Source organism: Streptomyces pimonensis (assembly GCF_041380215.1).
In the GTDB taxonomy this organism is placed as follows: domain Bacteria; phylum Actinomycetota; class Actinomycetes; order Streptomycetales; family Streptomycetaceae; genus Streptomyces; species Streptomyces pimonensis.
Genome location: NZ_JAHWZY010000030.1, coordinates 1 through 89,432, shown reverse-complemented (window position 1 = coordinate 89,432; position 89,432 = coordinate 1). Strand labels below are relative to the sequence as shown.

The 89,432-nt window shown below is 72.3% G+C and carries 73 protein-coding genes and 14 pseudogenes; 47 read left to right on the top strand and 40 right to left on the bottom strand.

The window, feature by feature from the left end; genetic code table 11:
- Window positions 1-191 precede the first annotated feature (191 nt).
- A pseudogene (locus tag KYY02_RS25465) lies at window positions 192-587 on the bottom strand (IS701 family transposase); the annotation flags it as partial.
- A gap of 355 nt (window positions 588-942) precedes the next feature.
- Here KYY02_RS25465 and KYY02_RS25455 point away from each other — a divergent pair.
- From KYY02_RS25455 to KYY02_RS25445, 3 genes and pseudogenes are all read left to right on the top strand, one after another.
- Window positions 943-1,551, top strand: a complete 609-nt coding sequence (locus tag KYY02_RS25455; RefSeq protein WP_371241744.1) for a TetR/AcrR family transcriptional regulator — start codon at window positions 943-945, stop codon at window positions 1,549-1,551.
- Window positions 1,548-2,555 carry a DMT family transporter gene (locus tag KYY02_RS25450; RefSeq protein WP_371241742.1) on the top strand — a complete coding sequence of 336 codons (1,008 nt, stop codon included), beginning with the start codon at window positions 1,548-1,550 and terminating at the stop codon, window positions 2,553-2,555. Before KYY02_RS25455 ends, KYY02_RS25450 begins: the two co-directional genes overlap by 4 nt.
- Before the next feature lie 191 nt (window positions 2,556-2,746).
- Window positions 2,747-3,037, top strand: a pseudogene (locus KYY02_RS25445) (VOC family protein); the annotation flags it as partial.
- A gap of 52 nt (window positions 3,038-3,089) precedes the next feature.
- On the opposite strand, the gene KYY02_RS25440 reads toward KYY02_RS25445, so the two are convergent.
- Window positions 3,090-4,025 carry a LysR family transcriptional regulator gene (locus KYY02_RS25440; RefSeq protein WP_371241740.1) on the bottom strand — a complete coding sequence of 312 codons (936 nt, stop codon included), beginning with the start codon at window positions 4,023-4,025 and terminating at the stop codon, window positions 3,090-3,092.
- A gap of 132 nt (window positions 4,026-4,157) precedes the next feature.
- On the opposite strand from KYY02_RS25440, the gene KYY02_RS25435 reads away from it, so the two are divergent.
- Window positions 4,158-5,402 carry an MFS transporter gene (locus KYY02_RS25435; RefSeq protein WP_371241738.1) on the top strand — a complete coding sequence of 415 codons (1,245 nt, stop codon included), beginning with the start codon at window positions 4,158-4,160 and terminating at the stop codon, window positions 5,400-5,402.
- A gap of 292 nt (window positions 5,403-5,694) precedes the next feature.
- Complete coding sequence (locus tag KYY02_RS25430; protein ID WP_371241736.1) at window positions 5,695-5,946, top strand: hypothetical protein; 252 nt, start codon at window positions 5,695-5,697, stop codon at window positions 5,944-5,946.
- 836 nt (window positions 5,947-6,782) lie between these two features.
- Here the strand turns inward: KYY02_RS25430 and KYY02_RS25425 are convergent.
- Both KYY02_RS25425 and KYY02_RS25420 read right to left on the bottom strand, forming a co-directional pair.
- Window positions 6,783-7,859, bottom strand: a complete 1,077-nt coding sequence (locus tag KYY02_RS25425) for an IS110 family RNA-guided transposase (RefSeq protein WP_442538165.1) — start codon at window positions 7,857-7,859, stop codon at window positions 6,783-6,785.
- Between the two features lie 251 nt (window positions 7,860-8,110).
- Window positions 8,111-10,933 carry a SpoIIE family protein phosphatase gene (locus KYY02_RS25420; RefSeq protein WP_371241732.1) on the bottom strand — a complete coding sequence of 941 codons (2,823 nt, stop codon included), beginning with the start codon at window positions 10,931-10,933 and terminating at the stop codon, window positions 8,111-8,113.
- A 443-nt stretch (window positions 10,934-11,376) separates the two neighbouring features.
- Between KYY02_RS25420 and KYY02_RS25415 the strand changes: the two genes are divergently transcribed.
- Window positions 11,377-11,634, top strand: a complete 258-nt coding sequence (locus tag KYY02_RS25415; protein WP_371241730.1) for an HU family DNA-binding protein — start codon at window positions 11,377-11,379, stop codon at window positions 11,632-11,634.
- 97 nt (window positions 11,635-11,731) lie between these two features.
- Window positions 11,732-12,277, top strand: coding sequence for a 2'-5' RNA ligase family protein (locus tag KYY02_RS25410; RefSeq protein ID WP_371241728.1), 546 nt, complete (start codon window positions 11,732-11,734; stop codon window positions 12,275-12,277).
- Between the two features lie 137 nt (window positions 12,278-12,414).
- On the opposite strand, the gene KYY02_RS25405 is transcribed toward KYY02_RS25410, so the two are convergent.
- Together KYY02_RS25405 and KYY02_RS25400 are read right to left on the bottom strand one after the other, a co-directional pair.
- The gene (locus KYY02_RS25405) at window positions 12,415-12,621 is read right to left on the bottom strand and encodes a hypothetical protein (RefSeq protein WP_371241726.1); all 207 of its coding nucleotides are present in this window, start codon (window positions 12,619-12,621) and stop codon (window positions 12,415-12,417) included.
- Between the two features lie 765 nt (window positions 12,622-13,386).
- Window positions 13,387-15,279, bottom strand: a complete 1,893-nt coding sequence (locus tag KYY02_RS25400; RefSeq protein WP_371241724.1) for a CASTOR/POLLUX-related putative ion channel — start codon at window positions 15,277-15,279, stop codon at window positions 13,387-13,389.
- Window positions 15,280-15,589: 310 nt separating this feature from the next.
- Here KYY02_RS25400 and lgoX point away from each other — a divergent pair, with 310 nt between their 5' ends.
- Window positions 15,590-17,584, top strand: coding sequence for an L-glutamate oxidase LgoX (gene lgoX / locus KYY02_RS25395; RefSeq protein ID WP_371241722.1), 1,995 nt, complete (start codon window positions 15,590-15,592; stop codon window positions 17,582-17,584).
- A gap of 707 nt (window positions 17,585-18,291) precedes the next feature.
- Here lgoX and KYY02_RS25390 read toward each other — a convergent pair.
- A complete protein-coding gene (locus tag KYY02_RS25390; RefSeq protein WP_371241720.1) occupies window positions 18,292-18,633 on the bottom strand; it encodes a hypothetical protein in 342 nt (113 codons plus the stop codon).
- 199 nt (window positions 18,634-18,832) lie between these two features.
- Between KYY02_RS25390 and KYY02_RS25385 the strand changes: the two genes are divergently transcribed.
- The 4 genes from KYY02_RS25385 (at window position 18,833) to KYY02_RS25370 (ending at window position 22,336) form a co-directional block, all read left to right on the top strand.
- Window positions 18,833-19,264: a hypothetical protein gene (locus tag KYY02_RS25385; protein WP_371241718.1), complete on the top strand. Its 432-nt coding sequence runs from the start codon at window positions 18,833-18,835 to the stop codon at window positions 19,262-19,264.
- A gap of 218 nt (window positions 19,265-19,482) precedes the next feature.
- On the top strand, window positions 19,483-20,079 hold the full coding sequence (locus KYY02_RS25380; RefSeq protein ID WP_371241716.1) for a hypothetical protein: 597 nt from the start codon (window positions 19,483-19,485) through the stop codon (window positions 20,077-20,079).
- A gap of 583 nt (window positions 20,080-20,662) precedes the next feature.
- The gene (locus KYY02_RS25375) at window positions 20,663-21,334 is read left to right on the top strand and encodes a HEAT repeat domain-containing protein (protein ID WP_371241714.1); all 672 of its coding nucleotides are present in this window, start codon (window positions 20,663-20,665) and stop codon (window positions 21,332-21,334) included.
- Between the two features lie 3 nt (window positions 21,335-21,337).
- Window positions 21,338-22,336 (top strand): MerR family transcriptional regulator, encoded by a 999-nt coding sequence (locus KYY02_RS25370; RefSeq protein ID WP_371241712.1) that lies wholly within the window; start codon window positions 21,338-21,340, stop codon window positions 22,334-22,336.
- Window positions 22,337-22,546: 210 nt separating this feature from the next.
- Here KYY02_RS25370 and KYY02_RS25365 read toward each other — a convergent pair whose 3' ends face one another.
- Entirely contained in the window at window positions 22,547-23,899 is a 1,353-nt protein-coding gene (locus tag KYY02_RS25365) for a phosphatase PAP2 family protein (protein WP_371241710.1), read from the bottom strand.
- 1,128 nt (window positions 23,900-25,027) lie between these two features.
- Between KYY02_RS25365 and tap the strand changes: the two genes are divergently transcribed.
- From tap to gap, 4 genes are all read left to right on the top strand, one after another.
- Entirely contained in the window at window positions 25,028-27,232 is a 2,205-nt protein-coding gene (gene tap / locus KYY02_RS25360; RefSeq protein ID WP_371241708.1) for a telomere-associated protein Tap, read from the top strand.
- Window positions 27,233-27,244: 12 nt separating this feature from the next.
- Window positions 27,245-27,802, top strand: coding sequence for a telomere-protecting terminal protein Tpg (gene tpg / locus KYY02_RS25355; protein ID WP_371241706.1), 558 nt, complete (start codon window positions 27,245-27,247; stop codon window positions 27,800-27,802).
- 142 nt (window positions 27,803-27,944) lie between these two features.
- Window positions 27,945-28,901: a GlxA family transcriptional regulator gene (locus KYY02_RS25350; protein WP_371241704.1), complete on the top strand. Its 957-nt coding sequence runs from the start codon at window positions 27,945-27,947 to the stop codon at window positions 28,899-28,901.
- A gap of 96 nt (window positions 28,902-28,997) precedes the next feature.
- Window positions 28,998-29,996 (top strand): type I glyceraldehyde-3-phosphate dehydrogenase, encoded by a 999-nt coding sequence (gene gap, locus KYY02_RS25345; RefSeq protein WP_371241702.1) that lies wholly within the window; start codon window positions 28,998-29,000, stop codon window positions 29,994-29,996.
- A 140-nt stretch (window positions 29,997-30,136) separates the two neighbouring features.
- Here the strand turns inward: gap and KYY02_RS25340 are convergent.
- Together KYY02_RS25340 and KYY02_RS25335 are read right to left on the bottom strand one after the other, a co-directional pair.
- A pseudogene (locus KYY02_RS25340) lies at window positions 30,137-30,424 on the bottom strand (AMP-binding protein); the annotation flags it as partial.
- A complete protein-coding gene (locus KYY02_RS25335; protein WP_371241700.1) occupies window positions 30,424-30,672 on the bottom strand; it encodes an acyl carrier protein in 249 nt (82 codons plus the stop codon). The gene KYY02_RS25335 and the pseudogene KYY02_RS25340, both read right to left, overlap by 1 nt.
- A gap of 273 nt (window positions 30,673-30,945) precedes the next feature.
- Here KYY02_RS25335 and paaC point away from each other — a divergent pair.
- From paaC to KYY02_RS25315, 4 genes and pseudogenes are all read left to right on the top strand, one after another.
- Window positions 30,946-31,512: pseudogene (gene paaC / locus KYY02_RS25330) on the top strand (1,2-phenylacetyl-CoA epoxidase subunit PaaC); the annotation flags it as partial.
- Window positions 31,509-32,035: pseudogene (gene paaD / locus KYY02_RS25325) on the top strand (1,2-phenylacetyl-CoA epoxidase subunit PaaD). The pseudogenes paaC and paaD, both read left to right, overlap by 4 nt.
- Before the next feature lie 8 nt (window positions 32,036-32,043).
- On the top strand, window positions 32,044-33,180 hold the full coding sequence (locus KYY02_RS25320; protein WP_371241698.1) for a 2Fe-2S iron-sulfur cluster-binding protein: 1,137 nt from the start codon (window positions 32,044-32,046) through the stop codon (window positions 33,178-33,180).
- 49 nt (window positions 33,181-33,229) lie between these two features.
- Window positions 33,230-33,757 (top strand): annotated as a pseudogene (locus KYY02_RS25315) (SDR family NAD(P)-dependent oxidoreductase); the annotation flags it as partial.
- 318 nt (window positions 33,758-34,075) lie between these two features.
- Here the strand turns inward: KYY02_RS25315 and KYY02_RS25310 are convergent.
- The 3 genes from KYY02_RS25310 to KYY02_RS25300 all read right to left on the bottom strand — a co-directional run bounded on the left by KYY02_RS25310 (window position 34,076) and on the right by KYY02_RS25300 (window position 36,958).
- Window positions 34,076-34,603, bottom strand: coding sequence for a lytic transglycosylase domain-containing protein (locus tag KYY02_RS25310; protein ID WP_371241696.1), 528 nt, complete (start codon window positions 34,601-34,603; stop codon window positions 34,076-34,078).
- A gap of 569 nt (window positions 34,604-35,172) precedes the next feature.
- Window positions 35,173-35,985 carry an alpha/beta fold hydrolase gene (locus KYY02_RS25305; protein WP_371241694.1) on the bottom strand — a complete coding sequence of 271 codons (813 nt, stop codon included), beginning with the start codon at window positions 35,983-35,985 and terminating at the stop codon, window positions 35,173-35,175.
- 610 nt (window positions 35,986-36,595) lie between these two features.
- Entirely contained in the window at window positions 36,596-36,958 is a 363-nt protein-coding gene (locus tag KYY02_RS25300; protein WP_371241692.1) for a helix-turn-helix transcriptional regulator, read from the bottom strand.
- Window positions 36,959-37,064: 106 nt separating this feature from the next.
- On the opposite strand from KYY02_RS25300, the gene KYY02_RS25295 reads away from it, so the two are divergent.
- From KYY02_RS25295 to KYY02_RS25285, 3 genes are all read left to right on the top strand, one after another.
- Window positions 37,065-37,448: an STAS domain-containing protein gene (locus tag KYY02_RS25295; RefSeq protein ID WP_371241690.1), complete on the top strand. Its 384-nt coding sequence runs from the start codon at window positions 37,065-37,067 to the stop codon at window positions 37,446-37,448.
- A 294-nt stretch (window positions 37,449-37,742) separates the two neighbouring features.
- Entirely contained in the window at window positions 37,743-37,985 is a 243-nt protein-coding gene (locus KYY02_RS25290) for a DUF5133 domain-containing protein (RefSeq protein ID WP_371241688.1), read from the top strand.
- Window positions 37,986-38,924: 939 nt separating this feature from the next.
- Complete coding sequence (locus KYY02_RS25285) at window positions 38,925-39,284, top strand: hypothetical protein (RefSeq protein ID WP_371241686.1); 360 nt, start codon at window positions 38,925-38,927, stop codon at window positions 39,282-39,284.
- 217 nt (window positions 39,285-39,501) lie between these two features.
- Here the strand turns inward: KYY02_RS25285 and KYY02_RS25280 are convergent, their stop codons facing one another.
- Entirely contained in the window at window positions 39,502-40,698 is a 1,197-nt protein-coding gene (locus KYY02_RS25280; protein ID WP_371241684.1) for a cytochrome P450 family protein, read from the bottom strand.
- A gap of 203 nt (window positions 40,699-40,901) precedes the next feature.
- Window positions 40,902-41,453 (bottom strand): hypothetical protein, encoded by a 552-nt coding sequence (locus tag KYY02_RS25275; protein WP_371241682.1) that lies wholly within the window; start codon window positions 41,451-41,453, stop codon window positions 40,902-40,904.
- A gap of 370 nt (window positions 41,454-41,823) precedes the next feature.
- On the opposite strand from KYY02_RS25275, the gene KYY02_RS25270 reads away from it, so the two are divergent.
- Window positions 41,824-42,537, top strand: a complete 714-nt coding sequence (locus KYY02_RS25270) for a VOC family protein (RefSeq protein ID WP_371241680.1) — start codon at window positions 41,824-41,826, stop codon at window positions 42,535-42,537.
- Window positions 42,538-42,637: 100 nt separating this feature from the next.
- A pseudogene (locus KYY02_RS25265) lies at window positions 42,638-42,832 on the top strand (HTH domain-containing protein); the annotation flags it as partial.
- A gap of 426 nt (window positions 42,833-43,258) precedes the next feature.
- On the opposite strand, the pseudogene KYY02_RS25260 reads toward KYY02_RS25265, so the two are convergent.
- Together KYY02_RS25260 and KYY02_RS25255 are read right to left on the bottom strand one after the other, a co-directional pair.
- Window positions 43,259-44,146, bottom strand: a pseudogene (locus KYY02_RS25260) (NAD(+)/NADH kinase); the annotation flags it as partial.
- Window positions 44,143-45,180, bottom strand: a complete 1,038-nt coding sequence (locus tag KYY02_RS25255) for an SPFH domain-containing protein (RefSeq protein ID WP_371241678.1) — start codon at window positions 45,178-45,180, stop codon at window positions 44,143-44,145. The pseudogene KYY02_RS25260 and the gene KYY02_RS25255, both read right to left, overlap by 4 nt.
- Window positions 45,181-45,884: 704 nt before the next feature.
- Here KYY02_RS25255 and KYY02_RS25250 point away from each other — a divergent pair.
- From KYY02_RS25250 to KYY02_RS25235, 4 genes and pseudogenes are all read left to right on the top strand, one after another.
- The gene (locus KYY02_RS25250) at window positions 45,885-46,424 is read left to right on the top strand and encodes an ATP-binding protein (RefSeq protein ID WP_371241676.1); all 540 of its coding nucleotides are present in this window, start codon (window positions 45,885-45,887) and stop codon (window positions 46,422-46,424) included.
- Window positions 46,421-46,879 carry a Fur family transcriptional regulator gene (locus tag KYY02_RS25245; protein ID WP_371241674.1) on the top strand — a complete coding sequence of 153 codons (459 nt, stop codon included), beginning with the start codon at window positions 46,421-46,423 and terminating at the stop codon, window positions 46,877-46,879. Before KYY02_RS25250 ends, KYY02_RS25245 begins: the two co-directional genes overlap by 4 nt.
- Window positions 46,880-47,110: 231 nt before the next feature.
- Window positions 47,111-48,150: pseudogene (locus tag KYY02_RS25240) on the top strand (PP2C family protein-serine/threonine phosphatase).
- Between the two features lie 67 nt (window positions 48,151-48,217).
- A complete protein-coding gene (locus tag KYY02_RS25235) occupies window positions 48,218-49,591 on the top strand; it encodes an APC family permease (protein ID WP_371241672.1) in 1,374 nt (457 codons plus the stop codon).
- Between the two features lie 1,726 nt (window positions 49,592-51,317).
- On the opposite strand, the gene KYY02_RS25230 is transcribed toward KYY02_RS25235, so the two are convergent.
- Entirely contained in the window at window positions 51,318-52,184 is an 867-nt protein-coding gene (locus tag KYY02_RS25230) for an alpha/beta fold hydrolase (RefSeq protein ID WP_371241670.1), read from the bottom strand.
- A gap of 84 nt (window positions 52,185-52,268) precedes the next feature.
- Entirely contained in the window at window positions 52,269-53,054 is a 786-nt protein-coding gene (locus KYY02_RS25225) for a DeoR/GlpR family DNA-binding transcription regulator (protein ID WP_371241668.1), read from the bottom strand.
- 287 nt (window positions 53,055-53,341) lie between these two features.
- Between KYY02_RS25225 and KYY02_RS25220 the strand changes: the two genes are divergently transcribed.
- Together KYY02_RS25220 and KYY02_RS34075 are read left to right on the top strand one after the other, a co-directional pair.
- On the top strand, window positions 53,342-53,695 hold the full coding sequence (locus KYY02_RS25220) for a DUF4406 domain-containing protein (RefSeq protein WP_371241754.1): 354 nt from the start codon (window positions 53,342-53,344) through the stop codon (window positions 53,693-53,695).
- Window positions 53,692-54,099 carry an NUDIX hydrolase gene (locus KYY02_RS34075; RefSeq protein WP_503167875.1) on the top strand — a complete coding sequence of 136 codons (408 nt, stop codon included), beginning with the start codon at window positions 53,692-53,694 and terminating at the stop codon, window positions 54,097-54,099. Before KYY02_RS25220 ends, KYY02_RS34075 begins: the two co-directional genes overlap by 4 nt.
- Before the next feature lie 360 nt (window positions 54,100-54,459).
- Here KYY02_RS34075 and KYY02_RS25215 read toward each other — a convergent pair whose 3' ends face one another.
- Window positions 54,460-54,837 carry an STAS domain-containing protein gene (locus KYY02_RS25215; RefSeq protein WP_371241666.1) on the bottom strand — a complete coding sequence of 126 codons (378 nt, stop codon included), beginning with the start codon at window positions 54,835-54,837 and terminating at the stop codon, window positions 54,460-54,462.
- Between the two features lie 156 nt (window positions 54,838-54,993).
- On the opposite strand from KYY02_RS25215, the gene KYY02_RS25210 reads away from it, so the two are divergent.
- The gene (locus tag KYY02_RS25210) at window positions 54,994-55,473 is read left to right on the top strand and encodes an ATP-binding protein (RefSeq protein WP_371241664.1); all 480 of its coding nucleotides are present in this window, start codon (window positions 54,994-54,996) and stop codon (window positions 55,471-55,473) included.
- A 190-nt stretch (window positions 55,474-55,663) separates the two neighbouring features.
- On the opposite strand, the gene KYY02_RS25205 is transcribed toward KYY02_RS25210, so the two are convergent.
- The 3 genes and pseudogenes from KYY02_RS25205 to KYY02_RS25195 all read right to left on the bottom strand — a co-directional run bounded on the left by KYY02_RS25205 (window position 55,664) and on the right by KYY02_RS25195 (window position 59,434).
- Entirely contained in the window at window positions 55,664-56,473 is an 810-nt protein-coding gene (locus tag KYY02_RS25205; RefSeq protein WP_371241662.1) for a formate/nitrite transporter family protein, read from the bottom strand.
- Window positions 56,474-56,870: 397 nt separating this feature from the next.
- Complete coding sequence (locus tag KYY02_RS25200; protein WP_371241752.1) at window positions 56,871-58,094, bottom strand: IS110 family RNA-guided transposase; 1,224 nt, start codon at window positions 58,092-58,094, stop codon at window positions 56,871-56,873.
- A 726-nt stretch (window positions 58,095-58,820) separates the two neighbouring features.
- Window positions 58,821-59,434 (bottom strand): annotated as a pseudogene (locus KYY02_RS25195) (SRPBCC family protein).
- Window positions 59,435-60,509: 1,075 nt separating this feature from the next.
- Here KYY02_RS25195 and KYY02_RS25190 point away from each other — a divergent pair.
- Window positions 60,510-61,580: a serine hydrolase domain-containing protein gene (locus KYY02_RS25190; protein ID WP_371241659.1), complete on the top strand. Its 1,071-nt coding sequence runs from the start codon at window positions 60,510-60,512 to the stop codon at window positions 61,578-61,580.
- A gap of 403 nt (window positions 61,581-61,983) precedes the next feature.
- Here KYY02_RS25190 and KYY02_RS25185 read toward each other — a convergent pair.
- Window positions 61,984-62,333 (bottom strand): annotated as a pseudogene (locus KYY02_RS25185) (DoxX family protein); the annotation flags it as partial.
- A gap of 562 nt (window positions 62,334-62,895) precedes the next feature.
- Here KYY02_RS25185 and KYY02_RS25180 point away from each other — a divergent pair.
- The 5 genes and pseudogenes from KYY02_RS25180 to KYY02_RS25160 all read left to right on the top strand — a co-directional run bounded on the left by KYY02_RS25180 (window position 62,896) and on the right by KYY02_RS25160 (window position 66,455).
- Window positions 62,896-63,276 carry a hypothetical protein gene (locus KYY02_RS25180; RefSeq protein WP_371241657.1) on the top strand — a complete coding sequence of 127 codons (381 nt, stop codon included), beginning with the start codon at window positions 62,896-62,898 and terminating at the stop codon, window positions 63,274-63,276.
- 110 nt (window positions 63,277-63,386) lie between these two features.
- The gene (locus KYY02_RS25175; RefSeq protein WP_371241656.1) at window positions 63,387-64,586 is read left to right on the top strand and encodes an ABC transporter substrate-binding protein; all 1,200 of its coding nucleotides are present in this window, start codon (window positions 63,387-63,389) and stop codon (window positions 64,584-64,586) included.
- 931 nt (window positions 64,587-65,517) lie between these two features.
- Window positions 65,518-65,829 (top strand): annotated as a pseudogene (locus tag KYY02_RS25170) (ion transporter); the annotation flags it as partial.
- 43 nt (window positions 65,830-65,872) lie between these two features.
- Window positions 65,873-66,010 carry a hypothetical protein gene (locus tag KYY02_RS25165; RefSeq protein ID WP_371241756.1) on the top strand — a complete coding sequence of 46 codons (138 nt, stop codon included), beginning with the start codon at window positions 65,873-65,875 and terminating at the stop codon, window positions 66,008-66,010.
- 142 nt (window positions 66,011-66,152) lie between these two features.
- On the top strand, window positions 66,153-66,455 hold the full coding sequence (locus KYY02_RS25160; RefSeq protein ID WP_371241654.1) for a hypothetical protein: 303 nt from the start codon (window positions 66,153-66,155) through the stop codon (window positions 66,453-66,455).
- A 313-nt stretch (window positions 66,456-66,768) separates the two neighbouring features.
- On the opposite strand, the gene rpsN is transcribed toward KYY02_RS25160, so the two are convergent.
- Together rpsN and rpmB are read right to left on the bottom strand one after the other, a co-directional pair.
- Window positions 66,769-67,074, bottom strand: a complete 306-nt coding sequence (gene rpsN / locus KYY02_RS25155; protein WP_371241652.1) for a 30S ribosomal protein S14 — start codon at window positions 67,072-67,074, stop codon at window positions 66,769-66,771.
- Window positions 67,074-67,310: a 50S ribosomal protein L28 gene (gene rpmB / locus KYY02_RS25150; protein WP_371241650.1), complete on the bottom strand. Its 237-nt coding sequence runs from the start codon at window positions 67,308-67,310 to the stop codon at window positions 67,074-67,076. Before rpmB ends, rpsN begins: the two co-directional genes overlap by 1 nt.
- Window positions 67,311-67,426: 116 nt before the next feature.
- Between rpmB and rpmG the strand changes: the two genes are divergently transcribed.
- Window positions 67,427-67,585, top strand: coding sequence for a 50S ribosomal protein L33 (gene rpmG, locus KYY02_RS25145; RefSeq protein WP_371241648.1), 159 nt, complete (start codon window positions 67,427-67,429; stop codon window positions 67,583-67,585).
- Between the two features lie 161 nt (window positions 67,586-67,746).
- Here the strand turns inward: rpmG and KYY02_RS25140 are convergent, their stop codons facing one another.
- The gene (locus KYY02_RS25140) at window positions 67,747-68,169 is read right to left on the bottom strand and encodes an Hsp20/alpha crystallin family protein (protein ID WP_371241646.1); all 423 of its coding nucleotides are present in this window, start codon (window positions 68,167-68,169) and stop codon (window positions 67,747-67,749) included.
- A 287-nt stretch (window positions 68,170-68,456) separates the two neighbouring features.
- Here KYY02_RS25140 and KYY02_RS25135 point away from each other — a divergent pair, with 287 nt between their 5' ends.
- Together KYY02_RS25135 and KYY02_RS25130 are read left to right on the top strand one after the other, a co-directional pair.
- Window positions 68,457-68,726 carry a hypothetical protein gene (locus tag KYY02_RS25135; protein ID WP_371241644.1) on the top strand — a complete coding sequence of 90 codons (270 nt, stop codon included), beginning with the start codon at window positions 68,457-68,459 and terminating at the stop codon, window positions 68,724-68,726.
- A 63-nt stretch (window positions 68,727-68,789) separates the two neighbouring features.
- Window positions 68,790-68,960 (top strand): annotated as a pseudogene (locus KYY02_RS25130) (DUF2267 domain-containing protein); the annotation flags it as partial.
- 602 nt (window positions 68,961-69,562) lie between these two features.
- Here KYY02_RS25130 and KYY02_RS25125 read toward each other — a convergent pair.
- From KYY02_RS25125 to uppS, 6 genes are all read right to left on the bottom strand, one after another.
- Complete coding sequence (locus tag KYY02_RS25125; RefSeq protein ID WP_371241642.1) at window positions 69,563-70,423, bottom strand: glycoside hydrolase family 16 protein; 861 nt, start codon at window positions 70,421-70,423, stop codon at window positions 69,563-69,565.
- Between the two features lie 838 nt (window positions 70,424-71,261).
- Window positions 71,262-71,411, bottom strand: a complete 150-nt coding sequence (locus KYY02_RS25120) for a hypothetical protein (RefSeq protein ID WP_371241640.1) — start codon at window positions 71,409-71,411, stop codon at window positions 71,262-71,264.
- A gap of 184 nt (window positions 71,412-71,595) precedes the next feature.
- Window positions 71,596-72,882 (bottom strand): PP2C family protein-serine/threonine phosphatase, encoded by a 1,287-nt coding sequence (locus KYY02_RS25115; protein ID WP_371241639.1) that lies wholly within the window; start codon window positions 72,880-72,882, stop codon window positions 71,596-71,598.
- Window positions 72,882-73,685, bottom strand: coding sequence for an alpha/beta fold hydrolase (locus KYY02_RS25110; RefSeq protein WP_371241637.1), 804 nt, complete (start codon window positions 73,683-73,685; stop codon window positions 72,882-72,884). Before KYY02_RS25110 ends, KYY02_RS25115 begins: the two co-directional genes overlap by 1 nt.
- 1,287 nt (window positions 73,686-74,972) lie before the next feature.
- Entirely contained in the window at window positions 74,973-76,385 is a 1,413-nt protein-coding gene (locus KYY02_RS25105) for an oxygenase MpaB family protein (RefSeq protein WP_371241750.1), read from the bottom strand.
- 86 nt (window positions 76,386-76,471) lie between these two features.
- Window positions 76,472-77,251, bottom strand: coding sequence for a polyprenyl diphosphate synthase (uppS, locus tag KYY02_RS25100; protein ID WP_371241635.1), 780 nt, complete (start codon window positions 77,249-77,251; stop codon window positions 76,472-76,474).
- 647 nt (window positions 77,252-77,898) lie between these two features.
- On the opposite strand from uppS, the gene KYY02_RS25095 reads away from it, so the two are divergent.
- Window positions 77,899-79,269 (top strand): amidohydrolase, encoded by a 1,371-nt coding sequence (locus tag KYY02_RS25095; protein WP_371241633.1) that lies wholly within the window; start codon window positions 77,899-77,901, stop codon window positions 79,267-79,269.
- A gap of 553 nt (window positions 79,270-79,822) precedes the next feature.
- A complete protein-coding gene (locus KYY02_RS25090; RefSeq protein ID WP_371241631.1) occupies window positions 79,823-80,533 on the top strand; it encodes a S1 family peptidase in 711 nt (236 codons plus the stop codon).
- A gap of 454 nt (window positions 80,534-80,987) precedes the next feature.
- Here the strand turns inward: KYY02_RS25090 and KYY02_RS25085 are convergent, their stop codons facing one another.
- The gene (locus KYY02_RS25085) at window positions 80,988-81,410 is read right to left on the bottom strand and encodes an arsenate reductase ArsC (protein WP_371241748.1); all 423 of its coding nucleotides are present in this window, start codon (window positions 81,408-81,410) and stop codon (window positions 80,988-80,990) included.
- Between the two features lie 95 nt (window positions 81,411-81,505).
- On the opposite strand from KYY02_RS25085, the gene KYY02_RS25080 reads away from it, so the two are divergent.
- From KYY02_RS25080 to KYY02_RS25070, 3 genes are read left to right on the top strand one after another with little or no spacing between them, the layout of a single operon-like run.
- Window positions 81,506-81,814, top strand: a complete 309-nt coding sequence (locus tag KYY02_RS25080) for an ArsR/SmtB family transcription factor (RefSeq protein ID WP_371241629.1) — start codon at window positions 81,506-81,508, stop codon at window positions 81,812-81,814.
- A complete protein-coding gene (gene arsB / locus KYY02_RS25075) occupies window positions 81,811-82,929 on the top strand; it encodes an ACR3 family arsenite efflux transporter (RefSeq protein ID WP_371241627.1) in 1,119 nt (372 codons plus the stop codon). Before KYY02_RS25080 ends, arsB begins: the two co-directional genes overlap by 4 nt.
- Complete coding sequence (locus KYY02_RS25070; protein WP_371241625.1) at window positions 82,926-83,999, top strand: ArsO family NAD(P)H-dependent flavin-containing monooxygenase; 1,074 nt, start codon at window positions 82,926-82,928, stop codon at window positions 83,997-83,999. The genes arsB and KYY02_RS25070 overlap by 4 nt, the downstream gene beginning before the upstream one ends.
- 23 nt (window positions 84,000-84,022) lie before the next feature.
- On the opposite strand, the gene KYY02_RS25065 is transcribed toward KYY02_RS25070, so the two are convergent.
- The 4 genes from KYY02_RS25065 to KYY02_RS25050 are packed head-to-tail and all read right to left on the bottom strand — an operon-like array spanning window position 84,023 to window position 85,919.
- Window positions 84,023-84,508 carry a GNAT family N-acetyltransferase gene (locus tag KYY02_RS25065; protein WP_371241623.1) on the bottom strand — a complete coding sequence of 162 codons (486 nt, stop codon included), beginning with the start codon at window positions 84,506-84,508 and terminating at the stop codon, window positions 84,023-84,025.
- A 48-nt stretch (window positions 84,509-84,556) separates the two neighbouring features.
- Window positions 84,557-84,931, bottom strand: a complete 375-nt coding sequence (locus tag KYY02_RS25060; protein WP_371241621.1) for an ArsR/SmtB family transcription factor — start codon at window positions 84,929-84,931, stop codon at window positions 84,557-84,559.
- Between the two features lie 41 nt (window positions 84,932-84,972).
- Window positions 84,973-85,437 (bottom strand): hypothetical protein, encoded by a 465-nt coding sequence (locus KYY02_RS25055; protein ID WP_371241619.1) that lies wholly within the window; start codon window positions 85,435-85,437, stop codon window positions 84,973-84,975.
- On the bottom strand, window positions 85,434-85,919 hold the full coding sequence (locus KYY02_RS25050; RefSeq protein WP_371241617.1) for a hypothetical protein: 486 nt from the start codon (window positions 85,917-85,919) through the stop codon (window positions 85,434-85,436). Before KYY02_RS25050 ends, KYY02_RS25055 begins: the two co-directional genes overlap by 4 nt.
- A gap of 148 nt (window positions 85,920-86,067) precedes the next feature.
- On the opposite strand from KYY02_RS25050, the gene KYY02_RS25045 reads away from it, so the two are divergent.
- The gene (locus KYY02_RS25045; RefSeq protein ID WP_371241615.1) at window positions 86,068-87,468 is read left to right on the top strand and encodes an NAD(P)-binding domain-containing protein; all 1,401 of its coding nucleotides are present in this window, start codon (window positions 86,068-86,070) and stop codon (window positions 87,466-87,468) included.
- A 107-nt stretch (window positions 87,469-87,575) separates the two neighbouring features.
- Here the strand turns inward: KYY02_RS25045 and KYY02_RS25040 are convergent.
- Together KYY02_RS25040 and KYY02_RS25035 are read right to left on the bottom strand one after the other, a co-directional pair.
- Window positions 87,576-88,337: pseudogene (locus KYY02_RS25040) on the bottom strand (transposase family protein).
- 802 nt (window positions 88,338-89,139) lie between these two features.
- The coding region (locus KYY02_RS25035; RefSeq protein WP_371241613.1) for a hypothetical protein at window positions 89,140-89,432 on the bottom strand (293 nt) is incomplete at its 5' end.

The following is an 89,432-nucleotide window of genomic DNA, read 5'->3' as shown; positions in this document are numbered from 1 at the left end:
ATCAAGAACTACAGCTGCCGTGTCTGACCGGAGAGTGCCCTGATCTCCTCCGCGTTGCGGCTGAAGTGGAACTGGCCGGAGATGCTGCGGAACAAGCCGAGGGGGGGGCTTGACGCATGCGATCTCCTCCTGATCGGACTGTTGGCGGCGGTGGATGCGGTCACATTGGTACTCCAGTGCGGTTTCGTGATCTATCCGGTGAGTTGCTCAGTTGACCGTTGTCGGTAGTGGCTGCGGCGGGCCGTCGCTTGGTGGCGTCGGAGCCGGGTGGACCAGTGCAGGAGCCTGGCCGCTGTCACGGCCGGCGGGGTGAGCGCGACGGCGAGTAGGCGGCGGATCTCGGGGACGGTCAGCGTGATCGGGTCGCTGCCGCGGGCGGGGCGGGGATCGATGGGCCGGTCGGGGGCTGCGCCGCCTGCGAGGGCGGTCAGGAAGGCCAGGGCGAGCATGGCGAGCGTGATGTGGCGGTGCCACGAGGTCCAGTCGCGGACCTGGTAGTGATCGAGTCCGCCCTGGCCCTTGGCGGCCTGGAAGCACTCCTCGACGCTCCAGCGGACGCAGGCGACCCGGACGAGTTCCGTAAGGGTGACTGAACCGCTCCGGGTTCGGTGAAGGCCTCGTACGCCCGGTGCAGCACGCGTACGCGCTCGGCAGGGTCGGCTCCCGGCTCCAGGGCCACCCAGGGACCGGTCACCACGGCCTCTCGCAGGGCGATGCGCTGGGGGACATCGTCGCTCGGTGCGCGCGGGGCGGCAACCGCCCCGACGAGGGCGATCCCTGTGGGGCGCGGCCGGCGTTCCCGTCCGTGAGCCGGCCGGGGAGTGGTGGAGGCGGCCGGTCGCACCCGCTACGGACCGGACCGCGGGGTGAGGCGGCCGCCGGAGAGGGGGCTCTGTCTTTCCCTGTGTAGGCTGACCTACCTAATGAGGGAGAGGGGCTGCGATGAGCGAGACCGGAACGGCGGCGGAGCGCCCCGGCACGCGACGAGGGACCGCGCGCGGGAAGCTGCTCGCCGCCGCGGCGCGCCGCTTCTACGCGGACGGTGTGGCGGCGACGGGCATCGACACGATCACCGCCGAGGCGGGCGTGGCGAAGATGAGCCTGTACAACAACTTCTCCTCCAAGGCCGACCTGGTGAGGGCCTACCTCGACGCACGGCACGAGGAGTGGCTGGGCCTGTACCGGCGCCGACTGGAGCAGGCCTGGGACGGCCGCGAGAGGGTGCTGGCCGTCTTCGACGCGTACGCCGATCACGCAGCCCGCGCCTACGAGCACGGGTTCCGGGGCTGTGGGCTGCTGAACGCGGCCGCCGAGCTGCCCACCGGGGACGAGGGCAGGGCCGTGGTGCGCCGTCACAAGGAGGAGGTCGAATCCCTGCTCGCCGGTCACCTCGAGGAGTTGCTCCCCGGGCGGCCCGGGGAAGCGCGCTCGGTGGCGGAACACCTGGCGTTCCTGCTGGAAGGCGCGATGGCCCGCGCCGGTCTGGAGGGCGCGGGCACGCGTCTGGAGCATGCCCGGGCGATGGCGGCCGACCTGCTGGACCGGCTGTGACCCGGCGCCGGACACACGGCGGCACGACGAGTGCCGGGACGGTGTGCATCCTGGTGGCGTCGGTGCTGTGGGGGACCACGGGCACCGCCGCGACCTTCGCCCCCGCGGTGGGACCGCTTGCGATCGGAGCCGTCGCCATGGGGCTGGGCGGTCTGCTCCAGGCCCTCGTCGCCGCCCCGCGCATCCGTCGGGAGGCGCCCCGGCTGCGCGCGCACAAGGGTGTGGTGCTGCTCGGCCTGCTGTCGGTCGGGGCCTACCCCCTGGCCTTCTATTCCTCCATGCGCCTGGCCGGGGTCGCCGTCGGCACCGTGGTGTCGATCGGCTCGGCCCCGCTCGCCTCGGCCCTGATCGAGCGCGTCGCCGACGGACACCGCCTCACGCGCCGCTGGACGACCGGCGCGGCACTGGGCCTGACCGGGACGGTGATGCTGTGCGCGGCCGAAGCCTCCGGCGCCCACTCGGCCTCCGGGGCCCGGTCCGCAGGGGAGACCGTGCTCGGCGTGGGACTCGGCCTGGTGGCCGGGCTCACCTATGCCCTGTACTCCTGGGCGGCCCACCGTCTGATCAGCCGCGGTGTCACCTCCGGCGCGGCCATGGGGACGGTCTTCGGCCTGGGCGGACTGCTGCTGCTCCCGGTACTGCTGGCCACCGGAGGCCCGCTCCTCGCCTCCTGGTCCAACGCGGCCGTCGGCATCTACATGGCCCTGGTGCCGATGTTCGCCGGCTACGTCCTGTTCGGCTGGGGACTCGCGCACGTCCCGGCGAGCACCGCGACCACCCTCTCGCTGCTGGAACCCGCTGTCGCCGCCGTCCTGGCCGTGCTCGTCGTGGGCGAACGCCTGCCCCTGCCGGGATGGGCCGGCATCGCCCTGGTCGTCGGCTGTCTCGCCGTGCTCACCATGCCGACCCGCACCACGGCCAGGCCCCGGGCAACCGTCACGAGAGTGGACGGCGCCGCCCGGACGGACACCGCCGCGCCGGCAGGGCACGTCGAAAGCCCATGAGCCCAGGACACCCGGGTGCGGCCCGGCCGGCCCGGGGAGACGCCCGGGCCAACTGCCGGCCGTGGGTCCCGATCACGCGAAGGACCGCGGGTGGGGCGGGCGCTTCCTGCCGGTGCCCCCACCCGGCCGGGGCCGACACGCACGGCCCGGCGAACGACGATCAGTTCGAGGGGGCGCTGTCCGGGGCCGGTGGCGAGCCGGTCGTGGGGCGCACGGGCCCGTACGTGTGGCTGCGACGGGAGAACGGCTTCCAGCGGACCGCGGACCCCGGGTCGGGCGGGAACCGCATGCACGTCGACGTCACCTCGCCCGACCTCGCCGCCGAACAGCGACGGGTCGAGGCGCTCGGCGGACGCCGACTGGAGCAGTACGCCGACGGCGGGTTCCTGGTGATGGCGGACCCCGAGAGCAACGAGTTCTGCATCATCCCGGAGGGCCCGTTCGAACTCGACGGCGAGGGGCGTGCGGACTACCTCGGCTGACCGGTGGAGGAGCGGCTCGCGCCGGGCGTCCACGGCCTGGGGCGGCGGCCGTTCAGCGCGGTGTCGCCCAGCCGGGCGTCCAGGTCCCGGTGGTGTCGTGGCCGGCCGACGCGGTGGCGAGGTGGGCGCGGAGCACGTCCAGCGCCGGGTGGGAGTCGTCGCGGTGCCACAGGAGCGAGTGCGGGTACACCGGGGTCGGGCCGGTGACCGGGATGCGGCGCAGATCGTGGCCGGCGGGCCAGACGAGGCGGGTCCGTCCGCCCATGAAGGTGGCCAGGGCAGGGGTGTCGGCGACGGTGTCGAGGAGCGCGTCGGAACCGAAGTTGGGACCGGTCGCCTCGATGGTGAGGCCGAACTCGGCGACGAGGTCGTCGTAGTAGGCGGCCCACTCGGTTCCGGGGACGACGCCCGGCATCCAGATCCGGTGCCCGGCGAGCCGGGGGAGCGGCACCGACCGGGCGCCCGCCAGCGCGTGGCCGGGGCCGGTGAGGAGCTGGAGAGGTTCGTCGAGCACCCTGACGGACGCGATGTCCTCGGGAAGGGGCCGACCGGGCGCGGCGACGGCCCGGAAGGACGCGTCGATGGCACCGGACCGGATGGCGGTGACGGCCTTCTCGATGTCGAACAGCCACACCACGTCGAGCTCGATCTCGGGGTGGGCGCGGTGGAAGGCGCGCATCAGGCCCGACGCCGCACCGCGCGAGGCGATCACGTCGATCCGCAGCGGACGGTGGCCGGGTCGCACGGACGCTTCCGCGCGCTCCGCGACGCGCAGCAGTTCGCGCGCGTGGGGCAGGAAGGCCTGCCCGTCGATGCTGAGCCCGGCGCCGCGGGCGGTGCGGGTGAACAGCCGCACGCCGAGGTCGCGTTCCAGTGCGGCGATGCGCTTGGAGACGGCCTGCTGGGTGATCGCCAGCTCGGCGGCAGCCTCCTGGAACTGCCCCGCGTCCGCGGCGGCGACGAAGGTCCGTACGGCGTCGAAGTCCACGTCGGCACCCTAGTACCACAACCGATGGTTGTGGCCCGTGGTCCCACGGTTGTTTGATCCCTGGCCACGGCCCTCGCTTGGATGCTTCCGGTCGCGGACCGGGTTGTACGGGTGAAGGGCGGGGCGTCGGGCATGAGGAGCGGGAAACGGCTGGGGCGGCGGTTCGGGTGGCTCTGGGCGGCGCACGGGACCAGCGCGCTCGGCACCTGGCTCGCCTTCGGCGCGTTTCCGCTGATCGCCGTCCAGGTGCTGCACGCCGGACCGGCCGAGGTCGCCGCGCTGTCCTCCGCGGGGGCCGCGGTGGGGGCGGCCGTGGCCGTGCCGCTCGGTCCGTGGGTGGAGTTCCGCCGCAAGCGGCAGGTGCTGATCGCGACGGACCTGGCGCGGTTCGCGGCGCTGCTGACGGTCCCCGCCGCGTTCGCGCTCGGCGCGCTCACCTTTCTCCAGCTCCTTCTGGTCTCGGTCGTCGTCGCGGCGGCCGACATCACCTTCCGCGCCGCCTCCGGCGCCTACCTGAAGGGCCTGCTGCCGGCCGAGGACCTGCTCGCCGCCAACGCCCGGTTCGAGTTCACGTCCTGGACGATCACGATCGTCGGACCGCCGCTGGGCGGCGCGGCGATCGGAGTGCTCGGTCCGGTGGCGACGGTGGTGGCCGACGCGGTCGGCCACCTGCTCTCGGCCCTGTGCATCCGTGCGACGGGCGGGCACGAGCCGCGGCCCGGGCGCCGGGAGGTTGCGCGCACACGCATCGGGGGCCTGCTCGACGGCTGGCGGTACGTCCTCTCCGACGAGGTCCTGCGTCCGCTGCTCTTCAACACCGCCCTGTTCAACGGCCTGGTGATGGCGGTCCAACCGCTGCTTGTCGTCCTGATGCTCGGACAGCTGGGGTTCGCACCGTGGCAGTACGGCCTGGCCTTCGCCGCGCCCTCGATCGCAGGTCTGCTCGGATCGCGGCTGACCCGGCCGCTCGTCACCCGGTTCGGGCAGCACCGGGTCCTGGTCGTGGCCGGGTCGCTGCGCGCGGTCTGGCCCCTCGGCCTGGCCTTCCCGGGGCCGGGCACCGGCGGGCTGCTGCTGGTGACCGGCGTCGAGTTCGGGCTCATCCTCTGCTGCGGGGTCTTCAATCCCGTCCATGCCACCTACCGCCTCCAGCGCACGGCGACCGACCGGGTCTCCCGCACCCTGACCGCCTGGGCGGTGACGACCAAGGGCGCGACCGCGCTCCTGACGGCCCTGTGGGGCGTGCTGGGCAGCCTGCTCGGCCCACGCACGGCCGTCGGACTGGCCGGCGTGCTCCTGCTGGCGACCCCCCTGCTGCTCCGCAGCTTCGAGGCGGCCCCTCCTTCCGCGGCGGAGCCGACACGGAAGCGCGCCTGACGGACCGCCGTGCCCGTCGCCACGTGCGATGGCTTTCCGCCCGCTCCCGCCGCCCGGGCCGGGGAGCGGGCGGCAGCGGCCGTGGAGGACCCGGATCTCGCAGGCGACCGGCCCGGGGCCCTCCTCGGCGGGGACAGGGCCGGGCCCTCCCCCCCCCATGCTGTCCTGCCGTCCCCTGCGACGCCGCGATCGGGGCGTCGGCCGGCGGTGGGATCCAGCCCTCGTCGGCACGTGTCCTCCCCCCGATCCGGTCGTTGGTCAGCGCGTCACTTCCTGCGCGAAAGGGATGTCCGTGCGTAACCGTCTCACCGTCGGCGCCGTCGTGGCTCTTGCCGCTGCCGGCGTACTTCTCCCGGCCTCCGCCTCGCAGGCGGCCACGTCCGTACCGACCGACCCGGCCGCCGCATCCGCCAGGGACGGCAGCAGCCTGGGGGACCTGGCCATTCTGATCCCCCACCTCGCTCGCGGCCCGCTGGCGGCATCGGACGACGGCAGCGACCTCCCCCGCCAGGGGCCCGCCACCGACTCCGAGGGCCGCGGCTAGACGCCTGCGGCCCGCCGGGCGTGCGGTGCCTCGTCGGCCGGGCTCGTCCGGTCGAACCTGCGGTGCAGGCAGTCCGCCACCGCGGAGGCCGTCCGCCCCTCGCCCGCGGCGGGCGGGGCTTCTCGGGCCACCACGGCACCACGACGGGGAGGCGGCGCGCCGAGGACGACCTCTCTTGGGCGCGCACCCGGTGCCGGTCCGGCAGCAGACGGGCGGCGGGAGCACGGATCCGGCCGCATGCGCGAGGACGGGGCGACCCCGCTCGCCGCGCCGAACGGGAAGCCGACGGCGCCAGCCGGCACGTCCGTGTCCTGCCGCGTGGCAGGACCTGCCGGGCCGAGGCCACAACCCCGGACCCGCCGTGGTCCGCAGCCGACGCGCGGAGCGTGAGGACCTCGGCGGACGTCACCGGGACCAGCCAGGGCCATCCCGATCGCACCGGCGTGAACGTCGGGCAGGCGCCCCCTGCCGCCTGCAGGGACGATCGTCCGGTTGAAGCCCCGCAGTGCCTTGTGCCCCGGCCTTCGAGGCGAGGCCCACGGGGCCCGTGTTCGGGCAGCGGCGTGGAAGAGGCGCGCGGAGCGCCGACCGCCCCGACCGCCCCGGCCGTCCGCTCGTCGCCACGAGGGCAGGTCAGGTGTGATCGCGTCCTGACCAGGGGGTCCCTGCCGTCCGGCCCTCCTGGGTCACCAGCGGGGGAAGACGAGCCTTCGCCGGGCGGACGGGCGCAGTGAAGGAGCTTCAGGCCGAGGGGACGAAGAGGCGGCCGCCGACCGGGCCGCTTCATCGGCGAACGGCCCCGGACCGCCGGGCCCGGGCGGATGCTCCTATGGTTGTCAAGCCGCAGGAGCGAGGTCGGTTTGAGTGATTCGTTCCGTTGGTGTGCTGGTCAGGGCGCGGTAGACCTCACGGGCGACGAATCGCTTGAGACAGCGCGTGATGTCCTTCTTGTTCAGCCCTTCCTTGGTGCGGCGTTCGGCGTAGGAGCGGGTGCGTTCGTCGAAGCGCATGCGGGTGAGCACGATGGTGTGGAGGGCGTTGTTCGCGGCCCGGTCGCCGCCGCGGTTGAGGCGGTGGCGGTGGGTGCGGCCGGAGGATGCCGGGATCGGGGCGACGCCCGCCAGGTGTGCGAACGCCGCCTCGGACCGCATGCGCTCGGGGTTGTCGCCGGCCGAGGCCAGCAGCTGCCCGGCGGTCTCCAGCCCGACTCCGGACAGCTCCAGCAGCTGCGGGGCGGCCAGCCTGACCAGCGGGCCGATCTCGGCGTCGAGCTCGGCGATCTCCTCGTCCAGCGCCTGGTGGCGGCGGGCGAGGCGCCGCAGCGGTGCCCGAGTCGCGGCGAGCGGGCGGGACAGGTCGTCTCCGGGCCGCAGCCGGGCGAGGGTTCGTATCAGCGCGGTACGGTCCAGTCCGGCGACCTGTTCGCGCAGCATCGCGGGGGCCGAGACGAGCAGACCGCGGAGCTGGTTCATGGCCTGGGTGCGGGCCTTGACCGCGCTGCGGCGGGCGAGCCTGAGCACGCGGACGGCCTCGACCACGCCGTCCCGGCTCTTGGGAACGCCGGTGGCCCGGCCGGAGAGCACGGCTGTGGCGGCGGCGTAGGCATCGATCGGATCCGACTTGCCCCGCATCCGCCGCGTCTTGCGGTCGGGCCGGTCCACGTCGACGACCGTGACGCCGGCCGCTGCCAGGACCCGGGCGAGCTCGGCTCCGTAGGCCCCGGTGCCCTCCACCCCCACTGCCACGAGCGTGCCGTGCGAGCGCATCCAGTCCAGCAGGCCGCGGTAACCACGGATGGTGGCGGGAAACTCGCGGTCGGCCAGGTGTCGGCCGATCTGGTCGATCACGGCGGCGTGATGGGTCAGGCCGTGGGTGTCGACTCCGCCGGTGATCTGCGGGCCGTCGTGCGTCATGCTGGTCATGTCCGTCCTTGCTGCTTGTCCGAGCCGAGGGCGGCACGCGCCGGTCGGGCGGGTGGACAAGACAGTGACGGGGCTTTTGCGACAAGCTCCTATGAAGTCACAAACGCCCGTCCGGCCGCGTGCGTGGTGACGCCCGATGGGCCGACAGATCCCAAACAGGACAGTCGAGACGTCAGTCAGCCGAAGGGTCAGACTCACCAGCAGCGTCACCACGTCACATCCTCACTGTCACATCCTCACTGTCAGCCGAGGTCGTCGAACATGGCCAGCAGCGCCTGCTCGTCCGTCTCCGGTGCGGAGTGCTCCGGCTGCGGCATCTGCTCGGCCCACACCGTCTTGCCCTGCGGCATGTAGCGGGCACCCCAGCTGCTGGTGAACTGCGCCACCAGGAACAGGCCGCGCCCGCCTTCCTCGGTCATGGCCGCCCGCCGGATGCGCGGAGAGGTGTTGCTGCGGTCGGACACCTCGCAGATCAGCGAGTCGTCGCGCAGCAGTCGCAGACCCACGGGCCCCCGGCCGCCGTACCGCACGGCGTTGGTGACCAACTCGCTGACCACCAGCCCGGTGTTGAAATCCAGCTCCGACATGCCCCAGGCGGCGAGCTGATCGCGGGCCACCGCCCTGGCCCGCGCCACGACCGAGGGGTCGGACGGAAACTCCCACGTCGCCACCCGGTCCTCGGACAGCGCGTGCACACGGGCCAGGAGGAGGGCCACGTCGTCGTGCGGGCTGCCGGGCAGAAGGGCGCTCGCGACCCGGTCGCAGACGTCCTCCAGCGCCGGACCGCCGCGACTCAGCGAGGCCAGCAACTGCCCGGTGCGCGCGTCGGTGTCCCCATAGCCGCGGCCCTCCTTGAGCAGACCGTCGGTGTACATCGCCAGCAGGCTGCCCGCGGGCAGGTCGACGGTGGCGGACTCGTACGGCTGGATCCCGCCGAGCCCGAGCGGGGGACCGCTGGGCAGGTCGACCAGCCGCGCCTGCCCGCCCGGTGTCAGCACGGCGGGCGGTGGATGACCGGCCCGTGCGGCCGTGCAGCGGCACGACACCGGGTCGTACACCGCGTACAGACAGGTCGCCCCCGTCGCGGGGTCCTGTTCGTCGGCCGACTCGTCGGGAGCGCGGCTGACCAGGTCGTCCAGGTGGGCCAGCACCTCCTCGGGCAACAGGTCCAGCCCGGCCAGCGTCCGCACCGCCGTGCGCAGCCGGCCCATGGTCGCCGCCGCCTGCAGACCGTTTCCGGGCACGTCCCCGACGACCAGCGCCACACGCATCCCGGACAGCGGGATCGCGTCGAACCAGTCCCCGCCCACACCGGCCCTGGTGTCCGCGGGCAGGTAACGGGAGGCGAGTTCGGCGGCGCTCAGCCGGGGCAGGGCGTGCGGAAGCAGACTGCGCTGCAGCGTCAGGGAGGCCTGGCGCTCCCGGCGGTAGCGGCGGGCGTTGTCCACGCTGATCGCGGCACGGGCCGCCAGTTCGCCCGCCAGCGTCAGATCGTCCTGCTCGTACGGCTTCGCCCTGCCGCGGCGGTAGAAGCCCGCCAGGCCCAGGACGGAGCCCCGCGCGGACAGCGGCGCGCCCAGGTAGGAGTGCACGCCCCCGCCGAGCAGGTCGACGGGGTGCGCCCGGCCGGCCGGGGACCCGGACAGGGCGGCGGTCAGCACCGAGTCCGTCACCGGCTGCCCGGTCTCCAGACACCGGGCCTGTGGCGTGCCGGCGGGGTAGCCGGCCGGCTCGTCCACGCCGCCGGCCGGGACGCCGTGGGAGCCCTCGCCCGCCCAGACCGCCACCCGGCGCAGTACCGCGTCCGGGCGCGGTCGCCCGGGCGGCGGCTCCTCACCAGCCAGGACGCATTCCAGCAGATCGACGACGACCAGGTCGGCGAAGCGCGGCACGGCGATCTCCGCCAGCTCCTCGGCGGTACGCCACATGTCCAGGGTGGTGCCCAGCCGTGCGCCCGCCTCGTTCAGCAGGGACAGCCGCCCGCGCGCCTCGGCGGCGAGCCGCCCCACGCCCGGCTCGCCGACCAGCAGCAGCCATGCGTCGGCCGGTCCGGTGGCGTGCGGCTCCGCCGCCGCACCGGGCGCGTCCGCCCCCGCGGCCACGGGGAGACGGCCCAGGAGCGGCACGTGACGACCGTCGGGGGCGGCCGCGATGGCCGGGCCCGGTGCCCCCGTGCCGCGGGTGTCCTTGAAGCTGACCTCGACCGCCGCGCCCTCCGCGTCGCCGTGGTGCAGCTCCCGGCGGCGCAGCACGGCCACGCGGCTGCCCGCGAGCGGCACCTCGACGAACACCTCGCCGTCCGAGGAGATCAGCTCGACGGCGCGCTCCAGCAGGATCATCCGCTCCTGCGAGGCCAGCCGGGGCAGTCCGCCGCCCCGGGACAGCTCCCCCGAGCCGAGGTCCAGCTCGGCGTGCCCGCCGCGCTCCCTGGCCCGGTGGAAGGAGTGCATCAGCTCCAGTTCGCGGGACGTGCTCAGCTCCAGCAGGCGTTCCCCGATGCGGTCGGTGGCGTCCTGCAGGATCAGCGCCATGCCGGGGTCGGCCAGCGCCCGAGGGACGGAGAGATTGACCGCGCCCCGCACGGTGCCCCCCACCGGGTCGCGCACCGGAGCGGCCATGCAGGTCAGCTCCTTGAGACGGTGCAGGAAGTGCTCGTGGCCGACGACCATGAACGGCGCCCTGGTGCTCAGCACCATGCTGACGCTGCTGGTCCCCATGAACCGCTCGTCGACATTGGCGCCCGGCACCAGGGAGGCGGCGTCCATCAGCTCCAGCCCCACCGGGTCGCCCCGCCGGTCCACGATGTTCGCCCGTGAGTCGGCCAGCGCCACGGTCACCGGCACGCCCGAGAACCGTTCGCAGAGGCGGTCCAGCACCGGTGCGGCGGCCCTGATCAGCCGGGAGTCGGGATCCAGGTCCCGCTCGACCGGCAGCGCCGCATCCTCGCGGTCGATGCCGAGCGACTGCGAGCGCTGCCAGGAGGCGAGGATCTCCGGACGCACTCCGGCGACCGGCTGCGTCCGGTCGCCGTGGCCACTGCCCGGGGGAGTCGCATACGGGTCCACAGGATTCAGGGTAATCGGGCAAATGGGACACGCGCTCGGTCGCGGGTGGCACGGGGGACGACGGTCCGGGCCCGCCGGGACACGGCCCGTCGTGCTGTCGTACGGCCGGTCCCGTGCGGGAGCGCCGACGCGGGCACCGGCGCAGCCGTCGCGTCGTGCCGCTCACTCCCTCTCGTCCGTCCGCCGCCGCGGGCGGCCGCGACCGCCTCCCTGCTCCGGACGCCGATGCCGGGCGGCGGGCGTGCCTGCTCCATGTGGCCGCAAGCGCTGGCAGCCGTGCGGGCGGGCGACTGTGATGGGAACGGAACCGACGTGCCGACGGCGGTGCTCCGACACGACGCACGGTGACCCGGGCGGGGATGCACGGGACCTGTGCCCGTTCCGGCCCCGAGGGCCGGGTCCGCCGTCCCGACGCGGCCGGACAGGAAGAACAGAGGTGTGACATGGACAAGTCCCAATTGGCCCGGGCCGCCGTGGACAAGGCCGCGCAGGAAGGCCACGACATCCGCCAGGAGGACGCGGAGCAGCTGATCGACGCCCTGTTCGGCACGGTCGGCATGGCGGGCGTGATCGCCGAGGCGCTCAAGCGCGGGGAAACGGTGGTGGCCGGCAGTTTCGGTCGCTTCCACACCGATGAGGGATCCGCCGCTTTCCAGCCGGGCAAGGCCCTGACCGAGTACCTCCGCGGCTCCACCCCGTGACCGGGTCCGGCACCGGCGGTCGGAGCGGCCGCGGTGCCCGGGTGGTGCGCCGGCGCCGGCCGGCTGCGGCCTTGCCCCGGCCGCGTAGGCTGGCGCCGTGCGCACCGTGGAACTGCTGCCCGACACCGCCACCGAGATGCACGTCCGGGAGATGTGGCGCATGACGGCCGCCGCGGGACTGCCCAGTCTCGCGGGACACCGGCATCCGACCAATCGGCCCCACATGACCCTCGCGACATGCGAGGACCTCCGCCCCCCGGTCAGGGCGGAGCTCACCGCGCTCCTCGACGCCGGGCTGCCCGCGCCGTTCCGGCTGGACGGGCTGCTGCGCTTCGACGGACGCACCCGTGTGCTCGCCTGGAGCGTCGCCGCGGACGCGGAGATCCTCGAACTGCACCGACGGGTGTGGGAGGTGCTCGTCCCCGCCACGGGGCGCCTCAACCCGCTGCACGCTCCGGGACGCTGGATCCCGCATGTGACGCTGGCCCGGTCGCGCCGTACCTCGGCGCGGTGGCCCGATCACCTTCTGCCCACCGCGCTGTGCGAACCCCGGGAGGCGACTTTCACCGGCGCGCGCAGCTACGACTCCACGACACGTACGGTCGAGAGCCTCGGCGGTGAGAACCCCCCGCCGACCGGGTGAGAAGGTGGCGGGGCGCACCGCCGGACCCCTGCGCACGGCGCTCCCCGCCCGGGCAGCACCGGGTGCCGGTGTTCCGCGACGCGGCGCGGAGCGGTGGGAAGCCGGGCCCGCGCCGCACGTGGATGTCGAGGGTGTGGTCAGCCGAGACTGTTGCGCAGCCGGGTGACGGCGGCCTGCAGATCGTCGAAGGCCTGCTGTTCGTGACGCGGAGTCGTGCGCGCTGTCGGCAACAGGCTGTCACGCATCGCCCGGGTCCGGGCGTAGGCGTCGAAACGGGTGACGACGTCGTTGACGAGATCGGGAAGCGGGGGAGCGGGGACGTGAGGTCGGTCCTGGTACGGCATGGCGGGTCATTTCGTGGCGGGGGGCAGGGTCCGGGCGCGGGGCGCCCGGAAGCGACGGGCCGCAACGCCGGGCACGGTGCCGCGCGGGTCGCTGTGGACCGTACGCGGACGCATCGACCCGTCGCAGGCGGGCAGGTCGGCAACCTGGCGTGCCGCCACATTGCCGGAGCCCGGCATGGTGGAGCTCCTGCCCGCTCGGCGTACGCCGAGCGGGCAGGAGGTGGTGAGGGGTCCGGCCGTGCGGGAGGGGCGGCGGAACCGGACGACCCGCACCGGTGCCGGAGATCACGGAGCCGATGACGGTTCCGGCCGTCAGGCGCCAGGCGAGGAACCCCGCGGCGGTCGGCCACCACGGCGCCGGCCCCACGGACCTGGCCGGCCCGCACCGCACCCGGCCCGGACGCAGACAGGCGGGCGACGCCGCAGGGACCGGACAACGGGACGGGCGAGTGCGTTCCTCCCTGTGGTCACGGGGCCTCACGGTGTGCGTCCGTCTTTCCGAACGGGGACCGTCCGCCGCTCTCCTCCTGCCCGTGGGGCACGGGACGGAGCCGGCCGGCGGCCTCGGACAGCGGCCCCGGACCCCGGGCGGTCGGGGGCTGGGGAGCGTCCGGGGACTCCGGGCCACGGCGGCCGTGTCCTTCTCCGCCGGGTCCCGCGTCCAGGGGCACACCGTCGTGTCGGAACGGCCCCGGCACCGGCCGCGCCGAACGACCCGCCCGTGGCACAGGGACCCGTCCTGAGGCAGTCGGGCGGGACGGACCCTCAGTCCTCGCCGATGACGACCACCTCGTCCGCGGCCGTCCACCGGCGCCGCTCGGCTTTGGGCGGATTGATCCGCACGCCGTGGCCGGGACGCGTCGACGAGTCGTCGTGACTTCGGTAACCGATGGCGCATTCGCCGCGACGACGTGCCGCGGCCACGACTGTGGCGAAGGACGTCTCACACCCGGGCAGTACGTAGTCGGCGGCCGGCCGCAGCCGGACCCCGGTGCCGTCGGCGGAGAACAGTTCCTCGAACACCGCCGCCAGGTGACGGTTCTGGGAGATCTGCGCCATGAGCAGACCGATGAGCTTGCCGCTGATGATCACGTCGGCTCCGGGACCGATGGGGGCCAGCGCCCGGTTGCGGTCGTCGATCAGTTCGGTGACGACCGGCAGTTCGCGCCCGGTGTCCTCCTCCAGCCGGCGCAGCAGCAGAAGGGTGACGAGCGTGCGGTTGTCCGGGTCCTCCGACGACTGTCCGGGAGCGGGGTCCTGGCCGAGCACGATCACGCTGTCGTAGGAGTGAACGTCCAGACGCCGCAAGGTCTCGGGGCGGGTGACGTCCCCCTGGTGCAGTGTCAGGGTCAGGCCGCCGTCCGCGCCGGCCTCGTCCACCTGCCGGACCGTCGCCTCGTCACCGTCCGCCACCACGTCGACGGCGGATCCGGGCCGGGCGCGGCGGCGCAACTGGTCGACCATGAGCGGCGCCCGGCGGTTCCAGCCCAGCAGGAGGACCCGTTCCGCCCGCGCGGGTGTCGGCGGCCCGGACGCCATCGCCCCCTCCTCGACCAACTCCACGCAGTCACCGCGCCAGGCCGTGTCGTCGTCACGGGAGATGACGATGAGCAGGTCGTCCGCGGCCAGAGGGGTCCGCCCCGGAGGGTTGAGCAAGGGGGCGCCCGAGCGCACCACCCCGACGACGCTCGACGTCGGGTAGGACAGCAGCGCGTCGCCGAACGGCCGGCCGGCCAGGGCCGGCTCGGGGACCAGGTAGAACTCGTCGCCGGCGAAGTCGAGGAGTTCCTGGTGGACGAGGGAGAGCCCGGGGCGCCGCGCGGCCTGGACGATCAGCCGGGCGGTGACGGTGTCGCTCTCCAGGACGACGCCGCCCGCTCCGGCGGCGAGACGGGCGGCCAGCCGGTAGCGGTCGTCCCGGACGGCGGCGACGACGGGCGGAAGGGCGACCTTCCCGGGCAGGGCCGCCCTGAGCGCCAGTAGTGTCTTGACCACCTCGGCGTCGGCGTCGGGCTCGTCATGGGGCATCACCAGGACGACATCGGCCGTCTGCGGGCTGGTCAGGCCGAGCACGGCCGGGTCGGTGGTGGGGCCGCTGCGGCAGATCAGCCGCGTACGGCCGACGGGACCCACCTTCGTGCTCAGGGCCTCCTCCATGGCGGTCTTGTCCCGGTCGGCCAGCACGGCCACCGCCGCCCGCCGCTGGTTGGCGTTGGCGGCCACCAACTCGCCCACCACCGTGAAGACCTGCTCCGACCACCCGAGGACCACGGCGTGCCCTTGCTCGAGCACCGTGGAGCGCCCCCGGCGCAACGCGGTGAGCCGCTCCGTCAGCGCCGTCGTGATCAGGCCGACGAGGGTCGAGACGTACAGCAGGGCGACCAGCGCGAGCAACAGGGACATCGTCACGCGCAGCGGCGTACCCGTCGAACCGCCCAGTCGCAGTGTCTCCCCGGTCAGGCGCCACACCTGCGCGAACCGGCCCGTCAGGGACGCCGGCGCCTCGGGGTCGGTCCACACGAGCACCGCACTGGCCGGGACGACGACGGCCAGGCACAGCAGAGCCATCCAGCCGACGAGGGCGGAGGCACCGCGGGTCAGCGTGCTGTCGAACCAGTAACGGGCCCTGTCGCCGAACCGAGCGCGCGGCTGCGCCACCCTTCCCCCCTCGGTCGCCCCGTGCTCCTGGTGGGTCCGGGGCACCGCGGCGTACGCGATGCGCCGCACGGGCCCGCCGGAGAGCACGGATGTGGATACGCATCTGGCAGTGTGCGGGAACGACCACGACGGCATCGCGGAGTCGCCCGGCATTCATTCCTTCGGGTTCCCCGCGCCGCCCGCGCCGGCGGACCCGCCCGCGCCGGCGGACCCGCCGCGACGTCAGGGTCCGTCGCCGTTTTCGCTCCTTCGGGTCAACCGTGGAGCGAAAGGCGGACACCCGGTCACAGCCGCCAGTACAAAGACCGCCATGACTGAAGATCACGCAGTGGTGCGCTCGGACGGCGGCTTCTCCCGGAGGAGCTTCACGGCGGCGGCCGGCACGGCCGCGGTGGCGACGGCCCTGACCGGCGGTGTCGCCTCGGCCCTGCCCGCGCCGGCGGCCCCGGGCGGAAGCCGCGGCCCCGACTTCGACCGGTGCCTCGCCGTCGCCCGCGCACTGCTCGTCCTGGACTCCGACGACCGCCCTCTCGTCCCGCGTTACCAGCGCGTCCTCCGGGAGGGACTGCCGGCCCACCGACGGACCCGACCCAGGGACGTCCTGGTCATCGGCGCCGGCCCGGCCGGGCTGGTGGCCGCCTGGCTGCTGAAGAAGGCCGGTCACCGGGTGACGGTGCTGGAGGCCAACGGAAACCGCGCGGGCGGACGCATCAAGACCTTCCGCACCGGCGGCCACGAAGGCGCCGGACAGCCCTTCGCCGACCCCCGCCAGTACGCCGAGGCGGGCGCGATGCGCATCCCCGGCAGCCATCCCCTGGTGATGGAGCTGATCGACCGGTTCGACCTGAAGAAGCGGCGTTTCCACTACGTCGACGTCGACACCGAGGGACGCCCCGCCCACCGCACCTGGATCCACGTCAACGGCATCCGCGTGCGGCGCGCCGACTATGCCCGCGCGCCCCGGCGCGTGAACCGGTCCTTCGGCGTTCCCCGGGCCCACTGGGACACCCCCGCCGCCGCCATCCTGCGTTCCGCGCTGGACCCGGTGCGCGACGAGTTCAGTCGCGTCGACCGCGACGGCAAACGGGTCGGCAAGCCGCTCCCCGAGCAGTTGCAGGGCTGGGCCCGTGTGGTGCAGCGGTTCGGCGACTGGTCGATGTTCCGTTTTCTGGCCGAGCACGCCGGCTTCGACGAGCGGACCATCGACCTGATCGGCACCTTGGAGAACCTCACCTCCCGCCTCCCCCTGTCCTTCATCCACAGCTTCATCGGCTCCTCGCTCATCAGCCCCGACACGCCCTTCTACGAGCTGGAGGGCGGCACGGCCGTGCTGCCGGACGCCCTGCTGGAACGCGTGCGCAAGGAGGTGCGGTTCGACCGCCGTGTCACGCGCATCGAGTACCACCACCCCGACCGCCCGTCGCCGGACACCGAGCACGTCCGGGGCAAGGGCCCGCGGGTGTGGGTGGACACCGTGTCCGAGGGCCGGGACGGACCCGTCGTACGCGAGCAGTTCACCGCGGACGTCGCCGTGGTGACGGTGCCGTTCTCCGGGCTGCGCCACGTGCAGATCGAGCCTCCCATGTCGTACGGCAAGCGCCGCGCCGTCTGCGAGCTGCACTACGACAGCGCGACCAAGGTGCTGCTGGAGTTCAGCCGCCGCTGGTGGGAGTTTGGCGAGGCCGACTGGAAGCGCGAGCTGAACGCCGTCGAGCCGGGCCTGTACGACGCCTACCGCACCGGCCGCGCCGCCGCGGACGGCAGCCTGCTCGGCGCCCATCCCTCGGTGCCCGCCGGGCACATCTCAGCGGGCCAGCGCACCCATTACGCCGCCCACCGCGCGCTGGTGCGCGACCAGCCGGAGGCGGTCGACGTCGTGGGGGGCGGATCGGTGTCGGACAACGCCAACCGGTTCATGTTCCACCCCTCCCATCCGGTCGCCGGCAGCGCGGGGGGTGTGGTCCTGGCGTCCTACAGCTGGGCGGACGACGCGCTGCGCTGGGACTCCCTGGACGACGAGGCACGGTACCCGCACGCCTTGTGCGGCCTCCAGCAGGTCTACGGCCGGCGCATCGAGGTCTTCTACACCGGCGCGGGCCGCACGCAGAGCTGGCTGCGCGACCCCTACGCCTACGGGGAGGCGTCCGTGCTCCTGCCCGGGCAGCACACGGAGTTGCTGCCCGCCATCCCCGTGCGCGAAGGGCCGTTGCACTTCGCCGGGGACCACACGTCCGTCAAACCGGCGTGGATCGAGGGGGCCGTGGAGTCCGCCGTGCGCGCCGCCCTGGAGATCCACACGGCATGAGCCGGCCGCACGCAGGTCGTGCGGACGCCCGGCCGGGGTCTCCCGGCCGGGCGGGGGGGGTGTTGAGACCGGCGGCCACCGTCGGGGCGCAGGAGCGGGCCGGGACGTCGGTGGCGAGCATCCGGCTTCAGCGGCATGGCCGGTGACGGAAGCGGTTCACTTGCCCCCGGCTCCCGGCCCCGACGACCGGCCCCCGCCCCCGGCCGTCGGGGCCGTGGCCCGTGTCGAAGGAGCCGTTCCGATGACGGCCTCCGCCCCCGTACCGCCTCTCCCTCCGCCCCGCCGGCTCCTTCCACCGGAGGTCGCGCCTCTTCCCGGTGGACCGTGCCGTCGACGGTGGCCGCCGCCGACACTGCCGCGGGCATCGGCGTCGGCTCGCTGCTGTGGACCGGCCCGGACAGCGCGGCGTCCGGGACCGGTCTCGTCAACGCGGCGGGTGCCTGCCAGACGCCAGGCGTGGGAAAGGGCTCCGGCGTCGAACAAGGTGTTCGGCGATGCCGGCAAGGCCTCCGAGGCCTGTTTCAACCGTGTCGGCGGTGCCGCGCCACCGGCCCACTCCGCGGCTCGGCAGGACCGTCGTCACGACGCCCTGGACAAGGCTCTGCAGGACATCGCGGACGCCTGCGGACCTCCGAGGTGAGGAGCGCCCAGGCGACGGCCGTCCACGGGAGGGCGAGCACCCTCCGCACCGATGTGCCGGGCAGGTTTCAGTAAAAGACGCGGTGGGCCTGCTGCGGCGGCTCCCCCTGCTCCTGGAACTTCTTCCAGACGCCGTAGGCCGCCGTCACCATCACCCGCCACTGCGGGCTGCCCTCCCATCGGGCGTGCCTGCGCGCCGACTCGTCCTCGGGGAGCGCGAAGCAGACCTCCATACCGTCCTCCGGGACGGCTCCCGTCCCGTCGCACTCCCGGAAGAGCCGTTCCGCCGGGGTGAACAGCATCCAGCCGCACCGTCCGTCGTCGGGCACCAGCCAGGAGTACACGAACCCCTCGCCCGCGTCCTCGGAGGTCTCGGCGACGAGCCGTACGCCGATCGACGCGACCTCCATGATCCGCCCTCCTCCGCGCCCCTTCGCCACGGGACGCGGTCAGCTTACGTGGACCGGCGACCGGCGACCGGCCACCGCCGCCCCGGACCCGGCGGGGGAGTGCGCGCGGCCGGGCATGGTGGCTCCCGTACGGGGCAGCACACAGGAGAACTCTGCCGAGCACGGCACGGTACGGACACGTGAGAACGGAGGAGCATCCGTGGACTGGCTGTTCATCGTGAAACCCGCGGACACCGCCTCGGACGGCGGCTCCTCGAACAAGGACCGCATGCTGGAACTCGCCGAGACCGCGCCTCGCCGGGAGTGGTGCCTGTCCAGGTGGCGTCGCACGGCCCCCGGCGACCGCCTGTGGATCTACTTCGCCGCGCCGCTGCGGGAGATCGCCGCGGTGGCCGACATCGAGGGCGAGCCGTACGAGGTGTCCGGCAACCCGCGCCAGCCGTGGCGCTTCACGGCGACGCTGGACCCGGCGGCGACCCGTCGGCTGCACCATGACCCCGTTCCGCTGCACGCCCTGTCCAACAGGCACCCGCAAGGGGTCACCCGGGTGAAGGAGGGCGACCTCGGGCTCCTGCTGGAGCACGCGGGTCTTGGTGACGGTGAGGCCCTTCCCGGCCCACAGGTTCCATGACGAGCCGGCCCGGAACCGGCACGCCGGCGTTCTCCCGGAGAGCCGCCCCGACCGCATGGCGCAGCAGTCCGACGGCAGCCACTGGACCGATCGGCCCGCCCGCCGGGAGCGCCCCGTTCGTACCACGTGCGATGGCGTCCGGTTCTTCCGCGGGGGAGGGTGGAAACGGCCGATGCTCGGCCGCTCCACCCGTTCACCTCCGTGCGAAGGAGTCCCCGATGTCCGAACGCAACACCCTCATGCGGAGCCTGCATGACCTGGGGCTGGCAGCGTGGTTCGGTGGTTCACTGATGGGCGCCGTCGGCCTCAACGGCGCGGCCGAGTCCCAGGGAGGAACGCAGAGGGACACCGCCCGGATCTCCTCGTCCGGCTGGGCGAAGTGGACGCCGGTCAACGCCGCGGCCATCGGTGTCCACCTGTTCGGCAGCGGTGGCATGCTGGCCGCGGACGCCCCCCGTGTCGCCGCCCAGCAGGGCGCGGCCGCCGCCACGCTCGCCAAGACCGTCGTCACCGGTGCGGCGCTGGCCGCCACCGCCTACTCCCGCGTCCTCGGCAAGCAGTTGGAGCTGGCCTCCTCGGACGACCCCGAGGACATCGAGAAGGCGGCCAAGCACCCCATCGACACCGACAAGGCCCAGCGCCGTCTCGCCTATGCGCAGTGGGCGGTACCGGCGCTGACCGGCTGCCTCGTGGTACTCGGTGCCCTGCACGGCGAGCAACAGCGTCACGCCGGGCACTCTCAGGGCATGTGGCAGCGGGTCCGCTCGATGTCCTCGCACATGCCGTCGGCCTCCGACCGGTACTGCATGCACTGAGCACGCCTCCTGCGCTCCTGAGGCGCCGGCCCCCACGAAGTCCCACCGCTGCACCCCACGGTCATCGTCCAGCCCCGCGCAGCCGCTCGACGGCGGTCGCGGGGCCGGCCCGTGCCGTCGTCCCCCTGCGGGCGGGAGCGGAGGACGGCCGGGTCCAGCGGGAGCGGTCGCCCCGCCGCGGCCTGTCCGACGGCCGCGACGAGCGCGGCCGGGACATCCCGAGGAGCCGACTCGGCCTTCCGGTGGCCGACGAGCGCGTGGTCCGGCGGGCCGCTGCTCGCCGGACGAGGGCGCGCCGACCCGATCACGCCGACGGCGCGGACGATCCGGTGGACACCGGTGTCGAGCCGCGGAAACAGGGGCCCTCGCCCGGACCGCGTTCCGGGGGACCCGGGGCGCCGTGGCGGAGGGCGGCGATCCCGTCGCCACGGGTGCTCGGGCCGCGCATCCTGGTGTGGGCTTGTCGACGCGGCGCTCGGCGGTGTTCTGTCGGCACGGGGCGGGTGGGTGGTGATCGCGCAGCGACCCGTTTGACCTTGACACGGTGACAAGGTCTTCACTGCTTGCCAAGGAGGTGGCCGCGATGACCACGACGGGACAGGACACGGATGCGGTACGAGTGCTCCAGGAACTGGAGGACGGCCGTTCGTCCGTGCGATTGCGGGCCGCTCTGGCGGCCGGTACGACGCCGACGCCGTGCTTCGTCGACAAGCTCGTCGAACGATGCGCGCTCGAACCCGAGTTCTTCGTCCGTGACATGTTGACCTGGGCACTCACCCGCCATCCGGTGCCCATGACGCTCCCCGTCCTGCTCCGCGAGGTCCGCTCGGAGCGTGCACGGGCACGGAGCCAGGCGCTGCACACGCTGTCCAAGATCGGGGACCTGCGGGCATGGCCGGCGATCACAGGGGAGCTTCTGTCCGACGCCGACGACGAGGTGGCGCGGAGCGCCTGGCGGGCCGCGGTCGTGCTCGTGCCGGAAGGCGAGAAGCCCGGATTGGCCGCGATGCTGACGAGGCAGCTCGGGCGCGGTGGGCGGGAGACGCAGCTGAGTCTCAGCCGGGCGCTGGTCGCGCTGGGCGATGTCGTTCTGCCGGCCCTGTGCGCCGCGACGACGTCCCCCGACCGGCGCGTGCGGGCGCACGCAATCGCCACCGAACGGCTGTTGCGCGACCCGGACGCCGGATCCGGGTTCGCGATAGAGGAGGCGAAGCGCGTCGTGGCCCTCGGCGAAGTCGGTGAGGAGGGACGATAGGGCGTGCTGATCGGCGAGGTGGCGCGACGGTCCGGGGTCAGTGCCCGCATGCTCAGGCATTACGAGTCGCTCGGTCTGGTGCGGCCTTCGGGCCGTACGGGCTCCGGCTACCGGGAGTACTCCGGCGAGGACATCCGGCGGATCTTCCATGTCGAGAGCCTGCGGTCGCTGGGACTGTCGCTGCGTGAGATCGGACGCGTGCTCGACGAACCCGGCTTCACGCCCTCGGCGCTCGTCGACGACCTCATCACCCGCACGCGCGAACGCATCGCGGCCGAGAACGAGTTGCTCACACGGCTCCGCCGGATCGACGCGACGGAACCCGCCGACTGGGAGGAGGTCCTCCGGAGCGTCGCACTCCTTCAGGCACTCGGGTCGAAGAGCGCCGGCGCGCGTCAGCGTGCGGTTCTTTCCTCGGCCGACGAAGTCCCGGTGGAGGCCCTGGTCGAAGCGGTGCTGTGCGAGGCGGATCCCAGCGTCGCGGGAGCCCTTCGATGGGCGCTGGCGCGATCCGGTGACGAGGGCACGGCACTGCTGGCGGAAGGCCTGGACTCACCGGTGGCCGCAGTGCGCGAACGTGCCGTCCGGTCCCTCGCCGAGATGCCCGGTGACGAGGCCGCCGCCCGGCTGCGGGACGCCCTCACGCACCCCGATGCCGTGGTCCGACGGCACGCGGCCCTGGCGCTCGGGACACGCGGAGTGGCCGATACGGTCCCCACGCTCATCGACCTGATCGTGGAGGGGAGGAACGACACCGATGCCGCCGACGCGCTGAGCGGGCTGGCGAGCGACCCCGCGACGGCGGAGCGGATCGCCACCGGGCTCGTCGACCGCCTCGCCCACGACGGCACCGAAGCGCCCGCACGCCTGCGGCTGACCCAGGCGCTGGCGGACATCCCGGGAACCACGGCGTCACGCGCCCTCGTACAGCTGTCGTGTGAGGGGGATCGTGCCGTCGCGCTGACCGCGACGTATCTTCTCCGACTGCGCGACGCACGATGACGGATCCCTCCCGGGACCGCGCACACGCCACGGTTTCCGCGACCGGGACGGCGAGGTGCCCCGGCCCGGGGCGGGGGAAACCGCACGTGCCCCGCACCGGCGTTCCTCGTCGGAGCACCGGTGGCCCGACACGGCCGCGCCGGGGACCGGCCCGTGCGGGGTACGGCGGCTTCGGGACGGGGTGCGGCCGGCAGGCCGGTGCGGTACGCCTCAGACCGGTTCGGGTTGCGGTTCCGGTTGCCGCGCCGGTGCGGTCCTCGGCTCCCACGACGCGGTGGTCCGTACGTAGCCGTAGATCACCGAGGCGGTCGCCAGCACGAGCAGCGGCCCGGCCAGCCAGGGACGCTCGGCCATCGCCAGCGGCAGGAACCGGTAGGACAGCAGAAACGCGGTGAAGACCGTCGTGCCGTAGGCGACCAGCAGGATCCCCGATCGGTCCCATCCCCGGTCGAACGAGCGCAGGGCCGCCTCGATCGTGAGCGTGAACACCACACCGGCGATGAGGTCCGCGCCGTAGTGGTAGCCGAATCCCAGCGTCGCGGCGAGCGTGGCGACCAGCCAGAACGTCCCTGCGAACCGCAGGGCGCGGGGGCCCTTCCGGGAGTGGATGAAGATCGCGGTGGCCCATGCCGTGTGCAGGCTGGGCATGCAGTTCCGGGGGGTGATCCCGTCGAACGGCATGGGGTGCGGGGTACTGATCGGCGGCAGGGTCTGCGGCCACAGGTCGGCCACGGCCCAGGGCTCGCTGGGCGGCATGTCCGGCGCCCACAGGCTGACGGTCGACCAGTGCTCGGCGCCCGTTCCGTAGGCGAAGACCGGTCCGACCACCGGGAAGATCATGTAGAAGACGGGTCCGACGAGGCCGATCACCAGGAACGTGCGTACCAGGTGGTGGCGCGGGAAGCGGCGTTCGACCGCCACGTGGCGCAGCTGGTACAGCGCGGCGACCACCGCGGCCACCGCGAGGTTGCCGTAGACGAAGTCGAGGAAGTTGAAGCCGATGGGACCGGTGGCCGTCACGATCCGGCCCACCAGCCACGACGGGTCGCCCAGCGCGTGGTCGGCGGTGGCCACGTACTGGTCGAGCACCGTCAAGCGGGTCTTCGAGGTGATGAGCAGCCAGGTGTCACCGGTCTTGCGGCCGGCCACCAGCAGCAGGGCCAGCCCGACCCCTTTCAGGAGCAGGACCCGCTCCCGGCCGGTGCGGCGGGTGACGGCGACGACCGCACTGCCCAGGATCACCCAGAGGGCGCCGTTGCCGAAGGGGTGGCCGCCGGTCGTCTCGGCGTCGACCGCCCACCGGACCACCAGGAAGGCGACGTCGACACCGATCGCCGTACCCACCGCGACGAACCGCTCCCGCCAGGTGAGCACCACCGTCATCAACGCCATGGCGGCGTACAGCAGACCGCCGGACTTGGGGGCGTACACGACCTCCCGTACCTGATTGGTGAGCGGCCCCGGCAGGCCGTAGTGACGCGCGGCGAATTCCAGCGCGACGAGGAACCCGAGGGTCACGGCACCCGCCGTGGTCCAGAGGGCCGTCCGCGGCCGATGTCCCATGGAGAACGCGGTTCTCCGGTTCGTTCGCGAAAAGTTCTGCGGTGGTATGTGTCTCACTCTTGGCTGCTTTGCTAGATGTCGGTCATGTCAGGGCGGCGTTCGTTCGTCACTTTCCGGTCGGAGCCGCCTTCCCCCGCGCACAGGGCGGTCCGTCGGAGCAAGACGGAAAGAACGCGGCCCGGGTTCCGGCGGGTTCGCCGTCGCCCCGCGCGTCACCCGCCGACTCCGGTGCGAGGTGTCGTCCCGGCGGTCCCGTCCACGGCCCGGGTAGTGCCCGGAAGTTCGCTCGGCGGACGTGCGGGGACCGGCCGGGACACGGCCACGAGGCCGTCGTGCGGGGAACAGTGGCCTCGTGCCGCCCGCCGCCGGGGCAGGCCCTGTCGGGGCGCACGCAGGTGTGACGCGGCCACTTCATCAGCGTTCCCACCGCGTCCCCCAAAGTCCTGAGGGACCTCGCGCCCTCTCGATCCGCCCCTGTGCGCCACCCGCGCCCCCGGGTGTGCCCCGGAGCGGACGGCCACAGTCGGCGGTGGTGCCCCCCGGCCCCCAGCACGCCGAGAGAAGCACAGCGAATCCGAGCAGGTCAATAGCCGTGCGGGCAGACAAGCACCACAGGTTCCCGGGGCGTGCCGGGAGGAGGAGCCGAGACCGCGGACGGCCGGTGCGAAGAGCGGTCGCGCCGCGGCCGGGCCGCCACCGCCCCGCGCCGATCCCCGCCACATGGCCGGCCGGTCTCCGGTCCCGCGTTCCAGGTCCTGGTGGGCCCGCGGGGCACGGCGGGGCCTGGAAGGCGCCCCTCCCCCGGGGCGCCGGGCGTGCTCCCGGAGCGGCCCCCCGGCAGCGGCCTGATGGCGTCCGTCTCCGTCCCCACTCGCCCTCACCCTCCCCTGGACTCCTGGAGGAGGATGGCGGCGCGGTTCACCCGGTTCCCTCTGCGGCGGCGTCGTACGGCACCGGGACGGCCGGAGCCCGCAGGGGGCGGGCCCCTCGGACGTGCGACTCGTCAAGCCGAGTGGAGTCGACCGAGGAGCCGAACGGGAGCGGACTGCGCATTCCGTACGCTTTTCGTACGGTGAATGCACGTCACTTGTGCGGCATGGGGATAGGGTGTCGGGCAGGAGGTGCTCCATGTCCGAGTTGTTCGACGCGGTCGACGCGCTGGTCGCGTCCCGTGCTCCCTTGCCGCCGGCGGAGGAGCGCAAGCGGCTGCGCCAGGCCCACGGGCTGACACTGGACGATGTGGCCGGCGCGCTGAAGGTACGCCGGGCGACGGTGTCCGGCTGGGAATCGGTCAAGAAGACGACCGAGCCGCGCGGCCCGGAGCGCGAGGCGTACGCGCGGCTGCTGGACAAGCTCGCGGAGCTTTATCCCGCGCCCGCCGCGGTGCCGGCCATGTCCACCGGTGAGCCCGCTCCGGCGGAGCGGCCCCTTTCCACGGGGCAGGAGCCCAAGGGCACGGCCGTGACCGCACACGAGAACACCCGGTCCCCTGCCACCGCCGCCGCACCGGGTCCGCAGAGCACTGCCGGAGGCACGTCGGCGTCGCGTCGGACGGACGCGCGGAAGGCGGCTCCGGCCGGCACCCCGGCGGGCGGCGCCGATCCGCGGTTCGAGAACGGGCCGCTCGCGGTCGTCGACGTCGACACGGACGGCCGGGCGCTGGCGTACTGCACCGGCGGCCTGGTCCTGGACGTGCCCGCCAAGTCTCTTCCGTCCCTGGTGGAGTGGACGCTGAAGGAGGCCCGGCTCGGGCAGCCGAGGCTGTCCGGGCCGGGCAAGGACGCCGACCCGCTGCTCGTGCTCACCGAGGCCGCGCTGAAGCGCTACGGCCTCCCCGTCGCCCTCACCGAGGAGGAGCGGCTGGCCGGGCGGCTCCCGGAGGGCCACAAGGTCGTCAAGCAGCTGGCCCGCGCCGACTGGAAGCTGACCAAGCGCGGCTTCGGGCCGTGGGCGAGGATCTACCGCCCCGCCACCGGTTCGGAGCGGTCCTGCGTGCAGCTGTGCATCCCGTCCTGGCACGCGCTGGATCCCCGTCACTGGGGCGGGGCCGGGCAGCTCCCGCCGGCGGAACTCGCCCGCGTGCTGGGCGTGTACGCGTCCCGGGTGATGACGCCGCGCGGCTCCACCGCCGTCACCGGCCTGGAGCTGATGACCGCCCTGCACCCGCCGACCCGCGCCTCCGAGCCGGACGCGACGGGCAAGCGGCACTCCGAGCACAACCCCGGCGGCCTGGGCAAGGACCCGGTGGACTGCGCCCCGTGCGAGGCCCCCGACGGGCACCCCCTTCTGGTGGACCTGCCGCGGTTCCACGTCCGCGGTCCGGCGGAGAAGCTGTTCGAGGAGGCGTACGACTGGGCGCGGCCGATGACCGACGCCGAATGCATGTGCCGCCACCTGGTCGGCATCGACGTCAACATGGCCTTCGCCGCCGGCGCCAACGGCCTGGTCGTCGGCCTCGGCGCACCGACTCACGTCAGGGCTCCGGCATTCGACCCGAAGCTGCCCGGCTCCTGGCTGGTCGACCTGTCCCACGTCGACCTGTCCCGGGTGAGGACCGGCAAGGACAAGTGGACGGAGCTGGACGGGAGTCTGCTGCCCAGTCCGTTCACGCCGAAGGGCGAGCGCCCGGAGGGCCCGGCCTGGTACGCCACCCCCACCGTCGCCTACGCGGTCGAACTCGGTTACGACGTCCGCCCGATCGAGGCGTACGTCCGTTACGACAACGGCCGCTACCTGGACGGCTGGTACCAGCGGTTGCGGGACGCCTACCTGGCCACGATGGCCGACCTCGGCGTACACGCGGACATGGCTCCGGCGGACTTCCTGACGGCGATGGACGGTCACAAGGAACGCGACCCGCAGCTGGCGATCGTCGCCTCGGCGATCAAGGCGACCGTCAAGGGCGGCCTGGGCAAGCTGCGCGAGCGTCCGCGCGGCGAGGGCTGGCGGCCCGGGCAGCCGTGGCGGGCGCTGTCCCGCCCGACCTGGCGGCCGGACATCCGCGCGGCCGTCATCTCCCGCACCCGGATCAACCTGCACCGTAAGATCGTCAAGCATGCGGCGTTCACCGGCCAGTACCCGGTCGCGGTCCTCTCCGACTGCGTCGTCTACGCCACCGACGGCACCGGCCCGCTGGACTTCCTGCCCTACCGCGACGGCAGACCGCTGCCCGGCGGCTTCAAGCTCGGCGTCAACCCGGGCCTGGTCAAGCACGAGGGCACCCAGACCGTCCTGTGGGGCGAGGAGGTCCGCGAGCGGTTCGACGCGCCGGAGCTCAACCTCGCCCGGTACATCAAGGACGGCACCGTCACCGGCATCGACAACGGAGAGTAGGAGAAGGCGACGATGAACCTGTTCGGGGACGGCCTGGACGCCGCGGTGCACAAGGCGTTCACCCGCCCGGCGCCCAAGAGCGCACCCGCCCAGATGCGGTACCTGGTCAGACAGCTCAAGGGCACCGGAGCCGTGGCGCAGATGCTGCGGATCTCCCAGCGCACCGTCGAACGGTACGTGAAGGACCAGATCAGGAAACCCAGACCGGACCTCGCCGCGCGACTGGATCGTGAGGTGAAGAAACGGTGGCAGCCGCAGATCAGGGCCAGGGCCCGGCAGAAGGCGGCCACCACCGGCGGCATCGTCATCGACACCCGCGCCCGCCTCGGCTACACCGCGCCGATCGGATCGACGGACCAGGACCGCATCCGGCACCTGACCGTCGCCCTGCCCCCGCAGTACGCCGCACGCCTCTTCGACGCCCAGCAGGCCGGCGCCGACGACCAGCGGCTCAAGGAGATCGCGGCCGAAGCCATCAAGGAGGTGTACTTCCAGGACAGCGGCCGTCGCGCCGGCCAGCTGGAGGAGGTCCGTTTCACCGACATCGAGCATCTGGAGTTCGACCTGTAGCGGCCGCACCCCGGACAGTCCCGGGCCGAAGCGCGGCAGCCGTGCGGCGGACCACGCCCCGAGGGGGAGGCGGACCGTCGGCCGGGCACGCTCGACGAGGCACCGGCGCGATCGACGTCACGCCCCACGTAGCCTCTCTCCCATGCCGGCCCCCCGTCTGCACCGCGTCGCCGTCCTCGTGCTCGAAGGTGCGAAGCCGCTCGACGTCGGAATTCCCGCACAGGTCTTCACGACCCGCGCGAGCATGCCGTACGAGGTGCGGGTGTGCGGGGCGGCACCCGGTCCCGTGACCGGCGGCGACGGCCTCGCGTACCACGTCGCCCACGGCCTCGACGCACTCGTGTGGGCCGACATCGTCTTCGTTCCCGGCTACCGGTTCCCGGACCGCGAGGACCCGCCGAGGGCCGTCGCCGACGCACTGATCACCGCCCACGCCCGGGGCGCGCGACTCGCCGCCATCTCGACGGGCGCTTTCGCGCTCGCCGCCACAGGCCTGCTCGACGGCAGGCGCGCCACGACGCACTGGCACTACACGCGGGCGCTCGCGGCCAGGCATCCGCTCGTCCGGGTCGACGAGAACGTGCTGTTCGTCGACGAGGGCAGCGTGCTCACCTCGGCCGGCGCCGCCTCCGGCATCGACCTGTGCCTGCACATCCTGCGCGGCGACCTCGGGGTGGCCGCGTCCAACCACGCGGCCCGCCGCCTGGTCGCGGCCCCCTACCGCAGCGGCGGCCAGGCCCAGTACGTGCCGCGCACCGTCCCCGAGCCGCTCGGCGAGCGCTTCGGCGCCACTCGCGAATGGGCGCTGCACCGGCTCGGCGAGCCCCTCACTCTCGACACGCTGGCACGGCAGGCCGGGGTCTCGCCGCGTACGTTCTCCCGACGCTTCGTCGAGGAGACCGGTTACACGCCGATGCAGTGGGTGATGCGCGCCCGCATCGACCTGGCCCGCGAACTGCTCGAACGGTCGCAGCGCAGCGTCGAGCAGATCGCCGCCGACGTCGGGCTCGGCACCGGCGCGAACCTGCGTCTGCACTTCCAGCGTCTCCTCGGCACCACACCGAGCGAGTACCGGCGCACCTTCACCCGCCGCGAATAGCACTGTGGCACGATCCTTTTGAACGATGGCGATCACGCCACTGTCAGCGGCGCGAGCCGCGGGCGAGTCTGGTGGTGAAGGGAAGGGACACCACTCATGACTCGCATCGCCATCAACGGATTCGGCCGCATCGGACGCAATGTGCTGCGCGCCCTGCTCGAACGCGACAGCGTCCTCGAGGTCGTCGCCGTCAACGACCTGACGGAGCCCGCCACGCTCGCCCGGCTGCTTGCCTACGACAGCACGGCCGGCCGGCTCGGGCGTCCGGTGACCGCCGACGGGGACGCCCTCGTCGTCGACGGCCGCCGGATCACGGTGCTGGCCGAGCGCGAACCGGCGCAGCTGCCGTGGGCCGAACTCGGGGTCGACATCGTCCTGGAGGCCACCGGCCGCTTCACCTCGGCCGAGGCGGCCCGCGCCCACCTCGACGCGGGCGCGAAGAAGGTGCTCGTCAGTGCGCCGTCGGCCGGCGCCGACGTCACGCTCGCGTTCGGGGTCAACACCGACGCCTACGATCCGGCCGCGCACACGATCGTCTCGAACGCCTCCTGCACCACCAACGCGCTCGCGCCGCTGGCCGCGGTCCTCGACGAACTCGCCGGCATCGAGCACGGGTTCATGACGACGGTGCACGCCTACACGCAGGAGCAGAACCTGCAGGACGGCCCGCACCGCGACGCCCGTCGCGCCCGGGCGGCCGGCGTCAACATCGTGCCGACCACGACCGGCGCCGCCAAGGCGATCGGCCTGGTGCTGCCGAACCTCGACGGCAAGCTCTCGGGCGACTCGATCCGCGTACCGGTGCCGGTGGGCTCGATCGTCGAACTCAACACGACCGTCGCCCGGGACGTGACGCGCGACGAGGTGCTGGCGGCATACCGCGCCGCGGCGCAGGGGCCGCTCGCCGGCGTCCTCGAGTACTCGCAGGACCCGCTCGTGTCGTCCGACATCACGGGCAATCCCGCCTCGTCGATCTTCGACTCGGCCCTCACCCGCGTCGAAGGCCGCCACGTCAAGGTGGTCGCGTGGTACGACAACGAGTGGGGCTTCTCGAACCGTGTGATCGACACGCTGGAGCTCCTCGCCACCCCCTGACCGGACGCCGGGGCGGCGCCCCTCCTCCAGCGACCGCTCCACCCGGAACGTCCCCCGAGCTCTCCGGTCGCCCCGGTCGGGCGACCGGAGAGCTCGAGGCGCCGTGCGGAGCCGTTCTTCGGCGCCCTTGGCCGAAGCGGACGCTCGACGATCCCGGCGATCTCGGGCCCGGCCAGGCTGTGGTTCAGCGGCACGAACAGCGCGCCGAGCCGGGCCAGCGCGGAGTAGCTCTCCAGGACCTCGATCCGGTCCTTGGCGAGCACGGCCACCCGGTCACCCCGCCCTATGCCCAACTCCGCTAGTCCCAGTGCCCGTTCAATGGTGCGGTCATGGAACTCGGCCCAGGTGACGCTGCGTTCCTCGTACACCAGCGCGGTCCGGCCGGGCCGGCACTGGCGGTTGCGCTCCAGCAGTTGCGTCAGCCACATCACGCACCGCCGCTCGCGCCGGCGACCGCCCGCTCGGCCACGAAGCGCTCGTAGTCGCCGATCGTGTGCAGCCCCTCCATGTCCTCGGCGGTGATCTCCACGCCGAGCCGCTGCTCGACCAGGAGGACGAGGCGCACCAGGTCCCCGGAGTCGATGCCGCTGGCGGCCAGGTCGACGTCGTCGCCGACCTGGTCGGCGTACTCGGCCGTGCCGGTGAGTTCGACCAGCAACTCCCTGATGGTGCTCATGGTTTCCCCTTTCGCCTCGGCGTGCCGGCCGCCGCGGTGTACGACTGTCACCCGCTGAAGAGGCGGGTGAGGCCCGGTCCCACTCCCCGGGCCGGCCCGTGAGCTTTGTCACGTGCCCGAACCCCGCGCGGCGGGGATAGCCGGGGCGCGGGCCCGTCCTCTTACCGCAACGAAGCCATCCGCTCCGCCCGGCCCGCTCCCGGCCGGACGCGGGCGGATCCGAGTCGAAGGAGTGATGCGAGTGCCCAGGGAGCCGGTACGGGGCCGGGCCCCGGGGCGGTGCCCGAGGACGACCTCGCCTACACCCGCCCGGAACGCCGGTTCACCAACGCCCTGCTGACCGAACTCCCCAACGGTGACTTCGCGACGACCGTGGCCCGCCAACTCGCCTACAGCCACTACGCCGTCCTGTACTACGAGGTGCTCGCCCACTGCGCCGACACCGAACTCGCCGCGTTCGGGGCGCGCGCCTGCAAGGAGGTCGCCTTCTACCGGCTGCACGCGGACCGCTGGACGGTGACACTGGGACGCGGAACCGAGGAGAGCGCCCGCCGCATGCGACACGCCCTGGAACGGGTGTGGCCGTACACCGGTGAGCTCTTCGAGGAGGACGAAGTGCTGCGCCGCCTGGCCGCGTCCGGCACCGTGCCCTCCCCGGCCCCCCTGCGCGAGACGTGGCTCCACCGGGTCACCGACGTCGTCACCGGGGCGGGACTCCGCGTGCCCACCCCCACCTGGTCGGCCAGGGGCGGCCGTTCGGGCCTGCACACCGAGGAGTTCGGTCCGCTGATCGCCGAACTGCAGTCGGTGCGGCGACAGTTCCCCGGAGGCACCTGGTGAGCGGGTCCGCACCGGCCGCAGCCCGTCGCTCCGCCGAGGAGGTGCGCGAGCGGGTGGAGGTGGTCCCGGACCCGGAGCTGCCGGTGATCGGTCTGGGCGATCTCGGCGTGGTGGGCTCCGTCGCCCCGGACGCCGACGGCGTGCTGGAGGTGGAGATCACGCCCACCTACCTGGGCTGCCCCGCGCTGCCCGAGATCACCGCCGCGGTACGGGAGTCCTGGTCGCCTGCGGCCACCCCGACGGCCGCGTCCGGAAGGTCCTGACACCACCCTGGACGACGGACCGCATCATCCCCGAGGGACGGCGCAGGCTCGCCACGCACGGCATCGCCCCGCCCGTGTCCCCGGCCCCCGCCGGCCCGGTCCCCGCCGGCCCGGTCCCCGTCGAACCGGTCGCCGTGCCCTGCCCGCACTGCGGCTCACGGGCCACCCGGCCGCACAGCCTCTTCGGACCCGCCCGCTGCCAGTCGGTGCTGTGGTGCACGGCGTGCCGCGAGCCCTTCCCCCACCTGACCGCACTGTGAGACGCACCGTGAACACCACCGTCATCCCGCCCGCCTTCCTGGACGAGGCGCCGACCGGCCCGCCCCGCCGCGCCGGCTGGCACCCGCTCGACGTCGCCGAGGTCCGTCACCTGACCGCCGACACAGTGGCCGTCACCCTGGACGTGCCCGCCGCGCTGCGCGACGTCTTCACCCACCGCCCCGGCCAGCACGTCACCGTCCGGCACCGCCGCGCCGACGCCGAACTGCGCCGCAGCTACTCGATCTGCCCGCCACCGCACGCACCCGGGACGCTCCGCCTGGTGATCAAGCGGTCCGGTCCCGCCGGCTTCGGCGACTACGCCACCACCCGGCTCGCACCCGGCGACCACCTCGAACTCTCCCCGCCCACCGGCACCTTCGCTCTGCCGGAACTGCCAGGTGCCCACCACGTCCTCCTCGCGGGCGGCACCGGCATCACCCCCTTGGCTCCGATGGCCGCCCACGCGCTGCGCCGGGATCCGGCCTGCCGCGTCACCCTCGTCCACTCGGCCCGCACCTCCGCCGACGCCCTGCTGGCCGATGAACTGGCCGAGCTGAAGGACGAGTTCGTCGACCGCTTCACCGTCCTGTACGTGCTGACCCGCGAGGACACGGGGAGCGGGGGCGGCCCGCTCGCGGGGCGGCTCGACGCGGCCGGGCTGCACCGCCTGCTGGCGGCCGTGGACGCCCGTCCCGGCCCGGACACCGCGTTCGCCCTGTGCGGACCGCCCGGCCTCCTCGACACAGCACGGCGGGTCCTGGCCGACCGGGGAACCGATCCGTCTCTCGTCCGCCGGGAGCTGTTCACGTCCGGCGGTACGGCACAGCGGGCGCCGGAGCCGGCCGGACCGGCAGCGGAGGAGGGGAAGGTGCGGGTCACCGCCCTGCTCGACGGACGCCGCCGTACCGCCACCGCCCTGCCGCACGACCCTGTCCTCCTCGACGCGCTGCTGCGCACCCACACCGACGTGCCGTACGCCTGCCGCGAGGGCCTGTGCGGCTGCTGCCGCGCGAAGGTCCTGTCCGGGCAGGTGACGGCGGACCGCCAATACGCCCTGGACGAGCGGGACCGCGTCGCCGGCTGCACCCTCGTCTGCCGGGCCCGGCCGCGCACCCCCGAGATCACCCTCGACTTCGACGCCTGACCCGCGCATCACACCACACCACGCCACCGCACAGCGAAGGAGACCCATGATGACCGTCACCGCCCGGCACGAGGGGAAGGCCGCCCTGGTCACCGGAGGCAGCCGGGGCATCGGCAGAGCCGTCAGCCGCCGCCTCGCCCGCGAGGGCGCCCTGGTGGCGGTCCACTACGGCCACGACCTGACGGCCGCCGAACGCACCGTCAAGGATATCGAGGCCGACGGCGGCCGCGCCTCCCCCGTGCACGCCGAACTCGGTGTGCCGGGCGACGCGGACACCCTGTGGTCCGCCTTCGACCGGGCCCTGGCCCGTGAGGACGCGCCGGCGGGCCTGGACATCCTCGTCAACAACGCGGGCATCACCGTCCCCCGCCCGGTCGCCCAGGTGACCGAAGCCGACTACGACCGCGTCTTCGCGATCAACACCAAGGCGCCGTTCTTCATCATCCAGCGCGGCCTGGACCGCCTGCGGGACGGCGGCAGGATCGTCAACATCTCCTCCACCGCGACCCGCGTCGCCTTCCCGGCGATCGTCTCGTACACCATGACCAAGGCCACCCTCGACTACCTCACCCTCTCGCCCTCGACGACGTCAGTGGGCCACCGGGCTCGTCGGCTCCTGGAACGCGGAAGGCTGGCGGGAGGCGCCCCTGCGGGCGGGGGACACCGTCGGCGCGCTCATCGGGGCCCCGCCCGGGACGCCGCCTACGACCCCGCGCCGCCGGCCGTGGGACCGGTACCCGAGGGAACCCGCCCCGGTCTGCCCGCCGGGCGCGGCGGTCCCGCGGACGGGCTCCGCCTCGTCCCGGACGTACGGCCGAGCCCGGCGCCCCTGACGGGTACCGCCGCCACATGGCCCGTGCCGCACACCGCGCCGTCCTCGTGCCACCGCCACCCGTCACCGCTCCGGCGACCGGCCTGGCCGACAGACACCGTCGCCGTGCTGGCCGGTGACCGTGCCGCATGGCTCGCCGCCGTCGGCCAGAGCCTCGGCGGCCCGTTCCCGGTGGGCGCGGAAGCGGCGCAGGTACGTTCGTGCCATGGGGCCCGGCGGGACGCCCCGGGCGAAGGCGCGCATGTTGCGTTCGCCCGCGTTGTAGCCGAGGGCGAGGAGTTCGTCGCGGGTGTAACGGCGTACGTGACGCCTCGGAAGGCTCCGGTCGAGGTCCTTCAGGTGCAGGGCGGCCGTGCGCACGGCGAAGGCGGGGTCGTCGCGCAGGTCCTGCCATCGTCCCGGCAGGCCGTGCGTCCGCCGGACCCGCTCGAACGTCGCCCGGTGCATGTTGACCAGACCGAAGGACGCCCCGGGTTTCCACCACTGCCACAACCGCTCCAGCAGGGGATGGTGCGGCTTGTACGCCTCGTTGTGGAGCACGGTCATCACGAGCAGGGGCGAGACCCCGGCCTCCCGGGCACTGCGCACCACGACTGCCGCGTGGTCGGCCGGCTCGTAGTCGCCGGGTCGCAGCGGCGGCGTCCGGGCGCTTTCACGACCCCCTGTCCGGGGTCCTCGCTTCTCCGTAGCCGTCGGTCGTTCGGCCATGGTCGATCATCCCTCCGCCGTCCTGGGATGCACGTGCCCCCGTGGTCCTGCCCCAATCCGGACCCGCGGCGGACGAGGACGCCGATCCAGTGGACACCGCTCGCGCGGCCCACGCAGGGGCCTCTTTCGCGAGGCGGCCCTCCGTGCGGCATGCCCGGTCCTGTCCGGCGCTGCCCGCGCTGACGGAGCACACGGCGAGCGGAAGTACCCCAGGTGCGTGGCCGACCAGGACGGCAACGTGCCGGACGTTCCTGTCCGAACCGGCGTGACGGGGCCGCGGCCAGGTACTTCTGCCCTGAAAGCCCGGACGACCGGGGCCGGAACCCCACCGGCCCACGTCCGCCTCCGGTGGCGCCCCCTGCCTCCGGCCACGCCGGCACCGGATGAGCGCCTTTGGCCGCCGCCCCGGCGCGCCGGTTCCTGTGCCCGGTCGGGCTCTGGGCTCCTCGTGGTCATGCGGTGCGGGTCCTCGTCTCCTGCCAGAACGCGTCGACGCGGGCGTTCCATTCGTCGGGGACCTCCTGGAAGGGCTGGTGTGCTTCCTCCTCCATGACCGCGAACCGGGCACCGGGGATCGCGTCGGCGACGGCGCGGCAGAGTTCGGGCCGGCTGGTGGAGTCACGGCCGCCGGCGAGTACCAGAGTCGGCACGTCGATGTCCGGCAGACGGTTCGTGGTGTCGTGGTCGAGGACGGCGTCGAGGAAACGCTTCAGGTTCTCGGTCGTCTGCTTGTGCGGGAAGGCGAGCGCGTCCTCGACGAACCGGTCGACCGTGCCGTCGTTGTGCGCCCGGGCCGTGTAGATGTCCAGGAAGAAGCCCTCGAGGAAAGCGCGTTCGCCGGGGGCGGTCTCGACCAGCCAGCGGACGAACCGGCCCCACCGGCGCAGGTAGGCGTCCGGGGCCGACCAGGTGCTCTGAAGGACCAGGCTGCGTACCAGCCGGGGGTGGCGGAGGGCCAGCTCCTGACTGATGACACTGCCGCCGGAGAAGCCTGCGACGTGGGCGGACGGGATGTCCAGCGCCCGCAGCAGCGCGGCGGCGTCGTCGGCCATCGCTCCGACCGACACAGGGCCCTCGGGCATGGTGGTCCGGCCCGCTCCCCGGTTGTCGAAGGCGGTCAGCCGGTAGCGGTCGGCCAGCCCGTCGAGCTGGAACTGCCAGGACTCGACGGTGTCGCCGAGCCCTCCGACCAGCAGGACGTCCGGACCGGTGCCGACCTGCTCGGTCCAGATGTCCAGTCCGTCCGCGCGTACGTACCGTCCCATCGGCCGTCCTCCTTCCACGGTTCCTCCAAGGGTCCGCCCGCCGGGCACGGCACGCCAACCCGGCTCCGGCTCACCGGTCCGGGTGCGAGAGGGCCGCCCGGGAGCAAGGGAACCGGTCCCGTCCCTCGCGGCGACGGCCGTACGGGCCTGCGTCTTTGCCGGGGCCTCGGCCGGGGGCGCCCCGAGACGGCCGTTCCGGGACCACATCGGACGTCCTCGGGAACCCGGAGAGGAGGAACGCGCGGAGCCGGTCCGCCCCTGCCGGCCGCCGTGCCTCGGATCCCTCGCCGGGTCGCCCGAGAGAAGCGCGCGGCCGTCGTACGCGGTGGGCTGTCGCCCCGCGACGGCGTGGAGCACGCGAGCCGAGGCGGCGTGGGAGAGGGGCGTCTCGCGCGGTGCACACCCTGAGCGCCCCGTCGCCTGCCGAGGACGCCGGGCGACGGGCGGTGAACAGGACTGTGGCCGGGAGCGGAGGGCCGGTCGGAGCGGATGGGCACGCGCGAGTCGGGAGGAACCGTGACGCCTGGAGCGGAAAGGCCCTTTCCTTTTCGGCGCGGTGGCCGGTCGTGCCGGTTGAAGGCAGAAGCCGCGGCCGGCATCCGGGCCGCTGCTACCGCGTACCGCGGGCGCCGGCCAAGCGGGACGGCTGGCTGCCGGGCTTCCTCACGCGGTCCGTCTCGTCCTGTACGAGCAGGGAGAGCAGTGCGGCCACGGGCAGGCCCGCTTCCGCCGGGTGGCGCAGCACCTTGTCCGGTTCGATGCGGTAGGTGTTGGTGCGGCCGTCGCGGGTGTGGGAGAGGTAACCGTCCTGCTCGAGGTCGGAGATGATCCGCTGGACGGCACGCTCGGTGAGCCGGCAGTGGGCGGCGATGTCACGGATCCGAATGTTCGGGTTGTCGGCAATGGCGGCCAGCACACGCGCGTGGTTGGTGACGAACGTCCATCCGGAGTGGGATTCAGGCACTTCGACCATGCGCCGCATTCTACAGACAACTTTTACCGGACAGCTAATGCATGACATACTTTTCAGGCAATGAATGACAGGGTCAGGTCGGGGGAGACGCAGGAGGGATCCGAGGGTGTCTTTGGGCGAAGCGGTCACAGGGCGTTCGAGCGGCGCGGACGGGAGCCGGTCGCAGGTCCTGGACCAGAGCGCGGTGGTGCAGTACGAATGGCGCGGCGCCTGGGTCGTCGGCGCACGGGGCTCCTACGACATCTCCTCGATCACGCCTCTGGCGGACGCGCTGGGCGCCGCGGCCAAGGAGCACCCGAGAGTGGTCCTGGACGCCTCGGGCATCGCCTTCGCCGACTCGACGCTGCTGAACCTGCTGATCCTCACCCACCGAGCGGCGGACCTGCGCGTGGCCGCGCCGCCGCGGCAGCTGCAGCGACTCCTGCAACTCACCGGAGTCGACACCGTCCTGAAGGTACGGGCGACGGTGGAAGAGGCCGCTACCTGCTAGACCCCCCTGGACCTGCCGTGGCGCCACCCTCTGCCGGCTGACGTGGTCGCGGCAAAGCGGTGGCCGGGGTCGTCCACCGGGTGATCGGGCCGCACCTGAGCACCGGCTGTGCGGACACGGGCAGCGCGAAGACGGTGAGGAGTGTGGAGTAGAGCCTTCGGTACGGGGCATTCGGAGTTTCGCCTGACGCTGCCCGGTCGTGGACCGTGGTCGTCAGATGCCATGGAGGCAGTCACTTCCACGCGGTGCGACCGGCCGTGCCGCGGGAGGGACTCGTGAGGGAGAGGTATCACCATGATTCTTCCGGCGGAGAAGGAACTGCGCGCAGTGCTGGCCCGGTTCGCCCAGGCGCGCATCGAACACGATGTGCGCCCCACCGGCTGCACCAGCAGGGCCCTGGAGGACGTCACGTACACGCTGTGCGTGATGACCGGGGCCCGCACCGCCGAGCAGGCTTTGCTCACGGCGGACACACTGCTTGCGAAGTACGCCGGCCGTACGAGCGTCTCCCGCGAGGACGAGACACTGGCCGCGTAGGCCGGCATCGGGCATCCGCAGTCGGCTCCCGCGGCATCCGAAGGCGTGCTCAACGGTATGACCCCGCGTGTCCCGGGCCTGTCGCGGAGGTCTTCTCCCGCTTCCCGGAAGGTCCTGTCCTCGGCTGCCGAACGGGTTCTCGCACGGCCACGTCGGCGCGTCGGCCGCGGCCACCGCAACTCACCGGAAGTCGCCACCGCCCGAAGAATCCGAGGAAGCGGACGGCCGGTCCTTCCGTGCCGCTCGGTTCCGAGGTGGTGGTCCGGATCCTCGCCGGGCCCCGGAAGGCACGCTCCCCGGCCGGTCGGACCTGACCGACGTCTCGCGAGCCACCAGGCCCGGCGGCGCACCGCTTCGCTCCGCGGTGCGCCGCCGCTGCCGGCGGAGTCCGCGGCACTCGTCCACGACGTCCTTCCGGCGGCCGAGATCGTGCGGAGGATCGTCGACGACGCGGAGGCGATCATGCGCCGCACCGCCGACGCGTACACGCGCGCGGGCACGCACTGACCGGATCTCCGCCCGCCCGCCGAAGCGACGGACCCGGCACGGTCTTCGCGGGATCGCCGGCCACCGGACGCACAAAGGGTGGCGCTGTGCCCGGCTCGCCCCGTGAGGGCGGGCGACCACGGCCGGCGTCGCGGAGCCGCAGACCCCTGGGCGCGCCGCTGGGGCCCTCACCCTCCGGCCTCCGTGGACCGCAGCCGTTCGGTCTGCCCCGGCAGCCCGGAGGGGTGGGCGGTAAGTCACCCCGGGGAACTCGTGGAAGCCGGCCGTACCGACCCGCCGTACGGTGAGGACGATGGATTCGAGGTCCCGGCGGGCCGGTTCGCGCGGGTCGAGTCCCGGCACCGGCTGAGGGCTTCGTCGCGGGGCTGCTGCCGCGCCTGTCCGAGGGAGGCCTCGTACGGAAGGGCAGGCCGGCGCATAGAATTCGGTCCCATGCCGAAGCCTGACGAGCTGATCGTTGACATCGCCGCCCTCGTGGAGTCCGGGCGGAGCAGTCAGATGTCGTTGACCGTGGTCACCGGTGGCGCCGTCATCACCGGTCGCCTGGCTCCCGAAGCCGTGTGGCGGCAGAGGGTGTCGGAGGTGCTGACGGATTCCGCCCGACTGAAGGAGTTCTCCGCTGTCTTCGGAGCTCCCGAGAAGAGGGACGGGCCACCCACGCACCTGCACTTCCATGTCGCCCGGATCCTGCAGGGCGCGGTGGGCATTCCGGAGACGGGGGGGATGTACCGCATCGCCATCGAGGACGTCAGTGCCTGGACGGTGGGCGACTTCAGCTACTCCGACCACTGACCCGGACGCCGCGCGGGGAACGACAGGGGACACGGGGCCAGCCGGGACGTCCGGGCGGGGTTCCGCACTGTCGTTCGACTCGGTCCCGTCCCTCGGCCGGGCGCCCGGGTGGGGCTCTGCCGTGAGGCCGAGCGTCGGGGTGCCGGCCGGCCCGGCCGCACGCCGACGGCGTGGCGTGCTCGGCGGAGGAGCCCTCCCCGGCTCCTCCGCCGTCGGCCTACCGGGTGAAGCGTACGGGCAGGCTGCGCGGACCGTGGATCATCATCCCGGGCCGCCAGGTGATGGCCGCCGGATGGATGTCCAGGGCCAGGTCGGCGCAGCGGTGCAACAGGGTGCTGAAGGCGATGCGCGCCTCCAGACGCGCCAGCGGCGCCCCCAGGCAGTGATGGATGCCGTGGCCGAACGCCACGTGGCCGCGGGCGTCGCGGGTGATGTCGAACCGGTCGGGTGCGGGGAAACGCGCGGGATCGCGGTTGGCGTCGGCCAGGGCGACCAGGACGAGTTCGCCTCCCCCCGGGATGACCGTGTCACCGATGTCCACGGGTTCGGTGGTGAAGCGGAACGTGGGGGTCTCCAGGGGGCCCTCATAACGCAGCATCTCCTCGATCGCGTTCTCCATGAGGGAGGGATCCGCGCGCAGGGCGGCCAGTTGTTCCGGGTGGTTCAGGAGGGCGAGAGCACCGTTGGAGATGAGGTTCACGGTGGTCTCGTGACCGGCCACGAGCAACAGCCAGGCCATGCCCAGGAGTTCCTCGCGGGACAGCCTGTCGCCGTCCCCCTCGGAGCTGTGGATCAACGCGCTCATGAGGTCCTCGCCGGGCTGCCGGCGCTTGCCTTCCACCAGCGTCGCCATGTATCGCGCCATCGAGGCCGCCGCGGCCTTGCGGACTTCGGGGTCGGCGGCCCCGAGGGCGTCGTTCGACCAGGTCCTGAAGGACTCCTGGTCCAGGTCCGGTACGCCCAGGAGTTCGCAGATCACGGCGATCGGCAGCGGGAAGGAGAGCGCCTCGACGAGGTCGGCACGCCCGTCGGGGGCGGCGAGCATCCGGTCCAGCAGCGCGTCGGTGGTCTTCTGAATGCGTGGGGCGAGTTCCTCCACCCGGCGCGCGGTGAACTCCCGGGCCACCAGTTTGCGCAGCCGTGTGTGGTCCGGTGGGTCGGCTCTCAGCATGTGCGGGCCGGAGGAGACGGCGCCCAGCGGCAGGGCGGGGGAGGCCTTGCTCCAGTCCTTCGAGAGTCGAGGGTCCGCGAGGGCGGCACGCCCGGCCTCGTATCCGACGACGAGCCAGGCCGACGCACCCCCTTCCGGCATCCGGATGCGGTGCACCGGGCCCTGGGCCCGTAACCGGGCGTACACGGGGTAGGGATCGCGGGTGAACGACTCACCGAGTGCGGCGAGATCGACGATGTCCATGGGGTTGTCACCTCTTCGTGAGGACGGGCATCCGGCCGGGAGGGAACCCCGGGTTCGCCGGTGCCTGTCGGGTTTTGGTGTCGGTCCCGTGAGATCCGGTACGGGGTCGAGGCCGGCTGTGGCAACGCCCCCGGCGTCGGGAACGACGCGTGGCGGGACGGCGTCCGCCGTCACCGGGAGCGAGCTCCCGCCCCGGGCCCGGTTCACCTGCCGGCGGGGCGGCGGACCCTCAGGTCGAAGGCGAAGGCGGGGTCGCACGCCAGGTCGACCTGCTGCCCCAGGGCGCTCACGGTGACGACAGCCGACAGCGGCACCTTCCACCCCTTCGTCACCACCGGGCCGAACGGCTCGTCGTACACCTCGTGAATCCGCTCGCGCGGACCCGCGGGCGCGTAGGAGCCGCTGACGACCACCGTCTGCGAGGACCTGGTGGCCTCTTCCCGCGGCTCGACGACCAGGCGGCGGGAGAGCGTGCCGTCGTCGAACAGGCCGCCGTCCGTCTCCCCGCCGCGCGCGTACACGGTCCCGGCCGTCCGCACGGACACCTGGACGTGGGTACCGAAGGCCGAGTTCTCGTAGAGCTCGATGTCCACACGCGTTCCGCCCTCCGCTCCGGCGCAGGCGAGCACGTTCCCCCTCTCCACGGTCCGGATGTACGGCCCCGCCGTACTGGGCGCGGACGCCGCGGCGGGCGTGGCCACGAACGACGCCGCGGTCAGGACGCCGACCAGAGCCGAACGGGCGTGACAGGTCATGATTCCCCCCTGCTACGAGTCGGATTGTATGGGAAGGGCACCGGAAAGTGGCGTCCATTACGGGCAGGGCCGTACCTCGTGACCGGGGACACCAGCCACTCCGGGCCTCGCTCCACGGCCGGCCGGGCGAACCCCCGGCAACCGGGCGGGCGCCGGCCGAGTGTGCTCGTCCGGCCGAGGGGCTGTCGTCGGGCGGCCGCCCTCGTCGGACCGACGGCTTCCGGGGCCCCACGGTCCCGGCTGCCCGCACGCGGGGCCGCGGAGTACTCGGCTGCGGCCGGGGCCGACCGGCCCGTAGGATCCTCGTCCGCGGTGCCGGTGCGGCGCCCTGCCGACAGTGGACACTCGACGGACCGGGACGCGTGGCGCAATGAGCAGCAGACTCTTCGCAATCTCCTTCGACGCGCACCGGCCCGAGCGCCTGGCGCAGTTCTGGTCAGGTCTCCTGGGCTCGGAGGGAGTGGACGAGTATGACGACGGTGTCGCCCTGCTGTCCGGGAACGACGCCGGCTACCGCCTCGGCTTCCGGCCCTCCCGGGCGCAGAAGACCGCCCAGAACCGGCTGCACTTCGACCTGACCAGTTCCTCCCCGGAGAACCAGCGGGAAACCGTGGCCAAAGCCCTCGGCCTCGGCGCGCAGTACGCCGACATCGGCCAGGAACCGGACGCCTCCCGCATGGTGCTCGCCGATCCCGAGGGCAACGAGTTCTGTGTCCTCGAACCGGACAACGCCTTCCTCGTCGGCTGCGGCTTCGTCGGAGCGCTCGCCTGCGACGGTTCGCAGGCCGCGGGCTACTTCTGGAGCCAGGCGCTGGGATGGCCGTTGGTCTGGGACCAGGAGGAGGAGACCGCCGTCCAGTCACCCGACGGCGGTACGAAGATCACATGGGGCGGTCCGCCGCTCATGCCGGACTCCGGCAAGGACCTGCACTTCGACCTCGCGCCGAACGGCGATCAGCAAACGGAGGTCGAGCGTCTGCTCTCCCTCGGGGCGAAGCGTCTCGACCCCGCCCGCGACGGGGTCGGCGCGGTGCTGCTGGCCGACCCCGACGGCAACGGGTTCCGCGTGCTCACACGCCGGTGAGACCGGAACCGACGGGAGACGAAGCAGGCGGTCGCCGCGGCGGTCCCGTCGACCGACGCTCTCGTGCGTCACCGCGGCCGGCTACTCGGCGAGGCCCCGTATGCGCGCCGATCGGATGATTCCGCTGGTGCTGGTGCTGGTGCTGGTGCTGGTGCTGGTGCTGGTGCTGGTGCTGGTGCTGCGTCAGCGCGGCCGGCTGACCGCGGACACACCGGCCCGCGATCTCGAGGCGCCCACCCGTACCGTGCTGCGCGACATCGAGGCGCTGTCCGCAGCCGGTGTTCCGGTGTACGCCGCATCGGCGAGCTGCTCCTTCGAGGGGTTACCGCGCACGGCGCACTGACTCGTCGGCGGAACCCCGGCACGCACGGTGTCCCGGCCCGAGCGCGGCCACGGCGGTGGGGCTGCTGCAGCGGGCACTTTGCCGCAACGGCCGGCTGTGGCCGTCTCGTCACCACTGGCTGGCAACAGGGGGAGAGGCTTTCCGGGGCCGGGCAGGCATCGCGGGGCGTGGGTGTGCGGTCACGGGTCATCCGAGGCGTGGGACCGGAGAGCCCCTCCGACGGAAGACGGACGGCGGCAACTCGTCCCTTGTCCTGGGCGGTGAGGAACCGGCGGGCAGGTCGTGGTCCGGCCGGTGGCGCTCGGCTTCCCCGGCGCAGTCCCTCTCGCGCACCCGGCGTTCCGTCTCCTCGGGGCACCGCTGTCCCGGAACGTGTGCCACCAGCCGCAGCCGCTGCTCGCACCTGCCCACCCGTACCGTCTGCCCCCATGTCAGTTCCAGGGCGTCGCCCTCCACACCGTCCCCGAAGGCGACGAGACGTTCGGACTCGACGGTGAGGTGCAGCCGGCCGGTGGCGACGAGCTCGCCGGCCACCAGGGACGTCCCGGTGGCCGGCGACGGCCAGGCCTCGCGGACGAACCAGACCAGGCGGTCCTCCGTGGGGTGTGGCAGGTGCAGGGCGCTGCCCCGCTCCTGCCACACCGACCGGAGCCAGCCGGTCGCGCCGGTGCCCGTGCCCACCAGCACTCCGGAGGAGGCCTGAGCCTCGACGACACCCCCGTCGCCCTCCAGGCTCAGGCGGTATCTGGCCGTCTGGTGTCCGACGGCGCCGAGATAGATCTCGTTGAGCGCGACCAGCCGCTGGGTGTCGTCGGCGACGGCCTCGACCATGGTGAGTTCGTCCGCCCGGGCGGTGGACGCGCCGCGCAGCAGCGCCGCCACGTCGGCCGGCCGGTGGCGCACCAGTACACCGGGGTTGCGCCCCGGCTCCGGATCGACACCGATCACCGGCTGCCCGGCGAGGTACTTGGCTGTGTTGGCCACCAGTCCGTCCTGTCCCACCACGACCACGATGTCCTCCGGGGCGAACAGGAAACGGTCCAGATCGGCCCGCTCCACCCGGGCCTGGCGCCAGGTCAGCGGGACCGCGGCCGCCACCTCGGTCAGAGCCCGGTGCGCGCGGCGGTGGCGTTCGGCGACCTCCCCGAGGTCCCGGCCCCGGGAGGAGAGGAAGAAGGCGGCCTGTCCGTGGGTGCCGTGCCGGGCCACCAGTTCCTCGTACTCCGTGGTGCGGTGGACCAGGACCGCCCGAGGGGCGAGACTCACCCCCGGTCCCCGTCGCCGAGCCGGGCCAGCAGCCCGGTCAGCACGTCCGGCGAGACGGTCACGCTGTCGATGCGCGGCAGGTTCTCCGCCAGCCGTGCCCCGGTGAGCGCGTGCAGCGTCGCCACGTCGACATCGCCGTGGACGCGCAGCCAGGCCGCCTGGGCCTCGGCCCGGGCCTCGCCGACCTCGCGCGCCGCCTGGGCCTCCGCGCTGGCGAGCGCCACCGAACGGGCGGCCTCGGCCTCGGCGAGCTTGACCGTACGTGCCGCCTCGGCCTGCGCACGCACCCGGTCCGCCGCTGCGGCCTCCTCCGCCTCACGGCGCGCGTTCGCCCCGCGCTGCTCCACCAACCGTTCTTCGCGGCGGGCGAGTTCGATCTGGCTGGCCAGTTCGTTCTCGGCGATGGCGCGCTCGCGCTCGACGGCGACGGCCCGCCGCTCGTACGTCGCCCGGTCGGCCTCCTGCTGGATCCGCTCCCGGGCGGGCGTACGCAGCGCGCGCTCCACCTCCGCCTCGGGACGCACCGCCATGACCCGTACGGCCACCACCTCGATCCCGGTGGCCGGCAGCCGTGGCTCGGCGCCGAGGCCCGCCGTGATCCGGTCGCGCACCGCGGTCACCCCGTCGACCAGCGCCGCGGACAGCGGGGTACGGGCCAGCACGTCCAGTGCGTGCTGCTGGGCCGTCTCGGTGAGCAGTGTGCCCAGTTGCTCCAGCGGAGCCCCGCGCCAGGATCCGGTATCGGGGTCGACGGAGAAGTCCAGGCGGGCGGCGGCGAGTGCCGGGTCGACGATCCGGTAGGTGACGGTCGCCTGCACCGACACGTCCTGGAAATCGGCCGTGCGGGCGCGGAAGGTCATGGCCAACTCCCGGTCCTCGACCGGCACCTCGGAGAGTGCGGCGGCCAACGGGCGGAACCAGAAGCCGACTCCCGGCCCGTCGTGCACCAGCTTGCCGCCGCGGTGGTGACGGATGTGGGCCGTGGGCGTGGAGCGCAGGTGGCGCCAGCCCAGGCGCCGGATGATGTCGGCCATGAACCCCCCTTTTCTCGTCTTCTTGACGATAACGAAGGGTCCCATTCTCGTCAAGAAGACGAGAATAAGGACGTCCTCTCTGCCGAAAGAGCCCCGTCGGCGGATTCCGGCACTGCCGACGGAACCGTTCCCGGCGGCAGGGGCGCTGTCGCACGCCGCGGCTCCGGCGGGGCCGAGGGCCGTCTTGCGTCCCCGAGGGGCCTGTCCCGGCTGCGACCGGGCCGCCGGCCACGAAGAGCTGACCGCAGCCGCGAGGCGACGGTGCCGTCATGGGTCAGGCCGGGACACCTGTCGGCGGCTTCTCCTGTATCCGCCCGCACGTCACCGCGCTCCAGGTCGTGTCCCGCGGACCGACGTGCCGACGCGACCGATGCTGCCGGCCCTCCGCCCTGTCCCGGGCGGCGAAGGCGTCGTCCGGCCTGTGTACGGCGACGGCGCCGGAGCGCGTGCCCCTGGGGCCCCGGGGCCGGTGGCGTGAGTCCGGGCGTCACGGCCGCTCTCGTGCCCCGGGCGCGTTCTGCCCGTCCGGTCCCGCGCCACCGCCCGCCGCCCCGCCGACGGGCGGCGCTGGCGGCGGGGCGGCGGGGCGTGCACCGGAAACTGTACGCAACCATGAAAAAGGAGGTAATCCACAGACTTGACCGATTCAAGAAAAAGCGTACGGTCGTGAAGGAGATTGCAACCGTCCTCGAAAGCGCACTTCTATGGATCGCACAGTTCCCCGGGAAGCCCTCCCGGGTGGAACGATCGCCGATGCGGCCGTTTCCGGCCCTCGGCGACCGGCCGCCGCCCCGCCGTCCGGTGCGGCGGCCGGGACCCGCGCGGAATCGTTCGTGGGCGGGCCCTGGTCCCTGCCGTGGACGCCGACCGCCTGCTCCTCGGCGAGGGCCGTCATGCGTGACGTGCTGCGGCAGTGGGGTCTGGATGACCTCGTACCGACCGCCGAGCTGCTGGTCAGCGAGCTGGTGAGCAACGCGCTGCGTCATGCCTCCGGCCCGCTGCGCCTCACCCTCGAGCGGGTCTCCGGCCTTCGCTGTCTGGTCAGTGACGGCAGCACGGACCCGCCCCGCCCGGCTGACGCGGGTCCGGAGGACGAGTGCGGTCGCGGACTCCTCCTCGTGGACATGCTGGCCGCACGGTGGGGCTGTGAGGGCGGGCCCGGGGGCAAGAGCGTGTGGTTCGAGCTCTCCGGCGCCCCCCGCGCGCACGGTCTCGACGGTGACGCGCAAGGCGAGGCGGCGTGACGACCCCCGGCGCGGCCGATGAACCGATGGCCCTGGCCGCGGAACGGCTGCGGGCGGCGGGTATGCGAGTGACCGCTCCGCGCATGGCGGTGCTGATGGCCGTCTCCGGCTCAGGCGGTCACCTCGACGCCGACACTCTGCGTGAGCGCGCCCGGCGGATCACCGGCCGCCTGTCCCTGCAGGCCACCTACAACGTGCTGCGCGCCCTCACGGACGCCGGCCTGGTCCGGTCCACCCAGATCGCGGGCCACCCCGCCCGCTACGAGGCCGAGCGCCACGACAACCACCACCACTTCGTGTGCCGTGCCTGCGGTTTCCTCCGCGACGTGGAGTGCACGGTGGGCGCGGCACCCTGCATCGAACCGCGGCTGCCGGAGGAGTACGACGTCCAGGAGGCCGCAGTCACCTTCTGGGGCCTGTGCCCCGGCTGCCGGGCCGCGGCGTCGGCCTCCTGACGGAACCCGTCCTCGTGGCCCCACGGCGTGCGGGGAAAGCCCGTCGCTGCCGCCCGGCCGTGTCGGGGAACCCTACGAGCGGCTGATCACCGGACACGAGTGCCCGCCCGCGCTGTCGCGACCGATGCCCGGATCATCCCGATAGGATCACTTTTGTGATCAGCTCAGAAAAGGCTCCGGTACCGCCATCGTCCGAACGCCGACCAGCGGGAAGCCGTGCTGCTGTCACCGGTGATCATCACCCTCCCCATCGCCGGCCTGGCGTTCTCCACTCCGCGGGAGACCGCCTTCAGCCGTCTGCTGCCCGCGGCGCCCGCCCTCGCCGCCGCACTGTGGCCCGTACTCCCGACGGTCCTGCTGGGAACGTTCTGCCTGCTGATCATGATCGGCCTCAGCTTCGGCTACTCCGACCTGGGGACGCCGTACGCGGCCGCCGCGATCACCGCCGTCACCTTGGCGGCCGCATACGCGAGCCATCTGCGACTCCAGCGGGAGGAGACGCTCTTCCAGGTCCGGCTCGTCGCCGACGCGGCTCAGAAGGTGCTGCTGCGGCCGCTGCCGCACCGAGTCCAGCACGTCGAGATCGAGTCGCTGTATCTGGCGGCCCAGGAGCAGGCCCGGATCGGAGGCGACTTCTTCGAGGCCGCCGACACACCGTACGGGGTCCGGCTGCTCATCGGCGACGTGCGCGGCAAGGGCCTGTCCGCGGTGGGGGCCGCCTCCGCGGTGATCAACTGCTTCCGGGAGTACGCGTACGACCAGCCCGACCTCAGGGCCGTCGTCCGCCGGCTCCAGATCACCATTTCCCGCTACAGTGCCGCCATCCCCGCCGGTGATCAGACGGAGCACTTCGCCACCGTCCTGATCGCCGAGGTCCCGCACGGCAGCGAGCACGTCAGAATCCTCAACTGCGGGCACCCGCCACCGGTGTTCATGCGCGGCGGGGAGATCCAGGTGCTCGAACCCACCCTCGCCTCGCCCCCCCTCAACCTCTCGGCGCTCCTGGGGACCACCACTACGTGGACACCGTCGGCTTCGCCCCGGGCGACCGGATGCTGCTCTGCACCGACGGCGTGACGGAGACCCGCGACCGAGCCGGCGAGTTCTTCCCGCTGGCGGACTGGGCGCGGCAGCACGGCCAGGCGCCGCCCCGTGAGCTGCTGGGCAGGCTGCACGCGGACCTGCTCCACCACGCGGGCGGAAGGCTCGACGACGACGTCGCGGCCATCGCCGTGCGCCGCCGGCCCGTTCGTGACCCACGGCCGATGTGACGCGACACATCCGTGCGGCGCCCGGTGCCCGAGCGTGCATCCTGCGGTACGGGGGACACGGGCCGGTATGACGAGAAGAGTCGGGAACAGGGTGTCGGCGGAGACGGGGGAGCGGGCGGGGGCACAGGAGACGACGGCGCTCAAGCGCGCGCTGACGACCCCGCTGCTGTACTTCTTCATCCTGGGCGACGTGCTCGGCGCCGGCGTGTACGTCCTGGTCGGCCAGGTCGCGGCCGACGCCGGAGGAGCGGTGTGGGTGCCACTGGTCGTCGCGCTGCTGCTGGCGCTGCTGACCGCCGCCTCCTACGCCGAGCTGGCGACGAAGTATCCGCGGGCGGGCGGAGCCTCCCACTACGCGACGCGCGCCTTCGGGCCGTTCGCCGGATTCGTCGCGGGCTTTTGCATGCTGGCCGCCGGCATCGTCTCCGTGGCCGCGCTCGCCCGCGGCTTCGGCGGCGACTACCTGTCGGCCTTCGTGACGCTGCCGGTGGGGCTCGTGGCCGTGCTGTTCCTGGCTCTGCTCGCCCTGGTCAACGCGCGGGGGATCAAGGAGTCGACCCGCGCCAACGTCGTCGCCACCGTCGTCGAGGTGGGCGGACTGGCTGTCGTCGTCGTCCTCGGCGCGTGGCTGCTGCTGCGCGGCGACGGCGACGTGGGGCGGCTGACGCAGCTGGGCACTCCGGAGAAGGGGGTGACGGCGGCCGTGCTGAGCGGTTCGGTGCTGGCGTACTACTCCTTCGTCGGGTTCGAGACCTCGGTGAACGTCGCCGAGGAGACCCGCGACCCGCGGCGCTCCTACCCACGCGCGCTGTTCGGCGCCCTCGCCACCGCCGGGGCCGTGTACGTGCTGGTGGGCATGGCCGCGTCCGCGGCGGTACCGACCGCCCGGCTGGCCGGGTCGAGCGGGCCGCTGCTGGAGGTCGTCGAGGAGGCGGGCGGCGTGCCGACCCGCCTGTTCAGTGCCATCGCGCTCGTCGCCGTGGCCAACGGTGCGCTGCTCACCGGCATCATGTCCTCCCGCCTGGCCTACGGCATGGCGAAGGACGGACTGCTGCCCGCCGCGCTGACCAGGGTGCTGCCGGGCCGCCGCACACCGTGGGCCGCGATCGCGGTCACCACGGTGCTGGCGATGCTCCTCGCGCTCACCGGCAGCGTCGCCACCCTGGCGTCCACCCTGGTTCTGCTGCTGCTGGTCGTCTTCGTCCTGGTCAACACGGCGGTGCTGGTACTGCGCCGAGACCCGGGCGAAGTCGACCACTTCCGCACCCCGACCGCACTGCCGGTGCTGGGGATCGCCTCCTGTGCCGTGCTTGCCACGCAGATCGAGGCCCAGGTCTGGTGGCGCGGACTGACGATCGTGGCCGTCGGCACGGTGCTTGCCGCACTCACCACCGTGCGGCGGACCGGGCGGGCGGACGGGGACGTGAGGGATCCCGGCTGAACGGGGCACAGTCACGGTCGCCGAGGACGACGCAGCCCGGCCGCACGCGCGTGACACCGCCCGGAGAACCTGGACAAGGGACGGCAATGTCGCCCCGGTGAGGTGCTCGGCGCCCCGGAGCTCTTGACGAGAATCTGGTCGAGGCCGACGATCCGCGCCACGAGAGGCGTGTCGGAGCGGACCGGGAGCCCGGTGGCTCGCCCCGCATGGAGCGAGCCACCGGGCCCTGCCGGATCAGGCCGCAGGGGAAGCCGCCAGCAGGTCCGCGGGAGTACCGCCCTTGTCCCCCCTCGGCTCCTCCACCCGCTCGAACGGAATGCCGGCCAGGATGCTTCTGCCCCGCCTCACCTCACCACCTCGCCCACTCCTCCATCGACGACCACGGCCGACGTGATGGGCCGGGCCTTCGGCGCCTTCGGCAAGGGGAGTTGGAACGTGGAGCCCACGACTCCCGGCACCGGACGGTCAAGGGCGGGGCAGCTGTGAGGGCGGACGGCGGCGACGGCGGTTTCACCCTCCCATCGGCCGACCTCCAGGACGGCGACCGATCCGGCCTCCCCACAGTCGCCCGCCAGGACATGGCCATCACCTCACCGATCGTGCCCGCCCTCGTGGCCCCTGATCGGCGCCCACGTCTCCCTCGCGAAGCGCCGGCCGACAGAGCCGGGTCCTCCCTCGTGCGCCGGGCACGGTGCATGACCGCGGGGCGCGCGAACTCGAGCGCTGCTGCACGGGGATCCCCGCTCGGGGTTCACCCCGGCCGGTGGACCCGCCCGCTTGCGCGGGCCCGCGTCCGCCGGAGGGCTTCGTCCCGACCGGCGAGAGGCGACAGGGAAGAGGAGGCGGACCGGGCGAGGTGATCAGGCGGATGGCCGACCGGTGATGGACGGCAGAACCGTCGTCCTGATCCGGCGGCAGGTCACAAAGCCGTTCACGGTCACCGCTGTCCAGATGACGGTACTGGCCAGGGGCCACCACAGATCCTGTCCCCGCTCACCCCGGCTGAGACTGCCGATCCAGCTGGCCGCCCAGCTGACCGCGAGGATCAGGGCCGGCCATCTGGCCCATTGCCAGGTCCACATGGTCCATCGGGCACGGGCTTCTTGCCGGCCCCGCTCGTCCTGCTGGGATCGTGTGCCGTCCATGACTTCCGTCTACCCCCTCTCCGCCCTTGGTTTCCCGGGCTTTCGACGGAGAGGGCCACAAGGGCCGGCTGCACCTGCTCCGGGAACGCTCAAGAGACCCGTAAGGACTTGCCCAAGTACGTGGTGTCGAGCACGCTGACCGACGACGCCCTCGTCGAGGGGTGGAGGGGGACGACGGTCCTGCACCCGACCGAGGACGCCGCCGTGCTCAAGGAGGGCGGGGGGCGGCGCGATCCTCATCCACGGGAGCGCGGAGCCGGCCCGGCAACTGTCGAGACGGGAGTTCTACGTTCCGGCCGCCGCACAGGCGGACCGCTCCCCGGAGAGCCGGCAGGGGCGCCGGGGGACCTCGCGCTCACCTCTCACGGTGTACGGCCTCGATGCCGGCCGGCGGTCCCGGAACCGGAGCCGTGGCCGTGCCGGCGAAGACAGGGCGGTACGCCCCCGGCGCCCGTGGCCGCCCTCGACGGGATCGTGACACGGAAGCCGTCACGCAGCGCGGTGATGCGTGGTCCGGGGCCGGGCACGGCCGACAGGGCACTGTGCGTCAGGACCGGAGGCGCTGCCCCCGCTCGTGGTGGTCACGTTTCCCTCACGTGATCGAGCAGCACCCGTACGATCCGGTGGCTGTGCGTCCACAGCACGGCGCCTCCGATGCCGGGCACCAGATGCCGCACGGCCGAAGGGATGCGCGACGTCAGCCGGGCTCCCTGATCGGGGGAGTGGCCGAGGTCCTCGACCCCGTACCAGACGTCCACGGGCACGGCGATCGATGCGAGGTCGAGGCCCCACCGCCCCATCGCCAGAACGGCGTCCCGGGCGTAACCGCCGGCCCCCTGAGCGAATCCCTCCCGCAGTGCCCTGAGGTACGCGGCGGTGAAGGACTCCTCCCGGTACACGGCCACGTCACAGGCGGGACTGCCGCCGAGGACCATCTCCCACATCGCTTGCGCGGTGAACGCGGCGAAAATCTCCTCAGCCTTGTGGGGTTCGTCGACGGCGAGGTCGACCAGGTGCCGGAGCTGCGGTGGGAGAACGTCGGCGAAGCGCGGGTCGGCGACTTCGTCGGCTCCGGAGACGACGGCCAGGGCGTCGACCGCACCGGCGGCGGCACAGGCCAGGGCGAAGGGAGCTCCTTGCGAATTGGCGACCATGGCCGGTCGACCGAGGCCCCTCCGGTGTGCGAACGTCCGTACGTCCACGGCGAAATCAGCGAACGTGCGCCGGGGTGCGGGAGTGGAGGCCCCGAGACCGGGGCGATCCAGGGAGATCAGCCGGATCCCGAGGTCATGCACGGCTGCGGCGTCGAGGCCGAGGTGCCGGCTCGTGGCAGCGCCTGGGCACAGCAACACCGGTGTGCCGTCCTCACGCCCCCACTCGGCCCACCCGAGCAGTCTTCCGTCGGGCAGCCGCTCTTCGCCGACACGCGTCGGCGGGACAACAAGCATGGTGATCCTTCCGATTGACCGGGTCGGTCCGCGCCCGCAAGACGGTGCCGACGGACCGGAGCGGTGCCGAACCTCTGATGGCTCTCAGGCCAGGTGAATCTCGACTCCGGACTCACGCAAGGCCTGCAGAGTGGACGGGCCGCTGGGATGAGTCTGCAGGCCGTCGGCAGCGGCGTCGGCGACGAGGTGATCCACGGCGCCAAGGGGTGCGACCTGGCTGAACGTCCGGACACCGAGCGTGGTGGCGTCCGCGACGGTGATCGTACGGGCGGACCGTTCGAGCCCGGCCTGCTTGACGGCCGCATCGTCCAGGGAGAACTCGGACCAACCGCGCTCGGCGTGCACCCCTCCGATGGACATCACGAAGCAGTCGAAGCGCAGCAACTCCAGGGTGCGCAGGGCCAACGGGCCCACCAGCGAACGCTCACCGGGCCGGGACAGCCCTCCCACGACGATGAGTTCGATGCCCGGCCGGTCCGCCAGGGCGATCGCGGTCTGCAGGCTCAGCACGGCGACCGGCAGCGGCGCCCGCTGCGCCAGGTGCTTCGCGACACGCACCGTGGTGGTTCCCGCGTCCAGCAGGACCCGCGCGCCGGGTTCCACCATCGCGGCCACGGTCGCACCCAGCCGGTCCTTCGTGGCGGTCTGCCATTCTCCACGGGCGGTGAAACCTCCGGCCTCCTCCCGCGGGCGAGTGGCGACCGCGCCGCCGTGGACCCTGCGCACCAGGACCTGACGCTCCAGTGCGTTCGGATCCTGGCGCACGGTCATCCCGGACACCCCGAGACGTTCGGAGAGCTCCGAGACGGACAGGGTGCCCGGACCCTGGACCAGACGCAGAGTCAGATCGAGACGATCGACGACACTCATGACGTGTTTCTGACACATCTTTGTTCGCTTGAACATTTAACGGACTCGTTGCGGGTGACGTGGCGGAGGGCGCGACCGTGCGAGGAGTCCATACGATGGCACCTATCGAACATGTAGATGTTCAAATTGACTTCTCTGTGTTAGGAATGGGTCCTGGGCGTGCCGGTCGGCGGAACCTGACTCCTGCGGCCGGCCGGGGCTCCGGCAGGCCTTCCCTGTCTGCCGGAGCCCGCCCGGATTCGGATCTCTGGAGGAAGTGTCCTGTGAACACCCACCCGCATTCGTTGATGATCCTCGTCGCCGGTCCGTACCGGTCGGGCACCGGGGACGACCCGCGCAAGCTGGAGGCGAACGTCCGGGCGATGAACGAGACCGCCCTGGCGCTCTTCCGCGCCGGCCACCTGGGAGTCACCGGCGAGGCACTCGCCCTGCCGCTGCTGGAGACCGCCGGCAGCACCGGCCCCGGCGACGCCGCCTACGAGGAGATGTTCCACCCCGTCGCCGAGCAGCTTCTCTCCCGTTGCGACGCGGTCCTGCGCATCGGTGGCCCCTCCGAGGGCGCCGATCTGATGGTCGCCCGAGCGCACGCCTGGGGCAAGGCCGTCTACACCAGCCTCGACGACATTCCGGCCGCCCGGTGACAGCCGGGATCGACGTACCCGACCGGCGCGGCCGCGATCCGACCGGCGACCCGCGGGTGCGCATCCTCGACGTGCAGATCCTGTCGTGCGACTGGTACGTCCTGCGCGAGACGACCTTTGACTACCGGCACGGCGACGGACGCCGGAGCCGTGAGCAGCGCGAGACCTGCGATCGCGACGACGGCGCCATCCTTCTCCTCCACAGTGCCTCCCGCGGCACCGTTCCGCCGACCCGTCGATTCCGGCTGCCCGCCCATGTCGACGGTTACCCCGACGGGATGTTCGCCGAAGCGGCGGCCGGCCTCCTGGAGGGGGCACGGCCGAGGAGGCGGTCCGCAGGGAGGCGGCCGGGGAGACGGGCCGGACGGTCGGCACGGCCGAGCACGTCTTCGACGTGTACATGAGTCCCCGCGCAGGGTTCCGGTGCTGCCGCTGCCGAGGCTGTCGCCCCCACCGGGAGCTCCACGGCACCGACCGGACTTCCGCCGCAGTGCGCCGTCACACCGGCGAGGCCGGCTTCCGGCACCGTCGACCGGTTCGACCTCACCGAAGGACATCCACGGCCAAAGACTCTGTACGCCCTTCCGCCTGGACGGCGACGTCGCGCCGGCGCCCGAGACCGTCACCGGCGCGGCGCCCTCCCCCACGGCGTCGGCTGCACCGCCTCCGCGGAAGAGGTCACCCAGGTCCTCATCGGTACGTTGAACAACGGGAACGCACCTCGCGGCGTCCCGGCCCTGCACATGGTCGACCTGGCGCAGCGGTCAGCCGGCAAGGGCCTGGCGGAGGGTGTCGTGGCAGTCGATGACGGAGTCGACGCCGACGATCTGCAGGGTGCGCATCACGGTGTCGGTGGGGGCGGCCAGGCGCAGCCAGCCGCCGGCCTGGGTGAGGGCGTGATGAGCGGCGATGAGGACGTTGATGCCGCTGGAGTCCATGAAGGTCACCCCGTGCAGATCGACCACGACGCGGGGGTGAGTGGTGCGGGCGACGTCCAGGGCGTGGCGGAGGGCCTCGCCGGTGTGGTGATCGATCTCTCCGGCCGGGTTCAGCACCTGGATGTCGTCAGTGGCGGTGACTGTGACCGACAGTTGTTCCCGCTGTTCGGTCCGATTGCTGTTCGCCACTTTTTCCTCAGCCATGTCAGTGATACTTGCACACCAAACCTTCACCAGGTGGCTGCCCCGCACGCACCGGGTGATGCCCGTATGTGACGGAGACGACAGAGGGGCATGGGGCGTCACCTCTCCTTGCGCGGGTATGCGCGGGGTGTGAACGGGGTAGCGAAGGTGGCCGGGATGAATCCAGTTCCCTTGGGCGCGGGCGGTGCCGCGCCGGACGAGCAGCGCATACGGACCGCGGTCGCCCTGGGCGGGGACGGCGCCGACATCGCCCACGCCCGTCACCTGGCCGCCGAATTCCTGGCTCAGGTGCAGGCCGAGCACGGACTGCCGGTCTCCCGGCGCGCCATCGATGTGACTCAGCTGGTGGTCAGCGAGCTGGTCACCAACGCCCGCAAGTACGCTCCCGGGCCGGCGCTGCTGGATCTGCGCATCACCGGTGACACCGTGGAGGTGGAGGTGTGGGACTCCGACCCGGTGCTGCCGATCGCCCGGGCCGCGGACGCCGGACGGGTGGGCCAGCACGGTCTGGAGATCGTCATGGCCGTCTGCCAGGGTTTCGCAGCACAGCGCGAGCCGGTCGGCAAGAGCATCACTGCCCGCATCGCCCTGCTGGATGAGCCCGCAGGTGCTCTCGCCGGGCGACAGCCGCTTTGACGTGCTCTCCGGCCTCGGGTCGGGGAGCACGCACGCCAAGGCTTGGGGCAGCCGTTGCGGGAGCAGTGCGTAGAGTCGGTTCCGCGTCCTCGAGCGGTGCGGACGGTCGATCCGCCGAGGCATCCCGTGAGAAAAGGCGAAGCTGTCCGAGGTCGTCGAGCCGGGGCGCGTCACTCCCGTCCCGTAGACGTCAGGAGCCGTCCTTCACCGCCGGGTTGTCGCCGCTCAGCACCGGGGCACTGCGCACCAGGCGCAGCGCCGTCGTCAGGAGGAGGCCGCCGACGATGTTGCCCAGGACCGCCCAGGCCAGCCACAGCAGCCAGTCCGCGTAACCGTATGCCGTCCTGCCGGTGTGCAGGCCGGCGAACGCGACCAGGGAGTCCAGGATCGAGTGCCACAGTCCGAGTCCGGCCAGGACGAACGCGGCGATGATCGATGCGGTGATCTTTCCTGTCATGGAATCGGTGCCATGGTGCATACGGGTCATGAGCGTGATGACGCCGCCGCCCAGTACGGCCAGGCAGAAGGTGCTCAGTGTGTACCCTCCGTCGACGAAGTGCGCGCCCGCCGTGACCGCGGTGCGGTGCAGGTCGGGGAAGGCCTGCATGACGATCCAGGTGAGGACCCACCCGCCGATCAGGTTCATCACCAGGACCGTCGCCCACATCCGCGCCAGGTCGAGCCAGGTGGCCGCGCCGGCGATCACGGTGGCGACGGGCACCAGGAAGCCCTCCGTGAACAGCTCGCTGTGGCCGAGCAACAGGGCGATGAGCCCCACGGAGAAGGCCAGTCCGGCCAGCAGTTCACTGCCGGTCTCGTGCCGCACAAACAGCAACACCATGATGCCGACCCCCACGTCGATGCCGCCGAGCAGCGAGGTGGCCACCAGCGACGTCCAGGTGCGGTGCAACCGTGGTCGGCCCTCGGCCACGATCCGTTCCGCCGCTTCGGCGACTCGGCGCTCCCCGGGCCCCTGCATGATCTGGTCGTCCGGCTGCATGGGACTCCTTCGGTCTCGCGTCGACACGGGAACGTTTCGTCGGCCTCGTGACGGAGGCGTTCCCACAGAGATCTTCGGTGGGACCGTCCCCGGATCTCGTTACCCACGCCGTCCGACTCGGCGCAGTTCACGGATCCGACCCTCCCGCCCCCGTGGGACCGAGACACGGTGCCGGGAACAGAACGGTGGGACGGCGGGGGGGTGCCCCTATCTGTTTCGTCAACCCCTGCGGGGCCGGTTCGTAGGGGTTGATGCTGGTTTTCGGGAACGTCCCGCGAAGCGGGATGTTCCCGGCGGATCGGGTGCGGTGAGGGCAGGACGGTGGCCGGCCCGGCGAGGGTGGCCGTGCCGGTGGAGGGGTGCGGCGGGGTGGAAGAGGTAGAGGTGGGCGGTGGTGTCAGGCGGCGAGGCCGACGTCGTCGGGGGTGCGTGGTTCGTAGAGGGCGCCGGTGCGGATCATCGCGTGGATGACGTTCACGCGCTGGCGGGCCAGGCGGAGGATCGCCTGGGTGTGGGTCTTGCCGCGTGCGCGCTGACGGTCGTAGTAGGTCCGGGAGGAGGGGTCGGACTTGCATCCGATCGCGGCGAACGCGGCCTGGAACAGGGCCCGTTTGAGGAGCCGGTTGCCGCGGTGGGGTGCGTGTTCGCCGCGGATGGAGGTGCCCGAGGACTTCGTGGCGGGGGCGAGTCCGGCGTAGGAGGCGAGGTGTCCGGCGGTGGGGAAGGTGGTGCCGTCCCCGATCGCGACGATGACGGCCGCTGTGGTCCTGACGCCCATGCCGGGCAGGGACGTCAGGAGGTGGAAAAGAGGGAGGGCCTCCAGCAGGGCGGCGATCTCCTGCTCTGCCTGCTTGCGCTGGGTGTGGGCGGCGGCGAGCTGCGCGGCCAGGCCGGGCACGATCAGCGCGGAGGTCTCGGTGCCGGGGACCACGAGGGTCTGCTCGGCCAGTGCGTCGAAGATCTCGGCGGTGAGGTGGGCGGCCTTGCGCGAGCCGTGTGCCTTGAGCAGGGCCTCGCAGCGGGCACGCCCCAGCTTCCTGATCTTCGCGGGGGAACCGTGCTTGGCCAGGAGGGCCTGAACGTAGGGGTAGGCCAGACGCTTGCCCAGGACACGCTCCAGGGAGGGATGGACCTGAGAGAGCAGGCCGCGCAGCCGGTTGGTGGTGCGGTTGACCTCGCCGGCCAGGTCGTTGTCATAGCCGGTGAGCATGGTCAGCGCTGCCAGCGTCTCGTCGTCCCGGTCGATCGCGCGCAGGGTGTGCGGCATGGTCCGGGCCGTGTCGGCGATCACGAAGGCGTCGCGGGCGTCGGTCTTGGCCTCGCCGGGGTAGAGGTCGGCGGCCCGCCGCATCGACAGACCGGGCAAGTAGGCCACCCGGCAGCCCGCCGCGCGGGCCGCAGCGATCGGCAGGGCGCCGATGTTGGCAACCTGGTCCACGACCACCAGGACGGTGCCGAACTTCGCGGCCAGTTTCTCGAACAGTTCCAGCAGCTTCGGTTCGGTGTTGGGCAGCCGTCTGTCGTGGACGGTCTTGCCCAGCTCGGTCAGGCCGTGGGCATGGTGGAACTCCTTGCCCAGGTCCAGGCCGAGGAACAGGCGTATGCCGACGGTGTCGACCATGCTCACGTGCCCCCAGACTTGCGCATCCTCGATGTTCGTCCCGGCCGTCCCTGCGGCACCACACGCCGGCAACCACGTTACGCAGACATCTCCACCCGTGAAGCGGTCCGGCATTGCGCCGGGCCAGGCAGTCGTCAGGCCCCTCATCAGCGGTCAAGCGGTGCCCCGAAGCCCGGCGGCAACACCCCCCAGGTCATCGACTTCGACAGGGGGCACACAGCCATACCGAGCCCGGGGGCCAGGCACCCCATTGCGGGGCCACGAAAAAGGTAACGGGTCACCCGGCATCCGTCGGTGGCGGCGTCCGTCCGTTGCCGTTCAGGTGCCGAGGCCGCTCGACAGGGGGGTTCCGCCCCGTTGCTCGGGGTGTCCGCACGCGTCTGCTCCGGTTCTCCGTCCGCGTCCGTCCGACCGCAGCCCGTCACACTGCGTAGCACCGACCGGCGTCCCGGCACGGTCGAAGGCGCCCTGGATCTGCACACCGCCTCCCGACTCGCCGGGGCCCCGCAGCCGCTTCCGCAGCGGACGTGATGCGCGTCTGAACGTTTCGGCCTTCCCGCCGTCGAGCCGACGGCAACCGGAGCCCAGGGTGCGGTCACGGGCTACGCGCGTCGATGGCGTCCTCCGAGAGGCGAAGCCGGCGTTCCCGCATCAGGCGGGAACGCCGGCTTCGCTTCCCGATCGTGCGGCCGGTCAGGCGGGTGTGGGCTGTGTCCGGTACGCGGGTCAGCCGACGGGCCACTGGGCCACGCGGCTCCTGGGTGGTTCCGGGCGATCGTGCTGTACACAGCCGTTGCGGATGGTGCCGCGCCAGGCCCCGCCCTCCTGCCCCAGTCCTTCGACGAACCGCTTATGAGTTCGCCGCGCACCAGCCGGGCTGTCAGCCGGACAGCCCCGGACGAGCCGGTGAGGATCCTCGCGGCTCCCCGGGGTTCCAGGAGCATCCGGACGGTGATCGCGGTGCCGCCGGATCCCGTCGGCCTGAACTCGACCTCGCCCTGATGGGAGGGGTTCTGCTCAAGGCCGTGCCAGGCCAGGTAGGCGTCGGGGTCCTGCTCCAGGATCTCGACCGCGAAGCGGTGGTGCAGGGGCCCGTGACCGATGGTCCAGGCGGTCACGGTGGGCCTGATCTGCTCGACACCGCGCACCACGGTCGAGAAGCGCGGGAAGGTCTTGAACTGAGTCCACTGGTTGTACGCCGTCCGCACCGGCACCTCGACCTCGACCGTCTCCTCGACGTGCCGCTCCCGCAGCGGTCGGCGGCGCGTGACGCCGTCATCGTCAGTGCGCGTCCCCGGCATGTTCGGTACGGCCTGCCGGGCGTCGCCTTCGTCCGCCATCGTGGTCTCTCCTCCGGTGAGGGAGCCGGGCGTGCGGGCACCCGGCCTCCCCGCGTGCGTCAGGGCTTCTCCTCCGGTTCCCCCATCGCGCACTTCGAGTCACCCCGACGCCGTCCGTGTCCCGCGCGGTCCCGGCGACGAGAGGGGCGGGCAGGTCACCGGGCTGTCCTGCGGCGGTCGCTCCGAGCGCAGCGGCGTAAAGACGGTACACCTCCGGGGCCCCAAGGCAGGCGCCCTGCCGGCCGGAGATCACTACGCCTCCGGAGCCGACTGACATTTCCCGGCGGGGCGGCCCGATCGACGCGCGTACGTCGATCGGCCCCGAGCTCAGGTCGCTGCTCGACCCCCTGCATGGTCTGGCACCCTCCGACTGGAGCGGGACGGCAGCAGGGCACCGGACGACGGTGCACGACGTCGCCGTCCGTCTCCTCGGCGACCACCACGGCCGCCTCGGCCATGGCTACCGGAACGGCTTCGCCGATGGAGAGAGGCTCGAGCGTTCGTCCACCGCACGCATCGGGAACGCGTCGAACCGTACGCCGATGACGGGCCTGCTCCGCGGCTACGCGGAACATCGATCCTGCAGACGCCCTGCTCCACGCCCTTGTGCAAGGAGGGCGTCGCTGCGCGAGGGGGCTGCCGGTCGGCCACCCCGTCCCGAAGCCGGCGGCTGATCGGCCGGGCCCGGCCGATCAGCCGAAAACGCCCGCCCGCACGCGCCTGGGGGAGAGGACCTCGTACGCCGGCACGGCTCGCCGAAGCCGCGTGCCGGATCGTGTCCGTCATCTCCTGCCCCGACGCCGACCTCACCGGTTTTCACCATGCCTGACACCGACAGGACCGACGAGGGGCACCGACAGCACGCACTCGACCTCAGCAGCATGACGTCCATCCGGCTGGCACCCGTTCGAGATCGGGCGTCTTCCGGATGGTCGGCGGCCTTCGCCGTTCCTAGCCTCGGGGCATGATTCTTCGTCGTTCATGGTTGTCAGCTGCGGTGCTGGCGCTGGCTGCGTCATCTCTGCCGTCCGTTGCGGCCTCGGCCGCGCCACGCCCCTCCGGCACGGCCTGGTCCGTGCAGCGTGACGTCGACGCACTGCGGGACACCGGGGTCACCGGGGCGACGGTCCGTCTGGAGACCCTGAGCGGGACGATCACGGCCCACTCCGGGGTGGGAGACCTGATCACTCGCCGCCCGGTTCCGGCGGACGGCTACCTGCGTCTGGGCAGTATCACCAAGACTTTCGTCGCCACCGTCATGCTGCAACTGGTGGGCGAAGGAAGGATTTTCCTCGACCAGAGGGTGGAGCAGCTGCTGCCCGGGGTGGTGCCCGCAACCGGAAACGACGGCCGGGTCATCACCGTCCGTGATCTGCTGCAGCACACCAGCGGCCTGCCCGACTACGTCCACGACGTCTTCCCCGATCCCAGCGCACAGACCTACTTCGCCAACCGGTGGCGTGCCTACCGACCCGAAGAACTGGTCGCCCTGGCCGTGCGCCCTGAGCCTGCCTTCCCGGCAGGCTCAGACTCCCGCTGGGCGTACTCCAACACGAACTACGTACTCGCGGGAATGATCATCGAAAGGATCACGGGCCGCACCTGGGAGCAGCAGGTCCACGACCGCATCCTGCGCCCGCTCGGCCTGCAGCACATCGACACCCCCGGCACCCGGCCCTTCCTTCCGCATCCGCACACGGCCAACTACCAGCAGTTCACCGCGGACGGCCCGATGATAGACACCACGATCCCCTACCGTCCCTTCGACAGCGGGGCCGACGGCTCGATGACCGGCACGGCCCGCGATCTCAACCGCTTCTTCGCCGCGCTGGCAAGCGGACAGTTGCTGAAGGCGGCCGAACTCGCCGCCATGCGGGACACTGTGCCGGTGCCGCGGAACAGTGGTCACCCGGAAGGCACCCAGGGCGGCCTGGGCCTGTTCTTCACACCCCTGTCCTGCGGTGGCGGCTACCTCGGGCATGGGGGAAGCGGCTTCGGATATGTCATCCGGGCAGCGACGACCGTGGACGGCCGACGCACCGTCACCGTCTCGGCGCACAGCCGCTCCGCGGCCCCGCAGATCTCGGCCCGTCAGGAGGACGCACTGCGCGACCTCGTCGACCACGCCCTGTGCCGCGCCATTTGACCATGCACTGGGTCCGTGCGGCGAACAGTGGAACCCGGTCCGTCTCGTTCGGCGGCGCCGAGCCGACATGGACCGGCATCGGCCGGTGCATCGCTCGCGACGGAGGCTGACGATCCCGGTCCGTGAGCGGCACCCTCTCTGCGAAAACGGTCCGCCCGAAATAACCGCCCGAGGACTGGCGGCGTGTTCAGGAGGAATGACCGGTGGTGCGTGGCGACCGCGGCGGCACTCCGGCTGACCGGACGGCCGCGCCGGGGCCCGCCCCCTGCTGGAGAGCGGAGGAGCCACGCCCACCGGCGCGGGCCTCGGCTCGCGCCCGTCGTCCTGCGCACCGTCTTGGTACCGCTGTTGGACGGCAGGGAGCACGACTTCCAGGTTCCGGGTGTTTCGTTGCGCCCGTGCTCGAGCACAGCCAGGTGGTCACGGCCGCGATGGCGGCGAGCCCGGCGTTGAGCGCGATCCGGCGGCCCTCGCCTGTCGGGCGGACGGCGATCGCGCCGATCCGCAGGAGCACGAAGCCCAAGGCGGCGGCCGGTGCCGGCGAGGGAGCGGCCCCGGTCGGCGGCGGCAGGACCAGGCCGGTCGCGCCGAGCACCTCGACCGTGCCCAGCGCCCTGAGGGCGGGCAGGGGCGCGTGGTCGCCCCAGCCCGTCATCGGTCTGAGCCGATCGCGGCCGCGGCTCACCTTCAGCGTGCCGGAGTAGGGAGGAGAGGGGCGAGCAGCACCGCGACGTTCCAGTAGGCGGTGCTCACGGTCTCCGCTCATCGGCCGCCGGTTCGCGGGGCCCGTCGATTGCGACGATTGCCGGGGAGCCCGGCAGAGCCCGGACACCGTGAGGCGCAGGGTGGAAGCGCCACAGCGCCGTCGGTCGAAAGAAGGGCGGCCGGCGGAGCCGTCCCGTCGGCTTCGGACGAGGTCGGCGACGGACCCGGTCGCACAGCGGCTCAGCGCATCGGCATTGACCTGCGGTGTCAACGGCCGACCGCCGACGAGCACCTCCCGAGGGTCTCGGAAGTACTGCACGTGCAGGTCGGGGATGAAGATGCCGAGCATGACGGCGGGTTGACCGGACGGGCCGGCGAAGGAGTGCGGGACACCGGTCGGAACCATCGCGAGCGTGCCCGTGGTGGCGTCGTGCTCCCCGTCCCTCTCGCCGTCAACGGCCCGGGCCGTGAGCGCCAATCGGAGTAACCGATCAACTGCCCTACTGATGATTCACCGTGACGACGCCCATGCCGATCAGCCGCAGCGTCGTTACCACTGTGAACCGGTCGGCACGGCCGGGATGGCACAGGGGAAGGAATCAGGTAGCAGATGAACAGCGCGCGGCGTATGACGGTGGTCGCTTCGGTGGTGGGGATGATGCTGGCGGCACCCGTGGGGATGGCCACGGCGCATGCCGGTGACAGCGACGCGGGGCCGGGTGGAGTGCTGTCCAACCTGTCCGGCAGGAACTCCTCCGGCCATGCCAATCTCTGCGGCACGGGCAAGGTGGCACTTCTCAAGGACCGTACCTGCGTGAGCGAGGACGCCGGTAAGGGCAGCGGCGGCGACCAGGCGGGCCCCAGCGGCGGAGTTCTGTCCAACCTGGTGTTCGCCCGCAACGCCTCGGGTCACAGCAACAACTGCGGCAACGAGACGGTCTCGGTGATGAGCCGGACCACGTGCGTCACCGTGGACCGCTCCGGTCGCTGACGAGACGGTCCGGCAGAGCATCACCGGCGGGGCCGGGGGGCCGTGGCGTTTCCACCGCCGTGGTTCCCCGGCCCCTTCCGGTGGGATGACGAGAGAGCAGGGAGTACAGGGTGAATACCTCCTCGGCGCAGTTGACGATCGGCGTGGTGGCACCGCTGACGGGCCGTCTGGCTCCGTTGGGCAAGCCGCTGTCGTACGTTCTGAGGGCGTTGGCACCGCAACTGGAGCACGTCCGTAACGACAGCCGCCGTTACGACCTGACGGTCGCCGTGCGCGACAGCCGTTCCGATCCGGAGGCGGCCCGGCAGGCCGTCCACGACCTGGTCGGCATCGACAAGGCGCACATCGTCCTGACCATGGCCGGAACCCAGGTGCTGCCGGCCGTCGCCGACGCCTGCGAGGAACTGGAGGTCCCCTGCCTGTCGACCACCTTCCCCTGGCAGGCGTACGTGCACTCGCGCGGTGTCGGCCCCGGACACTCCTTCCGGTGGACCTACCACTTCGCATGGGGCCTGGACGACATCGCCACCGTCTTCACCCAGCTGTGGGAACGGATCGACGGCCCGCACGCCGTCGGTTGCCTGTGGAACGACGACCTGCAAGGCAGCCTGCTGCGCCACGAGGAGTACGGTTTCGCCCCGGTGACCTCCGCGCGCGGACACACTCTGGTCGACCTCGGTCCCTACCGGGAACCGGCCACGGACTTCCGACAGCAGGTCGACCGGATGCGGGAGCACGGCGCCGACATCGTCACCAGCGCCGCCACCGCCGCCGACCTCGCCCTCTTCCACCACCAGGCACGCCAGGCCGGGCTGCGGCCCCGGCTGATCACCTGTTCGCGATGGCTGACCTACCCCCACACCCACACCACCACAGCCCCCGACATCCACGCCGAACTGGCCGACGCACGCGTGGCCACCCTGGTCTACTGGAGCCCCGGTCACCCCTACCGCTCCAGCCTCAACGGCGCCACCTGCGCCGACCTCGCCCACGCCTATCAACAGGACACCGGCGAATCCTGGCTGCAGCCCCTGGGTCTGGCCCACGCCCTCGTGGAAACCGCCCACCACGCCCTCAGCACGGCCGACGACCCCACCGACCGTGCGGCCCTCGCCCGCGCCATCGCCGGTACCACCTTCTCCACGATCGCGGGAACCCTCGACTGGAAGCAGGGCCCGACCCCCAACATCGCGCTCCTTCGCCTGTCCGGCGGCCAGTGGCACCCGGGCCCGCGGGGCCCCCGTCTTGCCGTCGTCACCAACACGGGCACCCCCGAGGTTCCCGTTACCGGTGAACTGCTGCCGACGTGACGGACGGACGTATGCCGAGGCGACGGGCCCGACCGTTCAGGCGCTGACGTCCGCTTGTCCCGGCACTCGGCCCTGCGGGCCCACCCGCCAAGAGGGGAGTCCACCATTTGAGGCACGCAACACCTTGAGTGCCCGGGCGACCTCGGGCAGGCCTGGACGTTGCCCAGCACGGCGATCGGACGGCACCTCACCTGGCGAGCACCGGAGAGGACCCGTCTGACGTGGTGCCCCACCAGACGGGTGGCACGGTCCACTGCGGTGGACAGCGTTCCCGAGCGCCATGCACGCTGTCCGCGCCATGGACGGGCGGGCCGAGGACGCGCGAGCGCTTCTTTGCCCGCACCCCGGTCCGCTGCGTCCTCAACGCCTGGCGGACGCTCGTGCCCGAGGCCGGCGTGACTCCGAGGCGGACCGCACATCCGGATCGCGGCCGGACCGTCCCGCGCCGCCCCGGTCCATGGGACGCAGGCGTTGAACCCGTCGAACGCGGAGGTCCGGGAGCCGGTGATGCCCGACGTCCACACAGGCGCAGGCCCGGCTCGACGGCGAGGTCGCGGCTTTGTCGCACGGTTCGCCGCCCGGCCGGGTGCGCGGTCGCACCAGCGGTGCGCAGGCGGTACGTGCCGTGCCCGAGAAGGACCAGCGCGTGGACCCGATGAAGGCCGGCCGGGCCGATGTGGAGGAAGCCGCATGCGGTGAGGCCCTCGGCTTGCCCGGTCAGGGACTCGCGCCGTGCCGACCCGCTGCGGAGCGGGGCTGGATCGATGCCCGCGGCCGGCCCGACCTCCGGCGGCGCTTGCTGTGACCCCACTCGACCGCGATGAGCCTTGCGGTGCCACGCGAGCAGGGGAGCGGGCGCGAGCACCCGCGCCCGTCGGCGTCGCGGGAACCACGCGGACAGCGCGGCGAACCGGATCCGGTCCGGCGGACGGTGCTGCGGCCGGCCAGGGTCCTGCGCACCGCCCGCTTCCCGCCCCAGCTGCGCATCGTGCTCGTCGCGGTCGCCCACAGCCTGCCCGGCGCCCTGAGCTTCCTGCTCGTCGGCGCCCTGCTGCTGTACGTGTACGCCGTGGTCGGCTGGGTCTTCTCCGGCCATCACGACCCCGGACACTACGGCTCCATCGGCCGCGCCGTCCTCGCTCTCTTCCTCCTGATGACGCTCGACGGCACCGGCGACGCGATCCGCGCGGGACTGGAGATCTCCCGCTGGAGCCTCCTCTGCTACGCCTCCTACGCCCTGTTAGGCGTGGGCGGAGAGCTGGTAACAGCAGCGGGAGCGGCACGCGGTGGACCACGAGGGGCGCTTCACCGTGATCACGGACGTCGTCGAGCACGCCACCGCCGATCGCGTCCGGCCCCTCCTGTTCGACCTGAGGTGTGGCCCCGGCTCCCTGGCCGCCGGACTCGCCGCGTCGCACCCGTGAGCCTGCCCCGTCGCGCCCTCCCGCGGCCGCCTCACGTCTTTCCTCCGTGTGCGCGGTCGCGAGCGTCACCCTAGGGTGATCCGTAGTGCGGCAGTGGCCGCCGAACGGGTGGCCGCCCGTCGATCCGCATCGGGAGTACGTCATGACGTCCGCCACCGAGCATCGCACCCACGAAGCCCATGACCACCGGCACGAGGAGGGCTGCGGGCACGTCGCCGTCCCGCACGGCGACCACGTCGACTACATGCACGACGGACATATCCACCGGGCGCACGACGGACACGTCGACGAGTGCGCGACCGCCGGCCACACGCCGCACGAGGGACACGAGCACCGACACGGAAGCGGGTGCGGTCATGTCGCCGTGCCCCATGACGATCATGTCGACTACGTGCACGACGGGCATCGGCACGCCGCTCACGAGGGGCACTGGGACGACCACTGACCCCCCGGACCACCCGGGCCCGCACGCGTCCGTCCGCACCGCACCGAGTTCCGGCCATGGCGGCGCCGGAAGCAGCCCGTGCCCGGAACAGCAGGAGCCGCGGCGTTCCTCGCAGGACGGCCGGAAGGGTGCCGAGGCCGTCCTGCAAGGGCCGATCGGGAGTGGAACGGCGAATGCGCGCCGTACGCCCGCCGCGCAACGCGCACGGCGGGTGGAGGTGGTGGCCGCCCCGTACTTCGCGAGGGGAGCGCTCGCGCGGCATCCGGGACCGGTGGTCATCGCGCCCCTCGCCGGCGATGCGCCGGGTGTCGATTCACCAGCTGCTCTTGGTCACCCCCGGCAGTTCGCCCGCGTGGGCCATTTCGCGCAGGCGGATGCGGGACAGTCCGAAGGCTCGCAGGTGGCCACGGGGGCGGCCGTCCACGGAGTCGCGGTTGCGCACCCGGGTGGCGCTGGCGTCGCGGGGTTGCCGGCGCAGTTCCCGCTGGGCGGCGGCGCGTTCCTCGTCGGAGGTCCGGGTGGACGCGATGACCGCCTTCAGTTCGGTGCGACGCTCGGCGTAGCGGGCCACGACGAGGCGTCGCCGTTCATTTTTCGCGATCTTGCTCTTCTTCGCCATCAGACCTTCCCTCCCCGGGCACGGATGCGCGCGACCGCGGCCTCGACGCCGATCGTGTCGACCGTCTTGATGCCCTTGACGGACAGCGTGAGCCGGACGTGGCGGCCTTCGCTCGGCAGCCAGTAGCGCTTGCGCTGGACGTTCGGGTCGAAGCGGCGCTTGCTCCGCCGGTGGGAGTGCGAGATCTGATGCCCGAAGCCGGGCTGTCGGCCGGTGAGTTGGCAGTGAGCGGACAAAGTTCCTCCTCGAGGTCGATCGGTGGCAGCACACTAGCAGCTAAATGAAAATGAAATTCAGTACCGTATGCGGTGCGGTCCATGGTCCGTAACGACTTGCCACGGTCCGTAACGACTTGCGCCCGATCGTCAAGCCGAGGTCCACCGCCGACGCCGGCTGCACCCACGTGGCCCGCAAGAACCGCCGCAACGACCCCGACCGTCTGACGCTGCGCAAGTACGTCCCGACCGCCGGACGTCACGATGACTTCCGTGAGGAGCGCCGAGGGCCGTGAAGCCCGGGATCCATCCCGGGTGCCGCCCGGTCGTCTTTCCGTGACCGGGCCGCCGGCTTCGCCTTCCTCCCGTGAACATTCGGCACGGACGAGTGCCTCCCGAACTGCTGTCGGAACGCTGCTCTGCGACGTGAACAGGGCCGCGGGCAGACGGGCAGCTCTCAGGAGGTCAGTTGCTTGGGTGCGCCACCGGAGACGGCGATCTTACGGGGCTTGGCGTGGGCGGCCAGCGGGATGCGCAGGGTGAGGACGCCGTTGTCGTAGGCCGCCTCGGCGGCAGCCGTGTCCAGGGCGTCGGACAGGACCAGGCGGCGGGCGAAGCGGCCGGTGGGGCGCTCGGTGAGTACGGGCCGGGTGCCGTCCGGGATCGGGGAGGGCCGCTCGGCGCTCAAGGTCAGCGTGTGCTGTTCCGTGCTCAGTTCGATGGTGGAGCGGTCCATACCGGGCAGGTCGAACTGCAGGTAGAGCGCTTCGTCGTCACGCCAGGCGTCCGCCGGGATGACGCTGCCGGCCGGGGCGCCGGCATGCGCGAGCTGGTGCACGAGCCCGTCGGGATCAGCCAGAACGTCCCTACGCGCAAGCATGTCCAATTTCTCCCTCCCTGACGGCAGGCCGTGAGGACTGTGGCCCGATGATTGAGTACCGCCCATCCGTATAACCCGCCGGGAGATCCACTGACAAGTTCCGACTGCATGAAGTTGACAGTAAAAGGCTCAATTCCCCTATCGGGCGCCATGAGTACTCAGCTGTTCCGACGGCTTCGGTCGCCGGAACGGTCCGGGTGGCCGGCGCAGGGGACGGGAGGGATGCCGTTGGTGGCGGAAAGGACGAGGGTGACTGTCCGGCTGTCGGGGCCCGCGGTGCGACGGCCGTGCTTTTCGGCGCGCTGACGCTGCTCTGGTCACAGCCGGCGGTGTCGGTCCCGGTCTGGGCGTTCGGTACCACCGTGGACGGGCGCCGCAAGCACCTCAAGAAGGACGCCGCCCCGGAGCGGCGCTTCGCCCTCCTTCCGGTCGGCGAAACGACCGTGGACGACACCGTGGAGATCCTGCCGGCCGTCGGAGTCTACGAAGCCGTAGCTCATACATGGGTGTCGATCGTGATGTCCGCCTTCGTCCGAAGGTCCGCGAAGCGGTGCTGAGCGTGCTGGCCCAGCGCATCAGCCCCGGCGAGGTCGATGACCTGGCCTCCCAGTTGCCCGGACCGCTCGGAGGCGGTCTGGATCGGGGGGGCCACCGAGCAGACCGCGGCTTGGGGCGTCAGTGCCGTCCTCAGCACCGTCGCCGACGCTGTGGGCCCCGATCTCCTGGGCCAGGTCCTACCCCAGCTCCCCGCGGGCTACGACCTGCTCCTCGGCCGTCTCCGGCTCACCTGACCAAGCCCCGTACCCGGTGCTCGCACACCCGCCGTGCACCGGGTGCCAGGGACGGACAGCGTCGTCACTTACGCCGGCGCCGTCCACATCGGCGAGTCCGGCGCGCCGCACGGCCGCTGCCTCCGCCGGCGACGGTGCCGGGGTCGTCCGTTCCGGCACCGTCGCCGGGCCCGGCGCGTCGTGCAGCGCGGCCGAGGCGACTCCTCTCGCGGAGTTCCCGACCGGTCGCCCGACCCGGAGAGGCTGTCCGTCCGTCCCGGTCGGGGATGCTCGTCCAGAAGTTCGGAGCGCGGAAGCCAGGTGCGCACAAGGCGTCGGATGCGGCGGTTCCCGCCTGCCGCACACGGGTGCCGCAGGACGTGCCGGAGCAACGGATGAGGACCTGGTAGGCGTAAGCGCCGCGGCGCACCGGCCCCGGGCCCCGACGCGGTGGTACCGCGAGTCGCGGGCGTGATCCCCGTCGCAGCACGCCGGTATGGTGTGCGCGACCGTTCGCCCGCCGGTCCCGGCGCCGACAGTGGCCAGAGCGGCGGCGGACGGACCCGCCGGGCGCCTTGTCGTTGCCCTCACGCAGGTGAGCAACCGAGGTGTCCCCGGGGCTTTCAGGCGTGGCCCTCGCCGTAGAAGCGGACGTAGTCGACGGTCATCGTCGCGGGGGACGGTGTCGAGGCGTCGGGCGGACCCGGCCAGTCGCCTCCGACGGCGACGTTGAGCAGCAGGTGCATGTCCTGTTCGAAGACCCAGTCGCGCGGTGAGGGGAGCTTCGACGGGGTCAGGGTGAAGTACGGCTCTCCGTCGACGGACCAGGTGATGCGGTGCGGCTGCTTGTCGACGGCGTAGGTGTGGAAGGCCGCCGAGGCGTCGGCGGTCAGGGTGGCGGCTTCGCCGATCCCGTTCTCGTTGGAGTAGGTCGGTCCGTGAGCGGTGCCGTACACCGTCCGCGGTTCTCCGCCGACCACCTCGCAGATGTCGATCTCACCCTGTCCGGGCCATTCGACTCCGTTGTCGCCCAGCATCCAGATCGCGGGCAGCAGCCCCGTGCCCGTGGGTATCTTCGCCCGGATCTCGGCCCGTCCACGGGTCAGTGCGACCTTTCCCTCCGTGGTCAGGCGGGCCGACGTCCAGGGGCAGAAGTCCTCGGTGAAACACGGGAGTCCGGCCCCTGGCGGAGCCGGACGCGCCGAGATCTCGAGGTGACCCGCGCCGTCGAGGGCGGAGTTGGCCGCGTCATCCGTGTAGTACTGCAACTCGTTGTTGCCCCACCCCTCGGCCTCCCGGTTCCCGGTCTCGGTGTTCCAGGACCTGGCCGACGGGCGGCTTCCCGCCGCTCCGTCGAACTCGGCCCGCCAGAAGGGCTTCTCCCCGGCCGGCGCCGGGCGATGCGTCTGCGTGGGCGCCGTGCCGCAGGCGCCCAGCAGGCATCCCAGGGCCAGTACGAGTGCCGGACCTGTCCGTCGGTTCACCGCGCTGCTCCTGAACGGGCCCTCACCGGAAAAGTGCACATGTCACGAACCCTACAAAAGGCTTTGCGCACCTGGCCGGGCGGGGCGACGGCACATCCGTGACCGCCCGGATCCGCTCGCGGCATCCGCTGGTGGACCGGCTCCTGCGGCACGGCCGCCCGGTGTCCGGACAGGCCCGCACGGGGTGCACCGCGGTCGGGTCCCGCACGCGCCGAACCCCACCGTGCCGTCAGCCCGGGGGTGCAGGACGTTGTACCTCGTTCATGTGTTCCTGGGCCCAGTCCCTGGCCGCCCGCACCATCGCAGTGGCGAGGGCCCGAGCAGGACAAGTGCGTAGGCGGCGCGGACCGGGACGACGGGGGTACGGTCCGCGTCGCCGGCCCGCCGAGTTCCAGGTGGCACAGGGCCTGGGCGAGTGTTGTCCGGCTCACGCCCGCCAGCCGACGGGCCAGGAGGGCCGTCCTCTCGACGGCCCGACGGAGGTGTCCCGGCCGCCTGGAGGAGCCGAGAACCCCGCGGGGGGCACTGTCACGTCGGCGGACTGGTGGGACGGTCTCCGGCTGGTCGGACCGGGAGATCGTCCGTGGACAGCGCGTCGCCGTCGTACAGGGGACATCGGCACCCGTCGGAGATCACCGCGCACTGCGGGTAACCGTACTTCCGTCTCCCGTTCAGTTTTCGCGGGGCCGGGAAGCTGATGCCCGAGCGCGGCGTGCTCGTCTCCCACGAGACCGTCCGCCGCCGGTGTGCGAGGTCCGGGCAGGGCTGCGCCGGGGTGCGCGCCCCACGGACGCCGGAGCTACGGCACCGGCGGTGTGTATCGCTGGGTCCCAGCGGGTCAGGGCCGGATGGCGGCGGTGCTGTCGGGGAGGAGGGCGAGGACCTGGTCGACGCCGACGACGCGCTGCGCGCGCAGGGTGTGGCCGGGGACGGAGACGAGTGCGATGTCGGCCTGAGCGGTCCGGGCGTGGTCGCACGCCACGATCACGGCGGTGATGCCGCTGGAGTCGCAGAATTCATTCCGGCCAGGTCCAGGGGGAGGCGCCGACCCGGTCGGAGGGTGAGTCCGGTGAGCTGCCCCCGCAGTTGGCCGGCGGTGACGTGGCCGCGGCTGCCGTGGATTCCCGGAACGGGGTCGGCGGGGGCGTCTCGGGGCGTGATCTCCAACGGGCTCATTCGGCGGCTTCGGGCCCAGTGCTGGAAAGGGGGACGCCGAGGGCAAGGAGAGCGGTGTCATCGTCGAGACCGTCACCGAAGCCGTCCAACAGACCGGTCAGAGCCTTGATGAGCGTGTGTGGCGGCTTGCCCGCGTGGTCGGCGGCGAAGGCCCGGAGGGCTTCCTCGCCGTACAGGTCGGTGCGGTTCGCGCCGATGCGGGCTTCGGTGAGGCCGTCGGTGTACAACAGGAGGGTGTCGCCCTGGCCCAGGACGGTCGTGGTCGCGGCGAAGGCGGCGGCGGGCAGGACGCCGACGAGGAGGCCGCCGGGGGTGGGCAGGAAATCCGTTGCGCCGCCGGCTCGCAGGACGAGGGCCGAAGGGTGGCCGCCCGAGGCGATGCGGACGGTGACCTGTCCGGTGTCGGGGCCCGGCTCGAGGGTGCCGAAGATGACGGTGCAGTAGCGCGGGTCGCCGCCGGCGTAGCGCTCGTGGAGCACCTGGTTGAGGGTCCTCAGAGCGGAGACGGGGTCGGGGCTGTGCAGAGCGGCGGTGCGCAGGGTGTAGCGGGTCAGCGAGGTGACCGCGGCGGCCTGGGGGCCCTTGCCGCACACGTCGCCGAGGAAGAAGGCGAAGCGTTTGCCGTCGATGGGGAAGAGGTCGTAGAAGTCGCCGCCCAGCTGGTCGGGGGAAGCGGCGCGGTAGTGGACGGCCGCCTCCACCCCCGGCACGGGCGGCAAAGCGGCGGGCAGCAGCGACTGCTGGAGCACCGCGAGGGCGTCCTGCAACCTGGCGCGATCGGCCTCCGCCTGCTTGTGCGCCTCCTCGGCTGCTCTCCGGGCTCGCAGGAGTTCCTTTTCGTAGGCGCGACGGTCGTGGGCGTCGAAGACGGTGGTGCGGATCAGCAGAGGCTCGCCGGTACCGCCGTGCTTGACGACGGAGGAAACCAGCACCGGTATCCGGCCGCCGTCGGCCTGTTTGACCTCCAGGGCGATGCCGCTGATCTCCCCCTGCATGCGCAGCAGTGGTGCGAAGTGCGTCTCGTGGTACAGCTTGCCGCCCACAGTCAGCAGGTCGGTGAACCTCATCCGGCCCACCACCGCCTCCCGCTCCAGGCCCAGCCAGCCCAGCAGCGTGGCGTTGATCTTCGCGATGGTGCCGTCCATCAGCGTCGACAGGTACCCGCAGGGCGCGTTCTCGTAGAGTTCCTCGACGCTGTCCTCCAGCAATGTGGCGAACACCGCAGTCGATGTCTTCTCGTTGTCTGCGTCGTGCGGGCCGGACCCCTGCCCGGTGCGGCACATCACCGCAGACGCGCCAGGAAGTCGGTGATCGCCTCGTTGGTGGCCTTTGGAGCGGACAGGTGCGGGCAGTGCCCGGTGGCGTCGAGCGTGACCAGTTGCGAGCCGGGGATCGCTTGGTGGACGAAGGCGCCCACCTCCCGGGGGGCGATGGCGTCCTGGGTGCACTCCAGCACCAGCGTCGGCACCGTCACGCCCTTCAGGTCGTCGCGTGAGTCCGACAGGAACGTGGCGCGGGCGAAGGCGCGCGCCATCTCCGGGTCCGTGGCGCAGAAGCTGTTCCTCAGCTCCTCACCCAGTTCGGGCCGGTCCGCGTTGCCCATGATCACTGGTGCCATGGCGGCCGACCAGCCCAGGTAGTTCGATTCCAGAGATGCCAGGAGCTCGTCGATGTCCTCGGTGCTGAACCCGCCTCGGTAGCCCTCGTCGTCGATGTACCGGGGAGAGGGGGCGACCATCACCAGCGCTCCGATGCGTTCAGGAGCCGTGCCGGCGGCCAGCACGCCGATCATCGCGCTGACCGAGTGCCCCACGAACACCGCCTCGCGCAGGTCGAGCGCTTCGCACACCTCGACCACGTCCCGAGCGTAACCGTCCAAGGAGGCGTAACGGACTTCCGCGAACGCGGACAGATCCGAGCGGCCCGATCCCACGTAGTCGAACAGGACCACCCGGTAGTCCTCGACCAGCGCGGGCACCGTCAGCCTCCACATGTTCTGATCACAACCGAAGCCGTGAGCCAGCACCACCGTGGGCCCCTGCGCATTGCCGGTGACGGTGATGTTGTTCCTGCGAGCGATGTCCATACCGACCACCCTCTCAGATTCCGCTTACCCACTGCTCCTGCCCGGCCTTGAACCACTGCCCCGTGCACTCGACTTCCTCACTCCCTGTCCGTACCGCGACAGTGGCCGCCGATGTCCCCGCCCGACATCGCGGTCACCTTGGACCTGCTTTCTCGGGACGGACGGAACACCGACCCGGCTGGTCGACCCGAGGAGAGGAAGCGGCACAGTACGCGTGGCGGGGAGCCGTGGGACGGGCGCCCGCTGCGGTGAGCAGCGGGGTGAAGCCCGCCAGGGAGCGGACACGTGCGCGTCTGGCGATGCCCGGTCGGTCACGGACGGCGTCTGATCCGGCGGCTGCGGTGCCACTGGCTGTTCTCGGACACAGCAACGCGACCACTGGATCGGACCATTCGTCACCGCGCGGTCGGGCGGTCGGATAAGTCGCCCCGGAGGTGCGAAGCCGCCGCGAACGGCTTCCGCCCGGCACCGTGATGCGGCGAACTCGTCCTCCACGGTTCTCGTGCCGCTCGTCACATTTCTGGTGAGGGCGCAGGACCGGACGAGGACGGCTTCCGTGCTCAGCGGATGCCCGTTCCGGCGATCGCGTTCGCGGTGCCGTTCGGGAGCCGGGGCCATGCGGGCCCCGGCTCCCGGTGCGCCTTGCTGCTCCCCGCCGACAGGACCCCGATCCCGCTGAAAGAACTGCCGGCTGCCGCCGCGGAGAAGAGCGCCTGGCTCAAGGCCGACGCAGGAGTCCTCGTCGGTGTCTGCACCGCACGACGGCCGAAAGTCGCTTTCTGCGCGGGCGGTTCGGCAGAGCGCACCGCCGGGATCAGCCCGCTGTCCGCACAGCCACGGCCTCCACTTGTAATCTGATGAGCCGGTGGAGAACGTGAGCGGGACCTGTCGAAGCGATCAGGACAGGTAGGTCGTTTCAACGTTGTGCCGGGATCGGTGGGCCGTCCGGCGCCGGCTGGTCGGTCCAGGCCGCTGCGGGAGCCTTCGGGGGCTCCGGCGGCTTGCGGACGAAGCGTTCGGGGTGCTTCGCGTGGACCGTCCGGAGGACGTCGGCACGCATCTCGCGGGGCTGACCGGCGAGGCCGGACCGCACGTCGTGGGGCGTGTGCAGGCCGGTCCCAAAGCGCCGGTGCTCCTCGTCGTACCGGGCGAGGAAGCGGGTGCACCACGCCCGGCCGTCCTCGGGGAATCCGAAACGCTCGGGAAAGTCAGGGCACGGCCGCCGTGTCGGCGGCCGTGCCCGTGCCAGGAGGCGCCGCTTTCGGCCGGTCGCCTGTCCGGGCAGGGTCATGCTTCGGCGAGGAGCGGGTCGTAGGGGGTGGTGCGCTGGCGTGCGGACATGAAGGACAGGAAGCCGTTGACGAACGCGCCGCGGCTGTACGTCTCGCCGGTTCCGCCGGTGGTGTCGCGGTGGAACGCGGTCCGGAACAGGGCCCGGTACTCGTCCGCATCGATGCTCTGGTCGCCGTTCCTGTCGGTCACGTCGAAGAGGACTTCGGCGACCCTGATCAGTGCGGGACCGGCGAGCGACGGGACGGCGGCGGCGTACTCGTGGGCGCTGATGCGGCCGTCGCCGTCGGCGTCGAGGGCCGTCTGCAGTTCGCGCCACCAGTCGGCGTAGGCGTTGTAGAGCCGGGTCTCCTCGGGCTCGTCCAGGTCGAGACGGCTGGAAAGCTCGCGGGCCATGGCGGCGAGGTCGGGCCAGTCCAGGTATCCGTCCCCGGTCTGGTCGAGGACGTCCGTGAAGAACTCCTCCGCGCTGCGCTGCGCCGTGGTGGCCGCGGCGGGTTCCGGATCCGGGGACAGCGGGGCGATGAGGCGAAGGAGGGCGCCGGCCCGTTTCATCCGGTCCCGCAGGGCGGCGATCGTCCTCGCGCGGGGATCGTCGCTGTCGGGGGAGAGCGACAGCAGTTCGGCGATGCTTTCGGCCCGGATCCACCCTTCGGGCACGAACCGGGTCAGACCGGCCGCCAGATACGCGCCCTGCATCAGGCTCTGCGCCCCCGCGATCTCGGGCAGACCGGCTCGCCGCCGGAACGGCTCCGGCAGGGACGCCACGGTGATCGCCCCGATGACCGGGCCGGCGACGGCCCGGCCGGTCGCCCATAGTGCGGGAAAGCCGTTCAGTACGGGGGGCGCGGGGAGGTGGTCGAGGAGCTTGTAGAGGATGATTCGCATCGCCTCGGTGTTCTCCAGCTCCTCAGCGACCACCCGGTCGTAATAGGGCCAGAACTCGCTCAGGACGGGTGGCAGCTGGCCGGCTTCGTCGCCCATCGCGGCCAGGAAGGCCTGGAACTCGGCGTACAGCTGCTCCATGGTCTTCTGCTCAAGGGGCTGTCCGCCGAGCCGGCACATGGTGACGGCGCTTTCGAACATGGTCGCCACCACCCAGGCACGTACACCCGGGTCCATCGCGTCGTAGGGCCGGTCCCGCGCGTCGGTGCCGTGCAGCCGTGCGTGCATGCGGTTGAGCCGGGTCGCCTCCCTCTGCCGTACGTGGTCGTCGGCACCGAACATCCGCCGCAGGCTCATGAAGGTGTTGCCCAGCCGCCGCCAGGGATGCACGACGAAGGTGGAGTTCTCGATCAGAGCGGCGCCGATCTGCGGGTGCGCGGCCTCGAGCACGGTTGCCCGAATCATCGCCAACGCCCAGCGCGGGTCGTTGAAGAGCGTGTGGAACTGTGAGCCGGGACCGAACAGGGGCTCCTCTTCGACGTCGCGATCCCAGGTTCCGTGGCCCCCCGTACCGGCGCCGGCGGTGGGGGACTGAGGACGGTCTGCGGTCGTCACGATCGGGTCTCTCCGTTCTGGTTCGGCAGTACGCCGCCGAAGCGGCGCTCGCGCTGCCGGTAGGTGTGCAGGCACTCGAGGAAGTCGGGTGCGCGGAAGTCGGGCCACAGTGCGGGCGGGAAGACCCATTCGGCGTAGGCGACCTGCCAGAGCATGAAGTTGGAGATGCGCTGTTCGCCGGAGGTGCGGATGACCAGGTCGACATCGGGGGTGTCGGGAAAGGGCAGGTGAGCGGCGAAGCTCTCCTCGGTCACGGCCTCGGACGGCACACCGCTGCGGATCAGTGACCGTGCGGCTTCCACGATGTCCCGGCGGCCACCGTGATCGAAGGCGACGGTCAGCGTCATCTGCCGGTTCTTGCCGGTCAGCGTCATCAAGTCGGCGATGTCCCGGGCCAGCCCGGGAGGGATGCGGGGATCGGTCATGCCGAGGAAGCGGCAGCGGATGCCCCGCGCGTGCAGCAACGGGGCGTGCTTGCGTACCACTCGGCGCACCAGGTGCATGAGGAACTCGATCTCGGTGTCCGGGCGGCGCCAGTTCTCGGTGGAGAACGCGAACAGACTCAGCCAGCCCACTCCGGCCGCCCGCGCCGCTTCGATGACGTCGATCACTGTCGTCTCCGCAGCGCGGTGACCGGAGGTGCGCGGGAGCGATCGTCGCGCTGCCCACCGGCCGTTTCCGTCCATCACACACGCGACGTGACGCGGCACCTCACGCGGTTCTGGCGGCACCGTGCCCTTGGCAGCGGCAAGACGGGAAGCGTGCCGTTCAGTCATGGACTGTTCTGCTGTCACGCCCGCCCCTCCCAGCGGCCAGGACGGCGCCGTCCCGCGGTGGGGGAGGCGTCGTCCAGCGGCACCGCCACCGTCTTACGGTCATCAACGGCAGACTGACAGCGTTCAACGCCACGCAGTCCGTACATCTCATGAATTCACCCTTGGTGCGTATGTACGGTTCGGGGCAAGGCGGAGTGAGCCCGGGGGCAGGGAGTTCGCGCTCCTTGTCGATGCCGACGGGCTCGCGTCACCCTTCGGGCGTCGACCCCGGCCCGGCTCATGGGCGAGCCCTCCTGCTGCGGACACCGCTGGTGCGCACTCGTCCGGGGCAGGACGGGAGACGTAATGGACAGGAGCCGCTGCTCACCGTTCGGCGGGACTGGGACCCGGCGCAGGCCCGCCTGTGGACCGCGCCCGTGAGCGGTCGGCACGGGCCGGACCGCGAGAACACCGACGACGCCGGGCGGCTCGCCCCTCGGCACATCTGCCGGACGCGGGAGGAGCCGGAGCGGCCGGAACAGCGGGACGAACGGGCGGCACCGCCGGTCGCCGCATGGCCGCGCCGAGCCGCCGTGGTCGTACGTGCTGTTGCAGCCCTGCCGAAGAATCCCCCGGCCGCGCCGTACGGCGGCCCGTACGTTGGTTCCATGAGCGATGCCGGAACCCCGGGCGGTTCTCCCGCCGACCTCGTCGTCACCGGGTGCGCGGTCCTGGTGCACGACGACGCGGAACGGATCGGATTCCGCGAGGACGCCGCGATCGTCGTCCGCGACCGGGTGATCGATGCGGTCACCACGGCCGCCGCCGTGCGGGACGTGCCGGCCGTGACCCGGATCGAGGCACACGGACAGATCGCGCTGCCCGGTCTGATCAACTGCCACACGCACGCCCCGATGGTGGTCCTGCGAGGGCTCGCCGAAGACCTCCCGACGCAGGAGTGGTTCAACGACGTCGTCTGGCCCGTCGAGACCGACCTCACCGAGCGGGACGTGGAACTGGGCGCGCGGCTCGCCTGTGCCGAGATGATCCGGGGCGGGGTGACCTGCTTCGCCGACCACTACTTCCACATGGACGCGGTCGCCGACGTCGTCGCCGAGTGCGGGCTGCGCGCCCACCTCGGCGAGGCGTACTTCTCCGGCCAGGGCCCCCGGGGCCGGGAGACGTCGCTGGAGTTCGCGCTCACCCGGCGTGGCACCGCCGACGGCCGCATCACCACCGCACTCGCCCCGCACGCCCCGTACACCGTCACCGACACCGACCTCGCCGCCACCGCCGGCCTCGCCCGCACGCACGGCCTGCCCGTCCACATCCACGCCGCCGAGAACCGCAGCCAGACCGACACCAGTCTGGCCCGGCACGGCCGCACCCCCATCGAGATCCTGGACCGCGCCGGTCTGCTCGACACCGACCTGCTCATCGCCCACGGCACCGGCATCCTGGAGCGGGACCTGCCGCTGCTCGAACGCACGGACGGCCGTACGGCGGTGGCCACCGCGCCCCGCGGCTATCTGAAGTTCGCCTGGCCGACCACCACTCCGGTACGGGCCCTGCGCGCGGCCGGCGTCCCCGTCGGCCTCGCCACGGACGGCGCCGCCTCCAACAACTCCCTCGACGTGTGGGAGGCCATGGCGCTCACGTCCCTGATCCAGAAGTCCACCGAGGGGGACCCGCGCTGGCTGACCTCCCGCCAGGCCCTGCACCACGCCACCTCGCAGAGCGCCCGCGCGGTCGGCCTCGGAAACCGGATCGGCTCCCTCGCGCCCGGCCGACGTGCCGACCTCGTCCTCGTCGACCTCACCGGCCCGCACACCCAGCCGGTCCACGACCTCGCCGCCACCTTGGTGCACAGCGCCCGCGCGGCCGACGTCCGCACGACGATCGTCGACGGCCGCGTCCTGATGCGGGACCGCGTCCTGCTCACCCTCGACGTGCACGCCGTCGTACGGGAGCTGGCGGACCGGCTGCCCGCACTGACCGCGCGCGACCACGGACGGCGCATCCAGGAGTACGACACCTGACCCGGCCGCCCACCGGGACCGGGCGTCGTCGGGGCCCACCGGGACCGACCGGATCGGGCGGCCATGTTCACCGAACCGGTTCGAACGGCGCGGAGAACGCCTCGAGGGGCCTCGGGCGGCGCGAGCACGAAACGGACGAGGAAGAACGAGCACAGGGACTGGCGTCTTTCTTGAAGCGGCTGAGGCGGCAACCGCCGCGACCCCGGCCGCCGCCCGTACCGCGGCAACCCCGCCTCGAACTCCATGCCCACCCCCGGGGAGCGTGGGACATGCGCGGCCAGCCTACGAAGCGACGACCGGCGCTTGGTGATCGTCTGTGTTCCGCTGCCGCCAGGACGGAGGCAGGTCACGCCCGGCGCATGTCGATGGCCGACGGCTGCCCCTGTCCAGGATCGATTTCCGTGATCGGTTCACGGGCGGCCGGCGGTGGGACGGTCTCGCATACGAGGACGGCCGAGGACCCCGCCCGCACGCCGTACGGTTGGCGGTTTCCGGCCTGACCACTCGGGCCGGGAAGCCCCATAATGGCAGGTACATGCCGTAGGAGGTCATCGTGAGTCCCACACGTTCCGAAAGACCCCTCCGAACCATCCTCCGGGCCGTCGTCGTACTGGTGTTGCTCTCGGGCTGGTCCGCCGCCGGATCTGCCGCGCATGCCGGCCAGCGAGCGGGACAACAGGCGGCCGTCGCGGTGCGCGGGGGTGACACCCTCTACAGCACCGGCACCCGCTGCACCGTGGGCTTCAACGCCCGCTCCGGCTCCACGCCGTACGCGCTCGTTTCGGGCCGGTGCGCCCAAGGCGCCCGTACCTGGTACGCCGACCCTGCCCTGACCGTCGTTGTCGGCGTCACCGCGGGAGTGAACTTCCCGGGCGACGACTACGCGAGCATCCGGTACACCAACACGGCGGTCGCCTACCCGGGGGAGGTCTCGCTGGGCACCGGCACCGGTACCCGCGACATCACCAACGCGGCCCGTCCCGCCGTCGGGCAGTCGATCTGCCACGTCGGGCGGACCACCGGATACCGCTGCGGGACCGTCCAGGCCGTGAACGTCACCGTCAACTACGGGGAAGGAACCGTATACGGACTGTTCCGGTCGACCATCTGCTCCGAGCCCGGAGACACCGGCGGTCCGGCTTTCTCGGGCGGCACGGCTCTCGGCATCATCGTCGGCAGCAGCGGGAACTGCGGCTCGGGAGGCTTCACCTACTACCAGCCGGTGACCGACTGGCTGTCGGCGTACGGCCTGAGCGTCCACTGAGGCAGCCGAGCCGACCGAACACGCAGAGTCCCGACGCGGCGCGCCCGTCGGCGGGCGCCCGACGGGCGCCACGCCGATCAGCCAGTGTTGCTCGTCTTCGACCGCGCCGGCCCACGCAACCCGGGCATCGTCACCGCGCGGCCGGCCCAGCCGGTCCGCCGGTACCGGCGGGGCGCCGCCCACGACGGCTTCCACCTGTGCGACGGCGGGCTCCCCGGCGTGACCACCGGCACGAAGCAGCGACGTCCGTGCGCACAGCCGGTATCAGGCGCGTACTCCAAGGCTGCGGTACTCCCGCGTGAGCAGGGTTCCTGGGCGAGGGCCCCGCGCCCACGCAGGCGCCGGTTCGGTCCTGGCCGCCGCAGCCGGATGCCTTCCTGGCCCCGGTGAGTTCAGGGCTGGTGCCAGCGGCCGGCGGGACCGGAGCCGATGATGACGGCATCGCGTATCCCGCTCACGTCGTCGCCTCGGGCTTCGCCGGGGCGATCTCGGAGATCAGGCCCTCGACGAGGGTCTTGATCTCGTCGCGGATCGGGCGGACGGCTTCGACGCCCTGTCCGGCCGGGTCCTCGAGCTTCCAGTCGAGGTAGCGCTTGCCGGGGAAGACGGGGCAGGTGTCGCCGCAGCCCATGGTGATGCAGACGTCCGACTCGCGGACCGCGTCGACGGTGAGGATCTTCGGCCTCTCGGCGGAGATGTCGATGCCGACCTCGGCCATGGCCTGGACGGCGGCCGGGTTGACCTGGTCGCCGGGTGCGGAGCCGGCGGAGCGGACTTCGATGCGGTCTCCGGCCAGGTGCGTCAGCCAGGCGGCGGCCATCTGGGAGCGGCCGGCGTTGTGGACGCAGACGAACAGGACGGACGGCTTGTCGGCCATGGTGATCGTTCTCTCCCGTCGCATGGCGGAGTCCAGCCGCCAATAACTTCAGCATCCGCTGATATCAGCAGGTGGTGATGTGACAGTATCAGTGCATGCTGACTTCAGTCGATCCTGATGTGATCCGGGTGCTGGGTGATCCGCTCCGCTTGAAGATCGTGACCCTGCTGGCGCGTGAGACGCTCTGCACGACGCACCTGGTCGAGGAGACCGGAGCCAAGCAGACCAACCTGTCCAACCACATGAAGGTGCTGCGTGAGGCCGGGCTGGTGGAGACCGAGCCGTGCGGCCGCTTCACCTACTACAAGCTCAGGCCCGAGGTCCTGGCAGGCCTGTCCGAGCAGTTCGCCGGACTCGCCGCCCTGGCCCGCACCGCCGCCGAGAACAAGAGGGTCTGCCCGTGACATCCACCGAGCCCACCACAGCCCGCGCCCAGGGCGCAGGCCCGGCCGGAGACGACTCGATCGTCGGGAAACTCTCCACCCTCGACCGCTACCTCGCGGTGTGGATCCTGCTCGCCATGGCCGTCGGTCTGGGCCTGGGCCGCCTGATCCCGGGGATGAACGACACGCTTGCGAAGATCGAGATCGGCGGGATCTCCCTGCCGATCGCGCTCGGCCTGCTCGTGATGATGTACCCGGTCCTCGCCAAGGTCCGCTACGACCGGCTCGACCGTGTCACCGGCGACCGCAAGCTGCTTCTCTCCTCGCTGGTCGTCAACTGGATCGTAGGACCTGCGGTGATGTTCGCCCTGGCGTGGATCTTCCTGCCGGACCTGCCCGAGTACCGGACCGGGCTGATCATCGTCGGCCTGGCCCGCTGCATCGCGATGGTCATCATCTGGAACGACCTCGCCTGCGGCGACCGCGAGGCCGCGGCCGTCCTGGTCGCCCTGAACTCGGTGTTCCAGGTCCTCGCGTTCGGACTGCTGGGCTGGTTCTACCTCGACCTGCTGCCGCGCTGGATGAACCTCGGCGACGGCCAGGGCCTGGACGTGTCCGTCTGGCACATCGCGCTGAACGTGGTCGTCTTCCTCGGCATCCCGTTGCTGGCGGGGTTCCTGACCCGCCGCATCGGCGAGCAGAGGCTGGGCCGCACCGGCTACGAGGCGAGGTTCCTGCCGAGGATCGGCCCGTGGGCGCTGTACGGGCTGCTGTTCACGATCGTCATCCTCTTCGCCCTGCAAGGGAGGACGATCACCTCGCAGCCCTGGGACGTCGCCCGGATCGCGCTGCCGCTGCTGGTCTACTTCGCGGTCATGTTCTTCGGTACCTTCCTCCTCGGCAAGGGCCTGGGACTGGCCTACGACCGCACCGCGACCCTCGCCTTCACCGCGGCGGGCAACAACTTCGAGCTGGCCATCGCGGTCGCCATCGCCACCTTCGGCGTCACCTCCGGCCAGGCGCTGTCCGGCGTCGTCGGCCCGCTCATCGAGGTCCCGGTGCTGATCGGCCTGGTCTACGTCGCCCTCGCCTGGCGAAGGAAGTTCGCCGCCGACGCGGTGACGACGGCCCCGTGACCCAGCACACGGATGTGGTGGTGGTCGGCGGCGGCCAGGCAGGTCTCGCCGCCGGCTACCACCTGCGCCGACGCGGCCTCGACTTCACCGTCCTGGACGCCGGTGCGACGCCGGGCGGGTCCTGGCAGCACATGTGGGACTCGCTGCACCTGTTCTCCCCGGCGGAGCACTCCTCGCTGCCCGGCCGCCTCATGCCCGCCCAGCCCGGCAAGACCTACCCGGACGCCGGGCACGTGGTGGACTACCTCACCGACTACGAGAAGCGCTACGGTCTGCCCGTCCAGCACGGCACCTGCGTCAACGCCGTGCGCCGCGACGCAGGCCGGCTCCTGGTCGAGGCGCACTCCGGTACCTGGCGGGCCCGTGCGGTCATCAGTGCGACCGGCGGCTGGTCGCGGCCGTTCCTGCCCGCAGTCCCCGGCCGGTCCGTCTTCACCGGGCGGCAGCTGCACACGGTGAACCACCGCTGCCCGGCCGACTTCGCCGGGCAGCGTGTCGTCGTGGTCGGCGGCGGGAACTCCGGCGCCCAGATCGCCGCCGACCTGGCCCTGGACGGCCGTGTCGAGATGACGTGGGTGACCCGGCGCCCACCGCGGTTCCTGACCGACGACATCGACGGCCGTGCCCTGTTCGGTGTCGCCACCGCCCGCCGCCGCGCCCTCGATGCCGGCCTCGGCGACACCGCCGGGGTCGCCTCGCTCGGCGACATCGTGGCCGTGCCGCCCGTCCGCGCCGCCCGCGACGCCGGACTCCTGACCGCCAAGCCGATGTTCGCCCAGCTCACCGCCACCGGTGTCCGGTGGGCCGACGGCAGCCGGAGCGACGCGGACGCGATCATCTGGTGCACCGGCTTCCGCCCGGCACTGGCCCACCTCGCCCCGTTGAACCTGCGCGGCCCGCGCGGCCACATCCCCACCCACGGCACACGCGCCCTCGCCGAGCCGAGGCTGCACCTGCTCGGCTACGGCGACTGGACCGGTCCCGCCTCGGCCACCCTCATCGGCGTCGGCCGCCCGGCCCGCGAGGCGGTGCGGGAGATCGCGGAGCTGCTCGGCACCACGGGGGCGTAGCCCTCCAGCTCCTGGCGGACGTCTCAGGAGATCGCCGCACTGCGGCGTTCGACGAGGACGACGTCGCGCCAGCGGCCGTGGTGACGGCCGATGCGTTCGCGGGTGCCGATGACGCGGAAGCCCGCGCGTTCGTGGACGGCGAGGCTGGCGGTGTTCTCGGGGAAGATCCCCGACTGGATCGTCCAGATCCCGGCCCGTTCGGTGGAGTCCACCAGAACCCTGAGCAGGGCGGAGGCGACGCCGCGGCCACGGGCGGCCGGGTGCACGTAGACGGAGTGCTCGACCACGCCCGCGTACGCGCACCGGTCGGAGACCCTGCTCGCAGCGATCCAGCCCAGCACCGACCCGTCCGCATCGAGGGCGGCGAAGCGGTGCTCCGGCAGCTTCGTGGCGTCGAACGCCTCCCAGGACGGTGGGCTGGTCTCGAAGGTGGCGTTGCCCTCGTCGATGCCCGCCTGGTAGATCGCCAGCACCTGATCGCCGTGCTCAGCCGTCAGAGGCACGACCACCGCGCTCAACGCCCTGCCCGTCACTCTCTCCCCCTGCCCCGTCGGTCGTCAGGCCGCGGTGGGCAGCGCCAGCAGCTTGCCCATGGCGGCGAGGACCGACGGCTCGACGCGGTAGTAGACCCAGGTGCCGCGCCGCTCGGAAGTGAGCAGACCGGCCTCCTTGAGCTTCTTCAGGTGATGGGACACCGTGGGCTGGGAGACGCCGACGTCGGAGATGTCGCACACGCACGCCTCCCCGCCCTCGTGCGAGGCCACGGCGGAGAACAGCCGAAGGCGGACCGGGTCACCGAGGGCCTTGAACATCCGCGCCGCGGTCCCGGCCTCCTCGGCGCTCATCGGGCGCTCGGTCAGCGGCGGGCAGCACGGCGTCACACCCTGACCGTCGGCGGGCCCGAGCAGCGGCAGCACCTTCGCATTCGACATGCGTCTATGTTGGCATACGTCGAACCAGCGAGGGAGGGGCGTCACCGGTACGCGGGACGGGAGGCCTGGCACCGGGCCACGCGGTCCGCGTCCCGGCCCTGGCCGCGCGGCGAGTTCGACGACGGACTGCGCTGCCGCTCCAGCCCGACGAACGCCGGCCCCGGCATGTGGATGGTGAGGCCCTCGCGGTGCCGGGGGCTCCCGGCGGCGTCGAGAGCGCCGTCGAAGCCGTCGGGGCGGGCAGGTCGGAGCGGTGTCCGGTGGCGAGCACGATCGTGTCGACCTCCTCCCTCTGCCCGGTCCGGCCAGACGAGCTCGGCTCCGTCGGCGCCGGTGGACGTCGCTCGTCGCTCGGGCTGTCCGGCGGCCCGGTAGCGGCCGTCGTCGAGGACCGGCTGTGCCGGCGGGCGTGACAGGAGCCGGCCGAGGGATGCGGTGCCCGGACCCGTGCGGGTCGGCCAGAAGCGCAGACCACGGCCGAGGACGCGCTGAGCGACAAACTTCACCGGTTCACGGGTGGCGGCGTGACACGGACGGTCCCGGCGGTGATCTGCACCGCGAAGTCCCCGGCCCCGTCCATCACCCGGCGGCCGGTGGACGGGGTCGGACTGCAGTGGTCGGCGGCGTGCAGCACCTTCCCGGCGCACTCCTCCAGGTCCGGCAGCGTCGGCCGGTGCGGGCGCCCGAACGTCCCGGGAGCCGCCGTGACGGCCCGCGCGGACAGCCGGCCGCCGCTCTCCAGCTCCTCTGCGAAGACGTCGCCGGTGCGGCGGACCCCGGGGGCGACAGCCCGTGGGAACCCGGGATCCAGGCGGCCGGCGTACGAGGTGAAGCAGGCGACGGCCTCGTCGTGGTGCGGGGAGCGGTCGCCGTCGGCGCCGGGGAACGGCGTCCCGGCCAGGGAGCTGTACCGGGCGGGGGAGAACAGCGTGAGGCTGTCGCAGCAGTGTGGCCACGGCCCGGCCGCTCGGCCGGACGCCTCCAGCACCACCGGCCGCCACTGATGGCGACGCCGTCGACGTGCCCCATCGGCGAACCCTTAATTCGATGAATGCCTATGTTGACGTTTGTCAATGCAGTTGCCATGCTGGGCCGCACAAGCCATCGACAGATGTCGAAACACGCAAGGAGTCGCCGTGAACGCGCCCACCACCACCGAGCTGCCCGTCGTCGTGATCGGGGCCGGCCCCACGGGCCTGGCTGCCGCAGCCCACCTCGTCGAGCGCGGCATCGAGCCCCAGGTCCTGGAAGCGGGACCGGCCGCCGCCCGCGCGGTGCGCGAGTGGAGTCATGTGCGCCTGTTCTCCCCCTGGAGCGAAGTCGTCGACCCGGCCGCCGAAAAGCTCCTCGCCCCCACCGGCTGGACACGCCCCGATCCGGCCGCCTACCCCTCCGGCGGTGACTGGGCCGAGCTCTATCTGCAGCCGCTCGCCGACGCCCTGGGCGACCGCGTCCGCCTTGGCGTCACCGTCACCGGCGTCTCCAGGACCGGCCGCGACCGCATCGTGGACGCCGACCGCGAGCAGCAGCCCTTCGTCGTCCATGTCACCCACGCCGGCGGCCGCGAGGAAAGGATCTTCGCCCGCGCCGTCATCGACGCCTCCGGCACCTGGACCACCCCGTCCCCGGCCGGCGCCAGCGGCTTGCCCGCACTCGGCGAGCGCGCGGCCGTCGACCGCATCACCTACCGGGTCCCCGACCTCAAGGACCCCGCCGTCCGCACCCGCTACGCCGGCAAGCGCACCGCCGTCATCGGCTCCGGTGCCTCCGCCTTCACCGCCCTCGCCCTCCTCGCCGACCTCGCCAAGTCCGACGACGGCGCCGGCACGAAGGTGGTGTGGGTCCTGCGCCGCGGCATCTCCGGCTCCACCTTCGGTGGCGGCACCGCCGACCAGCTGCCCGCCCGCGGAGCTCTCGGTCTCGCGGCGAAGGCCGCCGTCGACGACGGCTACGCCGACGCCGTCACGGGCTTCCGCACCGAGGCGTTCGAACGCGACGGTGACGGACGCCTGGTACTGCTGAATGAGGGCGGCCGTGAGCTGGAGCCGGTGGACGAGGTGATCGTGCTGACCGGGTTCCGCCCCGACCTGTCCTTCCTCTCCGAGGTCCGCCTCGGCCTCGACGAGCGCCTCCAGGCCCCGGTGGAACTCGCTCCGCTCATCGACCCCAACCAGCACTCCTGCGGCACCGTCCCCCCGCACGGCCACCGCGAGCTCTCCCATCCCGAGCAGGGCGTCTACCTGGTCGGAATGAAGTCCTACGGCCGCGCCCCGACGTTCCTCGCCATGACCGGCTACGAGCAGGTCCGCTCCGTCGCTGCCGCGATCGCCGGCGATCTCGAGTCCGCCGACCGCGTGGGACTGGCCCTGCCCGAGACCGGAGTCTGCGGCGGCGCCGGGCTGTTCGACGCCCCCGACGCCGCTCAGGCCGACGGCGGCGGCTGCTGCGCCCCCGCGCCGCAGCCCGTCCGGCTCGGCACACCTGCTGCAGTGGGCGACGCCGCCGAGGAGGCCCCGGCAGGCGGCTGCTGCGGCTGACCTGATCCCCCTGTCGGCCCCGCAGGAGACACGTCATGTCCCGTCCGCAACTGGCGTTGTCCCGCAAGTGATTCACGGCATACTGGTTGACCGGCGTCGCTTCCCGGTCACCCGGCGAGAGCGAGGTCGTGGAGGCGGGCGATGCCGAGCATGACGTGGTGGACGCCGTCGTCTTTCAGGCGGCGGTCGCGCAGGATCTCCCAGGTCTTCATGCGGGCGAAGGCGTGCTCGACACGGGCGCGGACCTTGCGGTGGGAGCGGTTGTGGGCCTTTTCCGGGTCGGAAGTCCGGCCTGGCCGGGTTCGCGGCGGTACGGGACGGCCGGGCCGGTGCCGCGGTAGCTGCCGCCGGCGATGACCGTGGTGCGGCCGACGGCATCCTTGGTGCCGGACAGTTCCCACGCCCTGCGGTTGCCGGTGACCGGCCGGCCGACGGCGGCGGCGAGCCGGGTGTCGGCCTCGATGACGCCCCGGTGGTTGGTGGAGTACCGGTGGTTCTTCGGCTGCTCGGTCACCCGGTGGCCGCGGGCGGGGACCAGGGCGCCGTCCACGATCGGCACGGTGTCCTTGCGGAACCGCTTGCGCTGCCGGAGCGCGAGCGCCGGCCCGGGGTGGTCGATGATGCGGTCCGCGGCCGACTTGGACACCCCGAACAGCGGGGCGGGCCGACGCAGGGTGAGGTTGGTCCGCCAGTACGCGGTGACCAGCAGGACCCGGTCCTCCAGTGGCAGGCTCCAGGGCCGGCCTTTGCGGACCGGGTCCTGCCGCTTCCCGCCGCGGGGCGGTGACCGGCTTGCCGAACCGACGCGGGATCAGCCCGGTGGACGGGGCTGCCCAGGGCGGCTCCGACGCCGTGCCCACACCAGCCACCACAAGATCGTTTCACCTGTGACCAGCGAGCGGTTGACCTGTCCCGGTCCTTGTGCCCGGCCGACGGACCGGATCCCGGTGCCGTCGATGATGCCGGTTCTCCGTCGGCGCCAAGGTGGTAGATGACCTCGGCCAGGGACCGCAACCGCACTCCGGGGCCGACGGTGCAACCGCGTTCGGCGAGCAGCGGACGCACCGTGCCGATGGCGCGGGTGAGGGGGAGCGGTCCACGCCGAACCAGTCGGCCGGCAGGTCGTGGACGGTCCCGTGCCGGAGGTGCGCGAGGGTGGCCAGGAAGCCGGTCGACGGAAACCAGTCGGTGCTTCGCGTCGGCGCCCACGGTCCGCTTCCGCGACTTGGACACAGGTTCGACCTGGCGTCGTCCGTGCCGCAAGAGGCCCGTCGTGTCCGCGGGTTCGACGGCCACCTCGACCGGCAGGCCCGTGATTCTCCGGTCACCGATGACCGCCGCGCGAGTCCGGTTCCCCACCGCACAACCATGATCGGCAATCAATGACTCGACGTCTCACCACCTACCGGGTGCGAACTCGTCGGCGATAACCCCCTTTGACTCTGGTTTGTCTTCAAGTAGTTGAAAGCGGAGGAAGGTGAGTGCCGTCGGTCGTTCATTCCGTTACATCTGGATGACCGGCAGAAGACACGCGAATTCGAGGGTGGCGCGAAGGCAATCCCTGCTTCCCGTGGACTTCGGGCGCGCCCACCGACGGCGCAAAGTGGTCTGCACGGCGGGGCTTTATCTTTAAAACTGCTGGTCAGGTGCGTGGTATGGGAAAGTGTTACCTCAAGCGGATTTCTGTGCAAGCGCGTTGGGTGCTCGACTGACCAGTCGATGAGATTTGGACAACCGGCCGTCCCCCTCTGCCTGTTTGCTTAATTCCTTGAAAGCATCGAGTTGTTCCAGGTGGTGCGCGCCGCTGCCTGGGGCCGGTTGTGCCGGCTCACGTCCGGCATCCGCGTCACTGGCCGTCGCGCGTACGGCCGGACACAAGGAGAGCTGCAGAAGTGAATGACAGACCGTCGTTATCGAGACATTCTCCGATATCCGGATCTCACCCTCCCCGAGGCGCCGCCACT

What these genes read in the sequence shown, in the direction of transcription:
- KYY02_RS25455 (WP_371241744.1), top strand. Translation starts at nt 943, where the DNA reads ATGAGCGAGACCGGAACGGCGGCGGAGCGCCCCGGCACGCGACGAGGG.
- KYY02_RS25435 (WP_371241738.1), top strand. Translation starts at nt 4,158, where the DNA reads ATGAGGAGCGGGAAACGGCTGGGGCGGCGGTTCGGGTGGCTCTGGGCG.
- KYY02_RS25425 (WP_442538165.1), bottom strand. Translation starts at nt 7,859, where the DNA reads ATGACGCACGACGGCCCGCAGATCACCGGCGGAGTCGACACCCACGGC.
- KYY02_RS25415 (WP_371241730.1), top strand. Translation starts at nt 11,377, where the DNA reads ATGGACAAGTCCCAATTGGCCCGGGCCGCCGTGGACAAGGCCGCGCAG.
- KYY02_RS25405 (WP_371241726.1), bottom strand. Translation starts at nt 12,621, where the DNA reads ATGCCGTACCAGGACCGACCTCACGTCCCCGCTCCCCCGCTTCCCGAT.
- lgoX (WP_371241722.1), top strand. Translation starts at nt 15,590, where the DNA reads ATGACTGAAGATCACGCAGTGGTGCGCTCGGACGGCGGCTTCTCCCGG.
- KYY02_RS25390 (WP_371241720.1), bottom strand. Translation starts at nt 18,633, where the DNA reads ATGGAGGTCGCGTCGATCGGCGTACGGCTCGTCGCCGAGACCTCCGAG.
- KYY02_RS25380 (WP_371241716.1), top strand. Translation starts at nt 19,483, where the DNA reads ATGTCCGAACGCAACACCCTCATGCGGAGCCTGCATGACCTGGGGCTG.
- KYY02_RS25375 (WP_371241714.1), top strand. Translation starts at nt 20,663, where the DNA reads ATGACCACGACGGGACAGGACACGGATGCGGTACGAGTGCTCCAGGAA.
- KYY02_RS25365 (WP_371241710.1), bottom strand. Translation starts at nt 23,899, where the DNA reads ATGGGACATCGGCCGCGGACGGCCCTCTGGACCACGGCGGGTGCCGTG.
- tap (WP_371241708.1), top strand. Translation starts at nt 25,028, where the DNA reads ATGTCCGAGTTGTTCGACGCGGTCGACGCGCTGGTCGCGTCCCGTGCT.
- tpg (WP_371241706.1), top strand. Translation starts at nt 27,245, where the DNA reads ATGAACCTGTTCGGGGACGGCCTGGACGCCGCGGTGCACAAGGCGTTC.
- KYY02_RS25350 (WP_371241704.1), top strand. Translation starts at nt 27,945, where the DNA reads ATGCCGGCCCCCCGTCTGCACCGCGTCGCCGTCCTCGTGCTCGAAGGT.
- gap (WP_371241702.1), top strand. Translation starts at nt 28,998, where the DNA reads ATGACTCGCATCGCCATCAACGGATTCGGCCGCATCGGACGCAATGTG.
- KYY02_RS25335 (WP_371241700.1), bottom strand. Translation starts at nt 30,672, where the DNA reads ATGAGCACCATCAGGGAGTTGCTGGTCGAACTCACCGGCACGGCCGAG.
- KYY02_RS25305 (WP_371241694.1), bottom strand. Translation starts at nt 35,985, where the DNA reads ATGGGACGGTACGTACGCGCGGACGGACTGGACATCTGGACCGAGCAG.
- KYY02_RS25300 (WP_371241692.1), bottom strand. Translation starts at nt 36,958, where the DNA reads ATGGTCGAAGTGCCTGAATCCCACTCCGGATGGACGTTCGTCACCAAC.
- KYY02_RS25290 (WP_371241688.1), top strand. Translation starts at nt 37,743, where the DNA reads ATGATTCTTCCGGCGGAGAAGGAACTGCGCGCAGTGCTGGCCCGGTTC.
- KYY02_RS25285 (WP_371241686.1), top strand. Translation starts at nt 38,925, where the DNA reads ATGCCGAAGCCTGACGAGCTGATCGTTGACATCGCCGCCCTCGTGGAG.
- KYY02_RS25280 (WP_371241684.1), bottom strand. Translation starts at nt 40,698, where the DNA reads ATGGACATCGTCGATCTCGCCGCACTCGGTGAGTCGTTCACCCGCGAT.
- KYY02_RS25275 (WP_371241682.1), bottom strand. Translation starts at nt 41,453, where the DNA reads ATGACCTGTCACGCCCGTTCGGCTCTGGTCGGCGTCCTGACCGCGGCG.
- KYY02_RS25270 (WP_371241680.1), top strand. Translation starts at nt 41,824, where the DNA reads ATGAGCAGCAGACTCTTCGCAATCTCCTTCGACGCGCACCGGCCCGAG.
- KYY02_RS25255 (WP_371241678.1), bottom strand. Translation starts at nt 45,180, where the DNA reads ATGGCCGACATCATCCGGCGCCTGGGCTGGCGCCACCTGCGCTCCACG.
- KYY02_RS25250 (WP_371241676.1), top strand. Translation starts at nt 45,885, where the DNA reads ATGGATCGCACAGTTCCCCGGGAAGCCCTCCCGGGTGGAACGATCGCC.
- KYY02_RS25235 (WP_371241672.1), top strand. Translation starts at nt 48,218, where the DNA reads ATGACGAGAAGAGTCGGGAACAGGGTGTCGGCGGAGACGGGGGAGCGG.
- KYY02_RS25230 (WP_371241670.1), bottom strand. Translation starts at nt 52,184, where the DNA reads ATGCTTGTTGTCCCGCCGACGCGTGTCGGCGAAGAGCGGCTGCCCGAC.
- KYY02_RS25225 (WP_371241668.1), bottom strand. Translation starts at nt 53,054, where the DNA reads ATGAGTGTCGTCGATCGTCTCGATCTGACTCTGCGTCTGGTCCAGGGT.
- KYY02_RS25220 (WP_371241754.1), top strand. Translation starts at nt 53,342, where the DNA reads ATGATCCTCGTCGCCGGTCCGTACCGGTCGGGCACCGGGGACGACCCG.
- KYY02_RS25215 (WP_371241666.1), bottom strand. Translation starts at nt 54,837, where the DNA reads ATGGCTGAGGAAAAAGTGGCGAACAGCAATCGGACCGAACAGCGGGAA.
- KYY02_RS25210 (WP_371241664.1), top strand. Translation starts at nt 54,994, where the DNA reads ATGAATCCAGTTCCCTTGGGCGCGGGCGGTGCCGCGCCGGACGAGCAG.
- KYY02_RS25205 (WP_371241662.1), bottom strand. Translation starts at nt 56,473, where the DNA reads ATGCAGCCGGACGACCAGATCATGCAGGGGCCCGGGGAGCGCCGAGTC.
- KYY02_RS25200 (WP_371241752.1), bottom strand. Translation starts at nt 58,094, where the DNA reads ATGGTCGACACCGTCGGCATACGCCTGTTCCTCGGCCTGGACCTGGGC.
- KYY02_RS25180 (WP_371241657.1), top strand. Translation starts at nt 62,896, where the DNA reads ATGAACAGCGCGCGGCGTATGACGGTGGTCGCTTCGGTGGTGGGGATG.
- KYY02_RS25160 (WP_371241654.1), top strand. Translation starts at nt 66,153, where the DNA reads ATGACGTCCGCCACCGAGCATCGCACCCACGAAGCCCATGACCACCGG.
- rpsN (WP_371241652.1), bottom strand. Translation starts at nt 67,074, where the DNA reads ATGGCGAAGAAGAGCAAGATCGCGAAAAATGAACGGCGACGCCTCGTC.
- KYY02_RS25140 (WP_371241646.1), bottom strand. Translation starts at nt 68,169, where the DNA reads ATGCTTGCGCGTAGGGACGTTCTGGCTGATCCCGACGGGCTCGTGCAC.
- KYY02_RS25115 (WP_371241639.1), bottom strand. Translation starts at nt 72,882, where the DNA reads ATGTGCCGCACCGGGCAGGGGTCCGGCCCGCACGACGCAGACAACGAG.
- KYY02_RS25110 (WP_371241637.1), bottom strand. Translation starts at nt 73,685, where the DNA reads ATGGACATCGCTCGCAGGAACAACATCACCGTCACCGGCAATGCGCAG.
- uppS (WP_371241635.1), bottom strand. Translation starts at nt 77,251, where the DNA reads ATGACTGAACGGCACGCTTCCCGTCTTGCCGCTGCCAAGGGCACGGTG.
- KYY02_RS25095 (WP_371241633.1), top strand. Translation starts at nt 77,899, where the DNA reads ATGAGCGATGCCGGAACCCCGGGCGGTTCTCCCGCCGACCTCGTCGTC.
- KYY02_RS25085 (WP_371241748.1), bottom strand. Translation starts at nt 81,410, where the DNA reads ATGGCCGACAAGCCGTCCGTCCTGTTCGTCTGCGTCCACAACGCCGGC.
- KYY02_RS25080 (WP_371241629.1), top strand. Translation starts at nt 81,506, where the DNA reads ATGCTGACTTCAGTCGATCCTGATGTGATCCGGGTGCTGGGTGATCCG.
- KYY02_RS25060 (WP_371241621.1), bottom strand. Translation starts at nt 84,931, where the DNA reads ATGTCGAATGCGAAGGTGCTGCCGCTGCTCGGGCCCGCCGACGGTCAG.